Below are 86025 nucleotides of genomic sequence, written 5' to 3'. Positions count from 1 at the left end.
ACCCCCCTGGAGGAAACCCTCCTCACCCTCTTCACCCACACCCTCAACACCACCACCGACCTCACCATCGACGACGACTTCTTCCACCACGGCGGACACTCCCTCCTCGGCGCCCGCCTCACCAACCACATCGCCCGTGCCCTTGACGTGCGCCTCACCGTTCGCGACGTCTTCCAGCACCCCACCCCCGCCCGGCTCGCCGAGCACATCGCCTCGCTGAAGGCCGCGCCCGCGAAGAAGGCCCGTCCCGCCCTCCGCCGGCGCGACAGGGCCTGAGGACGGTCCCCCGACCCCCGGCGGACGCACGACGACGGCCACGGCACGCTGCTGCGTCCCGGCCCACCCGAACGCGCCCGACCCCAGGGGTCCCTTCCCTCCGCCCTGCGGCGCACCGCATCCGACGTCCCGCGCCGATCCACCGCGATCACGGGACGGCCCTGAGACCGCGAGCGCCTCCGGAGCCACGAACAAGACGACCACCACGACCGCAAGAACGACAGAACGGATCGACTGATGACCACCTTCCCCACCCCTGCCCCCGAGGACGTCGTCTGGGACCTTCCCGGTGACCTCCCGCACCGCCTGTCGCTGCTCGTGCTGCCGCACGCCGGGGGCAATGCACACGCCTACAGCGTCTGGCGCGAGCACCTGCCGGCCGACGTCCGGCTGCTCATCGGTCAGTACCCCGGCCGGGGAGCCCGCTTCAGCGAGGACCTGCCCGAGTCCGTCGACGACCTGGCGCTGCCGGTGGTCGACGCCCTCCCCGCGGACACCGGCGCCCTGGTGGTGCTCGGACACAGCATGGGTTCCCTGGTCGCCTTCGAGGTGACCCGCGCCCTGCAGGCCACCGGGCGCACCCCGCGAGGGCTGATCGCGTCCGCTTGCCGGGCGCCCGTGCTGCCCAACCAGTGTCCGGTCCATCCGGAGCGGCTCGACGACGACCAGCTGGTTGCCGCGATCAAGGAGCGCGGCGGCACCGACGACGGCATCCTCGACGACGAGGAACTGCGGGAGATCGTCCTGCCGTCGATCCGCGCCGACTTCGCCATCGACGACGCCTATCAGTGCACCGCCCCCGACGTGCGGCTCGACTGCCCGGTCGCGGTGTTCGGCGGCGACGCCGATCCGATCGTCCCCGTCGACATGCTCGACGGATGGTCCCTGGTGGCCGGGCAGCAGATCGTGCCCGAGGTCCTGACCGGCGACCACTTCTACTTCCAGCAGGACCTGCCCGGCTTCTTCGCCCGACTGAACCCGGTCCTGGAGGCGCTGCACGCCTCCGTCCCCAGCAACGCCTGATTTCCCGCCAACAGACGATTCCTTCGAGGGAACACGAGGAACCCATCATGACCACGTACGCCCCGCATCCGACCACCACGGGCGTCGCCGCCGTCCGGGAGCCCGGCAAGCCGGCCCTCATCCGCACCCCGGCCTTCGACACCATGGCGGAGGCCTCCGCCTGGCTGACCACCCAACTCCCCGCCATCCAGGCCGAGCTGCACCGTCATGGTGCGGTCATGCTGCGGGGGCTGCCGATGACGGATGCGGCGACCTTCGCCGAGGCCCGCGACGCGCTGATCGCCCAGCGCGCCGGATACAAGGAGAAGGCCACCCCCCGCACCGACTTCGGCGAAGGGGTGTTCTCCTCCACGGACCTGCCCGCCGCCCAACCGATCCGCCTGCACAACGAGAACAGCTACACCCTCGACTTCCCCGGGGTGCTGCTCTTCGGCTGTGTCACCGCGCCCGAGACCGGCGGTGCGACCACCGTCGGCGACATGCGCGAGGCCCTCGCCATGCTGCCGCGGGAACTGGTCGCCCGGTTCGCAGAGGCGGGCTGGCTGCTGGTCCGCAACTACTCCGACCTGGCGGGCATGCCCTGGCGCAAGGCGTTCTCCTCCGACGAGCCCGCGGGGGCGGAGGAGTACTGCGACGCCCACGCGATCGGCTACGAATGGCTCGACGAGGACACGCTGCGCACCCGGCAGCGTCGTTCCGCGATCATCACCCACCCGGTGACGGGCGAGCAGTCCTGGTTCAACCACTTCGCCTTCTGGAACGCCCGCAGCCTCGACGAGGACGTCCGCGAGGTCCTCACCGACACGTTCGGCGAGGACGGACTGCCGTTCGACACCCGGCTGGGCGACGGCACCGCCCTCACCGACGCCGAGGTGGACGCGATCAACGAGGTGTACCAGGCGGTCACGCTCAGGGAGAGCTGGCAGGCCGGTGACCTGATGCTCGTCGACAACATCCTCTGCGCACACGGCCGCGAGTCGTACACCGGGGACCGGAAGATCCTCGTCGCCATGGGCGAGCCGGTGCGGCTCTCCGACTGCTCCCCGACCTCCGCCCCCTCGACCACCCTGTACGGAAGGTGAGCCCCGCCATGACCGCCGTTCTCCCCGAGCGCTCCGCCAGCCCGACCGTTGCCGTCGCCGAGGCCCCCGTACGCGGCACCGGTGCCGTCGACCTGTTGGCCCGACTCGCCACCGCCCCCGGCGACCGGACCGCCGTCATCGCCGGTGACGACCGGCTCACCTTCGACGAACTGCGCGCAGAGGCCGCCGCGATCGCCGTCCGGTTCGCCGCCCTCGGCATCGGTCCGGAGAGCGTCGTCGCCCTCTGCCTGCCGCGAGGCGCCGCCCTGGTCACGGCGATCATCGGCACCCTCACCGCGGGCGCCGCCTACCTGCCGGTCGATCCGGCGCTGCCCGCCGACCGCCGTCGCTACCTCGTCGAGGACTCCGGGGCCGACCTCGTGGTCCTGGACGGCACCACCGCCTCTCCGGTCCCCGGCGTCCGCGTGGTGACGGCTGCCGAGCTGACGGGCGCTCCGAACGGCGCCCCGGCCCCGTACGAGCCCGTTCCGGTCGGTGCGGACACGCTGGCCTACGTCATCTACACCTCCGGTTCCACCGGTCGACCCAAGGGCGTCGAGATCGGACGCGCCTCCGCCTCGCTCCTCCTCGCGGAGCTGGAATCGGAGGGTGCCGCCAGCGGCGAGGGACGGCGGGTCGGCTGGAACGCGTCCCCGTCGTTCGACGCCTCCGTGCAGCAGTGGATACGGCTCTGCCGGGGCGACACCCTCGTCATGATCGACGAGGAGACGCGCCGTGACCCGGCCCTGCTCGCCGGCTTCGTCGACGAGCACTCCCTCACCGACCTGGACATCACGCCTTCGCACGCCGAACCGCTGCTCGACCTGCTGACGGCGGACGGCGGGCCCCGTCCGCTGACCCTGCTGGTCGGGGGCGAAGCGATCAGCCCGGCGCTGTGGGACCGCTTCGCCGCGGCCCACCGGGCCGGTCTGCTGCGCGCGCTGAACGTGTACGGCCCGACCGAGTGCACGGTGGACTCCACCGCCGCTTGGATCGACGGACCGGGGGAGCCGCACATCGGTGCCGTCCTGCCCGGACTGGAGATGCGCCTGCTCGACGAGAAGCTCGCACCGGTCGGACCGGGGGAGGCCGGCGAACTGTACCTCGCCGGTCCGCGCGTGGGGCGGGGCTACCGTCGCCGCCCCGGTCTGACGGCAGAGCGTTTCGTCGCAGACCTCGCCGGGGCCGCTGTCACTCCCGGCGGGCGGATGTACCGCACCGGTGACCGATGCCGGCTCCGCCCCGACGGCAGCCTGGTCTACCTCGGCCGCGCCGACGGCCAGATCAAGCTGCGCGGACACCGCATCGAGCTCCCGGAGATCGAGGCCGCCCTCACCCGGGTGCCCGGCGTCGCCGAGGCCGCCGTGATCCTCGGTGAGGACGCCGGAGGCACCGCCTGCCTGATCGCCTATCACCGGGGCGGGGACGCCACCACCCTGCGTGCGGCCCTGTCGGACGCCCTGCCCACCTACATGGTGCCGAGCGCGTTCGTCGCGGTCGACCGCTTCGCGACCACCCCCAGCGGCAAGCTGGACCGGTCCGCGCTGCCCACCCGCCCGGAGAACCCGACGGAGACCGCGCCGGAGGAAACCCGCGTCGACGACCTCGACGGCAACGGCCTGGACGGCCGGGCGGAGGAGCTGATCGCCCGCGTCTGGACGCAGGTGCTCGGCGCCGCGTCGATCGGCCCGGACGACAACTTCTTCAAGCTCGGCGGCCACTCCCTGCTCGCCATCAAGCTGGTTTCCCGGGTGCGGGCCGAACTGTCCGTGGCACTGCCGGTCAAGGCCGTGTACGCCCACCCACGGCTGCGCGACCTGGCCGCCCACATCGAGGAGCTGCTGGCCGCACGGGATGTCTGACCGCGGTCCGCGCCCGCATCCCGTCCCGTGCCGACACCGCGGTCCGCGCCCGCACCGCGGCCCCTGCCACCGGCTCACCCGCCCGCCCCCGCCATCCACGAGGAGCAGCAACCGTGATCCCCCTGTCCTACGCCCAGCGCCGACTGTGGTTCCTCAACCGGCTCGAAGGTTCCTCCTCGGCCTACAACGCGCCCGTCGTGCTCCGGCTGGGATCGACGCCCGACACGGCCGTCCTCGAGGCGGCGGTGCGGGACCTGGTGGAGCGTCACGAGGTGCTCCGGACCGTGTATCCGGCCAGGGACGAGGAGCCGTACCAGGAGATCCTCGACGAGCCCGAGGTGCGCGTCGAGGCGGAAGAGTGCAGCGCTGACGACGCACCGGCCCGCGCGACTGCCTTCGCCCGGCTCCCCGTGGACGTCACCCGTGAACTCCCCCTCCGCGTCGGGCTGTTCCATGCACCCGACGGGCCGGCCGTGCTGGTGCTCCTGGTGCACCACATCGCCACGGACGGCTGGTCGGTGGGCCGTCTGCTCGCCGATCTCGACCTCGCCTACCGGGCCCGTGCCGAGGGGCGCGCGCCCGATTGGGAGCCGCTGCCCGTCCAGTACGCCGACTACGCCCTCTGGCAGCGGGACATGCTCGGTGACCCCGGCGACCCGGACAGCACCGCGCACGAGCAGCTCGCCCACTGGCGCAAGGCCCTGGACGGCATTCCCGCCGAGACCCGGCTGCCCGCCGACCGGCCCCGTCCCGCGGAGCCCGGAAACCGGGGGGCGGTGGTGACCGCGGAACTGGAAGCGGGAACCCACCGTGCCCTCGCCGCCCTGGCCCGTGCCAGGGGCGGCACCTTCTTCATGGTGGCCCGTGCCGCGCTGTCCCTGGCCCTGCGGGCGGCGGGTGCCGGAGAGGACGTCGTGGTGGGCACGGCGGTGGCGGGGCGTCCCGAGGAGGACCTGCACGACCTCGTCGGGTTCTTCGTGAACACCCTGGCCCTGCGCGCGGACCTGTCCGGAGACCCGGGCCTGGGCGCGCTCGTCGACCGGGTCCGAGCAGCCGACCTGGCGGCCTTCGCCCATGAAGACCTCCCCTTCGACCTGCTGGTCGAGGACCTCAACCCCGAGCGGTCCCTCGGCCGCCACCCCTTCTTCCAGGTCATGCTGAGCGCACAGACCGTCCAGGACACCGCCGTGACGCTCGGCGGCATCCCGGCCGTCCTCGACGACGCCGACCTCGCCGCCGCCAAGTTCGACCTGAGCTTCCACTGCCAGGAGACGTCCGGCGCCGGAGGTGAGCCCGGCGGGGTGCTCCTCGGGCTCCAGTACGCGACGGACCTCTACGACGAGGACACCGCACGGCTGCTCCTCACGGTGTTCCGGCGCGCGCTGACGGCCTTCGCCGAGCGGAGCGACGACACCCCGCTCAGCGCGATCGAGCTCCTCGCGGACGACGAGGGCGTCTTCCTCGACCGCCGTCACCGGGCCCTCGCGGAAGCGGCACGGCAGCGCACCACCGGGCAGCGGGAAGCGCACGAAGCCCGCCGGGCCGGTGCCCACCCTCCGGCGGACCCCCGCGAGGAGATCCTGAACGGTCTGTTCGCGGAGATCCTGGACCGTGCGGACGTGCGTTCCGAGGACAACTTCTTCAAGCTCGGGGGGCATTCGCTGCTCGCGGGGAAGCTCACCAACCGCATCCGCGGGGCGCTCGGGCTCCAGGCCGCGATCCGCGACGTCTTCCTCGCCCCCACGCCCCGGCAACTCCTCCGCCGCCTCGGCGAGCGGCGCACCGGTTCCGACGTGCCGCCCCTGCGGCCCGTCCCCCACGAGCACCGTCCCGATCCCGTCCCCCTGTCGTACGCCCAGCGCCGGCTGTGGTTCCTCAACCGTCTCGACGGTTCCTCCCCGGCGTACAACGCACCCGTGGTGATCAGGCTGGACGCACGGCCCGAGCCCGCCCTGCTGGAATCGGCCGTACGGGACGTGATCCACCGGCACGAGGTGCTGCGGACCACGTACCCGGTGCGGGACGGAGAGCCCCACCAGCACGTCCACGCCGATCCGGAGGTGCGGATCGAGAGCGAGCCGTGCACCACGCCGGAGGACGCCCGGGTCCGGGCGACCGCCTTCGCTCGCATCCCGCTGGACATCACGACCGAACAACCCCTGAAGGCAAGACTGTTCGAGGTCGAGGACGGAACGTCCACCCTGGTCCTGTCGCTCCATCACATCGCGACCGACGGCTGGTCGGTGGGCCGTCTGCTCGCCGATCTCGACCTCGCCTACCGGGCCCGTGCCGAGGGGCGCGCGCCCGATTGGGAGCCGCTGCCCGTCCAGTACGCCGACTACGCCCTCTGGCAGCGGGACGTGCTCGACGGCCCGCAGGGCGTCCGAGGCGTCCAACTGGACTTCTGGCGCAAGGCCCTGGACGGCATTCCCGCCGAGACCCGGCTGCCCGCCGACCGGCCCCGTCCCACGGAGCCCGGAAACCGGGGGGCGGTGGTGACCGCGGAACTGGGACCGCAGGTCCACGAGGCGCTCACCGGCCTGGCCCGCAGCAGTCGGGTCACCTTCTTCATGGTCGTCAGGGCGGCCCTCTCCCTGGCCCTGCGGGCGGCGGGTGCCGGAGAGGACGTCGTGGTGGGCACGGCGGTGGCGGGTCGTCCCGAGGAGGACCTGCACGACCTCGTGGGGTTCTTCGTGAACACCCTGGCCCTGCGCACCGACCTGTCCGGGGACCCCACCCTCGCCGAACTGGTGCGGCGGGTCCGGGACGCGGACCTGGCGGCCTTCGCCCACGGCGAACTCCCCTTCGACCTGCTGGTCGAGGACCTCAACCCCGAGCGGTCCCTCGGCCGCCACCCCTTCTTCCAGGTCATGCTGAGCGCACAGACCGTCCAGGACGCCGCCGTGACCCTCGGCGACATGCGGGGAACGGCGGACGGCGCCGATCTCGCCGGGGCCAAGTTCGACCTCGCCTTCCACTGTGCCGAGACCCAGGACGAGGGCGGCGGGCCCGGGGGAGTGCTCCTCGGACTGCAGTACGCGACCGACCTCTACGAGGAGGACACCGCACGACTCCTCGTCGGTCTGTTCGGCCGTGCCCTGACGGCCCTCGCCGAACGGACCGGTGACACCCCGCTGAGCGGGATCGTCCTGCTGAGCGAGGAGGAGCGCGGCGCCCTCGACCGCCGTCACGAGGCGCTCGCCCTCGCCGAAGGCCGGCGCGCCGCCTCGCGGACCGGGGCGGGTGAAGGCCGGGAGTCGGAGGGCCGTGCCGCGGCCGACCCCCGCGAGGAGATCATCTGCGGGCTCTTCGCGGAGGTCCTCGACCGGGACGCGGTGCTGCCCGACGAGAACTTCTTCAAGCTGGGCGGGCATTCGCTGCTCGCGGGGAAGCTCACCAACCGCATCCGCGGGGCGCTCGGGCTCCAGGCCGCGATCCGCGACGTCTTCCTCGCCCCCACGCCCCGACGGCTCCTCCGCCGCCTCGGCGAGCAGGGGAACGGACCGGCCCGCCCCCCGCTGCGCCCCGTCCCCCAGGAGTTGCGCCCCGCACGCGTCCCCCTCTCCGCCGCCCAACTCCGACTCTGGTTCCTCGACCGGCTCGAAGGACCGAGCGCCACCTACAACATCCCCGTCGTCACCCGGCTTCGCCGTCCGGTCGAAGAGGCCGCGCTGTCCCTGGCCCTCGCCGACGTCACCGCCCGCCACGAAGTGCTGCGCACCGTCTACCGGACGGCGGACGGCGAGCCGTACCAGCAGGTGCTGAACGGCGTGGCGCCCGTGCTCCAGCAGATCCGGACCGCCGGGCCCGACGCCCTGCGCGCGGCCGTTGACGCCGCTGCCGGACACGTCTTCGACCTGGCCTCCGAAATACCCTTCCGGTCTTGGTTGTTGACGGAAGACGACGGCGGCCAGGTCATGGTGCTCCTGCTCCACCACATCGCCGGCGACGGCTGGTCCACCGGCTGTCTGCTCGCCGACCTCGACGTCGCCTACCGGGCCCGTGCCGAGGGGCGTGCCCCCGACTGGGAGCCGCTGCCCGTCCAGTACACCGACTACACCCTCTGGCAGCACGAACTCCTCGACGGTCCCCAGGGCCTCGCCGAGGCACAGCTCGCCCACTGGAACAGCACCCTGGACGGACTGCCGCCCCTGCTCGCCCTGCCCACCGACCGACCCCGTCCCGTCGAGAGCGACGGCGCCGGCGCCCTCACCCCGTTCACGGTGAGCGCCACCACCCACCGGGCCCTGCTGCGCTGTGCCCGTGACACCGGTGCCACCCTCTTCATGGTCGTGCAGGCAGCCCTCGCCTCGCTCCTCACCCGACACGGCGCGGGCACCGACATCGCCATCGGCACCACCGTCGCCGGCCGCGCGGACGACGCCCTCCACCCGCTCGTCGGATTCTTCGTCAACACCCTGGTGCTGCGCACCGACACCGCGGGCGACCCCTCCTTCGCCGAGCTCGTCCGCCGCGTCCGTGAGACGGGGCTCGCCGCCTACAGCCATCAGGACCTCCCCTTCGACCGGCTCGTCGAGCACCTCAGCCCGCACCGCTCCGCCGCCCACGCCCCGCTCGTCCAGGTGATGCTGCAGGTGCACGCCGCCGCCGCCGGATCCGGATCCCCGTCCGTGTTCGACGGAGAACCGGTCGCGTTCAGCGCCGAGGGAGCCAAGACCGACCTCACCTTCGCGCTCACCGAACTCGTCGACGCGGACGGAGCACCGGCCGGTCTGAGCGGTGCCCTGGAACACGCCACCGCCCTCTACGGTGCGGACACCGCCGCGCTCCTGGCCCGGCGACTGGTCGAGACCCTCGACGCGTTCGCCGCCGCCCCCTCCCTCCCGCTCTCCGCGGCACCGTACGGCCCGACGGCCCCCGAGGGACCGGAGGCAGTCCGGGACGAACGGGGACGGCCCGTGCCGGTGCGGGTGCCCGGCGACGTCCACGAACGGACGCCCGGCGGCGGACTGCGCGCCACCGGCCGGAGGGCGTACGCCCTGGCCGACGGCACCCTGCGGACCGTCGCCACCCTCACGGTGAGCGGCTACCCCGTGGAGCCCGGCCGGGTCGAAGGGGTGCTCGTCGGGCACCCCGACGTGACCGGAGCGTCCGTCGCCGTCCGTGACGACCGGCTCCACGCCTACGTCACCCCCGGCCCGGACGGCGCCGACGGGGAGGCGCTGCGCGGGTGGGCGGCCGAGAAGCTGCCCGAGTACCTGGCCCCGGTCCGCGTCCTCGTCGTCCCCCGACTGCCGGCGTCCGGCGAACACGCCGGTTCCCTTCCCGAGGGAGGCGAACGGCGCACCGACACCGCCCCGGACAGCCGTGAGGAACACCTCCTCGGGGTCTTCCGGGACGTCCTCGGAGGCCGTGCGATCGGCAGGGACGACAACTTCTTCAAGTCGGGCGGGCACTCGCTCCTCGCGGTCAGGCTGCTCAACCGGATCCGTACGGAGTTCGGCCAGGACCTCACCCTGCGGGACGTCTTCCGCCATCCGACGGCCGCGTCCCTCGCCCGCCGCATGGCCGGCTCCGACGACCGGCCCGGCACCGGTGGGGCCGTGCCCGCGGGTACGCCGCCCCGCCGGCCCGCCGCACCCGCACTGCACCGTCGCACCAAGGCGGGCGCCCGCCGCCCCGCCCGCTGACGGTCCGCCACCGGCAGCTCCGGGCAGACGCCTTCTGCCGCCCGGAGCTGCCGGGGCGTCCGGAGCTGCCGGGGCCGACTGCCCCGGGAGGACGGACGGGGCCCCTAGCGTGAAGGGCACGGAGGCGAGAGGAACCGTTCGCCCCGGTCTCTCGGCCCTTTACCAGAGGAATGCAGCATGCCCCCCAGCAGAACGGAAGACCTGCTCGACGGCGGACCCTCTCCCGCCCCCGCACCGCTCGTGCTCGACCTGATCGCCCACCAGACCCGCACCCGCCCCGACGCCCCCGCCCTGGTCCACGCAGCCGCCCGGCTGACCTACGCCGAGCTCGCCGCGGCAGTACGGGAACGGGCCCGGGAGCTCACCGCGCAGGGCGCGGGCCCCGGCCGGCTGGTCGCCCTCCACCGCCCCCGGGGCATCGAGGCGATCGTCGGCCTCCTCGCCGTCCTCAGCACGGGCGCCGCCTATCTGCCCCTCGACGTCCAGGCCCCCGACGCCCGCAACGAGGCCATCCTCAAGGACGCCTGCGGGGACCGGGCGCCCGCCCCCGCCGACGTCGCCCACCACGGCGAACTCGTCCTCGACGGCCCCGGTGCCGGAGAAGGCGCGGCCTACGTCATCTACACCTCCGGATCCACCGGCACCCCCAACGGCGTCGTCGTCGCCCACGACTCCCTCGCCCACTTCATCGCCGGCGCCACCCCCGCCTACGGCATCGGCCCCGAGGACGCGGTCCTCCAGTTCAGCCCGCTGCACTTCGACGCCAGCATCCAGGAGGTCTTCGCCACCCTCGGCGCCGGCGGCACCCTCGTCCTGCGCACCGACGACATGCTCGACGTGGCCGAACTCCTCTCCGGTTGCGTCCGGCACGGCATCACCCACCTCGACCTGCCCGCCGCCTACTGGCACGAGCTGGTCTACGTCCTCACCGCCGAATCGGTCCGCCTCCCCGACGCCCTGCGCACCGTCATGATCTACGGCGAGGCCGCCCTGCCCGAGCGCGTCGCCCAGTGGCGCGCCCTCGTCGGCGACCGGATCCGCCTGCTGAACTGCTACGGGCCCACCGAAACCACCGTGGTGGCCACCGTGGCCGACCTCAGCCGCCATGACTCCGGGCCCGTCCCCATCGGCCGCCCCCTCCCGGGAGTGCGCGCCGCCGTCGTCGACGGAGAGCTGTGGCTCCTCGGCGGCGGCCTGACCCGCGGATACCTCCACCGCCCCGAACTGAACGCCCGACGCTTCACCGTCCTGGACGGCGAACGCGCCTACCGCACCGGCGACCTCGTCACCATCGGCGAGGACCGGCAGATCCTCTACCACGGTCGGCTCGACGACGAGGTCAAGATCGGCGGCCAGCGCATCGACCCCGCGGCCGTCGACTCCGTCCTGGCCGCCCACCCCAGGGTCCGGGAGGCCGCCGTCGTCGCCCAGCAGGACGGCGACGGGGTCAAGCGCCTCGTCGCCTTCGTGGTGACCGACGGCGGCACCGGCGTGGAAGAACTCCGCGACTGGGTGCGCGGGCGCATGCCGGCCGCCGCGGTGCCCACCGTCTCCCTCGTCGTCGCCCTGCCCCGCACCAGCTCCGGCAAGATCAACCGCAAGGTGCTGCGGACGACCGACCCGCGCCTGCCCGTGGTCGACGAGGAACCCCTGCCCGTCGAGGACCGGGTCCCGCTCTCGCACGCCCAGCGCAGACTGTGGCTGGTCGGCCAACTCGACGGCCCCTCCTCCGCCTACAACATGCCGATCGTCCTCGACCTCGACGCCGTCCCCGACCGCGCCGCGCTCGCCGCCGCGGTGACCGATCTCGTCGAACGCCACGAGGTGCTGCGCACCGTGTTCCCGGCGCCCCAGGACGAGCCCTACCAGCACGTCCTCGCCCCCACCGCCGTCCGGCTGCGCACCGTCGAGTGCTCCGCCGGTGAACTCGCCTCCCGGGTAGCCGACTTCACCGAGGAAACCTTCGACCTCTCCCGCGAACTGCCGCTGCGCGTCGCCCTGTTCCTCCCGGACGACGGACCCGGCGCCACGCTGGCCGTCCTGCTCCACCACGTCGCCGGCGACGGCTGGTCCCTCAACCCCCTGATGACCGACCTCGCCCGCGCCTACGCGGCCCGTGCCGAGGGGCGCGCGCCCGATGGGGAGCCGCTGCCCGTCCAGTACGCCGACTACACCCTCTGGCAGAACGAACTCCTCGGTGATCCCCAGGACCCCGATTCCCCCGCCTTCCTCGGCCTGGCCCACTGGAGCACGGCCCTGGACGGTCTGCCCGCCGCGACCGACCTGCCGCTCGACCGGCCGCGTCCCGCCCTCCGCGACCACGACGGGGGCCTGGTCGCCACCGTCCTCGAACCGGGCGTCCACACCGACCTCGCCCGAATCGCCGAAGAACACGACGCCAGCCTCCTCATGGTGCTGCAAGCCGCGCTGGCGCTGGCGCTGCGGGCGAGCGGCGCCGGAGAGCGAACCGCACTCGGCACCCCCGTCGCAGGACGCGACGACGAAGCCCTCGACGAGCTCGTCGGCTTCTTCGTCAACACCCTGGTGCTGCCCACGGACACCTCCGGAGACCCCGCCTTCACCGACCTGCTGCACCGGGTCCGCGACGCCGACCTCATGGCGTTCGCCCACCAACAACTCCCCTTCGACCTCCTCGTCGAGCACCTCAACCCGCCCCGCACGCCCGGCGTCCACCCGCTCTTCCAGGTGATGCTCACCCTGCGCACCACGGGCCCCGACCCCGGAGCCTTCCGCTTCGGTGACCTCGTCGGTCGCTTCGTCGGTGACGCGTCCGCCACCACCAAGTTCGACCTCACCGCCGCCTTCGAAGACCTCCGCGATGCCGACGGCGCCCCCGCCGGGCTCCGGCTCGGGCTGGAGTACGCCCGGGACGTGTTCGACGAGGACACCGCCCGCACCCTGCTCACCGCCCTGGAACGCGCCCTGCGTGCCGCCGCCGCCCGGCCCGGGCAGTCCGTCCCGGACGGTGCACTGGTCGACCCCGCCGTTCGGCAGGCCCTCGACGAGCGCCGCGCCGCCGCTGCCCGCTCGACCACCGTCGAGCCGGCCGATCGCTCCGACGCCGAGCCGCCCGCCGAACAGGTCGACGTCCTCAGGGAGTTGTTCGCCGAGGCGCTCGGCCTGGATCAGGTCGGCCCGCACGAAGGCTTCTTCAGCATCGGCGGCCACTCCATGAGCGGGGTGCGGCTCGCCAACCGGATCCGTGCCCGCCTGGGCGTCGACGTACAGGTCCGCGACCTGCTCATCGCCCCCACCCCCGACGGGCTCGCCCGTCGCATCGCCGCCCGGACCACCGGCCCGGACGCCACCGGTGCCGCGGAACCGGTCCGCTCCCGGCCCGTCCCGCGCCCGGACCGTCCCGCCCGCGTCCCCCTGTCGTACGCGCAGCGCAGGCTGTGGTTCGTCGACACCCTCGAAGGTCCCAGCGCCTCCTACAACATTCCGCTGGTCCTGCGACCCGCCGAACCCCTCGACGCCCGGGTGCTGGCCGAGGCCCTCACCGACCTCTCCGACCGGCACGAAGTGCTGCGCACCCGCTACCGCGCCGTCGACGGAGAGCCCCACCAGGAGGTCCTCACCGCAGTCAGGCCCCCGCTCGACGTGGACTCCGTGCCCGCCGACCGGATCGCGGCCGGCGTCGCAACGGCCGCCTCGCACGTCTTCGACCTGGCGGAGGAGACGCCCCTGCGCGCCACGCTCCTCACCACCGACGACGAAGGCACGCAGGTCCTCGTCCTCCTCGTCCACCACATCGCCGCCGACGGCTGGTCCACCGGCCCCCTGCTCGCCGACCTCGGGACCGCCTACCGGGCCAGGAGCGGGGGACGCGCCCCCGACTGGGAGCCGCTGCCCGTCCAGTACGCCGACTACACCCTCTGGCAGCAGGACCTGATCGACGGTCCGGCAGCGGGGGCACACCTCGAGTTCTGGGAGGAGACCCTGGCGGGCGCCCCCGCCGTGCTCGAACTGCCCTCCGCCCGTCCCCGCCCCGCCGAAGCCACCCACCGCGGAGGCCGCGTCCCCGTCGTCCTCGACGCCGCCACCCACCAGGCCCTGGAAACCCTGGCCCGACGCAGCGGCGCCACCCTGTTCATGGTCCTCCAGGCGGCCCTGGCCGCCGTCCTCACCCGGCACGGGGCGGGCACGGACCTGCCGCTCGCCACCATGACGGCCGGACGTGACGACGAGCGGCTCGGCGGGCTCGTCGGCTTCTTCGTCAACACCCTGGTGCTGCGCACCGACACCTCGGGCGACCCCACCTTCGTCGAACTCCTCGAACGGGTCCGACGGACCGACCTCGCGGCCTACGGTCACCAGGAGCTGCCCTTCGAACGGGTCGTCGAGCAGCTCAACCCGATCCGCACCACCGCCCACCACCCGTTGACCCAGATCGTCGTCCAACTCCACCACGACTACACCGGTGACGTGCCCGGTGCCGCGGCGGCGAAGGCCCTCTTCCACACCGGGCACGACGCGGGGGAGCCGCTCCTCGACACCGTCTCCACCAAGTTCGACCTGACCTTCGGGATGGAGGAGCGCAGGGGCGACGACGGACGTCCCACCGGCCTCGTCGGCGGCCTGGAATACGCCACGGACCTGTTCGACCCGCCCACGGCCGCGCTGCTCGCCGCCCATCTGGAACAGACCCTGCGGGTCGTCGCCGTCGACCCCGGGACCCGGATCGGGGACGTCGACCTGCTCACCGCCGCCGACCGCTTCCGCTTGATCACCGAGTACAACGACACCGCCACCGTGGTGCCCGCGGAGCCCGACACGATCCACGAGCTCATCGCCCGCCGTGCCGCCCGCACCCCCGGTGCGCCCGCGCTGATCACCGACGGGGAGACCGTCGGCTACCGCGCACTCGACTCGCGGGCCGACGCGCTCGCCGCCCGGCTCCGCTCCACCGGGGTCCACCGCGGCGACACCGTGGGCGTCCTCCTCGAACGGGGCGTCCCGCTGGTGGTGACCGCCCTGGCGGTCCTCAAGTGCGGAGCCGCCTACCTCCCCCTGGACCCGAGCCTCCCCGAGGCCAGGATCCGGCTGATGCTGGAAGACGCCGGAGTGCGGGTGGTGGCGACCGACGCGGGCCACGCCGCGGTCGCCGGGACCGGGGAGGGGCCGGCCCTCCTGCTCGTGGACGGGCGGGAAGGGGCGGCGCCGCACACCCCGGACGTCGGCGGCACCGGCGCCGAGGGCGTTCCCGACACCGCCGGCCCCCGCGCCGAGGACGCCCCCGCGACCGGGGACGACCTGATGTACGTGATGTTCACGTCCGGTTCGACCGGCCGGCCGAAGGGCGTCGGCGTCACCCACCGCAACGTGCTGGAACTCGCCGCCGACCGCGACGTCCGCGCGGGTGCACCGTGCCGGATGCTGGTCCACTCGGCGACCGGTTTCGACGCGTCCGTCTTCGAGATCTGGGTGCCGCTGCTCAACGGCGGAAGCCTCGTCGTCACCCCCGGCGACGGCACGGACCTCGCGGAGACCGCCCGCGCCGTCCGCGAACACGGCGTCACTTCGGCCTACTTCACCATGGGGCTCTTCCACGTCATGGCGGACGAGGGCCTGGACACCCTCCGACTGCTGAGCGAGGTGTGGACCGGCGGTGACGTCGCCGATCCGACCGCCGTCCAGCGGGTCCTCGCGCACTGCCCGGACACCGTCCTCGTCCACTCGTACGGTCCCACCGAGACCACCTTCGCCTCCCACAACCAGTGGTTCGACACCGGGGAACGCGTCCTGCGGGGTGCCGGAGTCCACCTCGGCCGGCCCATGGACAACACCCGCAGCCACGTCCTCGACGCGGGACTGCGCCCGGTTCCGCCGGGCGTGCCCGGCGAGCTGTACATCGCCGGTTCGCACGTGGCCCGGGGCTACGTGGGCCGCCCGGGGCTGACCGCCGAGCGGTTCGTGCCCGATCCGTTCGAGCGCGACGGCAGCCGCATGTACCGCACGGGCGACCGGGCGCTCTGGACGCCCGCGGGCGAGCTCCGCTTCCTCGGGCGGGCGGACGGCCAGATCAAACTGCGCGGCGTACGGATCGAGCCGGGCGAGGTGGAGCGGGCCCTCGCCGCCCATCCCGCGGTCGGCCAGGCGCTCGTCGTCGTCCGCGAGGACCGGCCAGGAGAGAAGCACCTCGTCGGCTACGCCGTTCCCCGCGCGGGAACCTCGGTCACCGAGGCCGAGCTGCTCGCCGGGGCGCGCGCGACGCTCCCCGAGCACCTCGTGCCGTCCGCCGTCGTGGTCCTCGACGCCCTGCCGCTGACCGTCAACGGCAAACCCGATCGAGCGGCGCTGCCCGCGCCGCACCGGCCCGCGGCCCAGAGCGGACGACGGCCCAGGAACGCCCGGGAAGAGGTGCTGTGCGGTCTGTTCGCGGAGATCCTCGGCGTGCCCGGCGTCGGCATCGACGACAACTTCTTCTCCCTGGGGGGCCATTCGCTGCTGGGAGTCCGTCTGGTCAACCGCGTCCGCAGCGTCCTCGGCATCGAGCGCACCGTCCGTGACCTCTTCCGGCTCCCCACCCCCGCCGGACTGCTCGGCTCCTCCGACGACGGCACCGCCGCCGCCCTGGGCGTCCTGCTCCCGTTGAGCACCCGGGGCACCCGCCGCCCGCTGTTCTGCGTCCATCCCGGCACCGGTGTCGGCTGGGCCTACGCCGGTCTCGCCCGGCACCTCGGTGACGACCAGCCGTTGTACGCCCTGCAGGCCCGCGCGCTGAGCGAGCTCGACCACCGGCCGAGCAGCGTCGAGGAAATGGCCGACGACTACCTGGAGCGGATCCGGCAGGTCCAACCCTGGGGGCCCTACCGCTTGCTCGGCTGGTCCTACGGCGGTCTCGTCGCCCACACGATGGCGGTACGGCTCCGCGAGGCGGGCGAGCGGGTCGAACTGCTCGCGCTCCTGGACGTCCACCAGACCGGGCCCGGAAGCACCTCCGTGCTGCCACCCGAGGAGCAGGCCGCGAAGCCCGGCCCCGCGGACGCCGGGGAGCTCGCGGCGGCGATGGAGGAGATCCGTCGTGAGGATCCCGTCCTCGCCGGATTCTCCGATGCGGAACTCCGGGCGGTGCTCCGTGCCTCCGAAACCCACGCCGAGCTCATGGCGCGCCACGTGCCGGGCGTCGCCGACGCCGACGCGGTGTTCTTCACCGCCCGCAGACCGGGGGAGCAGGAAGGGGCCCTGGCCGCCACCTGGATTCCCTTCACCGAGGGTGTCATCGACAACCACACCGTGGAATGCGGCCACCTTCAGATGGCCGAACCCGAGCCTCTCGAAAAGATCGGCAGAATAGTTGCGGAGAAACTCTCCGCACTCCAGAAGGAAGAAATGAGGAGCCAGTCATGAGTGATTCCGTCAACCCGTTCGACAATGCCGAAGGTTCGTTCCACGTCGTCGTGAACGACGAGGGCCAGCACTCCCTGTGGCCGGCCTTCGCCGCTGTTCCCGCAGGCTGGCACAGTGTCTGGGGCGTGGGGAGCCGCAAGGACGCCCTGGAGTACATCACCACCCACTGGACCGACATCCGCCCGCGCAGCCTCGTCGCCCAGTACGCCTGAACCGCCTCAACGAAATCGCCGTGCCCCGCAATCGACGCGGGGCACGGCGATTTTCACGTTTCCCTCGGTGAAGTCCCCGGAGGAAGGGGTGAAACAAAAGTGCCGGTCCCTACTGCCGGTCTTACTTCCCCTTCCGGAACCCTCGTAAATCTATTCTCGACGCATGAAGATACTTCTGAGCGGAACCGCATCGGATTCCCATACCTGGAATCTCGTGTACCTCCGTCTCTTCCTTGAGGAACAGGGCTGCGAGGTCGTCGGGATCGGTCCCTGCGTCGACACCGAGCTGTTGACCACCGCCTGTCTGCGGCACGTTCCCGACGTGCTCGTCCTCAGCAGCGTGAACGGACACGGCTACCGCGACGGCCTCGCCGCCGTCCGCCGACTGCGTGCGGAACCCGCACTGGCCGGGCTGCCCGTCGTCCTCGGGGGAAAGCTCGGCGTCGCCGGGTACCGCCAGGAGGCGGACGTGGCACGGCTGGTCGAGGCCGGCTGTGACGCCGTGCTGGGCGAAGACCTGAACGCCCTGTGCGACTTCCTCGCCGCACGCGCCCGCAGGGAGGTGCCGGCTTGACCGCCCCCGCCCCGTCCTTCGGCGGGTTCGTCGCGGCGGCCGCGGACGCCGGCAGGCTCGTCGTCCAGCCCCGCATGGGCTTCGGCGACCCCGGCCTGATGCGCTCCGGCCTCGCCCGGACCAGAGCCGCCACCGCCCACACCGCGGGCACCCTCACGGTCGACAGCTACACCCGCATCGGCGATCTCGCCGCCGCCCGCGCGGCCGTCGCAGAGGGGAGCCGCCTCAACGGGTACCCGATCACGGCACACACCCCGGCGACCACCCGGGCCGTCCTCGACGGCCTGCTCGACGAGGACTTCCCCGTCCAGGTCCGGCACGGCTCCGCCCGCCCCCGGGCGATCGTCCGTGCGCTCACCGCGGCCGGACTGGACGCCACCGAAGGCGGCCCCGTCTCCTACTGCCTGCCCTACGGTCGCACCCCCCTGCGGGAGTCCGTCGACGCCTGGGCCCGCTCCTGCGAACTGCTCGCCGCCGGCGCACGGCCCGGCACCGTCCCGCACCTGGAGAGCTTCGGCGGCTGCCTCCTCGGCCAACTCTGCCCGCCCGGACTGTTGGTGGCCACGAGCGTCCTCGAGTGCCTGTTCTTCGTCCAGTTCGGCGTGCGGAGCGTCTCGCTCAGCTACGCCCAGCAGACGGACCCCCGCCAGGACGAGGAGGCCCTGCACGCCCTGCGTCGACTCGCCGCCGAGTTCCTGCCCGATGACGTCGACCACCACGTCGTCCTCTACACCTACATGGGCGTCTACCCGCGCACCGAGCAGGGTGCCACCCGCCTCCTGGAGGCCTCCGCCCGCCTCGCCGTGCGCTCCGGCGCCGGCCGGCTCATCGTGAAGACCACCGCGGAGGCCCACCGCATCCCCACCGTGGAGGAGAACGTCCGCGCCTTGGAGACCGCTGCGGCGACCGCCGCGCTCACCGGGGCTCCGATGAGCGCGGCGACCGGCGGCGACGGCGAGGTGTACCAGGAGGCCCGCACCCTCGTCGAGACCGTCCTCGACCTCGACGCCGACCTGTCCAAGGCCCTGCCGGCCGCCTTCGCGCGGGGACTTCTCGACGTGCCCTTCTGCCTCCACCCCGACAACGCCGGGCGCTCGCTGGGCTTCGTCGACCCGGCGGGGCGACTCCGCTGGGCCCGTACGGGTGCCATGCCGATCCGCCCGGACCGTGCGGCCGAAGCAGCGCCCCTCACCTCGGCCGGTCTGCTCGCCGCCCTCCACCACGTCGCCGACCACTACGACGACCCCCGGCACCGCGACGGCGGCGACGGCCACGACCGGCCACCGGCCACCCCGCTCGCCGTCTGAACCGCGGGCGTCCGCCGTCCGCCCCGCCCGCGGTCGGCGACCTCCGCCCGAACCATCCGCGACCACCCCGAACAGGAGACCGTCATGGACCAGACCCTCCCCACCGACGCACCGGCGTCCCCGCCCCCGCTCGGCGAGCACCTCCGGTCGCCGCAGCTGCGCGCCGCCATGCTCGTCCAGCAGGAGGCCCTGCACGCGGCCCGCGGCTACCTGCGCAGCCAGGGCTTCACCGAACTGCTGCCCCCGCTCGTCGGTCCCGTCACCGATCCCGGCGGGCGCGGCGCCAAGGCCCTCGACGTCGACTACTACGGGCACCCGTACAAACTGATGACCAGCGCCATCCTCTACAAGCAGGCGTCGCTGAGGGGCTTTCCCCGCCTCTTCTACATCGCCCCCAACGTGCGCGTCGAACCCGAGGAGACCGCCGGCACCGGGCGCCACCTCGTCGAGTTCCACCAGATCGACGTCGAGATCGCCGATGCGGGGCGCGAAGAGGCCCAGGAGATCGCCGCCGGGCTGCTCACCCACGTCGCCGAGCACGTCTGGACGACCATCCCCGACGTCCTCACCGGACTGGGCCGGTTCGAGAACGACTTCGCCGACCTCCGATCCGGCAAGTACGACGTCTGCACCCACGACGAGGCCGTCGCCCGGCTGCTCGCCGCCGGCCACCCGCAGAACCCCGACGGCGAGATCGACTGGGCCGGCGAGCGGCTCCTCTCCCTGGAGGGCGACCGCCCCTTCTTCATCAACGACTACCCCAAGGGGTCCCGCGGCTTCTACGACCGGGAGGACCCCGACCGCCCCGGCGTGCTGCGCAACTTCGACCTGATCGCCCCGCACGGCTACGGCGAGCTCGTCTCCGGCAGCGAGCGCGAGGCCGACTACGCCACCATCGTCACCCGCATGCGGGAGAGCGGCGAGAACCCCGCCAAGTACGCCTGGTACCTCAAGGAAGCCCGCGAGGGGATACCGGCCAGTGCCGGATTCGGCATGGGTCTGCAGCGCCTGGTCCGCTTCCTCACCGGCCTCGATGCGCTGTGGCAGGTCAGCGCCTACCCCAAGCTCCCCGGGGTGGTGGCCCCGTGACCGCCCTCAGCGCCCCGGACTTCCCCGAGCAGGCGGTCCGCGCCCGCGCCCGCAACGGTACCGCCGAGGTCTTCCCCGACCCCGCCGGATACGGTGCGCGGCTGTACGGCCCCGGCGCCGTGCCCCCTAGCGACGCCCTCGACCGGGCGCGCCTCGTCCCGCCCGTCTTCATGCCCCAACGCCTCGAAAAGCTCATCGACCTCGCCCGCGAACCGGAGTTCACCGACGTCGACCTCGGCTCCCGCGTCGGCGGCTTCACCGCACGGCTCCCGCTCTACCTGTCCGCCTTCGGCTCGACCCGGGCCGGCAGCGGAGACCTCGCCGTCCACGCGAGCCGGCAGGCAGCCCGCCTCGGCATCCCCATGGTCATCGGCGAGAACATGATCCCCGTGCACGGCTACCGCCGCGCCGGCGACGCCACCCGGTCCGCGCTCCTCACCCGTGTCGAGGCGTACCTGGACGCCGCGCCCGAAGGAGTCGGCGGCATCGTCGTCCAACAGTCCACCGAGGACGCCGACTCCGAAGTCTGGAACCTCCTCTACAGCGACCCCGCATTCCGTCCCCTCCTGGAGACGGGCCGGCTCGCCTTCGAGCTGAAGACCGGTCAGGGGGCCAAACCCGGCCTCGGCGGCATGACGGTCGTCGACGGGGCGGAGGCGGAACAGCTCGCCCGCCGCTTCACCGTCCGCAAGGTCTTCGACCGCGACGGCGAGCGCCAGCTGCGCTGCGCCACCCCCGGCACCTTCACCGAGGAGATCCTCCGCCAGCAGCTGCGGTTCATGCGGAACAACTTCCCCAAGGCCCGTACCTGGGTGAAGTTCCACCCCGGCCGTGACGTGGCCCGTGCCGCTCGCGCAGCCTGGTCCGCCGGAGCGGACGCCGTCACCGTCGACGGGGCCGAGGGCGGTACCGGCTGGGCTCCCGGAGTCTTCCTCGACCACGTCGGACTGCCCCTCGCGGAATGCCTGCGCCGCATCGGCCGCCCCGCCGGCTGCCTCCTGGCCGGCGGCGGAATGTGGGAGGGCGGTCGCGCCGTGCGCGCCCTCGCCCTGGGAGCCGGGGCCGTGGGCCTCGGACGAGCGGCCCTGCTGGCCGTCGACGAGGACCCCGACCGCGGACTGGAACGCCTCGTCGAGAGCATCGCCCTCGAACTGCGCCTCCTCATCAGCGCATTGGGCAAGTACACCGTCACCGCACTGGAGCCCGAAGACCTGTGGTGGCCCGACGGCCACCCGGCGCACGTCGAGCACCAGGCCGCCCTTCCGTTCCCTGCCGGCCCGGAGCCCGCGAGGGCGACGTCATGACCGTCCGTCGCAGGCGCGGCGGGGACTGCACGGTCCGGGCCCGCTTCTCCGTCCGCGAAGCCCCCGGCATCACCGTGCACCTCTCCCACGGTGCCGGGGGCGACGATGCCGGCCCCACTGCCGTGGACGCCAACCGCTCCGTCGGCGATGCCGTCCACGGGGCGCTCCTGGCCGATGCGGCCCGACGGACGGCGCAGCGCGTCCTCGCCGAGGCGGGCCGCGGCTACCTCGGAGGACGCGTCGAGCTGTGCACCCCCCGCCCGAGCGCCCGGAGCACCTGCCGACCCCCCGCCCGCGGCCCCCGCGGGCACCGTGCGGTGCGCCGCGCCGCCGACCGCGCCGTGGCCCTCGCGGTCGCCGCGACGCTCCGCGGCGACCCGGTCGACTCCCGGGTCCGGGTCCGCCCGCCCCTCTGACGACGGGGTCTCCACCACGCCCCGACCGCCCTCCTCCGACCACAGGAAGCCGACACCATGGCAACGCCCCCGACCACCACCAGCGCACCGGCGGAGCAGAAGACCACCGTCGACTGGCGCCGCGTCAGCAGTCTCGTCATCGGCCAGGCCGCCGTCCAAGCCGGCAGCTTCGCCCTCCTCATCGCCATGAGCTGGACGGCGGTCCAGCTCGGTGGCCGGGAAGCCGTCACCTACGTCACCCTCGCCGCCACCCTGCCGCGCGCCCTGCTCCTCCTCTTCGGCGGCGCGCTCGCCGATGTGCTCGGCCCCCGTGCGGTCCTGCTCCGCGCGACCGGCACCCGCATCCTCGTCCTCGCAGCCGGAACCGCGGTCACCGTCACCACCGAGACCCTCTGGCCGCTGATCGTGGTCGCCCTCGTCGACGGCCTGCTCCTCGGCATCTCCGGACCGGCCTCCGGGGTGCTGCTGCCCCGCCTCGCCCCGCGGGAACAGTTGGGCCGCGCCAATTCGCTCTTCTCCATGGTGCTCCGCCTCGCCCCCATTGCGGGATCACCGCTCGGAGCCTGGCTCGTCACCGTCGGAGGCCTCCCCGTCGCCATGGCGGCCGGTGCGGTCGGCTGCGCCGTCTGGCTCGGCTGTGCCGCCCACGTCACCCGGGGCATGGCGCGGCCCGAGCCCGCTCCCCAGGGCCCCTCCCTGCTGCGCCGGTCCGGCGACGGCTTCCGGCTGCTCGCTGCGCACCCACGACTGCGATGGATGTTCGTCGCCTGCTTCTGCATGGACCTGGCGTTCCTGTGGCCGGCCGAAGTCGCGCTGCCCCTCCGGGCGTCCGAAGAGGGGTGGGGCGTCGGCGCCGTCGCCATGGTGTTGTCCGTCTTCGGCGCCGGTGCACTCGCGTCCGCCGCTCTGGGGGCCGCCCTCGCCCACCGGATTCCGGCACGCACCAAGCTCGTGGTGACCGGTGTCGGCCTCGCGGTCGGCATGGCAGCCATGGCGCTCGTGCCCTCGTCCCTGGTGTTGGCCGCCACCGCCGGCGCCGTCGGCCTGCTGTCCGGCCTCAACGGGCCGGCGCTGGTGACCGGCTACCAGCAGGCCGTTCCCGAAGGGAGCATGGGTGCCGCGATGTCGACCTTCGCCCTCTCCGGGATCGGTGCGGCGCCGCTGTCCCTGGCCCTGTTCAGCCCCGTCTCCCTGTTCCTCGGGGTGACCGGGACCTGGCTGCTGTGCGCAGCCCTCGCCCTCTGTTCCCCGGTCGCCGCGGCCCTCGCCCTGCGGGGCGGGACGGCGACCGTCCCACCGCGGGCCGAGAGCGCTCCCCGCATCGCACCGGAGCCCACCGCCACTTCCGTGTGAGGCAGACATGATCCCGCTGCTCCTTCCGCCAGCGCAGGAATCCCCCTCGGCCGGCCCTGCGAGGACCGGCCGCCCGGGGGGTGACCTCCTCGTCCCCGCCGCCCTTCCCCTCCTGTCCACCCCCCTGTCACCGCTGCCCGAACTCCGTCCGGTCCGCCCCCAACTCTGGCTGGTCGCCACCGACCTGCACCAGGACACGGTCGCCCGTTACGCGCCCCTCGTCCTGGACACGAGGGAGCTGGCGCGGGCCGACGAGTTCCGACGTCCCGCCGACCGCGCCACGTACCTGTGCGCACACGTGGGGCTGCGGCGTCTGCTCGGAGCCCATCTGGACGTCGCGCCCCGTGCCGTTTCGGTGGCCCGGGCGCCCTGTCCCTGCTGCGGCGAACCGCACGGACGGCCGGTGCTCCCGGGGCGGCGACTGCACTTCTCGCTCTCGCACTGCGAGGGGCTGAGCCTGATCGCCCTCGCCTCCACCCCCGTCGGAGTCGACATCGAACGGGTGCCGGCGCCCCATACGGTGGCGGAGGCGTCGGAGGTGCTCCACCCGGCGGAGGCGGCGGAGCTCGCCACCCTCGCCCCGGCCCTGCGCCCTGCTGCCTTCGCCAGGGTCTGGACCAGGAAGGAGGCCTACCTGAAGGGGCTCGGCATCGGTCTGGGGGCCGACCCGTCCGCCGACTACGTCGGTTCCGGTCCGGTGCCGTCCGCGCCGACCGGATGGCTCCTGATCGACGTCGCCGTGCCGGAGGGGCACCGTGCCGCGGTGGCGCTGCAAGGGTGAAGCGCCCCGGCAGCGGCAACCCCGCACTTCGACCCCGCACGTCGACCCCGGTCCTCAGGAACTGCGGTGCGACACCGCGGTCCGGTCCCGTTCGGTTCCGGGACCGGCCGGGAAGCACCGCCGCCGGGCCGCGCCGCCCTCCCTCGGACCCGAACGACAGAGCCATGCGCAAGGGGCATGGCTCGCCTGCGAGATCATCGCTTGTCGCATGGATGGCCCGGCGCCACGATGGAGGACATGACCACACCGCACACGATCGCCGTGCTCGGCCTGGGGCGCATGGGCTCGGCCATCGCCACGCGACTGGACGCCCTGGGGCGGGACGTCACCGGCTGGACGCGCTCGGGACGAACCGCAGGCGCCGTTCGGACCGCCGTCACCCCCGCCGACGCCGTGGCGAAGGCCGATGTCGTCCTGCTGTCCCTGTTCGACGGGCCGGCCTGTCGTCGGGTGCTCGACGAGGTCCGTGAGGCCTTGCCCACGGGCACGGTCGTCATCAACACGAGCACCGTCGCCCCTGCCGAAGCATCCGCACTGTCGCGGGAGTTCGGCCCTTCCTACGTCCACGCCCCGGTGCTGGGCTCCGTGCCGGCCGTGGCCGCCGGAGCCCTGCAGATCCTCGCCGCTGCGGACGGAGGCGTACGGGACCGCGTCCGACCGGTACTGGAAGTGCTGGGCACCATGCGGCACGTCGAAGACGCCTCCACTGCCGCGGCGCTGAAGCTGGTCGCCAACAGCAGCCTTGCCGGAGCGGTCCTCGCGCTCCGCGACTCCCTCCGGCAGGCCGATGCCCTCGGACTGCCGCGCGCCGAGGCGCTGGACGTCCTCGCACTCGGCCCTCTCGGTGGGCTGGTGGCCCGCAAGCGTCCGTTCCTCACGGGGCACCCTTCCGGCCCGGCCGAATTCACGGTCGGGGCGCTCGCCAAGGACATGGCACTACTTGCCGGGGCCTCGGACACCCCCTTGGGCGCTCCGGCCGGTCTCGCGGGTTCCCCCGCCGGCCCCGAGGCCGACATCGCCCTCGCCGCGACGGTCCCCCCGGTGGAAGACGCCGTGCTCGAACCACTGCGCGCCTATGCCCGCGGCCACGCCACGGGAGATCCCGCCCACTTCCGCGATGCCTTCCTGCCCACGGCCCACATCGAGGGCGTCCGGGAAGGCGCGTTCGTCTCCTGGCCCCTCGATGCGTACTGTGCGCTGTTCCCGGGGCACCCGGCCCCGGACGAGCGCGATCGCTCCCGGCTCGTCGACGCGGTCGACGTCCACGGCACCGTCGCGACCGCGACCATGACGCTGTTGCACGGTGCCGATGCCTTCGTGGACGTCTTCCTGCTGGTGCGGGGCGAGGACGGTTGGCGGATCGCCAACAAGGCGTACCACCGACGGGCCGCCGCAGCGCATCCGCGTCCTTGACCTCGGTCGGCCTGACGCGGTCGCGCCGTGCGGCCCTCGTCCGCCCCGCGGCCCTGCGGCGACGGGGCGGGCCCCCGGGCGACCGCCCCCCACCGGCGGCTCAGTTGCCGTAGCGACCGGTGGCGATCTCCCAGCGGTGGTAACCGGCGATCCAGGCGGTGAGGCCGTCGACGTAGCGGTGGGCGGCCTCGCGTGCGGCCGGGGAGAGACCGAGGAGGTCGCAGATCCAGGGGACTTCGGACGACAGCTCGACGAAGCGGTCGACCATCCCCTGGGCCTCGCACATGACCTGGGCCGCCGCCTCCTCCGGGGTGCCGCCGCGCTCCTCGCAGACGATCATGACCAGATTGGCGACGTCACCGCGGGCGATCTCCTGGTCGTACGAGTGGACGTCGTTGGTGAACGACGGGATGTCCGCGGCCAGTTGCCTCATGCGCCGGAAGGTCGGGTGGTGCAGCACCTCCTGCGGCAGTTCGAAGCGGTTCAGCCGCTCGACCATGTCGAAGAGGGTTTCCATCGCGGCGGTGCCCCGACGGAGCGCCAGGTAGCCCTCCCGGTCCGGGAGCCGCCCGGAGAGCCGACCGGCGGCCTCGGCCGGGTGGCAGGCGAAGTACCACTCCCAGTTGTAGGCGGCCCGGGCTCGCCATCGGGCGGACATGCCGCGCTCGCTGCGTGCCCAGAGGTCGGCGAAGGCCTGCTCGACCGGTGTCCGGATGTCGGGGGCGGGATCGTTCCCGTGCAGGAGGGACGTCAGACGGGTGCACATCTCGGCCACTTGTGCCGGAGCCCGACCGAGGGCGGAGTCGAAGCGGTCGTCGAAGAGGAAGTAGAAGCCGAGCAGGTCCGCGGCGAGACCGAGGTCGTCGGCGGCACTGTAGGGGCTGGTGAACGCGGCGAGTCGGGGTACGTCCCACCGGTCGTACGACGGCAGGTCGATGGTGACGGCCAGTCCGTCGTGGCGGAGCAGCCAGTCCTGATGGCGCCGCGTGACGGACACCCGGTGCGGATTGCTGCGAGGTGGGAACGGCAGGTCGAGCAATGCGACGTTGGGCATCTGTCCCCCAAGTTCTGCTCCCGGGTGATCGTCAGACGCCCCCCGGCGCGATCGAAGATTACTCGAATTGATCATTAACTGCCAGACGCGTCAAGCGGATCCCTTTCAAGCCAACGGAAGAGACTCCTCCGGGTCGGGTCCAGGGTGGACCTCCCGGGCCGGTTCGTCGAGTGGGGCTGCGTGGCATCGGTCTCCTGTTCCCCCCTTCGTCGTGGCGGGTGGTTCGGCGTCGTCGTGCGCCACTCGTGGCGGGGCGGGAGCGTTGGGGTTGCCGTGACGCCCGTTGCAGTGACGATTCTGCAATTCGGACCTGCAGGTTTCTTCCGTACTGCGTGGTTCCGGCGGGTCAGTGTCGAGAACGACGATGGGGATGGTGCGCGGTGCCTGAGACGTGGACTCGGAGCGAGGGACACGAGGCCCCGTTCGTGGGGTGCCACCGGGAAGGGCACGCCCTGATCGGTCGTGACGAAGAGCTCGCCGTGCTCCGGACGGCCCTCGCCGGACACCGGCTGGTCACCGTGACCGGAGCGGCCGGGACCGGGAAGAGCCGACTGGCCCTGGCGGCCGTCTCCTCCCTGCCGACCGACCCCCGTCGGAGGGTCGTTCGGGTGCGATGGCACGACGGGGTTCCCGTGGGGCGCCGGGCCCTGACGGCGAAGGTCTCCCGGGCGCTCGGCGCCACCGGGCTCTCCTGGGAACCCGGAGGGACGCGACCCCCCGCGGCCGACCGATCGGCCCCACCCGGCGGAGTGCTGCTGTTCCTGGATGACGTCGACCCCGTGCACACGGAGGGCATCGGTCTCGTCCAGACCCTGCTGATGGCCCTTCCGACCGTACGCGTCCTCGTCACGGCACGGCGATCGCTCGGACTCGGCGACGAGACGGTGCTGCGCCTGGAGCCGTTGTGGTACGAGCCCGGGGCGGGGCGGGCACGCTCCTCGCCGGCCGCGGAGCTCCTGCTCGCCCGCGCCCGTGCGCACGGATGGCGAGGAGAGCCCGATCCGACGGCCGTGACACGGGTGTGCCGACTGCTCGAAGGCGTTCCCCTGGCCCTCGAACTCGCTGCCGGCCGACTGGGCGAGTGGACGATGGAGGAACTGGCCGACCACCTCGAATCGGGCCCGTGCAGGCTGGCCGACCCGGCCCCGCTCCTGCGGCGGCACCGCACGCTGCGGACCTCCATGGGAGCCGTGCACGCCCTGTGCGAACCGGCGGCCCGCAAGGTCTGGCGGCGCCTCAGCGCCTTTTCCGGAACCTTCACGGAGGCGGCGGCCGTGCCCCTGTGCTCCGGAGCCGACCTCGCGCCGCACGAGGTGCCGCCCGCGCTGGCGGCGTTGAGCGCCACGGGGGTGCTCCAGGTGCACGGGGAAGCAGGAGGGGTGCGCCAGCACCGCTACCGCATGGCGCGGGCGGCCCGGGACTTCGGCGCCGAACGGCTGTCGGCAGCGGGCGAAGGGCCGATGACCCGAGATCTGCACGCCGCCCACGTCCGCGACACGGCGGCCGTCGCCGAGACCCTCTGGAACACGGGCCTCCAGCGCGAGGCCCTTCGGACCGTCCAGGACGAACACGAGGACCTGGTGGCCCTGGTACGGCGGTGCGCGGCCGGCGCCGGACACGTCGAGGAGGCCCTGCAGGCCGTGCTCCACCTGTGGTTCTGGTGGGTGGTCCAGGAGCGTGCCGAGGAAGGGGGCGCCCATCTGCACGTGCTGCTGGCCCGACTCCCCTCCGGCAGCCCGCTCGCAGCGCACGGCCGGTGGCTCGCGGCCTGGCTCGGCGCGGCCCGGGACCCCCGGACGGCCCAACGGCTGCTGTCCCTGGCCTGGCCGGCCGCCGTGCTCGCCGGCGACGACGCCCTGCTGGGTCGCATCGCCCATGTGCACGGCACCCTCGCCTGGCGGCGGCAGGACGCCGAAACGGCCATGAGGTACTACCAACAGGCCGCGGAGACCACGCCCTGCGGGGCTCCCGGAGGCCCACCGCCCGGCGTGAGCCTTGCTGCGCTGGCCCTCGTCCAGGCCCACCGCACCCCGGCGACGGCCGTCCGCACCGCCCGTCGCGCCCTGGCCCAGCCGACCTGTGCGAACGATGCCTGGGCCGCCGCCCTGGCCCACTACGCCCGGGCCTTCGCCGATCACCGCGCCGGACGCACCGGGCGCGCCCGCCACCAGGCCCGCCGCGCCCTGGCGGAGCTGGAGTCCCGGCTCGACGCCCCGCAGGCGCACCGGGCACTGCGCCGCCTCCTGGTCGCCCTCGAACCCGGGGCGACGGCAACCGCACCGGCGCCGCACCGCCTCCGGCACGTACCGGGGCCCCGTGACGGAGCGTCGAAACCGCCTGCCGAGGCCACCTCGGCGCAGCGATGACCCGGTGCTGAGGACCCGCACACCCCGTGGTTCGAGCGGCGGAGCGTCGGGTGCCGCATCCGGGCGTCGACGACCGGCATGGGCCGTCTGCCTCTCTGCCGGCTGCGTTGCCGCGTCCCGGGCGGTCGGCCCGTCCCCGGTGCTGTCCGGGCGCGGTTCACCGAGCCGCAGCACCACTCGCACCCGGCGCCGGACGCCCGGGCAACCGCTTGCCGCGACCCTCTTCGGTACGTGACGTCCACAAGCACCGGCTTCCCCCTATCGCTGGGAACCGGCCGTGGCGAGAATTTGTCTCTGTGGGGGAAGAAGGCCACGGCGGAGGGAGGGGGACGAGGATGAGCGCATGGGTGGTCCCGGGATACACGGAGTCCAGGGAACTCGGCTCGGGCGGCAGCGGGCGCGTGGTGCTGGCCACCCACGACGGGACCGGTGTGCCGGTCGCCGTGAAGTACCTGAGCGAGCGGCTGCGCACGGACGAGGCGTTCGTCCGCGGATTCCGCTCCGAGGCCCGTCTCCTGGGTGCCCTCGACAGCCGACACGTCGTGGGGCTGTACGAGTACGTCGAGGCACCGCAGGGGGCGGCCATCGTCATGGAGCTGGTGGACGGCGTCGCGCTGCGCGCCCTCCTCGCCCAGGAGGGATCGACCGGCCCCGAGGCCGCGCTCGTGGTCCTCAAGGGCTCGCTCCTGGGGCTCGCCGCCGCCCACCGGGCAGGCGTGGTGCACCGTGACTACAAGCCCGAGAACGTGCTGGTCGCCGCCGACGGATCGTCCAAACTGGTCGACTTCGGGATCGCGGCCGGCCGGGACAGCAGGCCCGGCGTCGCCGGAACGCCCGCTTACATGGCGCCCGAACAGTGGAACGGCGCCCCCGCCGCCCCGGCGGCCGACGTCTATGCGGCAACCGCGACCTTCTTCGAGTGCCTCACCGGTCACAAGCCCTTCGCGGGGGACAACTTCGCCGAGCTCGCGCTCCAGCACCTGGAGGCGCCGGTACCGGACGGCCAGGCGCCGGAGCCACTGCGTCCGCTGATTCGTCGGGGTCTGGCCAAGGCTCCCCACGAACGGCCCGAGAACGCGGATGCGTTCGTCAGCGAACTGGAGTCGATCGCCACGGCCGCCTACGGCCCCGATTGGGAGGAGCGGGGGCGGGGGCGCCTCGCGGCGCTGGCCGCGCTGCTGCCGTTGCTCTTCCCCTCCCAGGGCGCTCCGGCCCAGGGCATGACCGCGCTCGCCACGACCACCCTGCCCCGACCGCCGGCACCGCGCCCGCGCCGCCATCTCCTCAGGGGGCTGCCTGCCGGAGCGGCTGCGCTGGTCCTGGCACTGCTGCTCGCCCTCGCCGCACGGGCCGGAGGAGAGGAGCCGAACGGCGACGAGACCGCTCAGGCCTTCGCGACGACGAGCACGACGCCGGACCCGAGCCCACCGGATCCCGGCCCGGATCCCACGCAGCCGCCGACGGCGACGTCCACTCCGACGGTCTCGGACCCGCCCACCCCGTCGGAATCCTCCAGCTCCACCCCCACCGAGACGCCCGACACCCCTTCCACGCCCTCCACGCCCACCACGACGCCACCGGCCCCGCCGATCACGATTCCCCCCACCCTGCTTCCGCCCACCACCGTCCCGCCCACCACCGTCCCGCCCACCACGGTCCCGCCCACCAGGGTCTCGCCCACCATCGTCCCGCCCCTGACGAGGCCGCCGACCAGGCCGCCGGTCTCCGTCACCGGGGTCTCGGTCACGAGCCTGCGCCAGACCGGGTACGCGACCGCCGAGGCGACGGTCGAGATCACGACGGACGGAGTCGGGCCGGTGACCCTCCTCGTCGAATGGTTCACCAGCGACGAGAAGGGGGTGCCGGGCACGCCCGACGGTTCCGTGACCTTCCGGCGGGAAGGGGCCACCCGGTACGCGCTGACGGTCCCGCACACGGTTCGGAACGCCGGTTGTTACTGGGGAGCGCGCGCTACGACGGACCCGGCCGCCGCGAACGGCGGTTCCCTGCAGCAGATCTTCCTCCAGCGGTGTGTGATCAGATGAACGACGACGACTACAGCGCCACCGAGTTGGGCAGCCACTGGTTCCAGGGACCGGAGCCGGAGCAGGCGTCGGAGCAGGCACCCGATCGGGTCGAGGGAGAAGTCCTCCGCTTCGGCCCCGGAGTGACCGCGGCCGTCGTCCGCCGCGTCGAGAACACCCCCACCGCGGCCCAGATCTGGCACGGCACCCTGCCCGGTGCCCCGACGCCGCCCCGTCCGTCCCGGGCCCGGTGGCCCCGCAGGTACGTCCCCGCCGCCGTGATCCTGCTCCTCGTCCTGGGCTTCCTCGTCTGGCGCGAGTACGGTCCCCGGGTCGCGGTCCGGGCCGTCGACGTCACCGCGTCCGAGCAGCCGCTCGCCTGTGACGGCACTGCGAACGTGCTGGGCCTGGTACGGACCGACGGGCGTCCGGGGACCCTCACCTATCACTGGGAGCGCAGCGACGGAACCCGTTCCGAACCCCTGCGCGAGACCCTGGCGCGGGGACAGGAGGAGGCCAGGCTCCACCTCCTGTGGACCTTCCACGGGACCGGCACCCACCGGGCCGTGGCGCGACTCGTGATCACCTCTCCGACCGCCCATGCCGCGGAGGGGACGTTCACCTACCGCTGCGAGTGAGCGCGGACCGGGGCAGCTCGGCCCCGTGCGCCCCGTCGGCATTCCGCCGGGGCGCGCGGTTCGCCCGTTCCGGTAGCGAGCGCTCGGCGAGGAGGAGGACCGCCGCACCGGTGAGGACCAGCAGGGCGAGGACCGTCCACAGGTGCCACGGGCCGGTGTCGAGCAAGAAGCCCAACAGCATGGGGGCGATGGTGCGGCAGACCGACCAGGACAGTTGGTAGACCGACAGGTAGCGCCCCCGCAGGTGATCGGGGGCGGCCTGGACGGAGAGGCCCTGCGAGGGGGCGGAGTGCACGAGTTCGCCGGTGGTGTAGAGCACCGCGACCGCCAGGACGGCGAGGAGGGCTCCCGGGCCGTGGACGAGTCGGGGCAGGGCGGCGAAGGCGGCGAACGAGAGCGCGAAGGTGACCGCGCCGAGTGCGGCCGTACGGGTTCGCCGTCCGCGTGAGGCCAGCCGTGCGGTGGGGACGCCGAGTGCGGCGACCAGGGCGGTGTTGACCGCGAAGACGGCTCCGGCCAGGGCATCGGGCAGCGCGACGTCGCGGGTGAGGAACACCGGCAGGGCCATGGCCTGGGTGGTGTAGCCGAAGGCGATCAGGAAGTTGGCCGTGGTGAGCAGGAGGTACGGCCGGTCGGTGAGCACCCTCCGGTATCCGCCGGCGGGCCGCGGCTGGTCGGTGGTGCTGCGGACGCGGGGGATCCGGGCGACCAGGACGGCTGCGACGGCGAAGAGCACCGCGAGCACCTCGGCGGCCACGATGAAGCCGGCCGTCCCGCGCCACGCCAGCATGCCGGCCGCCGCCAGGCTCCCCCCGCCCATGCCGGCGTTGCGCAGGCTGCGGTCCCAGGCCAGCAGCCTGTCGCGCTCCGTCCCCCGGGCGAGGTCGCCGATGAGCGACTGCTGACTCGGTGCGGACGCCCACGTGCCCACCGCCACCACCAGGGCGATCGTCAGGAAGGCCGGGTAGGAGTCGGCGAGCGGGTAGGCGGCGAACCCGATCGCGCGCAGCGCGAGCACCCCGACGAGCACGCGCCGGCCGCCGCAACGGTCGATGAGGATGCCCGTGGCCGGCATGAAGGCGAGCGCGACGAGTCCGGCGATGGTGAGGCCGGTGCCGATCGAGGTGAGGGACAGCCCGGTGAGCCCGTGGACGAACAACATGGTCAGCGGTACGTACATGCCGTCGCCGATCGAGGTCGTGAGGCCCGCGGCGATGAGGCGGCGGCGGGCGGGAGCACCGGCACCGGGCGGGGGGACCGCAGCGGGGACGACCCGAGGGGCGGATTTATCTTCCATGGAAGGGAAATTATCATCCGTGGAAGATAGAATGAAGGCATGCCGTCCGACGCCATCGCCGCCATCGTCGACCAGTGGAAACGTGAGCGCCCGGATCTCGACGCCGCTCCGATGCTCGTCATCGGCCGGCTCTTCCGCCTCACCCAGACCCTGGACCAGCACCTGCGACCGCCGTTCGCCGCTGCGGGCCTGGGCAGCGGGGACTTCGACCTGCTCGCCGCCCTGCGGCGAGCGGGTGAGCCCCACGTCCTGTCCGCGGGCGACCTCAGTCGCGCCGTCCTCGTCACCACCGGCGCCATCACCAAGCGCGTCGACCGGCTCGAAGCCCGCGGGCTGGTCTCCAGGAGCGTTGACGAGACGGACTCGCGCGGACGCCTCGTCACGCTCACCGCCGAGGGCGTCGCCCTGACCGATCAACTCATCGCCGTGCACCTCGACAACCAGCGCCGACTGCTCGCCGGGCTGGGCGAGGACGAACGGGCCGAACTCGCCGGCCTGTTGGAACGACTCGCCCTCACGCTCCCGGAGCACGGGGACTGAGGCCCCCGACGGGTGGACGGCTCGACCCCGATCGGTCGGTCCGGGCCGCGGGCGGGGCGGCGAGACGGCGCACGAGGTCCGCCTCCGAGCGCTCGGCGGCGGGGTCGTGCCAGAAGCCGACGGGGACGCCACGGATGCGCCGCCCCTGCGGGTCGAGGATCTGGCCGGCGAGTTTGAGCGGCCAGAGGGTCACGGCCCGGTCCGTGACGGTCAGTTCGGGGAACCGGGAGTACAGGCGGGTCTCGAAGGAGGGGATGTCCTCCGCGGAGCGCAACCAGACCGTCAGCAGCAGGTTGTGGGGGCCGGAGATGGATGCGCAGAGGCGGGTTTCGCGTTGTGCGGCGAGGTGCGCGGTGATCCGGGTCGTGGCACCGGGCGGTGCGATGCCCCACAGGGTGACCGAGACCGGCCAGCCGGAGAGGTACCGGGCCACCTCGCAGCGGTAGACGAGGGCATCCGTGCGGTGGAAACGGTCCAGGCGTCGCCTCACGGTGCTGGCGCTCGCACCGCTGCCCTGTGCCAGCGCGGCGACCGACTGCCGGCAGTCCTGCGCGAGCAGGCCGAACAGCCGGTGGTCGAGTTCGTCCACGTGGGCCAGGCCCCGCCCGACCCCGGCACCGAGGTGCGTCGGGGACGGCGCCAGGTTCTCCCTGCCGCCGGGCGCCAGCCTGTCCAGGCGCCAGCGGCTGCCCACGGAGTGCAGGGTGGAGGCGATCTGGGACCGGGTCGCGGCGACCCCCGGGAGGGCCTCCAGGCGCATCCCCACGTAGCGGGCGAGTGCCGCCTGGTCGGGGAACGCCGCCGTCAGGATCAGGTCCCGGGACCCGGTCACGTGATCGATGGTGATCAGGTGCGGGTCGTCGACGATGGCCGCGGCCACCCGGTGCAGGCTCCCGGAGGCACAGTCGACCTCGATCACGGCGACGGTCGGCGGAACGGGGCCGAAGCCGGTGGGGTGACAGCTCATCCAGGCGTGACCCGCCTCGGTGAGCCGTCTCCAGCGACGCGCCACCGTCGACGCGTCCACGCCGACGGCCGCACCGATCCGCTCCCACCGCGCCCTCGGCGAGGTCTGCAGGGCGGTGATCACTTGGTGGTCGAGTTCGTCGAGAACGCCGGAGGTGGTGGCTGATTCCAGCAGATGTCTGCTCATGGACGGTGGTTCCCTGCGGATGATCTCTTCTGTTGACGCGGATCGCCACGATACACACATGTCTCTACTGCGCGACGCACACGCTCTGACCCCCGTCCTGGCCGCACTGCGCCATTCCCTCCACCGGGAACCGGAGTTGGGGCTCGACCTCCCCCTCACCCAGGCGAAGGTGGTCGCCGCCCTCGACGGGCTCGATCTGGAGATCACTCCGGGCAGCTCCCTGAGCTCGATCACGGCCGTCCTGCGCGGTGGTCGTCCGGGCCCCGCGGTCTTGCTGCGGGGCGACATGGACGCCCTTCCGGTCCAGGAGGACACCGGGCTTCCGTACGCCTCCGTCCTCGACGGCCGGATGCACGCGTGCGGTCACGACCTGCACACCGCCGGGCTCGTCGGCGCCGCACACCTGCTCGCGGCCCGTCGCGAGGAGCTGGCCGGGGACGTCGTGCTCATGTTCCAGCCGGGTGAGGAGGGACAGGGCGGCGCGAAGCTCATGATCGACGAGGGCGTGCTCGACGCGGCCGGGGAGCGGGTCGTCGCCGCCTATGCACTGCACGTCGTCTCCCGGGGCGCCCCGACCGGCTTCGCCACCACCCGACCGGGTCCCGTGCTCGCCGCCTCCGACACGGTGCACGTCACGGTACGGGGAGCGGGGGGCCACGGTTCGTCCCCGCACGCCGCGGTCGACCCGGTGCCCGCGCTGTGCGCGATGGTCACCGCCCTACAGACCCTGATCACCCGCGAGGTCGACATCTTCGACCCCGCAGTCGTCACGGTCGGTCGACTGGAGGCAGGTACCGCTGCCAACGTCATTCCCGGTTCAGGGCGCTTCTCCGCCACCGTCCGGACCTTCTCCGACGGTGCGCGCGCCGCCGTCCGCACGGCCTTCGAGCGGACCGTGCACGGCGTCGCCGCCGCCCACGGCGTCGGTGTGGACATCGACTACGTCCACCAGTACCCGCCGACCGTCAACCACGACGGAGAAGCCGCGTTCGCCCTCGAAACGGCCCGGAGCGTCCTCGGCGAGGACCGGGTCTTCGCCGCCCCGACGCCTCTGGCCGGCTCCGAAGACTTCTCGTTCGTCCTCCGCGAGGTGCCGGGGGCCTTCCTCGGACTCGGTGCCTGTCCGCCCGGCACCGACCCCGCGACCGCCCCGATGAACCACTCGCCGCAGGCCGTCTACGACGACGGCGCGCTGCCGCACGCCGCCGCCCTGCTCGCCGGGCTGGCCCTCCGGCGCCTGTCCCGCGCCGCGTCCCTGCCGCCCGCCGCCGCTTCCCCGACCGCCCCCACCTCCCAGGAGTGACCGTGCCGCGCACCACCGGGCCGAGAGGGCCCGCCGCTCCGCTCCCCGTTCCCGCCGTCGGCGCGGTCGTCGGGCTGCTGGTCTTCTTCGAGGTCACCAGCGGCGTCCTGCAAGCCGGCATCACCCCCCTCCTGCCCGATCTGGCCACCCGCCTGGGCATCGACGCCGTCGACACCAACTGGATCGTCTCCGTCCAACTCCTCGCGGCAGCCGTCTGCGTGCCCCTGTTCGGACGCCTCGGTGATCTCCACGGTCATCGACGCCTGCTCCGGATCGCACTGGCCCTGGTCGCAACGGGAACCCTGATCGTCGCGCTCGCCGACAGCTACCCCCTCGTCCTGAGCGGACGACTCCTCCAGGGGCCCCTCGCCGCACTCCTCCCGTTGGAGATCGCCCTCGTGCGGGACCGGTTGTCCGTCGCGGATGCCCGGAAGGCCATCGCCCTCCTGGTGGGATCGCTCGCCCTGGGTTCCCTCGCGGGCGGAGTCGTCATGGGCCTCCTCCGCTCCGCCGTGGCCGACCTGCGCCTCGTCCTGCTCGTACCGGCGGTCCTCGCGCTGATCTGCGTACCGGTCTCCTTCGTCGCCGTGCCCGAGTCCACCGGCCGGGCGAGCGGGCGGGTCGACTGGCCCGGCGTGACGCTGCTCAGCACGGCGGTGCTCGCCCTGCTGAGCGGCGTCGGTGCCGCGAAGAACGGTGCCTGGGGCGGCCCCGCGGTCCTCGGCCCGCTCCTCCTCGGCATCGTGCTGCTGGCCGTCTGGGTCCTCGTGGAGCTCCGCGCCGACGAACCGCTGGTGGACGTCCGCGCCCTCGCCAGCCGGGAAGCGGCGCCCTTCTACCTCGGAGCGTTCCTCTTCGGCATCTTCTACTTCGGCAGCCAGGCCCCCAACGCCACCTTCTTCGCCGCTGACCCGGAAGCCGTCGGATACGGGTTCGCGATGTCGGCCCTGGCGATCTCACTGGTCTCGCTGCCCGGTTACGGCGCAGCCGTCCTCGGCTCCTTCGCCACCGCGGCCGTCGCACGACGCATCGGCTACCGCCCCACCCTGGTGGTGGCCTTCGCCCTGGTGGCGACCGCCTTCCTCCAGTACGCCCTGCTCCACGCGGCGGTGTGGCACATGGCGGCCGGATCCTTCTTCCTGGGCCTCGGCATCGGCCTGGCGCTCGGGGCCATGCCCACCGTGATCGTCGAAGCCTCGGACCCGTCCCGCACGGGGATCGCCGCTGCCCTCTACAACAACGTCAAGACCCTCGGGGGCGCGGTCGCGGGCGGCGTCTTCGCCTCGCTCCTGGGCGCGTTCACCTCTTCCGCGACCGGTGAGCCCGGCGAGAACGGCTACCGGGCCGTCTGGCTCGCCGGTGCCGCCTGCGCCCTGTTGGCGGCCGTGTGCAGTGCGCTGGCCCGCCGCCACGAAGACCCGTCCCCGGTCGTGGAAACGCTTCGGCCCGCCGCTCCCGCCGGCTGAACCGCCGGCCCCGGGCCCGCCCTCCCGAACCACCGCGGATCACGGTACGGTCCTTAACCATGGGTGCGGGGTCGGACGGATCTTGTACCGTGTGCTCGCGACCGCGCCTCCGGTGCGCTGGGCTGCGGCTCCTTCCTTCTGACACTCAAGTGATGCCGCCGCCTCCTTTGACCTCGGTGGGCGCGGCCGCGTTCGGCCCGTCGCCCGGGCCCCGACCCACCGTCCCGCAGCCGCTGCGGCCGGGACCGTCCCGCCCTTCACCACCGGGGGATTTGCTGCCTCGTCACACTCCACCACCCACGCGGGCGGTCGGGCCTTCGTCCGGGAGCCCCGAGGAGAACTCTTCCTCCCCGCGGTCGGAAACTTCGCCTCCCAGCACACCTTCTACGGGACCGGCGAAGAGCGTCAGGACCGGTTCGTCCGTCTCGTCCGGGAACTCGCCGTGCAGGACCCCGAGTGGACGGCAGGCCTCCTGCGTTGGCTCCGCACCGAGGGCAACATGCGCAGGGCCTCCCTGGTCGGAGCCGCCGCATACGCGTCGGCCCGGCTCCGGGCGGGGGAGTCCGGCGGCCCTTCCCACCGCTCCGTCGTCGACTCGGTCCTGCAACGCGCGGACGAGCCCGGCGAACTGCTCGCCCACTGGACGTCGACGTACGGACGGAACGTTCCGAAGCCCGTGAAACGGGGCGTCGCCGACGCGGTGCGCCGGCTCTACGCCTCCCGGTCCCTGCTCAAGTAGGACACCTCCTCCAGGGACTTCCGCTTCGGCGACGTGCTCAACCTGGTGCACGCCTCGCCGCACCCCGACAAGCCCTGGTAGGGGGAGCTCTTCCGCTACGCCCTGGACCGCCGCCACCACCCCGACGGAGCGGTTCCGCCCGCCGCCGACCGCATGCTGACCGCCCACCAGGCCCTGCGGGAGTCGGCCCGGGACGGGCGGCGGGCGCTGGTGACCGGGCCGGAGGGTGCCGCGCGGCTGGCCGAGGCGGGTGTCACCCGGGAGTTCCTCGCGGGGTGGCTCCACGGGCCGGTGGACGCCGCCTTCTGGGAAGCCGTGATCCCCACGATGGGACCGATGGCGCTCCTGCGGAACCTGCGGAACTTCGACGGGGCAGGGGTCTCCGACACCGTGGCGGAACGGGTTGCCGCACGGCTCTCGGACCCCGTCGAGGTCGCCCGCTTCCGACAGCTTCCCTTCCGCTGCCTGGCCGCCCATCGGCACGCGCCGTCGCAGCGCTGGGCGGTCGCGCTGGAGGTGGCACTCGGTCATTCGCTGGCCAACGTCCCCTCGTTGACCGGCCGCACCCTGGTCCTGGTGGACCGGTCCGACTCCATGTTCTGGGACACGCTCTCCGAGCGGTCCGAACTGACCGGGGCGGACGCGGCGGCCGTGTTCGGCACCGCGGTGGCGATGCGTGCCGAGCAGGCGGACCTGGTGGAGTTCGGCTGGGGCAGCGCAGCGGTTCCGTTCGTACCGGGAGAGTCCGTGCTGGAGGTGCTGAAGCGCTTCCGCTGCCTCGGCGGCACCTACACCGAGACGGCACTCCGGAAGCACTACCGGGGACACGACCGCGTCCTGATCGTCACCGACGAGCAGGCGGCTCCTCACGACCCCGGTGGCCCCCGGGCCCGGCGGGGAAGCAGCGGGTCGGCCGAACCGGTCCCCACCGGGGGCCCGGTCTACACCTGGAACCTTGCGGGATACCGGCCGGCCCCCACCCCTGCAGGCCCCCACCGGCACACCTTCGGCGGCCTCACGGACGCCGCGTTCCGGACGGTGGGCCTCGTCGAAGCCGGTCGCCGGGCGGCTTGGCCGTGGACCGCCGATCCCGCTTGAGCCGGACACCGGGCCGGGCCGTCCCCGCGCCCCGACGGACCGTGCCCGTCACCGGCTCCCGCGCATTCCGAGGACGTACTCCGCGGTGAGCGCCACCACGCGGTCCTCGTCGTGAGAGAGCTCCAGGAGCGCACGGGTCGCCGTGTTTCCCGGGATGTCGGCGAGCGCCTGGGTCAACCGGAGGCGTGCGGGCGGTGGTGTGGCGGGGGCCCGGAGGAGGTCGACCAGGCTGCCGGCGATCCGATCCGCCGTTGCGGGGTCGTGTGCGAGCGCGCTCAGGGCGTCGGCGGCGTCGACGTCGGTCGCCGCCTCGACGATCATGTCGATCAGCGTCGGTACTCCTTCCGCCGTGCCGCGTGCCGCGAGTTCCAGGGCGGCGCGTCGACGGACCGTGACGTCGGAGCCGGCGAGGGCGTGGCGCAGGAGCGCCGTCGCCTCGTCGCCGGGGATCTCGACCAGGGCCCGGACGGCCCGTTCCCGCACGGCGGCCTCCGGTGAGCCGAGCCCCGGCGCCAGCAGCGGCAGCGCCTCGGAACCCGCCCGTGCCAGGGCCCAGCAAAGGGTCCCCGCGACGATCGGATCGTTCTCGCCGAGCACCGCTTCGACCAAGGCCTCCACCGGGACCGCAGCCTCTTCCGCGGAGGAGAGGGCCGCACGCTGGCGGGTGCGGGCGCTCGATGATCCGAGCGCGCGGAGGAGGGCGACGGTCTGGAGGACCTCGTGCCAACCGTCGGGTGCGGAGGAGCCGATCCGACACAGCCGGGTGAGCAGCTCCGTCTCGGCCGTGATGCGCTCCCGGGTCTGACGGATGAGGTCGTCGACGAGCGCGGAGGGGGCGAAGCCCGGATCGTCGAGGGCGCGCCCGACCTCGCGCAGCGACAGCCCCAGGGAGCGCAGGCTCTCGATGTGGAAGATGCGTTGGACGTCCTCGTCGGAGTACTCGCGGTAACCGGAGCCGGTGCGGTCCGTCGGACGGAGCAGGCCCAGCGACTCGTAGTGCCGGAGCATCCGGGCGCTGACTCCGGACCGCCGCGCCACGTCACCGATCAGCACGGTCCGTCATTCCTCCTGGCCGGTCGTGCCGAGGACCACGATCCGTTTCGCTTCCTCGATCGCGAAGTCGAATCCTCTTTCCGGCTCGCGCGCGAGCCGTTCGGTGGCGATCGCGTGCCGGCGCACATGGGGTTCGGGGGCCGACATCGCGGTGCGCAGGACCGGTTCGGCCGGCTCGCCGAGTGCGATCAGCGCCCGGCTCAGGCTCAACATCGTTTCGGGTTCGCCGCGTCCGAGCCGTTCCACCAGCAGGCGGGCCAACCCCGACTCCTCCCCTTCGGGCACGAGCGCGACCGCCGCTCGCCAGGCGCTGCGCGCCACGTCCTCGTCGGCATCGGTCATCAGCTCCCGCGTGACCGCGGGCCACGCCCGCCGGTCCCCGATCTTGGACAGGGTGTGCAGGGCCTGGCTCCGTGCCCGTGCCCGCGGGGAGCGCAGCTCGTCGATGAGCCGGGGGACCGTGAGGGCCGCCGCGTGACGGGTGAGGGCCCAGGTGAGCGTTTCCCGTACGTGGAAGTCGGGTTCGACCGCGCACCGGCGGACGAGTTCCTCGATCTGGAGCGGGTCGGGCGCCGTGCCCGAGGCCAGCGCCGCCCGCAGCCGTACCGAAGCGCTGCCGCTCATGAGGTTCCGCAGCGTCTGCTGCACCCTTGCACCCTCGTTCGCCATGGTCATCGGGACCACCTCCTCCTGCACAGCGAAGACCTTGTCACCGTGTCAAGGTCAAGCGGGGCCGCGCGGGCGCCCCCGCGGGGGCGCCCCCGCGGGGGCGCGGGAGTTCAGTACGTGTGTCCGACGTGCGCCAGGGCCTGCTTGAGGAGCGTTCCCTGGCCGCCGGGCATCTCGTTCTGCACGGTGGGGGAGGCCGCCTCCTGCGGGCTGAACCAGACCAGATCGAGCGCGTCCTGTCGGGGGCGGCAGTCGCCGGTGACCGGGACGACGTAGGCGAGGGACACGGCGTGCTGGCGAGGGTCGTGGAAGGGCGTGATGCCGGCCGTCGGGAAGTACTCGGCGACGGTGAAGGGCTGGAGGGAGGTGGGGACACGGGGAAGGGCGACGGGGCCGAGGTCCTTCTCCAGGTGCCGCAGCAGGGCGTCCCGCACCCGCTCGTGGTGCATGACCCGGCCGGACACCAGCGTGCGGCTGATCGTTCCCTCCGCGCCGATCCGCAGGAGCAGTCCGATGCTGGTGACTTCGCCGCTGTCGTCCACGCGCACGGGAACGGCTTCGACGTACAGGATCGGCATCCGGGCCCTGGCCATGTCCAGTTCGTCCGTGGTCAGCCAGCCGGGCGTGGTCTCAGTCATGTCAGACATCGCTTGATCATACTTTCCGGGCGTCGCCCCGACCCGGGCCGCGTGTCTGCCAGCCGGGTGGGAGTGCAGGTGGATCCCCACCGGGTTGCTTCGTCCCTCGACGGGGACGGGGTGGCCCGGTGGGAAACGGATCAGAGGGGTCGCAGGCGCTGGTGCAGGAGGCAGAACTCGTTCCCCTCCGGATCGGCCAGGACGTGCCAGTTCTCGGCTCCGCTCTGACCGATGTCGACCGGCTGGGCGCCGAGGGCGAGCAGCCGCTCCAGCTCGGCGCCCTGGTCGCGGTCGGTGGCATTGACGTCGATGTGCAGGCGGAGCTTTCCGGTCCGCGGATCGTTGCTGGGGCTCAGGATCAAGGTGGGCTGTGGACCGCCGAAGCCCCCGGGCGGACCGATCTCGATGCTCCCGTCATCCTCCCGGCCGAGTTCCACGTAGCCGAGGACCCCGCTCCAGAAGGCGGCGAGCCGCGCGGGGTCGGCACAGTCGAGGACCAGCTCACTGATGCGGGATGCCATGGTGGCGAGTTTACGTGTCGACCGGTGTTGATGGGGTGTCACGGGGTGTTCTTCGAAAGCCTGTTGGACGCCTTGCGCACGGGTTCGTGCCCTCCGTCCGGTCCCGTCCGCCCGAGGGATCCGCCGGGGCGGCGGCATCGTGCCCGGTCGGACCGCGCGGAGCGCTTCCCCTTGGGCGCCCCGCCGAACGGGCGCACGGCATCGACCCCGGGCCGTCTCCGGAAGGTCCGGTCAGTCGTGCGGACCGTTCCGGTGGCCTCGGCCCTTCCGCTCGGGGCGACTGGTTTCGGCGAGCAGGGCCGCACGGGTCATCGGGCCGTACATCCCCGGTTCCTCCGGAATCGCGCGGGCCACCTGGAAGCGCGTGAGGGCCGTGGCCACGGATTCGCTGAAGGTCCCGTCGGCCCTCCCGAGGTACAGGTACAGCTGCTGGAGCCGGTGTTGCAGGTCCACGACCCCGGGGCCGGTGCTGCCGAGCGCAAGCACCTCCGACTGCCCGGACGGCCGCGGAGCGGGCGTTGCGGAAGAGGGGGGACGGCGGGCGGTCGGAGCCGTGGGTGCGGTCCGGACCGGGGGAGTCGTGGGGGACGTCGGCGTCGGGGTCGTGGCGCGGGGAGGGGGCGACGACGGGATCGGGACCGTTTCCGGCGCCGTCGGGGCGGCTTCGGGTGCCGTCGGGCCGGTGGACCGGGCCGGGAGCACCGGTGCGGGATCCGATGCCTCCCGGAGGGCGGGCAGGTCGGGCATCGTGAGCGAGGCGCCGTTCGGAGGGGTCTGCGCCTCGGGGGTGAGGCCGACCGTCAGGCCGATCCCAGCAGCGAGGGCGCCCGTGAACAGCAGGGGGAGCGACATGCCGACCCGCTTCTCGCGCCCGGGCTCCCGCGGGGTCCTTCGCCGCCCCCCTGCCTTCCGCGTGTGCCGGGGCCGCCCCGTGCCGTGGCGCCCGTGCGATCCCGCCCGTCGGGAGCCCTCCGCCACGGGGGCCGTGGAATCGAACATCTCGACGTCCTGCGTGCGGGCCCCCGGCCCGTCGCCGCCCGGCTCGGCGACCTTGCCGAAGACGAGGTCCTCCTGCGCGGGGCGCGACGCTGCCGAGGGGGCGCCGTGGGTGACTGCTGTGGGCGGGGCAGTCCTGTTGCGCATCAGATGCTCCAGATGGGGTGAAGCCGTGGAAGGCGGCGCGAGATCGAGAAGAATTTGACTGCCGGTCAAGGCAAGCGTCAACTGCGCCCAAAACAAGGGAAAGAGGTACTTCCACGACGGCCATTCTTAAACAACACTTAATAAGTGATGCAGCTCACACCGGAGGGGTCGGAGTGCACCGCCCCGCCGGCGGGGACTCACGCCAACAGCGAGCCGGCGTCCCGGATCAGGGGGGCCGTGCCCACCGAGTTGCTCACGTTGAAGGTGACGCTTCCCGCGCGGTAGCGGTCCTCGGTCCATTCGATGGGCCGACCGTCCTGGTTGCTGGTCAGGTGTCGCTGGCGCAAGAGGGGGCTCCCGCGGCGAACGCGGAGCAGGCGGGCGTCGTCGCTCCCCGCCGGGACCGCGTCGATGAGGTGCTCGCCGTAATGGGCCACGATCCCGGCCTCCTCGGCCATGCTGTCCATGATCGAGGCGCAGTCGGCGGGCAGGGATTCGACCGTGGGGGCGACCCACTCCGCGTACGCCGTGCGTTCCAGCATCACCGGCTCGTCGTCCAGGCAGCGCAGTCGCAGCACGTCCAGGACCCCGGCACCCTCCGGGAGGGCGAGACGGCGCGCCTCCTCGGGACTGGCCGTGCGGCGCTCGCGGTGGAGGAAGCGGCTGGAGGAGCGGTAACCCATGGTCCGTGCCCACTGCGCAAAGCTGTGGAGCTCGGCGAAGCTGTGCCGACGTTCCCTGCGCAACACGATGCGGCGGGCGCCCTGACGCGAACCGATGACCCCTTCCGAGGTGAGCAGGGCGACGGCCTGGCGCACTGTGCCCCGCGAGGCGGACCAGCGTTCGGCGAGGTCGCTCTCGGACGGTAGCCGCGAGCCGACGGGATACTCGCCACCGATGATCGAGCGGCGGAGCTCCTCCGCGATCTCCAAGTAGAGCGCCGTCACCATGTCCCCTTGTCACGTGCAGCTGTGCGCATACGGTCACCGGTCGTGCCGTCCCGGTGTCCACCCTAACCCGAGGTTTCTATGGGGTGCGGTATCGCGGAAACCTCCCAAGTTCACTCGCTCCACCTGCGGTTCACCACAACCGGCTCTTCCGGGAGTCGTGTGGAAGTCGCCATGTCCCGTTCATGTTCTGGACAGGAAGTGCAGGCGAACTAAGGGCGGCTTGTTCAGACAAGTTCCATCACTCGCTCCTGGGAGAACCCGTGCGCAGAACCCTCGTCCGCGGTGCCGCCGTCCTGCTCGGCGCCGTCGTCCTGACCACCGTCACCGCCTGTGGTGCCGCCCCCGAGGGCGCGGCCGGCGCGGAGGGCGGGAAGGCGGCCACCGCGACATCGGCCGCGGACTTCGGCGGCCTGGACGCCCTCGTCAAGGCGGCGAAGCAGGAAGGCGCCCTGCACGTCATCGCGCTCCCGCCGGACTGGGCCAACTACGGCGAGGTGATCAAGGCGTTCGAGGCCAAGTACGGCATCAAGATCGAGAGCGAGAACCCGGACGCCTCCAGCTCCGACGAGATCGCCGCGGTCAAGTCCCGCAAGGGCCAGAAGCGCGCGCCCGACGTCCTCGACCTCGGCATCGCCTTCGCCCGCAGCGGTGCGGCGGAAGGCCTCTTCGCCCCCTACAAGGTCGAGGCCTGGGACAAGATCCCCGCCGGGCAGAAGGAGGAGACCGGCCTCTGGTACAACGACTACGGCGGCTACGTCTCCATCGGCTGCGACGCCAAGCGCATTCCGAACTGCCCGAAGACCTTCGCCGACCTGCTCAAGCCCGAGTACAAGGGCAAGGTCGCCCTCAACGGCAACCCGACCAAGTCCGGCTCGGCCTTCGGCGGCGTGTACGCGGCGGCCCTCGCCAACAAGGGATCCTTCGCGGACATCCAGCCCGGCATCGACTTCTTCGGCGAGCTGAAGAAGAGCGGGAACTTCATTCCCGTCGAGTCCACCCCGGCGACGGTCGAGAAGGGCGAGACGCCCATCAGCATCGACTGGGACTACCTCAACGCCGGCTACGCCGACCAGTTCAAGGAGAAGGGCGTCGACTGGCAGGTCGCCGTCCCCAGCGACGGCGTGTACGCGCAGTTCTACTCCCAGGCCGTCAACAAGGACGCCCCGCACCCCGCCGCCGCCCGTCTGTGGATGGAGTTCCTCTACAGCGCCGAGGGGCAGAACCTCTGGCTCAAGGGGTACGCCCGTCCCGTCCTGCTGCCGGCCATGACCGCCGACGGCACCGCCGACGAGACCTTCGTGGCCAAGCTGCCCAAGGTCGACGGCACCCCCGCCTTCCCGGCCTCCGCCGAGCTCGACAAGGCCAAGGCCACCCTCGCCGAGAAGTGGGACAAGGCCCTCTCCTGATGTCGTCCACCGCCCCCACCCCGGGAACCGCCGGCGGCCCCCGCCGCCGGCGGCGCGGCCCCCGCACCTGGCTCGCCGCCCTCCCCCTCATCCTCTTCACCGGGCTGTGCTTCGGACTGCCCCTCGGCGCCCTTCTGTTCGGTGCGGTGACCCGCACCGATCCGACCACCGGCGCCACCGTGCTGACCGGCGAGCACCTGAGCCGCTCGCTCCAGGGCCCCTATCTGGGATCCCTCCTCGGCAGCCTGCAACTCTCCGGCCTCACCGCCCTGATCGGCTCGGTGCTCGGAGTGTTCATCGCCCAGGCCATCGTCACCTCCCGGTCCCCGGCACTGCGGAACGCCGTCCTCACCGCCTCCGGGGTCCTCGCCAACTTCGGTGGCGTTCCCCTGGCGTTCGCCTTCGTCGCGACCCTCGGCATCTCCGGCGTGGTCACCCAACTCGCCGACCTGACCGACCTCGGATGGAACCTGTACTCCTTCGGCGGCCTGGCCGTCGTCTACCTGTACTTCCTCGTACCGCTCATGGTCCTGGTCATCCTTCCCGCCCTCGACGGTCTGCGCCCCCAGTGGCGGGAGGCCGCGCAGAACGCAGGAGCCGGCAACCGGCAGTACTGGCGCCACGTCGGCATCCCCGTCCTGGCGCCCTCCCTCCTCGGGGGGTTCGTGCTGCTCTTCGGGACCGCGTTCGCCGCCCACGCGACGGCCGCGGCGCTCGTCGGAGGATCCGTGCCCCTGGTCACCCTGAAGATCGCGGACGCCCTCTCCGGCAACGTCCTGGTCGGCCAGGAGAACGTGGCGCTCGCCCTCGGCCTCGACATGATCCTGATCGCCGGCCTGGTCATGGCGGTCTACCTCCCCCTCCAGCGCAGGAGCGCACGATGGCTGCGATGACCCCCACCGCTCCGGACGTCGACCGGAAGTCCGCGGCGCGGGCGCCCCGGCCCGCCGCGCGCGTACGGACCGGGCGTCGTCCCCGCCTCTGGCGCGGCCTCGTCCTCGTCCTCGGCGGGGCGTACTTCCTCGTCCCGCTCGTCGCGTCGTTCGTGTTCACCGTGCACACCCCCGGGCAGGGCGTCTCCTTCGAGGCGTACACCGCACTGCTCGCCGCCGACGGATTCGTCGAGAGCCTGCTGCTGTCCCTCGGCCTCGCCGCCGCCACCATCGCCCTGGCCCTGCTGCTGGCGGTGCCCGCCCTGGTGGCCGTCCGACTCGGCGCACCGCGCCTGCGGCCGGTCGTCGAAGTGATGTGCATGCTGCCGCTGGTGGTCCCGCCCATCGCGCTCGTCACCGGCATCAGCACGGTACTGCGCTGGGGCCCCGACCACCTGTCGCGGACCCCGCTGTACCAGACCTTCCTCGCGGTCCAGAACGAGGACTTCCCCGCCGTCCTGGTCCTCGCCTACACCGTCATGGCCCTGCCGTTCGTATACCGCTCCCTGGACGCCGGGCTGCGCGCCGTGGACGTGCCTACCCTGGTCGAGGCCGCCCGCAACTGCGGCGCGAGCTGGCCGTACGTCATGCTCCGCGTGATCCTCCCCAACCTGCGCTCCTCGCTCGCCGGCGCCGCCTTCCTGACCCTGGCCCTGGTCCTCGGCGAGTTCACCATCGCCTCGATCCTCGGCTTCCGACCGTTCGCCGTGTGGATCGTCTCCATCTCCGGCGCCCACGCCCGCATGTCGGTGGCCGTCTCCCTCCTCAGCCTGCTCATCACCTGGCTGCTGCTGCTCGTCCTGTCCCGGGCCGGAACGGCTCCGACCAGCACGCCCGGAGCCCCTCGTACCTCCCGCAAGGAGTCCTGACCCATGACCTCTGCAACAGCGGAACGGACGGAGTCCACCCCCGCCACCGGGGCCCGCGTCGAATTCCGGGGCCTGCGCCGTGCCTTCGGCACCACCGTCGCACTCGACGGACTCGACCTGACCGTCGAGCCGGGCGAGCTCCTGGCCCTGCTCGGCCCGTCCGGCTGCGGCAAGACCACGGCGCTCCGGGTCCTCGCCGGTTTCGAACGCCCCGACGCAGGAGAGGTCCTCGTGGACGGGGCGGACATCACCCAGGTGCCGGCCAACCGGCGCGACGCCGGCATGGTCTTCCAGTCGTACAGCCTCTTCCCCAACCTCACCGCCCGCGACAACGTCGCCTTCGGCCTCCGGGTGCGCGGGAACGCGAAGGCCGAGCGCCACGCCCGCGCCGCCGAACTCCTCGACCTGGTCGGCCTGCCCGAGCACGGCGACCGCTATCCCCACCAGATGTCCGGTGGTCAGCAACAGCGCGTGGCACTGGCACGGGCCCTGGCCCTGCGGCCCCGCGTCCTGCTCCTCGACGAGCCCCTGTCCGCCCTCGACGCCAAGGTCCGGCTCACCCTCCGGGAGGAGATCCGACGGCTCCAGCTCTCCCTCGGCATCACCACCGTGTTCGTCACCCACGACCAGGAGGAGGCGCTGTCCATGGCGGACCGCGTCGCCGTCCTCAATGCCGGAAGGCTGGAGCAGTGCGCCGCCCCGGCCGAGCTGTACCGCCGGCCGGCCACCGCCTTCGTCGCCGAGTTCGTCGGCACCATGAACCGGCTGCCGGGCCGGCTGACGGACTCCGGACTCGTGGAGGCCGCGGGCAGCCGCCTCCCCATCGACGGCGACGTCCCCGCCACCCCGGACGTCGAGGTGCTCGTCCGTCCCGAGAACGTCACCGTGACCGCCGAGGCCGACGGCGGGGCCGTCGTCACCTCCACCTCCTTCTTCGGTTCCGTCACCCGCGTCCACCTCGACGACCGCGGCACACAGGTCAAGGCGGACCTCCCGTCGCGGGACGCGACCGAGCTGACCCCCGGCACCCGCGCCACCATCGGCCTCGCCCCGCACCCCGCCCTCGTGGTGCCGAGGACGGAACGGTGACCGCGCTCGCCGCCGTCCTCTTCGACATGGACGGCACCCTCGTCGACACCGAGGTCCTCTGGTGGCAGGCCACGGAGGAGGTTGCCGACCGACTCGGCCACCGGCTCACGGACGCCGACGCGCCCGAGGTCGTCGGACGTGCCGTCGTGGACACCGCGGCGCACCTCGCGCGCGCCACCGGCACACCCGGCGCCGAAGGGATCGCGGCGGAGTTGACCACGGCCTTCCAGCAGCGCGTCGACGAAGGAGCGCCGATGCGCCCCGGAGCGGAGCGGCTGCTCAGCGCACTGGAGTCCGCGGGCGTGCCGTTCGCACTGGTGAGCGCATCACCCAGGTCGGTGGTCGACTCGGTGGTGGGAGGCGCGCTCGCGCACGTCCCCTTCGCCTTCACCCTCTCCGCCGACGACACCGCGCGCACCAAACCGCACCCCGACCCCTACCGCACGGCAGCCGAACGACTGGGCGTCCCGACCGCCGCCTGCGTCGCCGTCGAGGACTCACCGGACGGCACGGCCTCGGCCGACGCCGCCGGCTGCACCGTCCTGGTCGTCCCCTCCCTCCTCCCGGTCCCTCCGGGCCCGGAGCGGATCTTTGCGGACAGCCTCGACGGGGTGTCCCTCGACGACCTCCGCGGCTACGTCCGTGACCGAACCGCGGGCCGGAGCGACCGACGGACGGGGCACCGCTCCGGCGGATGAACCGGAGCCGGCCGCGCGGCTCCGAGTGCCCCCTTCCCCCACTCCTCCCTATGCTGGGGAGAGCGAGGTGAGGAGGGCCGCGATGGCCGCCGTCGCCGTACACAACGCCGTCCTGGGGGAGGGGCGCCCGATGCTCCCGTACGCGGAAGCAGGGCGTCCAGAGGGCACACCGATCGTGCTGGTGCACGGCTACCTGGACTCCTGGTGGACGTTCGAGCCGATGCTCCGTGCCATGCTCCCCGGCCTGCACGCCTATGCCCCCACCCAGCGGGGCCACGGCGATGCCGACAAGCCGTCCGACGGCTACCGGCCGGACGACTTCGCCGATGACCTGCTCGCCTTCATGGACAGCGTGGGCCTGCAGCGCGCGGTGCTCGTCGGCGGATCGAGCGGAGGGGTCCAGGCCCGCATCCTCGCGGGCCGCCGACCCGACCGGGTCTCCGGCCTCGTCCTGCTCGGCGTGCCGGGCTCACTCGCCGACAAGCCCCGGGTCGGCGAGTTCTGGAACACCGTGAGGGAGCTGAAGGACCCCGTGGACCGCGCACTGGCAACGGACCTCGCCGACGGATTGACGGCAACCCCCGTGGGGCGCGGCTTCCTGAAGACCGTCGTGGACGAGAGCCTCAAGGCTCCGGCCAGGGTCTGGCGGGAAACCCTACGGGGCCTGTTGGAAGCCGATCTCCGGGCCACCCTGACCGGGATCCTGGTGCCCACCCTGGTCGTCTGGGGCGACCAGGACCCGCTCCTGAACCGCGCGGACCAACAGACGATCCTCGACGCGATCCCCGACTCCCGCCTCCTCGTCTACGAGGGAGCGGGCCACCTCGTGTACTGGGAGGATCCGGAGCGCGTCCTGCGCGACCTGGCGGCCTTCGCCGCCGACCGCTTCTGAAGCCCTCGGCGGCCGCACCCCGGCCCGGGTGCCCCGGCTCCGACCCTGGGGCCGGAGCCGGAACGGCCGGGATCCGGCCCGGCCCGCAGCGCCGGCCCCGTGCCGCAGCGGTCCGCTCAGACCCCCAACCCGGTCAACCGGCGGCGGTCGAGGGGAGAAGCCCGCCGGTCGAGGCGCTCCTCCAGGAGGCGGCGGGCCGTGTCGCGGTGGCCCGCTTCCACCAGGGCGTACAGCAGGGTCTCCTCGACGACCTCCCGCTGCGCCGCGCTGCCCCCCACCCGACGCAGCGAGGGCAGCAACCCGCGCAGTTCCGTCACCGCGGTGGCCCACTCCTCTTCCAGCACGGCTTCCAACGCACGGCACAGCGGAACGACCACCTCCCGCTGGACCCAGTCCGCGCCTGCCGCATGGTCACGCAGCCGGCGGAGCGCGGGCAGGTCGCCCGCGGCCGTGAGGGCGATGGCGCCGTGCAGGGCGGTGAAAGCGGTCGATGGACGCTCGACCAGGTCGCGGGCGACGGCGTCGAGGACGCCGTCGGCCGGCAGTCGACCGGCCCAGTTCCGCGACATGCGGGCCCGCCACAGGAGCGATCCGGAGTCCACGAGGGCCCTGACCCCGTTCACCTGGCCCGGGGCGAGCTGCGCGAACCAACGACGGCGCACGGCCGCGGAGTCGTCGAGGGCGAGCTCGTGGAGTGCCACGTGCCAGGAGAAGTGGGCCCGGTGGACGGCGCCCCGCCCCCGGCTGCCGATCCAGTCGTCCAGCCAGTCCCGTCCGGCACGGTGCGCCCCGGACTCGTAATGGACGTGCGCAAGGGCGTGCACGGCGTGGCCGGAGGAGGGTTCCACGGAGAGCGCCATCCGTGCGAGCTCCCCCGCTTCGTCGATCCGCCCCTGCTCCTGGCGGACGAAGGAGAGCAGCGAGGTGTGGAACCAGTGGCCCTCGTACGCGGACGCGGTGTCCTCCACCAGGCGCAGCGCGAGCGTGCCGTCGAGGTCTCCCACTCCGGCGAAGGCGATGGTGGGCACCGCGATGCCGAGGGCGAAGGCATCGCCCGGGAAGCGGGTCAGATGGTCGATGAGGGCCTTGTCGCCGTCCACCGCGTCGCCGTTCCCCCGTCCGTCCGCCGCATGGCCACGGATCCTGCGCGTCACGACGTCGACGAACGACCGCTCCCGGTCGTCCGCCCGGTCACGCACGCTGCGCTGTGCGTCCGCGAGCGCGCGGGCGACGTCGACGTCCGCACCGCCTTCGTGACCGAGCAGGGCCAGTGCGGCATGGCCGAGCGCGAAACCGGGGTCGAGCTCGACCGAGCGGGCGAAGGCCTCCGCCGCCTTGGCCCGTACGGTGATCACCCGCCCGAGTCCGCTGCGGTACGCGGCGGCGGCAGCCGCGTGCGTGGACAGCGACAGCCCGAACTGGTCGGTCGGACGGCGCCGTGCCATCGACCGCGAACCGTGGGGCAGCGCGGCGAGAACGGCCTCGGCGACCTCCTTGGCCTGTGCCCGGATCTCGGGGATCGCGGTCGTCTCCCACAGCTCGCCGCGGCGGGGCGCACCCAGCGTGAACAACGGTCGTTCGACGCGCCCGGTGCCGTCGCGCAGGCATCCCGCGTGGGTGGAGACGCCGATGCCCAGGGGGCCGGGCACCGCGAGACCGTCGGAGAGCAGCCCCCGCCACAAGGGGTCGCCGCCGGCATCGGCCGCGAGTCCCGGGCCCGTGCAGTCGACGACCCATGCCACGTCGAGTTCGCGGCCGTCGGCGAAGGACACGTGGAGACCGCCGTCCCGGCGCGGTGCGGCGGAGGCGATCCTGCCCGCGTGGATCCGGAGTCGGCGCGCGGCACGCGCCCGGGTGATCGTCTCCGCGGTGGAGGGGGCCATGCGGTGTCGGTGGACGTTCCAAGGGGTGGCGTCGCGGCCGAGGAACTCGGCCCTCTCCTCGTGGGTGAGGCCCTGCCACAGCTGCCCGACCCAGGGACGCAGCCCGTCGAAGGCGGGGCGCCAGTCACCGTGGGTGCGGCGGGTCTCGGCGACGTACCGCATCACTTCCCTGCGCAAGCGGTCGAGCGGAAGAAGGGGAAGGTCCGGGGGCGGTAGGACGGCGGGCAGCGGGGCGACGGCGTGCGGTTGGGGGAGCAGCCCGGTGCGGGACACGGCGTGCACGGTACGGCCTGGGCGGTCGAGGACGAGCGCGAGGTCGACGGCGGTGAGCCCGGTGCCGACCAGCAAGACGTCATCCGAGTCCGCCACCTCGTCGAGCGCGCCGGGCGACCAGGGGCGGGAGATGAACCCGGGCGAGCCGAGCAGTCCGTCCGGTGCCCAGGCGGAAGACCCCTGCGCGGGCCCGGTGGCGAGCACCACGCTGTCCGCCGTCACCGTCCCGTCGGCGCCGAGGGCGAGCCGGAACCGCCCTTCGGGCGTCTCGGAGCAGCCGGTCGCCCTGCTGCGGAGGCGTCGCACGGAGACCGTGCCGTGGGCGGCGATGATGGCGCGGCCGAGGGTGTCGGCGAGGTAGGAGCCGTAGCGGTACCGCGGGGCGAAGTCCGCGGCGGTGGCGGTGGGCTCCCCGTGGTTCGCGAGCCAGCGCAGGAAGTGGCCCGGATCGTCGGGATAACAACTCATTCCGCCCACCGGGACGTTGAGACGGTGATCGACGTCCTGTGTGGAGTAGGCCACGCCCCGGCCCGCCTCGGGGGCGGGGTCGACGAGGACCAGGTCCAGCGGGGTGCGCCGCCGGGCCGCCGTCTCGCACAACTGGACGGCGACGAGCGCGCCGGCTGCCCCCGCCCCGACGACCGCGACGGTCGGTCGCGGAAGGTCGGAGGAGGAAGACACGGCAGGGGCGGGGCGGGCAGGGGATGCCACGGGCACCTCCGGAGACGGAGCGGACACGGAACGGGCAGGGGGTCGGGCGAAGTTCACTATGTCGATGAACAAAGTGAATCGACAACGAGGGATTTGGACAACGCCATCGGAGAGCGGGAGAGCGGGAGAGCGGGAAGGCAGCAGGGCCCCGTCCGTACCGAAGCCGGATCCCCGAACCGCTGTGAGACATTGGCCCGGTGAGGATCTCTGCACGAACGGATTACGCCCTCCGGGCCATGGCGGAACTGGCCGACACCCCGGACCGGCCGCGCAAGGCCGAGGACATTGCGGGCCGCCAGGACATTCCCGGCCGCTTCCTCTTCGTCGTACTCGGCGACTTGAGGCAGGCCCGTCTCGTGGTGAGCGTCAGAGGGCCCGACGGCGGCTACACGTTGGCCCGTCCTCCGGCGGAGATCAGCCTCGCCGACATCATCCGGGCGATGGACGGCCCGCTGGTCAGTGTCCGTGACCTGAAACTGACGGGCCTCGCCTACCAAGGGGCGGCTGCGCCCCTGCCGGACGTGTGGCGTGCCGTGCGCACCAGCATCCGCCAGGTCCTGGAAGGCACGACGCTCGCCGACCTGACGGCGGGGACGCTGCCGGACCTCGTCCGGGAACGCGCCTCCGCATACAACGAGGACGTCCGGACGTACCCGCACGGGTAGCCGGGTGCGCACGACCGTCGGACGGTCGGTTCCCCTCCGGTGGTGGCCCGTCCCGCCTGTCGGTGCCGCTCGAAAACCTCGTGGTCGTAGGGGTGTTAGGTTCACGCCCGTGACGGATCACCAGAACGAGACCAGGGCGGCCTACGACGCCGTCGTCGACCTGTACGCGTCGATGTTCGCCGATCGGCTGGAGACGAGACCGTTCGCGCGCGCCATGCTCAACACCTTCGCCGAACTGGTGCGCGGCGGGGGCAACCTCCAAGTGGCCGACGTCGGATGCGGTCCCGGACACCTGACGGCCGTGCTGCACGACCTGGGCCTCCAGCCCCACGGACTCGACCTCTCCCCGGCCATGATCGACCACGCCCGAGCGGCCCATCCGACGCTGCGGTTCGAGGAAGCGCGGATGGAGTCCCTCCCCGTCGCCGACGACGCGCTCGGCGGTGTCCTGGCCCACTACTCGATGATCCACACCCCGCCCGAGGAACTGCCCGCGCTGCTCGCCGAGCAGGTACGCGTCCTCGCACCGGGAGGCCTGTTCCTGGTCTCGTTCTTCGCGACCGGAGGATCGGAGCCGGTCCGCTTCGACCACAAGGTGACGCCTGCCTACAGCTGGCCGGTGGACCAGTTCGTCGACATGCTCAGGGGAGCCGGATTCGTGATCCCCGCCCGCCTCCTCCACGACCCGGCCTCCGAGCGGGGCTTCCTCGACGCCCATGTGCTCGCCCGACTCCCGTAGGACGCCTCCGGTCGGCAACTGCCGCTGGACTGCCGCTGCTCACCACCGCTCACGGGCCTTCCCCTTCCCTACGCTCCTGAATTCCCACCACGGCGAGACAGGAGTACGACATGGAGAACCCGACCCGTCGGACGGCGGCGACCGGGACGGCCGCACTGCTGGCAGCGAGCCTCGTTGCCGCAGTGGCCGTCACGGCGAGCGAGCAGACCCCCACCGCATCCGACCGCATCACCTCGGTCACCCAGCTGAAGCAGAGCATCAGGGCGGCGGCCGAACTGGAGCAGCAGGACGCCGCCGCAGCTGACGTCGGCGGCGGCACCGGCGGCCAGGTGACGCGCGTCGGCGCACGCGCCGCCTGCTGAGGCCGGGGAGGTGACCGTCGTGGGCGGAAACGAGTCCGTACGGCAGACCTGGTGCCCCAGCGGTGAGGCGGACAGGCCGGAGTCCGTCGTCCTGGGCGTGCGCTCCGGGCAGGACGGGAGCGTGGTCTACCTGGCCGATCCCGTGCCGGCCTCCGAAGTGCTGGGCGAAGTCCCGGAGGGCATCGAGCCGCGCCGCATCCTGCGCTTCGCCTCGCACTGCGCGAGCGACTGCCTGCACCGCAGGGGCGCCGACTGCACGCTCGTCGAGCGTGTGCTGGCGCGCCCGGTCGCCGGCCAGGGCCGTTCCGTCCCGCGATGTCACCTCCGGACCAGCTGCCAGTGGTGGACCCAGAGGGGCGTCGACGCATGCCTGCGGTGCCCGGCGGTCGCGACGCGTCACCGCACCGACGACACCTTGGCCGAAATGGTGGCCGACCCCGCCACGACGAAGGAACAACTCGATGCCTGGATCGCGGCTTCCGCCTGAGCGCACTGCCGACCGGGCCGGGGTGGCTTCGGCCGTAGCAGGAGAACGGATCAAGGCCTTCCGCGGCCACGGGCAGTCGACGAGCGGGCGAGAAGAGGCCGGTGCGGTTCCTGCGCGAGGTGCGATCAACCCGAGTCCCCGCGAGGTGCGATCAGCCGGAGTCCCCGTCCTGGCCTTCATCGACGTCATGCCGGTGCCAACGCCCCCGGGGAACGTCCCAGGTGGCGTCCTCGGCATGGGGGCGGGGGAGTACGGGCAAGGGACCGGGTGCCGTTTCGATGAGGTGGATCAGCGTCCAACCGACGCCGTAGCAGTCGTCGGGCCCGAAGCAGCCGGCCAATGCCTGGGCTTCCTCGGCGGTGACGGGGCGGGCGATCGCCCCCAGCTGTTGGCAGCGCCGGTCGATCTCCTCCTCGGACGAATCCCAGTCGGGCAGTGGACCGTCGGCGACGAAGATCTGCACTTCGGTTCTCACGCGCGTTCCCGTTCTCAGGTGTCGACGGCACGAACCTAGCTGCTGGCATCCTTCGGCGGCAACGCGCAGCCCCCGTCGTCGCAGGGTCAGCGCCTTCCTGCAGGAGCGACCGCCCCTGTCGTTCCGAACGATGCACGGCGAAGAACGGGGAAGCCCTTGACGGGTCGGTGATGCGGTCGTGCGGCACCGGAGCTTCCGCAGGAGGCGTCGGCCCCTCGGTGCGGGGCCAGTGAGCATCGGAGGCACCCGTGCCACGCCCGACACCCGCTCACGGCCCACGTCCCCACCGCGGGCGACGTCGGCGCCTCCACCAGGAGGCGGGTGGCCGTCGAGAACCGCGACGAGCAGCTCCACGCCGGCCCCATCAGTGAGCCGGTTCCTGCCGTCCCTGTTCCTGCGGACCGCACGGCGCTAGCGTCGAGTCCCGTGATCGTATGGCTCAACGGCACCCATGGCGCGGGCAAGACGACGACCGGTGCGCTCGTGCAGCAGCTGATCCCGGATTCACGGGTGTTCGACGCCGAGAAGGTCGGCGAGACGCTCATGGACATCACACCGGGGTTGCCCGCCACCGACAACTTTCAGCACTGGCCGCCATGGCGGCCCCTTGTGGTCGAGACCGCGCGACGCGTTCTCGATTACACCGGCGGCGTTCTGGTGGTTCCCATGACCGTCCTGGTCGAGCAGTACTGGCGCGAGATCAGCTCGGGCCTCGCTCGGCATGCCATTCCGCTCCGGCACTTCGTCCTCCACGCAGACCAGGACACTCTCCGCGGGCGCATTGCGGGCGACACCGTCGTCGGCCCCGACTCGCCGTTCCGTCTTCACTACCTCAAGCCCTACGCCGAGGCGGCCCGCACGTGGCTGCACGCCGAGGCCGAGGTCGTCGACACCACGCGCCTCACGCCCGCCCAGGCCGCCCTGCAGATCGCGGAGGCCGTCAAGGATTGAAACGAACGGCGTGCGGCGTCACGGCCTCGCAGGTGCCAAGGGGCCCGCCTTGGTGACGACCGGTGTGCTTCGGCCGAATCGGGAAACGGGCAACACCTCACGAGCCGCCGCGTCGGTCGCGCTCCGCTCCGTGGCCGACGGAGACGCCCAGGCGGTCGGCGAGGGACGTGAGGGCCGTGCCGAGCGGAAGGGCCACGCGGGTGGCAGCCAGCTGGTCACCGCGGGTCGGGTCCCGGTTGACGATCAGTACCGGCGTTCCCGCCTCGGCCGCCTGTCGGACGAACCGGAGGCCGGACATCACCGTGAGTGAGGAACCCAGGACCAGCAGTGCGCTCGCCCGGTCGACCAGCCGTCGACAGTGCTCGACCCGTGGCGGCGGGACGTTCTCGCCGAAGAACACCACGTCCGGCTTCAGGACGCCGCCGCAGTCGGTGCACGGCAACACCCGGAACCCCTCGACCTGCTCGTCGCTGAGGTCGGCGTCGCCGTCGGGATTCATCCCCGCGGCCACCGGCTCGAAGCCCGCATTGGCCTCTTCCAGTCGCTCGGCCAGTGTGCGACGCGGGCTGAGGGCACCACAGGAGAGGCAGATGACACGGGCCAGGCTCCCGTGCAGTTCCACCACGTGCTCGCTGCCGGCGGCCTGGTGCAGACCGTCGACGTTCTGGGTGATCACTCCCGAGACCAGGCCGTGGTGGGCGAATGCCGCCACGGCCCGGTGCCCGGCGTTGGGGCGCGCCCGACCGAACGTGCGCCAGCCGAGGTGGCTGCGCGCCCAGTAGCGGCGTCGCGCCCGTGCGCTGCCGGTGAAGTCCTGGTACGTCATCGGAGTGTGCCGCCGCAGGCTGCCGCCCTCGCCGCGGTAGTCGGGGATGCCCGATTCCGTGGAGAGGCCCGCGCCGCTGAGCACCAGCACGTCCTTGGTGCCCAGCGCATCGACGACCGGCCCCAGGTCCGTGGTGCCCGGCGGCAGGTCCTCGGTGGGCGTCCAGCTGAGTGTGGGGCGCATGCGCATGCAGCCCAGGGTACGGAACGGCCCGCGCCCCCCGCTCGTCCCGCGCCCGGAGGCCCAAGGAGCCCCACCGAAGCCGAAGGGGCCCGCCGAAGCCGGGAAGTCCTTTGCGGGATCGGATGCGTCACGCAGCGTGGGGGAGGGGCTGCCGTCGGGTGCGCGGTCCGGGCAGGCCCCGGACCGCGTGGCTCCGGCATGGCCGCGGGTGGGGAACAAGGCAATCCGGTGGCGCGCGGCGAGGAGATCCGCAAGGCTCGCCCCCATGGTCTCGGTACTGCAGAACGTGGCGATCGACTGTGCGGATGCCTATGAACTGGCCCGGTTCTGGAGCGGAGCGACGGGCCGCCCGCTCCACCCCGACGCCAGACCGGGGGACCGGGAGACGGAGGTGCTGCTGACGGAGGGACCGGTGCTGTACTTCAACCAAGTGCCGGAGCCCAAGACGATCAAGAACCGGATCCACCTGTGTCTGCGGCCCGAGAGCTCGCGCGATCAGGAAGTGGAACGGTTGCTGGCCCTCGGCGCCCGCTTCGTCGCCGACCACCGGAACCCCGACGGCTCGGGCTGGGCGGTCCTCGCCGACCCCGAGGACAATGAGTTCTGCGTCCTACGCAGCACGTCCGATCGAGCCGGTACGGACTCCTGACCCCCGGAGCGGTGGCCGACGCCCGGTGGGCCTCGCACGCACGGGCAAAGAGGAGCGGGTCCGAGGGCGTAGCCTGCCCCCGGACCCTGTTGATGCCGCTCCCCATCGCACGCCGGCACGCTTGAGGACCCGGGTCATTCGTCATTGCGTCGCGTCCTGCCGTTGGACCACCGCCGATCGAGCTCGGCGGACCAGATTCGAACTGGCATTTCGACGCACCAGGGCCCGGGCCCGGTCGATCCGGCGATGAGCGGCGCATGCTGAGTCTGGAGCAATAGTCTGAGATTGACCGCGGTCTGCCTCTGCCTGTTTGGGCCACCCCGGCGAGAAGTGCCGGGGGGAGGAGTCGAACCCCCACTGGAACCGCAGATGTCACGACAAGGCTCAGCTTCAGCTTTGCGCTCCTCGCGCACCCCGGCCGCGTCCTGCGGCCGGGGAGTCCATGGCGTCCCGGCTACCCGAAGAGGTAGCCGAAGACGGCGTCACCGACCCGCTGGTCGGTGACCTCGGTGCCGTTCGCTTCCTCGCGGGCGAACTTCACCGCCTGCTGCAGCTTCTCCACGCGCTCCAGCAGTTCCTTGATCCGTCGGGCCGGTAGCGCGCCCGAGAACTTCACCGTGGTCCAGTAACCGACCGGCACGTCCTCGTAGTAGACCTCGACCTGTGCCGGATGCCTGTCCGTGGCCTCCGCCTTGACGTGGTTGCGCGGGACCTTCTTTGTGCGGACCGTGCGCACCACTTCGGTCTTCCAGGCATCGGTCGACGGGTCCTGCGTCCACGACTCGGCGGCGTCCAGCACGGGCAGCTTGCGGACGAAGGTGTTGATGTCGGCGAGCTGCTTCTCCAGGAACAAGAGGTAGGCGACGGGAGCCCGCTCCACGAGCACCCGCCCGTCGACCGTGACGTCCGCACGGGCCTCGCAGTTCGCCCAGTCCTTGGTGGCCGTCACATCGAAGAGACGGGTCAACGCCCGTGCGGTGTCCCGCAGTACGTCCTCCGCCTTCACCTGCACCAGCGTCGACTCGGGCGGCAACTGCTCGCCCTCCTCGTCCTTCGGCTGGTACGTGCGGGAGAGTCCGGCGAGCAAAGCGGGCTTCTGCAGACCGTGATGCGCCGCCGTCAGGTCCTGGTGCGCCCGGGACTTGACGCCCTTCTCCACTGCGATGATCTGATTGAGTTTCGTTGCCACGTCGTCGACTCTAGGACGCGCACCGGGCCCGGTCGAACCATTTTCCACCGGGCCCGGTCCCGCCCGCAGGAGCGGTGCAGCGGTCATTCGGGCCGGTTGAAACGGCGAGCGGCCCAGACCAGGGCGATGGCCCCGGCCGCCAGGAGGAGACCGGCCTCCAGCGGCAGCGGCGGCTGGTGACCGGCCCATTCGATGCCGCTGACACCCGCCTGATCCGGCACCCGCAGCACGATGGTGCGGCGGAGCATGTCGACCGCATAGGCGAGGGGGTTGGCCGCGGCGAGCGTGTGGGCCCAGCCGGGCAAGGCGCTCAGTGGGAAGAAGCCGCCGGAGAGGAACAACAACGGCATCATCACGAGGCCGAGCAGGGTGTGGAACGTCTCGGCCCTGCGCAGGGTCACGGCCAGGGCCAGGGCCAGGGAAGTGATCGTGAAGGAGGCCAGCACCATGCAGCCGAGGAGCAGGACCAGGAGGACCGGGTCGTAGGGGAGGCCGACGACACCGGCCAGACTCAACAGCACCGCCCCTTGGACGGTGGCGGTCAGGGTGCCTCCGGCGCAGTGACCCAGGAGCAGGGTGGAACGGTGTACCGGCGCCATGAGGAGCTCGCGCAGGTAACCGATCTCCCGATCGGTGATCATCCGGATGCCGACCATGATGGCCGGGGTCTGCACCGTCATCATCAGCATGCCGGGAAAGAGGTAGCTCTGGTAGCTGACGCCCAGGGAGGACTGGGGAATCAGGGCGGCCAGTCCGCCGCCGAGGATCACGAGGTAGAGCAAGGGGTGGATCAACAGCAGCGCCGTGTGGGTGCGTTGACCGGCCAAGCGAAGCAGATCGCGGTGGATCAGGGCGTGGACGGCGCGCAACTCGCGCCGCAACCGGGTGCCCCGGCGGGCGTCGGGCGCGTCCGGAACCTGCCAGGAGAGCGTGGTCATCGGCTGCCTCCGGATTCCCTCGCGGCCGCGTGCGCACCGGTGCCGACCGTGCTCGGGCCTGCGGTGTGCCCTGCGTCCAGGCTGCGGCCGGTGTGGTGGAAGAAGACGTCGTCGAGCGTGGGCGGGGTCGCGGACGCGGAGCGCACGGCGATGCCCCGCGCCTCCAGGGCTGCGCACAGACGCGGGATCCATCCGCTGCCGTCCGGCACCCGGAGGGAGATGCCCTCCGCCCCCATGGTGACGGCGCCTTCGGAAGGGGCGACCTGACGGACGACCCGGAGGGCCGCAGCGTCGTCACCGGTGTGGAGGAGGACCCGGTCGTCCCCGATCGCGCTCTTCAGGCCCTGGGGGGTGCCCCGGGCCACCAGGCGACCGCGGTCGATGATCGCGATGCGGTCACAGTTCTCCGCCTCCTCCAGGTAGTGGGTGGTCACGAAGAGCGTGCTGCCCTGGCTCTCGCGCAACATGCGCAGGTGCTCCCAGACCTGGGCACGGGCGTGCGGATCGAGGCCGGTGGTCGGCTCGTCCAGGAAGAGGACCTCGGGCGCGTGCAGCAGCTGACGGGCGATCTCCAGACGGCGGCGCATGCCGCCTGACAGGGTGCGCACGGGGGAGCGGCGACGGTCGGTCAGGTCGGCGGTCGAAAGCACCTCGGCGGCACGTTCGCGGGCGCGGCGACGGGACAGGCCGAAGAGCCGGGCATGAATGTGCAAGTTCTGTTCGACCGTCAGATCGGGGTCGACTGCGCTGTGCTGGAAGAGCATGCCGACCCTTTGACGGACCTGATGGGCTTGGGTCAGCACATCGGCTCCGGCGACGGTGGCGGCGCCGCCGGTGGGGCGGGCCAGCGCGCACAGCATGGCGATGGTGGTGGACTTGCCCGCCCCGTTGGGCCCGAGGAAAGCGAAGGTCTCGCCCTTCAGCACGTCCAGGTCCAAGCCGTGCACGGCATGGGTGAGGGTGCCCTCCGGACCCGGGTAACTCTTGAGGAGACCGCGCGTGCGGACGGCATACACCGGATTCGGGGGTTCGCGCGGGTCCGCGGGAGCGGCGGCCGTCATGAGGGCCGCTGGGGCGAGATCGTCATCACCGGCAGGTCGCTGCATCAGGTCTGGTCCTCGTCTGTGGGGTCACCGGCCGCGGACGGATCACGCGCCGGATCGATCCATGGGTCCGGCCGGCGGCTGCCCGGGACAGCCGCCGGCCGGATGGTGCTGGGGGTCTTACGCGCAGCTGATGCCGATGCAGACGGTGTTGAGGAGGGTCAGCAGGCCGACGCACTCGCACGTCGCGGCGAACGGCGCGCCGTCGACGCCGACCGGGTCGGTCTCCGGAAGAGCGTGGAGGTGGGCGAGCAGCTCGATGTCCTTGTTCTCCATGGGATTTCTCCTTCTTCTCTGAGATGGCGGCGGAATGATTTCCGTCGCTCGACCCGGTATCCGGACGGGCCGGTGCCGGGGGTCTGTGGGACGGATCCGCAGGAGGGCAGGACATCCTGCGGATCCGTTGTTCCGGTGGGGCGCGGGGTTCCCGCACGGGGGTGTCGAGCGCGTGGGGAACACATCAGGCGGGCCCCGTCGGCGAAGGGACGTCCGCGGTTCAGGCCGTCGCCCGGACCATCCAGTGGCGAGGGCCGGAGTGCCGGAGCCGCAGGAGGAAGGCCAGGATGCCGGCGGACCCGTCGCTCCAACTGGTCGAGACGTCCCCGTACTCGGTGGGGAAGACGATGTGACCGCGTCGCCGCGCGCCCTCGGTCAGGACGAGGCGGGCCACCTCGGCCGCCAGCGCCCGGTAGCTCGGGTCACCGGTGGCGTCGGCCATGTCGAGGAGGAAGTCACCGTTCCCCGCCAGCCCGTGGCATTGGGCCAGCGCAGCACGGGACGAGCGCTCGGCGACGGCGTGCGTACTGCGTCGGGCCAGGTCGCCGAACCTGTCGTCCCCGGTGGCCTGCCACAGGCGGACGAGGAAGCTCCCGATCCCCGCCGCGCCGTGGCACCAGTACGCGGCCGTGGGCACGTCTCCGGACTGGGCGGGCCACTGGGCGGCTTCGCCGGAGCGGACGGCGTCGGCGACCAGTTGCTCACCGGCCCTGACGGCCAGCTCCATGTGCTCGGCGCGCTGCGAGACGGTCGCGGCACCGAGGAGGAAGCAGCCGATGCCGGCCGTTCCGTGTGCGAAGCCGAGATATCGCTTCCCGCCCTCCGGAGGGTCGGAGGACGCCGCTTCCCCCGGCACGGGCCACCCCACTCCGGTCGCCGCCGGGTCGACGGCGGAGGCCAGCCGGTCGGCCGCGGCGACGACCAGTTCGGCGAAGCGTGCGTCCCCGGTGCGCTGCCACAGGTGCAGGGCGGCGAGCCCGCTGCCCGCCGAGCCGTGGGTGATGTCGTAGTGGGGCGTCACCTGCTGGGGCGCGAGGGCCAGGTCCAGGGCGCGGTCGATCAGCCTGCGGTCGTCGATGGCGTGCCCCGCGTCATAGAGCGCCCAGGCGGTTCCACCGGCACCGAAGTGCAAGCCGGGGCGCGTGGAACCGGTACCGGCGCGGTCCGCGACCCAACGACCGGCGGTGGCGATCAGTTCGGGCAGGCGCGGGTCCCCGGTGTGCTCGAAGTACCGCGTCAGGACGGCCAGCACCCCGGCCGCACCCTGCTGCACGGTGCACGGGTCGGTCTCGCCGGCCCTCGTGGACACCGGCCACAGCCTCCGGTCGTCCGATGGATCCATCGATGCGACGAGGTGCTCGACCACGCCGGCCACCAGCGCGTCCTGCGCCTGTTCCTCCTGCGCGTCGGCGTCCCGTACCGCGTGGGCGTCCGCGCGACCCCCGGCACCCGACACCTCCACGGTGACGACGCGGGGCCGCACCGCCGGAGCCTCCTTCCGCAGGACCTCGCGGGCCCTGTGCGGGTCCCAGCGCGCGGCCGGGTCGTCCCGCATCAGTCCCAGCAGCATCTCCACCACGCCGTCCGACAGCCGGAGCGGTCCGGCGCAAGCCGTCAGCCAGGACGCCAGTCGCTCCTCCTCCGGCCTTTCGGCGGGCTCCTCCGGCAAGAGGTTCGGGACCTTCCCCGCCAGGACGAAGCACGCGGTGGCGCCGAGACTGTAGTAGTCGGCCGTCGGACGGACGGGTGCGTCGACCAGGCGCTCGGGGGCGCTGAAGCCGGGCGTTCCCACCCGGGTCGGCAGGGCGGCCTCGTCCTGGAGGACGGCGAGCTCCAGGTCGATGAGGCGCAGTTCGCCGTCCGGACGGACCATGACGTTGCCCGGCGTGAAGTCCCGCAGGACCAGGCCGCGGGCGTGCGCCGCCGCGACGAGGTCCACCAGGCGTGCCACCTGTGCCAGGGCGTCGACGCGGTAACGCTCACCGTCCGCATCGCGGAAGTGCTCGGCGACCCAGGTGCGTAAGGTCACGCCCGGCACCTCCTCCTGGGCCAGGAACAGGTGCTGGCCGTGCTCGAACAGGGCCAGCGACTCCGGGGCCAGCCCCGAGCCCTTGAGCCGGTCCAGCGTTCGTGCCTCGGCGCGCAGCCAGTCCCGGACGTCACCGCCGGATGCGTCGCCCTCCACGTGCGGCCTGGCTTCCTTGATCACCACACCCGCGCCGGTGGGGACGTCGCTGCCGCGGTACACGCCGCCCTTGTTCGTCTGCCGGATCGCCTCCCGCACCGCGAAGCGACCGCCGAGCACGACCGGTCCGGCCGCCTTCTTCTCGTTGCGCGGTGCCACGGGCGCCACGGCGGGGAAGGGGGAGACGGCCCAGGACGGCGGAGCGTACTGCCCGGTGCGCTTGTCCTCCACGGGGTTGCCGTCGGGATCCTCGATGAACCACACCAGGAGGCCGTCCTCCGACAACCGTCGCCGTCCGACGAACGCCCCGTAGCGGTAGTGCACCAGGCTCTGCACCGCGTACGGCTGGTCGGACAGGATCCGTGGCCCCGCGAGCCCCGCGGTGGCCTGGTGCAGGTCCCGGGCGAGCTCGGCCGCCTCGGCATCGGAGCACGGGTAGACGGTGATGAACTTGCCCGAGCTCCCCCGCGGCGTGGCGCGAGAGTTGAGGGCGCTCACCTGCTCCAGGGACCGGGCGAACTTGAACCCCGACCCTCCTGCCAGCAAGACCCCCAGCGCCCTCTTCAGGACCTCGGGCGCCGAAGCGGCCGTTGCCGACAGGTGCAGCTTCCACCCCTGAGCACGTTGTACCCCGGAGGGGGAGGAGACCCGGCACCACATCTCGTCGGTGTCGACCGCCCACCGCGCGTCCGAACCCGTCGCGCGGAGTGCCTGGTGGAGAACGTCTTCCAGTTCAACTTCGGTAGCGTGACTCGTCATTGCGTGTCCCTCTCAACGGTGAGAACCGCCGTTGGCAGGAAGGTGCCCGATCGCATAACCAGACCAACACACTGCCACCCGTATTCACTTGATCCAGCGAGCGCTCAGCGCTGTAACCCTGACAAGAGGCGCGCCCGGCGCAGTCAGAGGCGCATCAATGAAGCTCCGTCAGATGCCCTCTCCACGGAGGGAAAATTGCTGGTCAGAGCGGTGGGCGCGTCATGGCGCCCAGGGCGCGGGCGGCGCCCCACCGGATCGCTCGTCGGCGGGCCGGGGTTTTCCCGCCCGCCTCGCTCCCCGCACGGCGCAGATGGCCGAACGGCCCGCGGAGGACGGACCCCGCCGCGTCGCGGGGGCCACGGGACCGGGTGGGGAAGGATGGCCGCAACGGCCCGGCGTCCCGAGGGCAGGGGCGGACGCGGCCCCGTCGCAGCAGGGAGAAGCACATGGCGATTCAACGGATGGACAACGTCCTCTTCGTCGTCGACGACCTCGACGCCGTCCTCTCGTTCTTCGTCGAACTCGGAATGGAGGTGGAGGGACGGATGCCGGTCGAGGGCGAATGGGTCGAGCGCGTGATCGGGCTGACCGGCGTCCGGCAGGAGATCGCCGTGCTGCGCGTCCCGGACGGCCCCGGCCGGATCGAACTGGCGAAGTTCCACACGCCGGAGGCGGTCGGCGGTGAGCCGCCGAACCCGCCGGTGAACGCACGGGGAATCCGTCGCGTCATGTTCGCCGTCGACGACCTCGACGAGGTGCTCGCCCGGCTCCTTCCCCGGGGCGGGGAGCTCATCGGCGAAGTGGTGCGGTACGAAGACGCGTACCGGCTCTGCTACGTGCGCGGTCCCGAGGGCATCATCGTCGGGCTGGCCGAGCAACTCGGCTGAAGTCCCGGCGGTCGCGCGTTCGGTCGGGTGGAGCCCCCGGGGGACGTGTGGGGTGCACGGGGGAGAGGGCGAGGGCACGGACCATCGCCGCGTCGGCACCGAGGAAGCCCCGGGAGCTCCCCGGGGCGCGGTCGTCGTCGAGGCGGTGCGGGCCTTCGCCTGCGCGACCGTCACGCTGACGACACGCGGTGCGGCGGACGGTGCCCGCCCGCGGCCCGCCCCCGCCGTCGACCCACGGACCGGGCTTCGACGTCCGCGGCGGACGGGTCCCCGCCCGCCGGATCGATCGGTGGCGCGCCTGCACGGCCTTCCGTCCGGGTGGCGCGGCGAAGCCGCACGGGCAGGAGTCGCCGTGCCCACGGGCCTGTTCTAGCGTGGAAGCAGGGGCGCCTGTTTCGCGAGGCCGAGAGGAGTGGTCACCATGGCGGGCCGCACGCGGAGCGAAGTCGAGGCGGAGATCAAGGAGACGCTGGGGCTCGTTCCCCACTTCTTCTCCCGCATCCCCGATGACCTGCTGGACCACGAGTGGGAGATCTTCAAGAAGCTGGAGCTCGGCGAGACGCTGATTCCGAACAAGTACAAGGAACTGATCGGGATCGCGCTGCACTCGGAGACGAAGTGCCGCTACTGCACGCTCTTCCACACCGAGGCCGCGAAACTGTTCGGCGCCACGGACGAAGAGATCCAGGAAGCGGTCCACTACGCGAAGAACAGCCTCGGCTGGAGCGGTTACCTGAACGGCATCCGCGAGGACTACGACGACTTCGAGCGGGAACTCGGAGAGATCAAGGCCTACCTGTCGTCGAAGGGCTGACCCGTGCAGCTTGAGTGGGCAAGGCCCGGCATCCTGCGTGCGACGGCCCATCCCTTCGAGTTCGCGGCGTTGGTGGCCGCCGCTCGATTCGTGGCCGAGTCCGCTCCCTCCGACATTCCCGAAGAGTCGCTGGACCAGCTCAGAAACGTCCTCCGCGACTACGACGCGCAGGCGCGCCGCCTGCACGACACGTCCGGCCCGAACGGGGCCTGAAGGGGCCGATCGCCCTCCGGGGGCGCACGAGTGCGGCGTCGCGCCCGGAAGGACGGGGAAGAGCGGGTCCCACACGTCCGTACCGGTTCCTCAGCGAGGGCCGTCGGGTGCGGCTTCCGCTGCCGGCGCCGGTCCCGCCGACCCGTCCGGGGCCGTGCGGCACGCGCCGAACCGCGCGAGGTAGTGCCACACCTTCTTGACGGCCTGCGGGTCGTGGAGTCCGCTCCGTGCGGCATCCCCGACGATGCGCGGATCGAGCACGCGGTCGACGGCGATCCGGGTGCCCAGATCGACGTACTCCTGGCCGCGGTAGTCGGGGTGACGGCGGAGTTCCTCCACCTCGAGTCGGAAACCGGAGTGCCACTCGACGGGACAGCCGAGTCGCTGGGCCGCGGCCTCGACCGCCGTGCCCCGGTAGCAGGGGTCCAGGACCAGGGCCTCCGCATGGCGGTCCGGTCGTACCGGGCCGTGCACCTGCGCCTCGATGTAGTCGTCGAGCTCGTCCCGGCGGTCGGCGAGCGCGAGCTCGACGAGCCCGAGGCGGTCCGTGACGCCGAAGTCCGAGGGATCCGAGGAGCTGTCCGGGTAACAGAAGGTGGTCCGCACCAGCGTTTCTGCCGTCAGCCGGAAGTGGGCCGAGCCGAACCGCGGTGCCGCGCCGACCGGCTTCCGGCGAAAGTTCAGGGCCCCGTAGACGGGACGCTCGTGGGCGGCTGCTCCGTCGTACGCCCCGTTGAAGATCCGGCTCTCCCAGCGCCACCGGTCGCCACCGGGACGTGCGGTCAGTCCGCCGTTGCTGGTTCCGGTGACGAACTGGGAGCGGTAGAAGCCCTCCTCTGCCATGGCGTCCACGATGGGTTTGTCATCCAGCAAACGGTCCGGATGGAAGTTGAGGGTCACCCGCAGGCTCGGGTCCACCGGAGGGCCCGACGCCAGCTCCGTGACGTGCTCAAGGGCTCGTTCCTGCGACGTCCGGGAGGTCGTGTGGCGCATGCGCACAGCATCTCCCCGATCGGTCGACCGGCGCACGTGGATTGTCCCTCGACGGTCCGTCCGCGTGCCGTTGGGCCCGCACGCCCGTGGGCGGGGTGGTGGTCACCCGCCCGCGGGCCGGGCAGAACCGGAGGGTGCGAGATCCGCCCACAAGGCCGTGGCGTCCGCCGAGAGCGGTGCCGCCGCGTGGTTCGGAGCCTTTTCGTCCGCGTGCCACCACAGGCCCTGACCGGGGGCGAGGACGCTCGTGCCGTCACCGGTCCGCCAGCGACCGCGTAGGACGTGGAGCACCCCGGCGTGACCGGGGGGCGGTGCCACGGGGGCGGTGACCTGCTGCACCCGGGCGGTCCACCGTCCCCGCCGCACCATGACGTTGAGCGCCCGGCACGCGCCGTCGGGAAGGTCGGCGTCGACGGCGAGGTCACCGGAGAACGCGAGCGGCTCGCCCGTGCGCGCCACCAGCGGGGTGCGCAGCCCGGGTGAGGACAGCCGCATTCCGTCCCCCGCCACCAGGGTGAGGGTCCGGTCGACCCCCGGGAACACCGAGAACGGCCCGCTCCGGTCGATGTCCGCCAAGCTGGCCCGCCATTCGAACACGCCCGCTCCCGCGGGGTGCGAGGCGATCTCCCGCGTCGCACCGCCTCCGTTGTGCCATCGCCCCGCCGTCAGCGTCTTGACGTCGAAGGCGTGCATCTGCGGGCTCCTGACTCGTGTGCGGTACCGGTCGTGCAGCACACCCGCACCACCACCGCGGTGGTGGTGCGGGAGGTGGGAGGTTCCCCTCCCGTGCGCCGGCCCTCGGGTTGGTGGACGAAGTGTATGCGGTGCCCCCTCGCGCCCGGACGGGAGCACGGGGGAGAGCGGGCTCAGGCGAGGGTGAGGAAGAGCTTCTCCAACTCCTCCTGGGTCATGGCGGGGGCGTCGGAGTCGTCGGTGAGGCACTGTCGCATTCCGCTCGCCACGATCTTGAACCCGGCGCGGTCCAGGGCGCGCGAGACGGCGGCGAGCTGGGTGACGACGTCCTTGCAGTCGCGTCCGTCCTCGACCATCGTGATCACTGCGGCCAGTTGTCCTTGTGCCCGCCGCAGCCGGTTCAGGACGGGCCGTACCGATTCTTCGTCCACGTGCATGGAGTCCTCCTTCGCCCCCTGCCTCTAGAATACCCCAAGGGGTATAAATCAGGACTTCGCCGGTTGTTCCTCTTGTTCCTCCACGGGGAGGGCGCGCGCCTCGGTCACGGAGGGGCGGGGGCGTGGGGAGCTCCGTCGTGTCCGCACCACGATCGCGCCGGCCAGTGCGGCTCCGAGTACGGCCCACGTGGCCGGCCGGGTCCACAGGGACGCGTCGAGCTGTTGCGCGAGCACGAAGACGCCCATGACGACGACGAACCAGCCGAACGCCGTGCGCAGTGCGTCCTGGGGAATGCGCCCCGCGAGCCGGCCGCCCACCAGACTGCCGACCACTGCCGCCGCGGTGACGAGCAGGGCCAGGCCCCAATCGACCTCGACGCCGGAGAGGTGCCCGGCCAGCCCGGCGAAGGACTTCATGCCGATCACGAGCAGTGAGGTGCCGACCGCAACGCCCATCGGCAGCCCGCCGAGGACGGCGAGTGCGGGGACGACGAGGAAGCCGCCGCCGGAGCCGACCAGGCCCGTCACCGCGCCCACGACGAGCCCTTCCACCGCAATGTGCTTCAGGGGCAGGTCGGCGTGGGCCCGCCGCGCCTTCTCCCGACCGGGGCGGGGCTTGCGGAGCATCGCCGCTGCCGTTGCCAGCATCATCAGGGCGAAGGAGACGAGCAGGAGCGTGCCCGGGACGTACTCGGCGAGCCGTCCGCCGCCGTAGGCGCCGACCATGCTGAAGGCGCCGAAGAGCAGCCCGGTCCGCCAGCGGACCCGGTGGGCCCGCGCGTGGGGGACGAGTGCGGCGAGGCTGGTGACGCCGACCACGAAGAGCGAGGTGGCGATCGCCTCCTTGGTGTCCTGCCCGGCCAGGTAGACCAGGATCGGCACGGTCAGGATCGAGCCGCCGCCGCCGAGGACGCCGAGGCTGACGCCCACGAGCAGGGACGCCGCGATGACCAGGGCGGTCACGGGGTGCTCCGCAGCTCTGCGATCACGGTGCGGATGTCGGGGCGCGGGCCGCGGTTGTACGGCAGCTTGGAGAGCATGACGCCCATGGCGCAGGAATTGCTGAGGGCCGCGTAGGTCAGGCCGGCACCGATCGCGGTGCCGATGAGGTGGGCGCCCGGGACGAAGAGGCCGACGAGCCCGGTGGCCAGGACGATCGAGCCCGCCACGAGGCGGACCTGACGCTCCATGTCCCAGCGCTCCGGACCCCGGTTGAGGGGTGCTCCGGCCGTTTCCCAGGCAGTTATGCCGCCCTCCAGGACCCGGAGGTTGGGCAGGCCCGCCTCGGCCAGGGCCCTTTCGGCCTGGGTGGCACGCGTCCCGGAGCGGCAGACGAGCACGACGTCCTCGTCCAGGTGGGTCAGGAGCTCGGTGCGGTGCTCGCGCAGGGTGCCCAGGGGCACGTTGTACGAGCCCGGGATGTGCGCCGTCCGGAACTCGCCCGGCGTGCGCACGTCGAGCAGTCGCGGAGGCCGCCCTTCCTGGACGAGCTGGTGCAGCACGGTGGGGGAGAGGGTGGACGAGGGGGCGGTGTTCATGGGACTCCGTTTCGCGAAGGGCCCTCGGGCCCGTAGGGGTGCGGGCGAGGGGGTGGGCCCCGTGTTCCACGGGGCCCGGAGGCGGTGGGTGCGGTCAGACGCCGAGGGGTTCGGTCGTCGAGGGTTCCGTCAGGGCCCAGGCGGCGTATCCGCCGAGGACGTCGGAGACGTCCCGGAAGCCCTGCTGCCGCAGGAGGCTCGCCGCGATGGAGGAGCGGTGGCCGCCGGCGCAGTGCAGTACCAGGGGCTGGTCGGCGGGCAGTTCCTGGGCGCGGTGCGGGAGTTCGCTGAGCGGGATGTGCAGGGCGGACTCGATGAAGCCGTTCGCCGCGCGCTCGCCGCAGGTGCGGACGTCCACGACGACCGGCGGTCGCCCTCCGGCCAGGACGGTGCGCAGGTGGGCGGCGGTGATCCGACTCGCGGGGGTGACGTCGTCGGCCAGTGCCTCCAGGGCGTCCTCGGGGTTCCGCAGATAGCCGACGACCCGGTCGAAGCCGATCCGGGCGAGACGGGTGACGACCTCTTCCTCCCGGTTCTGCGGCGCCATGACGACCAGCTCGGCGGCCGGGGCGAGGACGGTGCCGGCCTGCTCGGCGAAGCGACCGTCTGCGGGCACGTTCACCGCGCCCCGCAGGTGTCCGGCCGCGAACTCCTGCGGATCGCGGGCGTCCACCACGATCGCGCCCGCGGTCCGCAACGCGGTGAACTCGGCGAGGTCCAGCGGGCGGGGGGCGGAGCCGTCGAAGCGGGCGCGCTCCTTGCGGTTGAGCTCGGCGTCGTACGCGAAATAGCCGGGGGCGGCCGACTGGCCGGCGGTGACGAGCGCGACGAACTCCTCGCGCCCCATCGGCGCGCAGGCGTAGTTGGTCGCCCGCTGCTCGCCGATGGTCGACTGCTTTTCGGTCGACAGGTTCTTGCCGCAGGCCGAGCCGGCGCCGTGGGCGGGGAAGACGCGGACCTCGTCGGGCAGGGTCATCAGCTTGTTCTGGACGCTGTCGTGGAGCATCGCGCCGAGCTCCTCGGCGGTCACCCCCACCGAGGCGAGGAGGTCGGGACGGCCGACGTCGCCGATGAACAGCGCGTCGCCGGTCAGGACCCCGTACGGCACTTTGTCCTCGGCGCGCTCGTACACGAGGACGCTGATCGACTCCGGGGTGTGTCCCGGGGTCTCCAGGACCTCCAGCGTGACGTCGCCGAGGGAGATGCGCTCGCCCTCGGAGAGCTTGCGGATCGGGTACTCGGTCTCGGCGTTCCGGCCGTAACCGATCCAGGCGCCGGTCTCGTCCGCCATCTCCAGGTGGCCGGCCACGAAGTCGGCGTGGAAGTGGGTGTTGATGACGCCGACCACGGTGAATCCGTGGGCGGCGGCATCGGCCAGGTACTCCGAGACGTCTCGACGGGGGTCGACGACCACCGCTCGCCCCGTGCGCTCGTCGGCGATCATGTACGAAGCCTGGGAGAGGCAGTCGAGGTAGTACTGGGTGAAGAACACGGCAATCCCTTCGTGAGGAGCACACGCCGAGGGGCGTGCAGGGGTGTGGGGGTGCAGGGCGGCTGCGCGCCCGGTGGGCCGGATCCGGGCGCCGTCTATGCGGCGCGGGCGGTCGTGCCGTGCGCGAGCGGGCGTCCGGTCCGGGCCCAGCCCGCGGTTCCGCCCGCGACGGACACGGCGTCCATCCCGAGTGCAGCGAGGTGCTCGGCGGCCCAGAGGCTCCGGTTGCCGCTGGCGCAGATCACATAGACGGGCCGGTCGCCGGGCAGACCGCCGAGGGCGGAACCGAGGGTCGAGAGCGGGGTGTTCAAGGCTCCCGGCACGTGCCCGGCCGCGTACTCGTCGGTTTCGCGGACGTCGATGACGAACGCTCCGTGGGCGAGCTCGGCAGCGAAAACGTCCAGATTCACTTCACGCATCGAGACATCCCTTGCTGTGATACCCCCCCGGGTATTTACGTACTCGACCGTAAGGGGACTCCGTCAGGAAGTCAAATACCCCCATGGGTATTGAGAGGGAAGGGGGAGGTGATCGCTCCGGGATACGCATTTGATACCCATAGGGGTATTCTGGCCTGCGGCTATGACGTCTGCTGGCAGGCGGGACCGTCAGTGATCTTGCGCCCCGGCAGTCAGGGACTCCCGGGGAAGGCGCCCGCGGGTGCCACCCGCACGGGTACGTCCGTGACCGGCCCGGGCGCACACCACCCGGCCGCCGTCCGGCCGAAGAGGAAGGGAGAACCACCCCTCGTGAACGCCACGCGCACCACCGCGGCACCGACCGGGACCCCCGGCCACCCCGTGCGCCTCGGGCTCCGGGAGAACCGGCTCCAGTTCTCCCTGCTCGTCATCGTCAGCGCTGCCGTGGGCGGCCTGGTGGGCCTGGAGCGCACCACCGTTCCGCTCATCGGCACCGACACCTTCGGCCTCACCAGCGACCTGGCGGTCTTCTCCTTCATCGTCGCCTTCGGCCTGACCAAAGCGGTCACCAATCTGGCAGCCGGAGCGCTGACGGCCCGCTTCCGCCGCAGACAACTCCTCCTCGCCGGATGGCTGATCGGCGCCCCCGTCCCCTTCGTCCTGGCCTGGGCGCCGTCCTGGAGTTGGATCGTCGCCGCGAACGTCCTGCTCGGCCTCAACCAGGGCCTCACCTGGTCGATGACGGTCAACATGAAGATCGACCTCGTCGGCCCCGCCCGCCGCGGCCTGGCCACCGGCTTGAACGAGGCCGCCGGGTACACCGCGGTCGGCGTCACGGCCCTGGCCACCGGCTACCTCGCCACCGGCTACGGCCTCCGCCCCGTCCCGGAACTCATCGGGGTCGTCTTCGTGGTGGCGGGCCTCGCCCTCACCCTCGTGGTACGGGACACCGCCGCGCACGTCGCCCTCGAACTCGCCCGGCACGCCGAGCCCCTGCCCACCGGCGAGGACACCGGCCTGGCCCGGATCTTCGCGCGCACCTCCTGGCGCGACCGCTCCCTGCGCGGCGTCAGTCAAGCGGGCCTGGTCAACAACCTCAACGACGGCCTGACCTGGGGCGTCTTCCCCCTGCTCTTCACCGACCACGGACTCGGCCTCGCGGCCGTCGGCCTCATCAAGGGCCTCTACCCCCTCCTGTGGGGACTCGGGCAGATTCCCACCGGCCACCTCGCCGACCGCATCGGTCGCAAACCCCTCATCGTGACCGGAATGACCGTCCAGGCCGCGGGCTTCGTGCTCGCCCTCGCCCTGCTCGACCGCCCGCTGCTCGCGGGGATCCTCTCCGCCGTCGCCCTCGGACTCGGCACCGCCATGGTCTACCCCGCCCTCATCGCCTCCCTGGCGGACCACACCCACCCCTCCTGGCGCACCAAGGCCCTGGGGACCTACCGCTTCTGGCGCGACCTCGGTTACGCCGTCGGAGCCCTGGTCGCAGGGGTTCTCGCGGACGCCCTCGGCATCAACGCCACGATCATCGCCGCCGCCCTCCTCACCGCGGCGTCGGGTGCCCTCGCCGCCCGCTGGATCACCGAACGCGCGGAGCCCTGACGACTGCCTGGAGCACGGTTCGGACCCCGGCCGGACACCGTGCGTGCCGCCGGTCCCGCCCGGGCGCGACCGTTCCCTTCCGATCGGCCTCCAGTCGACGGCCCTCCCCGCCGGGCACCCGGGCGCAGCGGGGCGCGGCGCACCCGGGAGCACCCCACCGGTGGACGGGGGCGCGCCCGACACGGGGCGAGGGGTCGCCCGCGTTCGACGGGCGGCCAGACCATAGGGTGGGCCCATGCCAAGAAGCTCACCTACGGTCGCCCTCGCCGCGCTCCTCGCCGGAAACGAGCGCTTCGTCTCGGGCGCGCCCGACCATCCCAACCAGGACGCCGCCCGCCGCTCCCAGCTGGCTCCCGGGCAGGACCCCTTCGCCGTCATCCTCGGCTGTTCCGATTCGCGGCTCGCCGCCGAGATCATCTTCGACCGGGGGCTCGGCGACCTGTTCGTCGTGCGCACCGCCGGCCACGTCCTGGGCACGGAGGTGCTGGGCAGCGTCGAGTACGCGACCAGTGTGCTCGGTGCGCGACTGGTCGTCGTGCTCGGCCACGACTCCTGCGGCGCCGTCGCGGCAGCCCGTGAAGCGGTCGAACACGGTCTCAAGACCGGAGGGTTCGTGCGGGACGTCGTCGAGCGCGTCACGCCCAGCATCCTCGCCGCGCGCGCAGCCGGTCTGACCGCCGACAGCGACATCATCGACGAGCACATCCGCCACACGGTGGACCTTCTGCTCGACCGTTCCCGGACGCTGTCGCAGCAGGTGGAAGCGGGCGAGGTCGCGGTCGTCGGTCTCGGCTACGCCCTCGCCGAGGGCAATGCGCGCCTCGTCACCGCGCGCGGCGTGGCCCTGGACGAGCAGGAAGCACCCGAAGAGGCCACAGCGAGCTCATGAGCACGTACTTCGACTGCTCCGACCCGGAGCAGAAGGCCGCCGGCCTCCTGGAGGCCGGCGCTGCCGTACGCCGGGGCGAGCTCGTGGTGCTCGCCACCGACACCGTCTACGGCGTTGCGGCCGATGCCTTCTCCCCGCAGGCCGTGGCTGCGCTGCTCGCGGCCAAGGGGCGGGGGCGCCACAAGCCCTCCCCCGTGCTCGTGGACTCTCCGGCGGCGCTCCAGCAGCTGACCGATGGGCTTCCCCAACCCGCCGAGGCGCTGATCCGGGCGTTCTGGCCGGGCGGTCTCACGCTCGTGGTGCGCCACCGGACGTCGTTGGACTGGGACCTCGGCGAGACCGGCGGCACGGTTGCGGTCCGGATGCCCGACCACCCCCTGGCGCTTGACCTGCTCTCGGCGACGGGCCCGCTCGCCGTGTCCAGCGCCAACCTGACCGACCGGCCCTCCCCCCAGGAGTGCGCCGAGGCACGACGCATGCTGGGGGAATCGGTCGCCGTCTACCTCGACGGGGGGCGCACGCCCGGTGCCGTCTCTTCGTCGATCGTGGACCTCAGCGGGGCGCAACCGCTCCTCGTCCGTGAGGGGACCCTCTCGGAGGCCGCCCTCCGAGAGGTGGTGCCCGCCCTCCGGCGGAAGTGACCTCCCCGCACACCGGGCTCCGGCCTCCTGTCCGTGGAGCCCCCACGGGAACGCCCCGGCCGGGGCCCGGTGATCGGCGACGTGCTCTCGCTCCGCGCGCCCCGCGGCGCGGCCGTACCTCCGTCCCGGTTCCCGCGCAGAGCGGCGAGCCGGGTGACGGCCGCGGTGCAGCCGATGCCGACGGCCAGGGAGACCACGAGCGCCAGGTGCTTCGAGACGCCGTCGAAGACCGGGTAGACCTGCCAGTGCGTCAGATAGATGGCGAGTGAACTGCCGGCCAGCAGACCCGCCGTCTGACTGAGGCGACGACTGCTCGGCAGCGTGCGGAACCACACCAGCAGGCAGAAGCCCACCGCGACGAACGACTCCCTGCGCGGCTCGCCGGGGAAGAAGCCCGGGAGGGCGGCCAGGGCGATCACCGTCACCAGCAGCCGGTCCATCGGGGTGCGCGTCCTCGCCGCTGCCCAACCGAGGGCGAAGAGCCAGAACACGGTGACCGCATCGGTGATCTGGGCCCGGGCCGGGAGGCCCACCAGTTCGTAGCGGGCGAGCAGGCCGATCCCGGCCAGGGCGAGCGGCAATCCGAACGGGAAGCCGCGTTCCAGGCGGTGGACGGTGGGGACGGCCAGCAAGGCCGTCACGGCCAGCAGGATGTAGACGAGGGCCTCGACGAACCAGAGGTGGATCCCCGACCCCATGTCCTCGGGCCGGAGCGCATTGTGCAGCAGGAAGACGTTGGACAGGCCGTAGTCATCGGTGATGAGGAGCGCGAAGGCGGTCCAGGCCATGGTGGGCACGGCGATCCGGGCGATGCTGCGGGCCGAGCGGCGCGTCCGCTCACGGCGCTCGGGCGAGGCGAGCAGGAAGCGGGCGAAGTTGAACCCGGCCACGGCGAGCAGGAGGTGCGCCCCGCCCCGGACCTCGAAGACCCGGATGTGCGAGCCGACGATGCACACGATGGCCGCCGCACGCAGGATGACACTGGTCTCGACGCTCCGCCGCCGTGACCGTGCCTCCGGTGCCGGCTCCCGTCCGGCCGTTCCACCGTGCCCCTCCAGGTCGCGTATGGAGGTCAGGTGCCAGTCGAGGGGCAGACGGCCCAGGCGTCCCTCCAGTTGGAGGGACATCTCCACGTAGGACAGCGAGTCGCCGCCGAGGGAGACGAACGAGCTGTCCGGGGTCACGTCGGGCCGGTCCAGGATCCGGGCGTAGAGCGCGCACAGGTCGTCCGCGGCTCCGCCCTCGTCCGTCCGGGGCGTTTCGGCCGGGCGGGTCAGGGCCCGTACGGCCCGGTAGTCCGGCTTGCCCGTGGGCAGTCGGGGGAGCGCGGGCACCGTGTGGACGTGGACGGTCCGGGCGGGCAGGCCGCACGCGTCGACCACGCGTCTTCGTATCCGCCGGCGGTTCCGTTCCCGCCCGCCTTCCACGGCGATCGTGACGCCCTCGTCGTCGCCCGTGCACAGGGCGTCCAGACCGTGTCGTGCGAGCAGGGCCTCGATCTGCTGCGGGTCGATGCGCAGACCGAGGATCTTGAGGAAGCGGCTGCGGCGGCCCACGATCTCGTACAGGCCGGCCCCGGTGCGACGGGCGAGGTCGCCGGTGTGCAGGGCATCGACGGTTCGACCGAGGGAGAGGTCCTCGGGGGCGAGGGCGTAACCGAGCATGACGTTCGGGCCCGTGTAGACGAGTTCGCCGACGTCGTCCGCTCCGGAGGCCTCCTCGACCGGCTCCAGGTGGAAGGAGCCGCCGGGGACCGGGATGCCGATCGCCCCGGGGTGGTCGGCGACGAGGGCGGGCGGCAGGTACGCCATGCGTGCGGTCGCCTCGGTCTGGCCGTACATCACGAAGAGGTCCCAGCCCTGCGACCGCCCGAGTGCGGCGTACTGCGTGACCCGCTCGGGGGAGAGCCGCCCGCCGGCCTGGGTGACGTACCGCAGGCGGGGGAGGTCCATCTCGGCGAACCCGACCCGGTCGAGCAGGTCGAAGGTGTAGGGGACGCCGGCGAGCGAGGTTCCGCCGGCCTTGCGGAAGAGGTCCCAGAAGCAGGCGTCCGCGACGGAGAGGTCGGTCAGGACGATTCCCGCTCCCCGCAGCAGGTTGCTGTGGACCACCGAGAGTCCGTAGCAGTAGTACAGGGGCAGGGTGGTGGCGGCGCGGTCGGTGTCGCGGATGTCGAGGTAGGCGGCGATCGATTCGGCATTGGACTGGAGGTTCTCGTACGAGAGCCTGACCAGTTTCGGGGAGCCGGTCGAGCCCGAGGTGCTGAGCAGCAGCGCCAGGTCGGGGTGGAGGGAGTGCGCGGAGCCGGACCGCCGTTCCTCGATCCGCGGTCCGTCCTCCGCCCCGGGGTGGACGACGACGTCGGGGTCGTACGCGGCGGTCAGCGCGGCGACGGCCTCCGGGTGGTCGCCCGGCACCAGCAGGGGCACGTGGCCGGCCGACAGCGCGGCCAAGTGGACGACGAGGGCCTCGACGGTGTTGGCCCCGGGGAGCAGGACCAGCCGTCGTTCGGGTCCCAGTCGTCGTGCGACCTCCTCGACCCGTCCGGCCAGCGCGCGGTACGAGAGTTCGCCGCCGGGGGTCACGACGGCGGTGCGGTCGCCGTGCACCGCGAGGTCGCGTGCGAGGGGGAGGACCCGGCCGTCGACGGCCGGGGCGGGCAGGAGCGTCATGCGCGCATCGTAGGTAAGCCTTTCCTTACCGAAAAGAGGGGGGTGTGGTTCCGGATGTCGAATCGCGACCTCGCCGTTACCAAAGACTGACTTGACCCTTAGGTTAGCTTTACCTTATCAATGCCCTATCCATAGGTTCGCTTGATAGATGACTGCAGGAAGGCACCACCCGTATGCGCCGCCCCACGGCCCGCACCCTCACCGCGTTCGCCGCAGCAGCCCTGCTCGGCCCCCTGCTCTCCGCCTGCGGCAGTGACGAGCCGGCCGACCTCGTCATCTACTCCGGTCGCAACGAGAACCTCGTCAAGCCGCTCATCGAGAGGCTGGAGGAGCACCTCGGCGCCAACGTCGAGGTCCGCTACGGCGCCAGCGCCGAACTCTCCGCCCAGCTCCTCGAAGAGGGCGACCACACCGAGGCAGGACTCTTCCTCTCCCAGGACGCGGGCGCCCTCGGCGCACTCTCCAAGGAGCAGCGCCTCGCCCCGCTCCCGCAGGCCACCCTCGACAAGGTCGCCCCGACCTACCGCAGCTCCTCGGGGGACTGGACCGGAGTCAGCGGACGGGTCCGTGTCCTCGGCTACCACCCGGGCCAGGTCCCCACCCCGCCGAACAGCGTCCACGAGCTCGTGAAGCCGGAGTGGAAGGGCAAGATCGGCTTCGCCCCCACCAACGCCTCCTTCCAGGCCTTCGTCACCGGCATGCGCGTCCTGGAGGGCGACGCCGCCGCCCGCTCCTGGCTCAAGGGCCTGAAGGCCAACGAACCCAAGGCCTACGAAAGCAACCTCAAGGTCCTGGACGCCGTCGACAAGGGCGAGGTCGCACTCGGCCTGATCAACCACTACTACTGGTACGAGCGGGCCGCGGAGACCGGTGCCGACAAGATCCAGGCGAGGGTGCACTACCTGCCCGAGGGCGACCCCGGCGGCCTCGTGAACGTCGCCGGTGTCGGCATCCTCAAGGGCGCCGACGAGAAGCAGGCCGCGTACGCCCAGAAGGCCGTCGACTTCTTCCTCTCCGCGGAATCCCAGAAGTACTTCGCCGAAGAGACCAAGGAGTACCCCCTGGCCGCCGGTGTGAAGGCAGCGGACGGAGTCCCACCGCTGGAGGGCCTCCAGCCGCCGAAGATAGACCTGGGACGGCTCGACTCCCTCAAGCAGACCCTGGACATGCTCCAGGACGTCGGACTCGTCTGAGGTGACCGCACTGGACGTCCCGCTCCGGACCGACGACGCCGCCCGCCCGGAGGGTGCTCCGGCATCCCGCGGGCGGGCGCGCGCCGCCGGTCGCCCCTCCTGGACCCTCGTCGTGCCCGCCACGGCGGCCGCCCTGCTGGCCGTCCTGCCCCTGGGCTACCTCGGTGTCCGCGCCCTCGAACACGGCCCCGCCCGCGCATGGGACACCATCGCCGGCGAACGCACCGCCGAACTGCTCGTGCGCAGCCTCGGCCTGGCCGCCGTCGTCGTCGCGGCGTGCCTGGCCATCGGCGTCTCGCTCGCCTGGCTGACCGTCCGCACCGCCCTGCCCGGGGCCCGCGCCTGGTCCGTCCTGGTCACCCTGCCACTGGCCGTCCCGAGTTACGTCACGGCGTTCGCCTGGCTGTCCGCGGCACCCTCGCTGGCCGGCTTCGCCGGCTCGGCGGTCGCACTGACCCTGGCGTGCTTCCCGTACGTCTACCTCCCGGTCGCCGCCGCGCTCCGCGGCACCGACCCCGGGCACGAGGAGGCGGCGCGCTCCCTCGGGCACGGACCGGTGCGCACCTTCCTGCGCGTCACCCTCCCCCAACTCCGCCCCGCCGCGGCCGGTGGCGGACTGCTCGTCGCGCTGTACGTGCTCTCCGACTTCGGTGCCGTCTCGCTCATGCGGTACGACACCTTCACCCGGGGGATCTACACCTCGTACCAGGCCAGCTTCGACCGCACCCCGGCCGCCGCCCTCAGCGCGGTGCTCGTGGTGATGACCGTGCTGCTCGTCGCTGCCGAAACCCGCACCCGCGGACGCGCCGACTACTCCCGCACCGGAAAGGGAACCGCACGGCGGATCGTTCCCGCCCGCCTCGGCCGGCTCCAGCCGCTCGCCCTCGCCTGGTGCACCGCGATCGTCACCCTGGCGGTCGGCTTCCCGCTCGCCACGCTCGGCTACTGGCTGGCCGTCGGTTCCTCCGCCACCTGGGACCCGGCCGCACTCACCGGCACCGCGCTCACCACGCTCGGCGTCGCCACCGGGGGAGCCGCACTCACCGCACTGCTCGCGCTGCCCGTCGGCATCATCGCCGCCCGCCATCGCGGCCGGCTCGCCCACCTCCTCGAACAGGCCGCCTACGCGGGCCACGCCGTTCCCGGCATCACCGTCGCGCTCGCGCTCGTCTTCTTCGCGGTGCGCTACGCCCGCCCCCTCTACCAGGAAACCCCGCTGCTGATCTGTGCGTACGCGGTCCTCTTCCTGCCCGTTGCCGTCGGCGCCACCCGAGCCGCCGTGCTCCAGGCACCACCGGTCCTCGACGACGTGGCCCGCTCGTTGGGGCGCAGCCCCTTCGGCGTCCTCCGCGAGGTCACCGTGCCGCTCGCGGCCCCCGGAATCGCCGCCGGCGCGGCCCTCACCTTCGTGGTCTGCATGAAGGAACTCCCCGCCACCCTGCTGCTGCGCCCCACCGGCATGGACACCCTCGCCACCCGACTGTGGACGGAAACCGGCACCGGATCGTTCGCAGCGGCTGCTCCGTACGCGGCGGCACTGATCCTGCTGGCCGCCGTCCCCTCGTACCTCCTCGGAAGGCACCGCACATGAACGAGCTAGAGGTACGCCGGGTCGTCAAGGGGTACGGCCCGGGGGCGCCGATCCTCGACGGGCTCGACCTGAGCGTTCCCGGAGGCGCGCTCGCGGCCGTCCTCGGACCGTCCGGCTGTGGCAAGACCACCCTGCTGAGGGTGATCGCGGGCTTCCTGAAGGCCGACTCCGGCACCGTCGCCGTCGCCGGCAGGACCCTCAGCGGCCCGGGCGTCCACTTGCCGCCCGAACGGCGTCGCATCGGGATCGTCCCCCAGGAGGGCGCCCTCTTCCCCCACCTCAGCGTGGCCCGGAACATCGCCTTCGGGCTCAGGGGCCTCGACCGGGCGGCCAAGCGCTCCCGCGTCGGGGAGATGCTCGATCTGGTCGGACTCCCCGGCTACGGCGAGCGGATGCCGCACGAGCTGTCCGGCGGTCAGCAACAGCGCGTGGCCCTCGCCCGTGCGCTCGCCCCCCGGCCCCACCTCGTGCTGCTCGACGAACCGTTCAGCGCGCTCGACAGCGGGCTGCGCGGTGTCGTACGGGCGGAGGTCCGGGCCGTGCTGCGGGAGAGCGGCGCCACCGGCCTGCTGGTCACCCACGACCAACAAGAGGCCCTGTCCACCGCCGACCTGGTCGCCGTGCTCCGGGACGGCCGCGTCGCCCAGTGCGCGAGCCCGCAGCAGCTCTACCACCGCCCCGTGGACCCCTGGCTGGCCTCGTTCGTCGGCGATGCGGTCCTCGTTCCCGGCACGGTCGAGAAGGACACGGCCACCACCGTCCTCGGACGGGTCCCCCTCGCGACCACCCCGGAAGGGCTCCGCGAGGGGGTCGTGCTGCTGCGCCCCGAACAACTCCGGCTCACCGGGCCGGAGGAGGCCGACGTCGAAGGCGTGGTGACCGAGGTGCGCTTCTTCGGGCACGACGCGATGATCACCGTGGCGGTCGACGGGCTCGACCGACCCGTCGACATCCGGACCTCGGGCCCGCTCCGTCAGGAACCGGGCCGGAGGGTCGGCGTCCGGCTGACCGGTCAGGCCACCGTCCACCCCCACCACGACTGAACCGTGCCCAGGGGCCCGCCGGAGCCCGACGCCGTGACGTCCCGGCCCCCCGGCCTGCGCCCCCGTCGCTCCTCCCCGCCCGCCGCGGCCCTCCGGGCGCCGACCCCACGGGAACGGGCCGCCGCCCCCGCAACCGGGGGCGGCGCCCGGAGGCATTACGCCGTAAGGACCCAGAAACACACCGCGGCGCATCCCTCACCGGGGTTGCGGGCGAAGTATCTCCCAGACGGCCGGTGCCCCCGACGGCCGGCGAGCCAGGCGGCACGGCAGTGGAAGAGCAGCAACCGCTGCCCCTCCAGGGAACGGAGCACTTCATGCCCGCGTCTTCGAAACCGGCAGACGGTTTGCACTGCTTGGTCACGGGTGCCAGCGGATACATCGGCGGCCGTCTCGTCCCCGAGTTGCTGGAGCAGGGACACCGGGTCCGCTGCGTCGCCCGGAACCCCGCCCACCTCGAAGACCTCCCGTGGGCCGAGCAGGCGGAGATCGTCCCCGGAGACGTCACCGACGCCCCGAGCCTGAGGCGGGCGATGGACGGCATCGACGTCGCCTACTACCTGGTCCATTCGATGACCTCCACGGCCGACTTCGAGAAGACCGACCGCCGTGCCGCCCGCACCTTCGCCGAGGCCGCCCGCGCCGCCGGTGTCGGGCGCATCGTGTACCTGGGCGGCCTCACCCCTTCCGGCATTCCCGAGGAAGACCTCTCCCCGCACCTGCGCTCGCGCAGTGAGGTGGGGCGGATCCTGTTGGAATCCGGCGTGCCCACCACCGTGCTGCGCGCCGCCGTCGTCATCGGTTCCGGTTCGGCCTCCTTCGAGATGCTGCGCTACCTGACGGAACGCCTGCCGGTCATGGTGACGCCCACCTGGGTCGGCACCCGGGTCCAGCCCATTGCCGTCCGTGACGTCCTGCGCTACCTGGCCGGCAGCGCACGCATGCCGGACGAGGTCAACCGGACCTTCGACATCGGCGGCCCCGACCTCCTCACGTACCGGGACATGATGATGCGCTACGCGCGCGTCGCCGGGCTGCGCCAGCGGCTGATCCTCTCCGTCCCGGTGCTGACCCCCCGGCTGTCCAGCCACTGGATCGGTCTCGTCACTCCAGTCCCGGCCTCCCTGGCGCGCCCCCTGGCGGAGTCGCTGCGCTACGAGGTCGTGTGCACCGAGAACGACATCACGCAGTACGTGCCCGATGGACCCGGCCATCCGATGGGGTTCGACCAGGCCCTGGAGCTGGCCCTCCAGCGGGTGCGCGACGCCCAGGTCGCCACCCGCTGGTCCTCCGCCTCCTTGCCCGGTGCGCCCAGTGACCCGCTGCCCACCGACCCCGACTGGGCGGGCGGAAGCCTCTACGTCGACGAACGGTCCCGCACCGTCGACGCGACCCCGGCAGCGCTGTGGCGCGTCATCGAAGGCGTGGGCGGGGAGAACGGCTGGTACTCCTTCCCCCTGGCATGGGCCGTGCGCGGATGGTTCGACCGGCTCGTCGGGGGAGTGGGCCTGCGCCGCGGCCGGCGGGACGCCCAGAGACTGAGGGTCGGCGACGCCCTCGACTTCTGGCGGGTCGAGGAGATCGAGCGCGGGCGGTTGCTGCGTCTGCGCGCCGAGATGCGCCTGCCCGGTCTTGCCTGGTTGGAGATGGTCGCCGACCGCGACGACTCCGGGCGGACCCGCTACCACCAGCGCGCACTGTTCCATCCCCGCGGCTTGGCCGGCCAGTTGTACTGGTGGAGCGTGGCTCCCTTCCACGCCGTCGTCTTCGGCGGCATGGCCAGGAACATCGCGCGGACGGCCGAGCGGGCCGAGAAGCAGGGGCAACGGGCCGCGGCGCCGCAGCGACCGGGGGGCTCCTCCGCTGCGCGCGGGGGACTGCACGAGACCCACCGGACGTGACGGGGGCCGCCGGCCCCCGACGGGCCGGCAGACGTCGGCCGGTGGAGAGGCGCGGTACGGGAGGGGCTCCGCGCCGGCCCCGCCGGAAGGGCCCCGGAGCCGCGGAGCCGAACCGCGGGCGAGTCGACTTCGAGCACCAGGACCAAGGAGCACGGTGATGTTCAGCGAGGAACCGTACGACGTCGTGGTCGTCGGATCGGGGGTGGCCGGTTTGGTCTGCGCGGCGGACCTCATCGATGCGGGACTCACGGTTCGGCTGCTGGAAGCCGACGGGCTACCGGGCGGTCGCATGCGCACCGACCGGGTCGCCGGCTTCACCGTCGACCGGGGGTTCCAGGTGCTCAACACCTCCTACCCGCAGGTGAAGAGGCGACTCGACCTCCGTGCGCTGAGACTGCGTCCCTTCGCTCCGGCCGTTCTCGTGTCCACCGCCGGAGGGAGGCGGAGGTTCACCGATCCCACCCGCGACCTCCGCGGCAGTGCCGATCTGCTGACCGGCCGGGCGGCCTCTCCGCGCGACCTGCTCGCCATGGGCCTCCTGTCCGCCCGTGACCTGCTGGAACCCGCCTCCTTGGTGAGGAGCAGGCGCGACGGCACGACCCGGGCCGCCCTCGCGAGGGCCGGCGCCTCCCCGGAACTCGTCGAGACCTTCTTCCGGCCCTTCCTCTCGGGGGTGTTCCTGGAAGACGGACTGGAGACCTCGGCGCGCGTCTTCCACCTGGTCTGGCGCAGCTTCCTGCGGGGCACGCTCTGCCTTCCCGCGGAAGGCATCGGAGCGGTCCCCGCACAACTGGCCGCTCGCCTCCCCCCGGGCGTGCTGCACACCGAGACGCCCGTCGACGGTCTCGTCGACGGGGGAGTGAGGCTCGCGGACGGAGCCGTGGTGGGCGCCTCGGCCGTGGTCGTCGCGACGGGCATGACCGCCGCCACCCGACTGCTCCCCGGAGTGCGGGTTCCGTCGGGACGGACCGTCACCACCGTCTATCACGCGGCCGAGCGCTCCCCCTTGCCCGAGCCCGCCCTGGTCGTGGACCCGCAGCTGCGTTTCCTGAACACCTGCGTCCTCACCGAGGTACATCCGGGCTACGCACGGGACGGTCGCGCCCTCGTGTCGACCTCCGTGCTCGGAGAGCTGCCGCCCGGGGAGGAGGCCCGCCTCGGGGAAGCGCTTGCGGAGGCCTACGACACCGACACGCGCTCCTGGCAGACGGTGCACCGGATCACGGTGCGGGACGCGCTCCCGGCCATGCCGCCTCCGCATCCGTTGACGCGTACCACCCGTCTCGACGCCGGGGTGTACGTGTGCGGTGACCACCGGGCCACGGGGTCCGTACAGGGAGCCATGGCGTCCGGCGCGCGGGCGGCCCGCGAAGTCCTGGCCGATCTCGGACGCGCGTGACGCCGGGTGTCCGCGGCGGACGGGATCTCGTTCCCCCGTCCGCACCGTCCGGCGGGCCACCCGGGTGATGCCCGGACGAAGGGAACGGACGGCCGTCGTGCGGGGGCGCGGTCGTCGCGCCGGGCACGGCCGTGCGCTTCGGCCGGGGTCAGCGGGACGGGTCCATCACGGGCCGCAGCGCCTGGAAGCCGCGGCGGATGTGGCTCTTCACGGTGCCCAGGGGGAGACCGGTCGCCTCGGCGATCTTCGCCTGGGTCATGTCCCCGTAGATGGCCATCCGGACGAGCCGCCGTTGCACGGGGGACAGGATGGTCAGCTTCTCCTGGACCAGGACGCGGTTGAGCGCCAGGTCGCTCTCGTCGCCGTTCAGGTTCCGGATCACATCGGCGTGTCGGCTGGCGAGGGCGCGTTCCGTATCCGCCCGGCGGGTGCGTGCGGCCAGGGCGTCGACGATGACGTGGCGCGTGATGCCCACGATCCAGCCGGCGAGCGGACCGCGTTCGATCCGGTACCCCGCACGTCCGCGCCATGCGGCGAGGAACACCTGCTGGGTGACGTCCTCCGCGTCCTGGACGTCGCCGAGGGAGCGTCGGGCCAGGGTGTACACCAAAGGTGCCAGCTGCTCGTAAGCCGAGGCCAGGGCACCCTCCTCACCGGCGGCGAAGCGAGCCGACAGTGCTTCCTGCTCCGCGTCCTGGC

The 86025-nt window shown here is 72.6% G+C and carries 69 protein-coding genes and 3 pseudogenes (1 of these 72 cut by a window edge); 45 read left to right on the top strand and 27 right to left on the bottom strand.

What is annotated here, in order from left to right:
- The 15 genes from ACFW22_RS13220 to ACFW22_RS13150 form a co-directional block, all read left to right on the top strand.
- The coding region (locus tag ACFW22_RS13220; protein WP_386402494.1) for an acyl carrier protein at positions 1–276 on the top strand (276 nt) is incomplete at its 5' end.
- Between the two features lie 237 nt (positions 277–513).
- Entirely contained in the window at positions 514–1299 is a 786-nt protein-coding gene (locus tag ACFW22_RS13215; protein WP_386402492.1) for a thioesterase II family protein, read from the top strand.
- Positions 1300–1346: 47 nt separating this feature from the next.
- The gene (locus ACFW22_RS13210; RefSeq protein ID WP_386402490.1) at positions 1347–2381 is read left to right on the top strand and encodes a TauD/TfdA family dioxygenase; all 1035 of its coding nucleotides are present in this window, start codon (positions 1347–1349) and stop codon (positions 2379–2381) included.
- A gap of 8 nt (positions 2382–2389) precedes the next feature.
- Positions 2390–4243, top strand: a complete 1854-nt coding sequence (locus ACFW22_RS13205; protein ID WP_386402488.1) for an amino acid adenylation domain-containing protein — start codon at positions 2390–2392, stop codon at positions 4241–4243.
- A gap of 113 nt (positions 4244–4356) precedes the next feature.
- A complete protein-coding gene (locus tag ACFW22_RS13200) occupies positions 4357–9894 on the top strand; it encodes a condensation domain-containing protein (RefSeq protein ID WP_386402486.1) in 5538 nt (1845 codons plus the stop codon).
- Positions 9895–10071: 177 nt separating this feature from the next.
- Entirely contained in the window at positions 10072–17265 is a 7194-nt protein-coding gene (locus ACFW22_RS13195) for an amino acid adenylation domain-containing protein (protein ID WP_386402484.1), read from the top strand.
- Positions 17262–17477, top strand: a complete 216-nt coding sequence (locus tag ACFW22_RS13190) for an MbtH family protein (RefSeq protein ID WP_386402482.1) — start codon at positions 17262–17264, stop codon at positions 17475–17477. The genes ACFW22_RS13195 and ACFW22_RS13190 overlap by 4 nt, the downstream gene beginning before the upstream one ends.
- A 163-nt stretch (positions 17478–17640) precedes the next feature.
- Positions 17641–18051, top strand: a complete 411-nt coding sequence (locus ACFW22_RS13185) for a cobalamin B12-binding domain-containing protein (RefSeq protein ID WP_386402480.1) — start codon at positions 17641–17643, stop codon at positions 18049–18051.
- On the top strand, positions 18048–19358 hold the full coding sequence (locus ACFW22_RS13180; protein WP_386402478.1) for a methylaspartate mutase: 1311 nt from the start codon (positions 18048–18050) through the stop codon (positions 19356–19358). The genes ACFW22_RS13185 and ACFW22_RS13180 overlap by 4 nt, the downstream gene beginning before the upstream one ends.
- A gap of 84 nt (positions 19359–19442) precedes the next feature.
- Positions 19443–20447: an asparagine synthetase A gene (locus ACFW22_RS13175; RefSeq protein ID WP_386402476.1), complete on the top strand. Its 1005-nt coding sequence runs from the start codon at positions 19443–19445 to the stop codon at positions 20445–20447.
- Positions 20444–21751, top strand: coding sequence for a glutamate synthase-related protein (locus ACFW22_RS13170; RefSeq protein ID WP_386402474.1), 1308 nt, complete (start codon positions 20444–20446; stop codon positions 21749–21751). Before ACFW22_RS13175 ends, ACFW22_RS13170 begins: the two co-directional genes overlap by 4 nt.
- A complete protein-coding gene (locus tag ACFW22_RS13165) occupies positions 21748–22167 on the top strand; it encodes a hypothetical protein (RefSeq protein WP_386402472.1) in 420 nt (139 codons plus the stop codon). The genes ACFW22_RS13170 and ACFW22_RS13165 overlap by 4 nt, the downstream gene beginning before the upstream one ends.
- A 57-nt stretch (positions 22168–22224) precedes the next feature.
- Positions 22225–23520: an MFS transporter gene (locus ACFW22_RS13160; RefSeq protein ID WP_386402470.1), complete on the top strand. Its 1296-nt coding sequence runs from the start codon at positions 22225–22227 to the stop codon at positions 23518–23520.
- 7 nt (positions 23521–23527) lie between these two features.
- Entirely contained in the window at positions 23528–24301 is a 774-nt protein-coding gene (locus ACFW22_RS13155) for a 4'-phosphopantetheinyl transferase family protein (protein WP_386402468.1), read from the top strand.
- A gap of 177 nt (positions 24302–24478) precedes the next feature.
- Complete coding sequence (locus tag ACFW22_RS13150) at positions 24479–25714, top strand: nuclear transport factor 2 family protein (RefSeq protein WP_386402466.1); 1236 nt, start codon at positions 24479–24481, stop codon at positions 25712–25714.
- Positions 25715–25814: 100 nt separating this feature from the next.
- Here ACFW22_RS13150 and ACFW22_RS13145 read toward each other — a convergent pair whose 3' ends face one another.
- Positions 25815–26768, bottom strand: a complete 954-nt coding sequence (locus tag ACFW22_RS13145) for a terpene cyclase (protein WP_386402464.1) — start codon at positions 26766–26768, stop codon at positions 25815–25817.
- 380 nt (positions 26769–27148) lie between these two features.
- Here ACFW22_RS13145 and ACFW22_RS13140 point away from each other — a divergent pair, with 380 nt between their 5' ends.
- From ACFW22_RS13140 to ACFW22_RS13130, 3 genes are all read left to right on the top strand, one after another.
- Positions 27149–29134, top strand: coding sequence for an ATP-binding protein (locus ACFW22_RS13140; RefSeq protein WP_386402462.1), 1986 nt, complete (start codon positions 27149–27151; stop codon positions 29132–29134).
- 335 nt (positions 29135–29469) lie between these two features.
- Complete coding sequence (locus ACFW22_RS13135) at positions 29470–31179, top strand: serine/threonine-protein kinase (protein ID WP_386402460.1); 1710 nt, start codon at positions 29470–29472, stop codon at positions 31177–31179.
- Positions 31176–31796, top strand: a complete 621-nt coding sequence (locus tag ACFW22_RS13130; RefSeq protein WP_386402458.1) for a hypothetical protein — start codon at positions 31176–31178, stop codon at positions 31794–31796. The genes ACFW22_RS13135 and ACFW22_RS13130 overlap by 4 nt, the downstream gene beginning before the upstream one ends.
- On the opposite strand, the gene ACFW22_RS13125 is transcribed toward ACFW22_RS13130, so the two are convergent.
- Positions 31777–33093: an MFS transporter gene (locus ACFW22_RS13125; RefSeq protein WP_386402456.1), complete on the bottom strand. Its 1317-nt coding sequence runs from the start codon at positions 33091–33093 to the stop codon at positions 31777–31779. The two genes, ACFW22_RS13130 and ACFW22_RS13125, sit on opposite strands and share 20 nt — an antisense overlap.
- A 39-nt stretch (positions 33094–33132) precedes the next feature.
- Between ACFW22_RS13125 and ACFW22_RS13120 the strand changes: the two genes are divergently transcribed.
- Entirely contained in the window at positions 33133–33633 is a 501-nt protein-coding gene (locus ACFW22_RS13120; RefSeq protein ID WP_386402454.1) for a MarR family winged helix-turn-helix transcriptional regulator, read from the top strand.
- Here ACFW22_RS13120 and ACFW22_RS13115 read toward each other — a convergent pair.
- Positions 33608–34786 (bottom strand): Lrp/AsnC family transcriptional regulator, encoded by a 1179-nt coding sequence (locus tag ACFW22_RS13115; protein ID WP_386402452.1) that lies wholly within the window; start codon positions 34784–34786, stop codon positions 33608–33610. The two genes, ACFW22_RS13120 and ACFW22_RS13115, sit on opposite strands and share 26 nt — an antisense overlap.
- A 58-nt stretch (positions 34787–34844) precedes the next feature.
- On the opposite strand from ACFW22_RS13115, the gene ACFW22_RS13110 reads away from it, so the two are divergent.
- The 3 genes and pseudogenes from ACFW22_RS13110 to ACFW22_RS13100 form a co-directional block, all read left to right on the top strand.
- A complete protein-coding gene (locus tag ACFW22_RS13110; protein ID WP_386402450.1) occupies positions 34845–36089 on the top strand; it encodes a M20 family metallopeptidase in 1245 nt (414 codons plus the stop codon).
- A 2-nt stretch (positions 36090–36091) separates the two neighbouring features.
- Positions 36092–37555: an MFS transporter gene (locus tag ACFW22_RS13105; protein WP_386402448.1), complete on the top strand. Its 1464-nt coding sequence runs from the start codon at positions 36092–36094 to the stop codon at positions 37553–37555.
- Between the two features lie 295 nt (positions 37556–37850).
- Positions 37851–39392 (top strand): annotated as a pseudogene (locus ACFW22_RS13100) (TROVE domain-containing protein); the annotation flags it as partial.
- 48 nt (positions 39393–39440) lie between these two features.
- Here the strand turns inward: ACFW22_RS13100 and ACFW22_RS13095 are convergent.
- The 6 genes from ACFW22_RS13095 to ACFW22_RS13070 all read right to left on the bottom strand — a co-directional run bounded on the left by ACFW22_RS13095 (position 39441) and on the right by ACFW22_RS13070 (position 44366).
- Positions 39441–40445: a HEAT repeat domain-containing protein gene (locus ACFW22_RS13095; RefSeq protein ID WP_386402446.1), complete on the bottom strand. Its 1005-nt coding sequence runs from the start codon at positions 40443–40445 to the stop codon at positions 39441–39443.
- 6 nt (positions 40446–40451) lie between these two features.
- Positions 40452–41120 carry a HEAT repeat domain-containing protein gene (locus ACFW22_RS13090; protein WP_386402444.1) on the bottom strand — a complete coding sequence of 223 codons (669 nt, stop codon included), beginning with the start codon at positions 41118–41120 and terminating at the stop codon, positions 40452–40454.
- 104 nt (positions 41121–41224) lie between these two features.
- Positions 41225–41752, bottom strand: coding sequence for an NUDIX hydrolase family protein (locus ACFW22_RS13085; protein ID WP_386402508.1), 528 nt, complete (start codon positions 41750–41752; stop codon positions 41225–41227).
- A 140-nt stretch (positions 41753–41892) separates the two neighbouring features.
- Positions 41893–42273, bottom strand: a complete 381-nt coding sequence (locus ACFW22_RS13080) for a VOC family protein (protein WP_386402442.1) — start codon at positions 42271–42273, stop codon at positions 41893–41895.
- 231 nt (positions 42274–42504) lie between these two features.
- Complete coding sequence (locus ACFW22_RS13075) at positions 42505–43416, bottom strand: peptidoglycan-binding protein (protein ID WP_386402440.1); 912 nt, start codon at positions 43414–43416, stop codon at positions 42505–42507.
- A gap of 197 nt (positions 43417–43613) precedes the next feature.
- Entirely contained in the window at positions 43614–44366 is a 753-nt protein-coding gene (locus ACFW22_RS13070) for a GntR family transcriptional regulator (protein WP_386402438.1), read from the bottom strand.
- A gap of 293 nt (positions 44367–44659) precedes the next feature.
- Between ACFW22_RS13070 and ACFW22_RS13065 the strand changes: the two genes are divergently transcribed.
- The 6 genes from ACFW22_RS13065 to ACFW22_RS13040 all read left to right on the top strand — a co-directional run bounded on the left by ACFW22_RS13065 (position 44660) and on the right by ACFW22_RS13040 (position 50252).
- Complete coding sequence (locus ACFW22_RS13065; protein ID WP_386402506.1) at positions 44660–45772, top strand: ABC transporter substrate-binding protein; 1113 nt, start codon at positions 44660–44662, stop codon at positions 45770–45772.
- The gene (locus tag ACFW22_RS13060) at positions 45772–46665 is read left to right on the top strand and encodes an ABC transporter permease (RefSeq protein WP_386402436.1); all 894 of its coding nucleotides are present in this window, start codon (positions 45772–45774) and stop codon (positions 46663–46665) included. Before ACFW22_RS13065 ends, ACFW22_RS13060 begins: the two co-directional genes overlap by 1 nt.
- On the top strand, positions 46653–47573 hold the full coding sequence (locus ACFW22_RS13055; protein ID WP_386402434.1) for an ABC transporter permease: 921 nt from the start codon (positions 46653–46655) through the stop codon (positions 47571–47573). The genes ACFW22_RS13060 and ACFW22_RS13055 overlap by 13 nt, the downstream gene beginning before the upstream one ends.
- 3 nt (positions 47574–47576) lie before the next feature.
- Positions 47577–48662 (top strand): ABC transporter ATP-binding protein, encoded by a 1086-nt coding sequence (locus ACFW22_RS13050; RefSeq protein ID WP_386402432.1) that lies wholly within the window; start codon positions 47577–47579, stop codon positions 48660–48662.
- Between the two features lie 26 nt (positions 48663–48688).
- On the top strand, positions 48689–49360 hold the full coding sequence (locus ACFW22_RS13045; protein ID WP_386402504.1) for an HAD family hydrolase: 672 nt from the start codon (positions 48689–48691) through the stop codon (positions 49358–49360).
- An 82-nt stretch (positions 49361–49442) separates the two neighbouring features.
- Entirely contained in the window at positions 49443–50252 is an 810-nt protein-coding gene (locus ACFW22_RS13040; RefSeq protein WP_386402430.1) for an alpha/beta fold hydrolase, read from the top strand.
- Between the two features lie 116 nt (positions 50253–50368).
- Here the strand turns inward: ACFW22_RS13040 and ACFW22_RS13035 are convergent, their stop codons facing one another.
- Positions 50369–53089 carry an FAD/NAD(P)-binding protein gene (locus tag ACFW22_RS13035; RefSeq protein WP_386402502.1) on the bottom strand — a complete coding sequence of 907 codons (2721 nt, stop codon included), beginning with the start codon at positions 53087–53089 and terminating at the stop codon, positions 50369–50371.
- Positions 53090–53316: 227 nt separating this feature from the next.
- Here ACFW22_RS13035 and ACFW22_RS13030 point away from each other — a divergent pair, with 227 nt between their 5' ends.
- From ACFW22_RS13030 to ACFW22_RS13015, 4 genes are all read left to right on the top strand, one after another.
- A complete protein-coding gene (locus tag ACFW22_RS13030) occupies positions 53317–53784 on the top strand; it encodes an RrF2 family transcriptional regulator (RefSeq protein ID WP_386402428.1) in 468 nt (155 codons plus the stop codon).
- A gap of 109 nt (positions 53785–53893) precedes the next feature.
- Positions 53894–54523, top strand: a complete 630-nt coding sequence (locus ACFW22_RS13025) for a class I SAM-dependent methyltransferase (protein ID WP_386402426.1) — start codon at positions 53894–53896, stop codon at positions 54521–54523.
- 110 nt (positions 54524–54633) lie between these two features.
- The gene (locus ACFW22_RS13020) at positions 54634–54885 is read left to right on the top strand and encodes a hypothetical protein (protein WP_386402424.1); all 252 of its coding nucleotides are present in this window, start codon (positions 54634–54636) and stop codon (positions 54883–54885) included.
- A 19-nt stretch (positions 54886–54904) separates the two neighbouring features.
- On the top strand, positions 54905–55372 hold the full coding sequence (locus ACFW22_RS13015; RefSeq protein ID WP_386402422.1) for a hypothetical protein: 468 nt from the start codon (positions 54905–54907) through the stop codon (positions 55370–55372).
- Positions 55373–55523: 151 nt separating this feature from the next.
- On the opposite strand, the gene ACFW22_RS13010 is transcribed toward ACFW22_RS13015, so the two are convergent.
- Positions 55524–55847: a hypothetical protein gene (locus tag ACFW22_RS13010; protein ID WP_386402420.1), complete on the bottom strand. Its 324-nt coding sequence runs from the start codon at positions 55845–55847 to the stop codon at positions 55524–55526.
- A 426-nt stretch (positions 55848–56273) separates the two neighbouring features.
- Here ACFW22_RS13010 and ACFW22_RS13005 point away from each other — a divergent pair, with 426 nt between their 5' ends.
- Complete coding sequence (locus ACFW22_RS13005) at positions 56274–56798, top strand: ATP-binding protein (protein ID WP_386402500.1); 525 nt, start codon at positions 56274–56276, stop codon at positions 56796–56798.
- A gap of 97 nt (positions 56799–56895) precedes the next feature.
- Here the strand turns inward: ACFW22_RS13005 and ACFW22_RS13000 are convergent, their stop codons facing one another.
- Entirely contained in the window at positions 56896–57813 is a 918-nt protein-coding gene (locus tag ACFW22_RS13000; RefSeq protein ID WP_386402418.1) for an NAD-dependent protein deacetylase, read from the bottom strand.
- Between the two features lie 259 nt (positions 57814–58072).
- Between ACFW22_RS13000 and ACFW22_RS12995 the strand changes: the two genes are divergently transcribed.
- The gene (locus ACFW22_RS12995; protein WP_386402416.1) at positions 58073–58456 is read left to right on the top strand and encodes a VOC family protein; all 384 of its coding nucleotides are present in this window, start codon (positions 58073–58075) and stop codon (positions 58454–58456) included.
- 331 nt (positions 58457–58787) lie between these two features.
- Here ACFW22_RS12995 and ACFW22_RS12990 read toward each other — a convergent pair.
- The 6 genes and pseudogenes from ACFW22_RS12990 to lanL form a co-directional block, all read right to left on the bottom strand.
- A pseudogene (locus ACFW22_RS12990) lies at positions 58788–58875 on the bottom strand.
- A gap of 35 nt (positions 58876–58910) precedes the next feature.
- Complete coding sequence (locus tag ACFW22_RS12985; RefSeq protein WP_386402413.1) at positions 58911–59645, bottom strand: hypothetical protein; 735 nt, start codon at positions 59643–59645, stop codon at positions 58911–58913.
- An 83-nt stretch (positions 59646–59728) separates the two neighbouring features.
- The gene (locus ACFW22_RS12980; RefSeq protein ID WP_386402410.1) at positions 59729–60583 is read right to left on the bottom strand and encodes an ABC transporter permease; all 855 of its coding nucleotides are present in this window, start codon (positions 60581–60583) and stop codon (positions 59729–59731) included.
- Complete coding sequence (locus ACFW22_RS12975) at positions 60580–61689, bottom strand: ATP-binding cassette domain-containing protein (protein ID WP_386402407.1); 1110 nt, start codon at positions 61687–61689, stop codon at positions 60580–60582. The genes ACFW22_RS12980 and ACFW22_RS12975 overlap by 4 nt, the downstream gene beginning before the upstream one ends.
- A gap of 117 nt (positions 61690–61806) precedes the next feature.
- On the bottom strand, positions 61807–61962 hold the full coding sequence (locus ACFW22_RS12970) for a VenA family class IV lanthipeptide (protein WP_384885086.1): 156 nt from the start codon (positions 61960–61962) through the stop codon (positions 61807–61809).
- A 220-nt stretch (positions 61963–62182) separates the two neighbouring features.
- A complete protein-coding gene (gene lanL, locus ACFW22_RS12965; RefSeq protein ID WP_386402403.1) occupies positions 62183–64906 on the bottom strand; it encodes a class IV lanthionine synthetase LanL in 2724 nt (907 codons plus the stop codon).
- Positions 64907–65352: 446 nt separating this feature from the next.
- On the opposite strand from lanL, the gene ACFW22_RS12960 reads away from it, so the two are divergent.
- The 3 genes from ACFW22_RS12960 (at position 65353) to ACFW22_RS12950 (ending at position 66820) form a co-directional block, all read left to right on the top strand.
- Positions 65353–65793: a VOC family protein gene (locus ACFW22_RS12960; RefSeq protein WP_386402400.1), complete on the top strand. Its 441-nt coding sequence runs from the start codon at positions 65353–65355 to the stop codon at positions 65791–65793.
- A gap of 421 nt (positions 65794–66214) precedes the next feature.
- Entirely contained in the window at positions 66215–66607 is a 393-nt protein-coding gene (locus ACFW22_RS12955; protein WP_384885091.1) for a carboxymuconolactone decarboxylase family protein, read from the top strand.
- A gap of 3 nt (positions 66608–66610) precedes the next feature.
- Complete coding sequence (locus ACFW22_RS12950; RefSeq protein WP_386402397.1) at positions 66611–66820, top strand: hypothetical protein; 210 nt, start codon at positions 66611–66613, stop codon at positions 66818–66820.
- Positions 66821–66910: 90 nt separating this feature from the next.
- Here the strand turns inward: ACFW22_RS12950 and ACFW22_RS12945 are convergent, their stop codons facing one another.
- The 7 genes from ACFW22_RS12945 to ACFW22_RS12915 form a co-directional block, all read right to left on the bottom strand.
- Complete coding sequence (locus tag ACFW22_RS12945; protein WP_386402394.1) at positions 66911–67813, bottom strand: DUF3626 domain-containing protein; 903 nt, start codon at positions 67811–67813, stop codon at positions 66911–66913.
- Between the two features lie 102 nt (positions 67814–67915).
- A complete protein-coding gene (locus ACFW22_RS12940; RefSeq protein WP_386402391.1) occupies positions 67916–68506 on the bottom strand; it encodes a HutD family protein in 591 nt (196 codons plus the stop codon).
- Between the two features lie 173 nt (positions 68507–68679).
- Positions 68680–68943 (bottom strand): metal-sensitive transcriptional regulator, encoded by a 264-nt coding sequence (locus tag ACFW22_RS12935; protein ID WP_386402388.1) that lies wholly within the window; start codon positions 68941–68943, stop codon positions 68680–68682.
- A 48-nt stretch (positions 68944–68991) separates the two neighbouring features.
- Positions 68992–69906: a sulfite exporter TauE/SafE family protein gene (locus tag ACFW22_RS12930; protein WP_386402385.1), complete on the bottom strand. Its 915-nt coding sequence runs from the start codon at positions 69904–69906 to the stop codon at positions 68992–68994.
- On the bottom strand, positions 69903–70481 hold the full coding sequence (locus ACFW22_RS12925; RefSeq protein WP_386402382.1) for a rhodanese-like domain-containing protein: 579 nt from the start codon (positions 70479–70481) through the stop codon (positions 69903–69905). Before ACFW22_RS12925 ends, ACFW22_RS12930 begins: the two co-directional genes overlap by 4 nt.
- A gap of 94 nt (positions 70482–70575) precedes the next feature.
- Positions 70576–71973, bottom strand: a complete 1398-nt coding sequence (locus ACFW22_RS12920) for a rhodanese-like domain-containing protein (RefSeq protein WP_386402379.1) — start codon at positions 71971–71973, stop codon at positions 70576–70578.
- 95 nt (positions 71974–72068) lie between these two features.
- On the bottom strand, positions 72069–72392 hold the full coding sequence (locus ACFW22_RS12915; protein ID WP_386402376.1) for a rhodanese-like domain-containing protein: 324 nt from the start codon (positions 72390–72392) through the stop codon (positions 72069–72071).
- A gap of 330 nt (positions 72393–72722) precedes the next feature.
- Between ACFW22_RS12915 and ACFW22_RS12910 the strand changes: the two genes are divergently transcribed.
- The 3 genes from ACFW22_RS12910 to ACFW22_RS12900 all read left to right on the top strand — a co-directional run bounded on the left by ACFW22_RS12910 (position 72723) and on the right by ACFW22_RS12900 (position 75530).
- Entirely contained in the window at positions 72723–74000 is a 1278-nt protein-coding gene (locus tag ACFW22_RS12910) for an MFS transporter (RefSeq protein ID WP_386402373.1), read from the top strand.
- A 235-nt stretch (positions 74001–74235) separates the two neighbouring features.
- Positions 74236–74889: a carbonic anhydrase gene (locus tag ACFW22_RS12905; RefSeq protein ID WP_386402370.1), complete on the top strand. Its 654-nt coding sequence runs from the start codon at positions 74236–74238 to the stop codon at positions 74887–74889.
- The gene (locus ACFW22_RS12900) at positions 74886–75530 is read left to right on the top strand and encodes an L-threonylcarbamoyladenylate synthase (RefSeq protein WP_386402367.1); all 645 of its coding nucleotides are present in this window, start codon (positions 74886–74888) and stop codon (positions 75528–75530) included. The genes ACFW22_RS12905 and ACFW22_RS12900 overlap by 4 nt, the downstream gene beginning before the upstream one ends.
- A 182-nt stretch (positions 75531–75712) precedes the next feature.
- Here the strand turns inward: ACFW22_RS12900 and ACFW22_RS12895 are convergent.
- A pseudogene (locus tag ACFW22_RS12895) lies at positions 75713–78202 on the bottom strand (AMP-binding protein); the annotation flags it as partial.
- Between the two features lie 173 nt (positions 78203–78375).
- On the opposite strand from ACFW22_RS12895, the gene ACFW22_RS12890 reads away from it, so the two are divergent.
- From ACFW22_RS12890 to ACFW22_RS12870, 5 genes are all read left to right on the top strand, one after another.
- Complete coding sequence (locus ACFW22_RS12890; protein ID WP_386402364.1) at positions 78376–79395, top strand: iron ABC transporter substrate-binding protein; 1020 nt, start codon at positions 78376–78378, stop codon at positions 79393–79395.
- A 1-nt stretch (position 79396) separates the two neighbouring features.
- Positions 79397–80986, top strand: a complete 1590-nt coding sequence (locus tag ACFW22_RS12885) for an ABC transporter permease (protein WP_386402361.1) — start codon at positions 79397–79399, stop codon at positions 80984–80986.
- Positions 80983–82029: an ABC transporter ATP-binding protein gene (locus tag ACFW22_RS12880; protein ID WP_386402358.1), complete on the top strand. Its 1047-nt coding sequence runs from the start codon at positions 80983–80985 to the stop codon at positions 82027–82029. The genes ACFW22_RS12885 and ACFW22_RS12880 overlap by 4 nt, the downstream gene beginning before the upstream one ends.
- A 314-nt stretch (positions 82030–82343) precedes the next feature.
- Entirely contained in the window at positions 82344–83927 is a 1584-nt protein-coding gene (locus ACFW22_RS12875) for an SDR family oxidoreductase (protein WP_386402355.1), read from the top strand.
- Positions 83928–84084: 157 nt separating this feature from the next.
- Complete coding sequence (locus tag ACFW22_RS12870) at positions 84085–85326, top strand: FAD-dependent oxidoreductase (RefSeq protein ID WP_386402352.1); 1242 nt, start codon at positions 84085–84087, stop codon at positions 85324–85326.
- A 148-nt stretch (positions 85327–85474) separates the two neighbouring features.
- Here the strand turns inward: ACFW22_RS12870 and ACFW22_RS12865 are convergent, their stop codons facing one another.
- Positions 85475–86025, bottom strand: the 3' portion of a protein-coding gene (locus ACFW22_RS12865; RefSeq protein ID WP_386402349.1) for an RNA polymerase sigma factor. Its footprint extends 73 nt past the window's final position; 551 of the gene's 624 nt are visible here — the last part of the coding sequence; its start codon lies beyond the right edge, outside the window; it ends in the stop codon at positions 85475–85477.

This window comes from Streptomyces sp. NPDC058872 (genome assembly GCF_042743065.1).
Taxonomy (GTDB): Bacteria; Actinomycetota; Actinomycetes; order Streptomycetales; family Streptomycetaceae; genus Streptomyces.
This window is presented reverse-complemented; position numbering and strand designations above follow the sequence as displayed.

Coding starts and splice junctions, on each gene's coding strand:
- ACFW22_RS13215 (WP_386402492.1), top strand. CDS start 514: ATGACCACCTTCCCCACCCCTGCCCCCGAGGACGTCGTCTGGGACCTT.
- ACFW22_RS13210 (WP_386402490.1), top strand. CDS start 1,347: ATGACCACGTACGCCCCGCATCCGACCACCACGGGCGTCGCCGCCGTC.
- ACFW22_RS13205 (WP_386402488.1), top strand. CDS start 2,390: ATGACCGCCGTTCTCCCCGAGCGCTCCGCCAGCCCGACCGTTGCCGTC.
- ACFW22_RS13195 (WP_386402484.1), top strand. CDS start 10,072: ATGCCCCCCAGCAGAACGGAAGACCTGCTCGACGGCGGACCCTCTCCC.
- ACFW22_RS13190 (WP_386402482.1), top strand. CDS start 17,262: ATGAGTGATTCCGTCAACCCGTTCGACAATGCCGAAGGTTCGTTCCAC.
- ACFW22_RS13185 (WP_386402480.1), top strand. CDS start 17,641: ATGAAGATACTTCTGAGCGGAACCGCATCGGATTCCCATACCTGGAAT.
- ACFW22_RS13175 (WP_386402476.1), top strand. CDS start 19,443: ATGGACCAGACCCTCCCCACCGACGCACCGGCGTCCCCGCCCCCGCTC.
- ACFW22_RS13165 (WP_386402472.1), top strand. CDS start 21,748: ATGACCGTCCGTCGCAGGCGCGGCGGGGACTGCACGGTCCGGGCCCGC.
- ACFW22_RS13160 (WP_386402470.1), top strand. CDS start 22,225: ATGGCAACGCCCCCGACCACCACCAGCGCACCGGCGGAGCAGAAGACC.
- ACFW22_RS13155 (WP_386402468.1), top strand. CDS start 23,528: ATGATCCCGCTGCTCCTTCCGCCAGCGCAGGAATCCCCCTCGGCCGGC.
- ACFW22_RS13150 (WP_386402466.1), top strand. CDS start 24,479: ATGGCTCGCCTGCGAGATCATCGCTTGTCGCATGGATGGCCCGGCGCC.
- ACFW22_RS13145 (WP_386402464.1), bottom strand. CDS start 26,768: ATGCCCAACGTCGCATTGCTCGACCTGCCGTTCCCACCTCGCAGCAAT.
- ACFW22_RS13135 (WP_386402460.1), top strand. CDS start 29,470: ATGAGCGCATGGGTGGTCCCGGGATACACGGAGTCCAGGGAACTCGGC.
- ACFW22_RS13130 (WP_386402458.1), top strand. CDS start 31,176: ATGAACGACGACGACTACAGCGCCACCGAGTTGGGCAGCCACTGGTTC.
- ACFW22_RS13125 (WP_386402456.1), bottom strand. CDS start 33,093: ATGGAAGATAAATCCGCCCCTCGGGTCGTCCCCGCTGCGGTCCCCCCG.
- ACFW22_RS13120 (WP_386402454.1), top strand. CDS start 33,133: ATGCCGTCCGACGCCATCGCCGCCATCGTCGACCAGTGGAAACGTGAG.
- ACFW22_RS13115 (WP_386402452.1), bottom strand. CDS start 34,786: ATGAGCAGACATCTGCTGGAATCAGCCACCACCTCCGGCGTTCTCGAC.
- ACFW22_RS13110 (WP_386402450.1), top strand. CDS start 34,845: ATGTCTCTACTGCGCGACGCACACGCTCTGACCCCCGTCCTGGCCGCA.
- ACFW22_RS13090 (WP_386402444.1), bottom strand. CDS start 41,120: ATGACCATGGCGAACGAGGGTGCAAGGGTGCAGCAGACGCTGCGGAAC.
- ACFW22_RS13085 (WP_386402508.1), bottom strand. CDS start 41,752: ATGACTGAGACCACGCCCGGCTGGCTGACCACGGACGAACTGGACATG.
- ACFW22_RS13080 (WP_386402442.1), bottom strand. CDS start 42,273: ATGGCATCCCGCATCAGTGAGCTGGTCCTCGACTGTGCCGACCCCGCG.
- ACFW22_RS13075 (WP_386402440.1), bottom strand. CDS start 43,416: ATGCGCAACAGGACTGCCCCGCCCACAGCAGTCACCCACGGCGCCCCC.
- ACFW22_RS13070 (WP_386402438.1), bottom strand. CDS start 44,366: ATGGTGACGGCGCTCTACTTGGAGATCGCGGAGGAGCTCCGCCGCTCG.
- ACFW22_RS13060 (WP_386402436.1), top strand. CDS start 45,772: ATGTCGTCCACCGCCCCCACCCCGGGAACCGCCGGCGGCCCCCGCCGC.
- ACFW22_RS13055 (WP_386402434.1), top strand. CDS start 46,653: ATGGCTGCGATGACCCCCACCGCTCCGGACGTCGACCGGAAGTCCGCG.
- ACFW22_RS13050 (WP_386402432.1), top strand. CDS start 47,577: ATGACCTCTGCAACAGCGGAACGGACGGAGTCCACCCCCGCCACCGGG.
- ACFW22_RS13045 (WP_386402504.1), top strand. CDS start 48,689: ATGGACGGCACCCTCGTCGACACCGAGGTCCTCTGGTGGCAGGCCACG.
- ACFW22_RS13040 (WP_386402430.1), top strand. CDS start 49,443: ATGGCCGCCGTCGCCGTACACAACGCCGTCCTGGGGGAGGGGCGCCCG.
- ACFW22_RS13020 (WP_386402424.1), top strand. CDS start 54,634: ATGGAGAACCCGACCCGTCGGACGGCGGCGACCGGGACGGCCGCACTG.
- ACFW22_RS13000 (WP_386402418.1), bottom strand. CDS start 57,813: ATGCGCATGCGCCCCACACTCAGCTGGACGCCCACCGAGGACCTGCCG.
- ACFW22_RS12995 (WP_386402416.1), top strand. CDS start 58,073: ATGGTCTCGGTACTGCAGAACGTGGCGATCGACTGTGCGGATGCCTAT.
- ACFW22_RS12980 (WP_386402410.1), bottom strand. CDS start 60,583: ATGACCACGCTCTCCTGGCAGGTTCCGGACGCGCCCGACGCCCGCCGG.
- ACFW22_RS12975 (WP_386402407.1), bottom strand. CDS start 61,689: ATGCAGCGACCTGCCGGTGATGACGATCTCGCCCCAGCGGCCCTCATG.
- ACFW22_RS12970 (WP_384885086.1), bottom strand. CDS start 61,962: ATGGAGAACAAGGACATCGAGCTGCTCGCCCACCTCCACGCTCTTCCG.
- lanL (WP_386402403.1), bottom strand. CDS start 64,906: ATGACGAGTCACGCTACCGAAGTTGAACTGGAAGACGTTCTCCACCAG.
- ACFW22_RS12960 (WP_386402400.1), top strand. CDS start 65,353: ATGGCGATTCAACGGATGGACAACGTCCTCTTCGTCGTCGACGACCTC.
- ACFW22_RS12955 (WP_384885091.1), top strand. CDS start 66,215: ATGGCGGGCCGCACGCGGAGCGAAGTCGAGGCGGAGATCAAGGAGACG.
- ACFW22_RS12945 (WP_386402394.1), bottom strand. CDS start 67,813: ATGCGCCACACGACCTCCCGGACGTCGCAGGAACGAGCCCTTGAGCAC.
- ACFW22_RS12940 (WP_386402391.1), bottom strand. CDS start 68,506: ATGCACGCCTTCGACGTCAAGACGCTGACGGCGGGGCGATGGCACAAC.
- ACFW22_RS12935 (WP_386402388.1), bottom strand. CDS start 68,943: ATGCACGTGGACGAAGAATCGGTACGGCCCGTCCTGAACCGGCTGCGG.
- ACFW22_RS12925 (WP_386402382.1), bottom strand. CDS start 70,481: ATGAACACCGCCCCCTCGTCCACCCTCTCCCCCACCGTGCTGCACCAG.
- ACFW22_RS12915 (WP_386402376.1), bottom strand. CDS start 72,392: ATGCGTGAAGTGAATCTGGACGTTTTCGCTGCCGAGCTCGCCCACGGA.
- ACFW22_RS12905 (WP_386402370.1), top strand. CDS start 74,236: ATGCCAAGAAGCTCACCTACGGTCGCCCTCGCCGCGCTCCTCGCCGGA.
- ACFW22_RS12900 (WP_386402367.1), top strand. CDS start 74,886: ATGAGCACGTACTTCGACTGCTCCGACCCGGAGCAGAAGGCCGCCGGC.
- ACFW22_RS12890 (WP_386402364.1), top strand. CDS start 78,376: ATGCGCCGCCCCACGGCCCGCACCCTCACCGCGTTCGCCGCAGCAGCC.
- ACFW22_RS12880 (WP_386402358.1), top strand. CDS start 80,983: ATGAACGAGCTAGAGGTACGCCGGGTCGTCAAGGGGTACGGCCCGGGG.
- ACFW22_RS12875 (WP_386402355.1), top strand. CDS start 82,344: ATGCCCGCGTCTTCGAAACCGGCAGACGGTTTGCACTGCTTGGTCACG.
- ACFW22_RS12870 (WP_386402352.1), top strand. CDS start 84,085: ATGTTCAGCGAGGAACCGTACGACGTCGTGGTCGTCGGATCGGGGGTG.